We start from the raw sequence: 115343 nt of genomic DNA, 5'->3' as shown, positions 1-115343 counted from the left end.
TGAAGAGACGCAAAAAAAGCTAGAGAAGACGCAGGATAATTTAGCACGTCTGCACGATATGCAAAGCGAGCTGGTCAGCCAACAAAAACGCTTATCTAAGCAAGCCGCCAGTGCTGAGTGTTACGAAGAGTTAGCGTTAACACTTGCTGATATTAAACAACAACTTGCCATTCAGCAGTTATATCAAGCAAAGCATAATCAGCAGCAGCAAAAAATCGCCCATGAACGTAGCGCTAATGAGGTCGCCACACTACAAGCGAGCTATGAAACGTTAAAAGCCAAACAAGATAAGCTTGCGGCCCATATCAATCAAGAGCAGTGGCTCAAAGACGATGCCCAAAGTAGCCATTATCAGCAGCAGCTAAGCTATCAACAAGCTGAGCATGAGCTTAGCGATGCCAAATCACAATTAAACGTTATCGCACAGCAACTTACCAGCTTGGAGCAGCAGCGTCAGCAAGCAGTCGATGAAATTGAGCGCTTAAAAACCGAGCAGGCTGAGCAGCATAATTTGCTAGAAGGCTTGCGCCCACAGCTTAGCGAGTTAACCAATAAACGCGATTCGCATAAACGCAACGAGCAACCATTACAGCGCGCCTACCATGATGCGCAAAATAAGCTATCACGCCTGCAAGATAATGCACGTACGCTTGAGCAGCAGCAAGCCATTAATAACCAAGCACAAAAACGCCAGCAGCAAAACCATGATAAATGGCAGCGTCGCCAACAAAACTGGCAGGATTTATGGCAGCAATTACAACAATCTATATCTTTAAATAATAGCAATGATGGACAAGCGCCAACGGATGCAAAAAACTTGCAGCTGACGTTAGAGACACAAGTTGCTGAGCTAAATAAACAGGTACAGCAGATTGAACGCCAGCAAGATAGCGTGGATGAACGACTGTCAGAGTTACAACCGCAAGCGCATGATTTACAGCAACGTTTGCATACGCAGCAGCGCGAGTTAAGCGAGGATGAAAAACGTCATGCGGTCTTGGCAGGGGAATACGATACTCTACATAAGATATTGCATCCTAAACCACTACCAAAATCGCAACCGCTTGTTAATGCAAAGACTGCTAATGCTAAAAGTGATTTAGAGGGCAAAATAGCCAGCGATTATAACGGATTGGCCATTACCACCTTACGTGAGCAGATTGAGTTAAGCGCAAAAGGGCAGCAGCACTCCGAGTTACTCGATAGTGTATTGGGGTTATGGTTGGATAGTCATGTGCTGGTTTCTAACCAAACCATGCAGCCAAGCATTGATAACGCGAGCGATAATTCTGAGAAACCGCACAGCTTATGGCAAGCCCTTAAGCACGAGTTAACAGATTTATTTACTTATCAGACTGCGCAAAATGCGCATAGTAGTACGAAAGAGAAGTCACCAGTAGAAACTGGTCATAGCCTGTGGCTATCTGCTAAGCAAAGCGAGATTAAAGACCATTTATTTATTAGCGAATTACCAGATGCTTTAATTGATAAAATACTGCCTTTATCACAGCTGATTACTACCCCTCACTTAGCGCTTTGGCGGCAATGTTATTTATATATCGCGCAATCTGAAATTAATAATCAGCAGACTCTTGATACGCTTGCCGAGATTTTAAAAGCACTGCCATCATCAGCCATTTTACTAACCTCGGATGGTTGGCTTATCAGTCGTCAGGGTACGATCAATCTCAGTAAATTTGCTGGTGCGCAAAATGGTCAAAACAATAGCAATAGCCAATTCTTAAGCCAGCGTTTACAGCAGCGCAGCCGTTTGCAAGCTTTAGAAGGTTTGCTTGAAGAGTTGGAAAGTAAAGTAGAGAATCAGAAAAAGACCATCGCTAATAACCATCGCAATTATGATGCGTTAAATGTCAGCTTAGAGGAAACGCGCGCTCAGGCTGAACAATTAACCCGCGATAAGCATCAATACCAGCAGCAGCTTACCACTAAGCGCGCCAACGTTGAACGTCTACAAGCGGACAGCCAGCGTCTAAATGCTGATAAAGTAGCTCTTGAGCAAGAACAACAAGAATTAGAGCAAGAGCAGCAGGCTCTAAATCATGAGCAGCAGCAGATCCAAAGCGAGATAGCAGCGCTGACGCCGCAAATAGCCGACGCTCGTGCATTGAGTCAGCAATTGCAGTCTGAGCGTAGTGAGCTAAATCGTGCGCGTCAAACGGATGATGACGCTTGGCAAGCATTGCAGCTTCGTATTCAGCAGAGTGAGATGCGCTTAGAGCATAGCGCTAGTAGTCTTGAACGGGCAACTGCGCAGCATGAAAAATCGCTACAAAGCGAGCACAGTCTAAAGGCGCGTCATGAGCAGCAGCAAAATAAACTGCCCGCACTACAAGCAGCATTGCAAACAGCACAGAAAGCACGCGATGAGCAGCAAGTAGTATTAACGACACGCGAGGCAGTATTAACGGCGCTTAAAGGGGAATATAGTCAGCAGCAGAATGAATTAGATACACTGCAAAATACCTTGCAAACGCAGCAAAGTGAGCTTGCCCGCCTCGCCACTGAGCTGGCCTTAAGTGCGGCGCGTTTAGACGACGCCAGTGCTCATACGCAAGAAGCGCTAGATGCTTACCATAAAGCTAGCTATAAATATAAAGCGCAATCGGATATAGTGCAGCAGCCCCAGCATCAGCAACAAGTGATGAGCGTGTCAAACTTATTGGCGGATTTTATTGCCCATGATCGCCGCGTACGTCCAGATAAAATCGCAGAATTAAATTCTGAGCGCGCAAAGCTTGAGCAGCAGCTGGGTAAAATTGGCGCGGTCAATCTCGCTGCTGTAGCAGAATTGGCAGAAGTTAATGAGCGTTTAGAGCCACTCGCGCAGCAGACAGCGGACATTGCTGCTAGTATGGAGACGTTAACGGAGGCGATTGCCTCAATTGATGAAACCACCAAAACGCTATTTATGCAGACGCTTGAGGCGGTCAATAACGAGCTTGCCAATTTATTTGCCAAAGTCTTTGGTGGCGGGCAAGCAAGCTTAACGCTAAATACTGACGATATGCCTGCTAATGCGCCAAAATCAGAACAGTGGCGGGCAGGGCTGACTTTAATGGCGCAACCAAAGGGCAAACGTAATAGTCGCCTTGCTGTGCTTTCCGGTGGTGAAAAAACCTTGACCGCGCTAAGTTTAATTTTTGCGATATTTAAGCAGCATCCGGCACCGTTTTGTGTGCTTGATGAAGTCGATGCGCCGCTTGATGACGCCAACGTCGCTCGCTTTACCAGCTTGATTCATGAGTTAGCAGACGACTTGCAGTTTATTTTTATCAGTCATAATAAGCTGACGATGCAGATTGCCGATGAGCTAAAAGGTGTTACCATGCCAAGCGCGGGGATATCTACCTTGGTCAGCGTCTCGCTCGATGAAGCCGCGCGTTACCTTTCTGATTAAGAGCAGCCCAGTAATAAAATAATTGATAACTGGTAGCCATTGCTAGTGGTATAGTTAGGGCTAGAATATAAAGTCACGCAAATATTTCGGACTAATGATAAACGATGACTATATGGTGACGATATTAATCAGCCATGCTAGACTATTGCCATTTATTCACTCTTATATCTTCCCTTTTGTCATATATTAGGATGTATTTCTCATGACCGCTATCCAGTTTATATTAATCGCCATTGCCGCATTTATCGTGCTTGCAGGGCTATTTATGGTCATTCGCAGCTTTAAGCGTCGCAAAACTGCTGAGGCTGCCGCGGTCAATTATGATAAAAACGGTATCCCTATCATACCGCGCCATGAGCGCAATATCGTTGATCAGCCAGACTTAGACGATACGGTCGCGGGCGAGACCAGTATCGGTCCTGATCGCAGTTATTTGGATGCAGTCGTTGAAGAAGAAACTTTGACCCAGACGCATACCCATGTCGATGCACAGCTGACCGCTGGTCATGGCGAGATAAATGACACTAATAATGACGTGATAGATGACGCCGACTATGCGCGCTGGCAAAATGAGCAGCAGCATGCCGATGATAGCGAGTTTGCGTTTACTGCTGAGCAGATGAATATCGAGCAAGAGCCAGATGCGTTTTCAAGCTTGGTTTCTGCAACCGATAGCCTGATGCCAGTCATTGATACCGCAGACGAGCCAAGCTTTGATAATAATAGCCCGATACTCGATCAGCATCTCTCAGAGCCGGTTGATGAAGCGCAAAACGGTCCGTTAATCAATGCCAAAGACAACATCAATATCACCATTTTGCCGCACCAATACCGTGACCGCCCAGCCGCGATTATCCGTGGTCGCGACTTATTAGCGTTAATTGATAAATACGGTCTACGCTATGGCGCGATGAATATGTTCCATCGCTATGAGCAAAAAGACGGCACTGGCATGCTGTGGTTTAGTATGATGGGCATTACTGATAGTGGTATCGCGCCTTTTGACCCGCATAGCGTGGCGACCAATACTTATAACGGCGTGGTGGTATTTTTATCCTTGCCGCATCCACAAGCGCTGCGTAGCTTCGATAGTATGATGAGCATCGCCTATATGATGGCAAGTGATTTGGATGCCGTTATGCTTGATGAAGAGAACGAACCAATTACCCCTGAATACAAGCAGCAATTGCGTAACCAAGTTCGCGATTATGAAGGTTAAAGTCTAAACAGTTAAAATTACTTCTAAAGGCAAATAGCGCTTGACGTTATTTGCCTTTTTTGGTTTTCGGTTGATGAGCGTTTCATTCGCCTGATTTTCTATAAACTTGGTTTTCTACAGAATCGATTTTCTACAGAATTAGTTTTCTACAAAATCATATCCGATTATCCTGCAAACTTGTTATCATATCGGCATCTTGAATCGCAAAAAAAAGACGCCGACTATGACTGATCCTATCGCACCGCTTACCTCTAAAGACATGAATAACGAGATGAATAAAGACAGTAATACTGCACAATCTGCAAGCAATGATGCTGCTATCGTCACCCAAATGCGCACGCTTATTGATAATTTAAAGACGCATAATTATGCTTATTATGTGCTCGACAATCCGATTTTAGAAGACAGCGAATACGATCAGTTGCGTCGCTCTTTATTAGAGCTTGAAGAAGAGTATCCCGATTTAATACAGCCGGATAGCCCAATCAATCAAGTTGGCGATATGCCACTGTCAGCCTTTACCCAAGTTACCCATGATATTCCGATGTTATCGCTCGGCAACGTCTTTGATTATGACGAGTTGCATACCTTTATGCGCCGCGTTAATGATCGGCTTAATGATGCGCAGAAAAATCCTGAGTATGAGATGGAGCTAAAGCTTGATGGCTTGGCGGTGTCACTCAAATACGCTTATGGGCAATTTACCCAAGCAGTGACACGCGGTGATGGGCAAACTGGCGAGGATATTACCCAAAATGCCAAAACCATTCGCAATCTGCCGCTTTGGCTTACTGCGGCAAGCGAGATTCCGTTGTTGGAAGTGCGTGGTGAAGTGCTGATGCCAAAAGCAGGCTTTGAGCGCCTGAATCGCCTAGCGGAAGAAAAAGGCGATAAAACCTTTGCCAATCCACGTAATGCCGCCGCTGGTAGCTTACGTCAGCTTGACCCCGCTATTGCTGCTAGCCGTCCGCTGGCATTTTACTGCTATTCAGTCAATCAAGGTCTACCTGAGACTATCGATACCCAATCAGCGGCATTGGCTTGGCTTGGTGACATAGGTTTTAGCGTCAGCGCGGTGAGAGTGGTAAAAAACCCGCGTGAAGCACAAGCCTATTATGAGTCGATGATTGAAACGCGTAGTAAGCTGCCGTTTGAAATTGATGGCATGGTCATTAAGGTTAATAACTTGGCATTGCAGCAACAGCTTGGCTTTTTATCGCGTGAGCCGCGCTGGGCAACCGCTTATAAATTCCCTGCCGAAACCGTCATGACGCGTCTAAATGATATCGAATGGCAAGTGGGACGCACCGGACAAATCACCCCAGTTGGTAAGTTGGAGCCAGTCAAAGTCGGCGGCGTCACGGTTAGCAATGTCACCTTGCATAACTTTGGTGAAATTCAGCGCTTGGATGTGCGCGCAGGCGATATGGTCAGCGTCCACCGTGCAGGCGATGTCATCCCCAAAGTCACCCGCGTTTGGACAGATCAGCGTCCAGCAGATTCTGAACCCGTTAAATTGCCATCAACCTGCCCTGTATGCGACTCGCCTGTGGTATTGCCAGAAGGTGAGGCGTTAGCACGCTGTACCGGTGGTTTATTTTGTCCGGCGCAGCAGCAAGAAGCGCTTATTCATTTTGTCTCGCGTCGGGCGATGGATATCGATGGCTTAGGCGCAAGTTGGCTGATTAGCTTTTTTGAGCACGGTTTGGTAAAGACTGTTGCCGATATCTATCAGTTGCATAAACATCAAGACGAGCTGATTACGCTTGAAAAACTAGGGGAAAAATCGGTACAAAATATCCTCAGCGCCATTGAAACCAGCAAACAGACGACGCTCGCACGCTTTATCTATGCACTTGGTATTCGCGGCGTCGGTGAGACAACAGCACAGAATTTGGCGCAGCAATTTGGCGATCTTGATAGCCTGATGACAGCGGATATCGACAAGCTCCTACAAACGCCTGATGTTGGCGCAATCACCGCTGAGCTGACTTATAAGTTCTTCCGCGCACCGCACAATATCGAAGTCATCACCGCACTGCGTGAAGCTGGCGTGCACTGGGATAAGGTTGAGCAAGTGGCGTCAGAGGGATTGCCGCTCGATGGGCAAACGTGGGTCATTACGGGCGCGCTTGATAGCATGGCGCGTGATGAAGCCAAAGCCAAACTGCAAGCACTCGGTGCCAAAGTCTCAGGCAGTATCTCGGTAAAAACCACCGCGCTATTGGCAGGTGATAAAGCTGGTTCGAAGCTCACCAAAGCGGAAAAATTGGGCGTTAATATAGTGGGTGAAGAAGAGTTTTTGGCATTGGTTAGGGAGTAAAAAACAAAATTTAGTTTACTAATGTAGCTACATTAATTAAGATGCATTTAGTAAAATATTTCTTCACCTCGTATATCAAGAGTAAGGTAGATTTACTTAGGTTGATATTAAGGTAATTTTGATAGGGATTTAAAGTGAGTGATAGAAGTGCTATTCATACAATCAAAGGGTATTTTTACCAATTTGACTATACTATTCTTCAAATTCTTAATCAGCAAAATTTAGAAAATAGATTAACTCTTGAAGAAATAGAAGATCTCGATATCGAAGCAGCAGATGAAACAACTGCTGTACAATGCAAGTATTATGAAAAAACTGAATATAATCACTCAGTTATTGCTAAACCCATTCGATTAATGCTAAAAGATTTTATTGAGCGAAAGAGAAATAATAGTAAAAAAGTTAGTTACAAGGTTTATGGTTACTATAAATCTGGACAAGAAAAATTAATACTACCAATAAATTTAGATTTTCTTAAGTCTAAATTCCTTACTTATGAGAAAAATAAGATTGAGCATAGGTATCATGAAGTCCTTGTAGCTACGGATGATGAGCTTGTGCAGTTTATTTCAATTTTAGATGTTGATATTAATGCTTATGAGTATGATCATCAACTAGGATTGATACGTGAAAAATTGATAGAAATCTTTGGCTGTGATAGCTTTGAAGCTGAAAACTATTACTATAACAATGCTTTAAATGAAATAAAGAAACTATCTGTAGAATCCAATGTTAGTAACAGAAAGGTTTCAAAATCAGAGTTTTTAATAAAAATAGATAACAAACAGATTGTATTTAATAAATGGTTTCTTAAGTTGAAAGGAAGAACTGAGTATTTTAAAAAACTAAGAAGCCAGTTTTTTTCAAGCCTCAATACTGAAGCTTTTGATAGGTTTTTTCTGATTGAAGTTAACATCGAAAAATATAGTAGAGCAGATTTAATAGAACTGATACTAATCATTTCTAATAAATATAGTAAAGTTACTAGAAGGATGCCCGAAAAATTCTGCCCATTTATCTTTATATCCAAAATAGACGAAAGAGAAATACTCGAAGTAAAGAAAATAATGAAGAGTTCAGGTAAGCGCTGTATTGATGGTTATGAATTTCAAGGAGACAAGTTCTCCACAAATTTAATGTTAGAACCTATCAGCTCTGAAAATCCAATATATTTTAAATTCTTAAACAATAGTGAAGATTTAGAAACTATGCTAGAAGCTTGCAGTAACATAGTACATATCTATCAGTTTTATTTAAAAGAACCTTTTTTCCACTACAATAATAGTAGCATAAAGCACATTAAAATTGAACTAAAGGAAGCTAGTGATATTAAGGAAATAATTTAATGACTACGATAGCTCTGAATACTGTTAACAAATTAAATGCTGAAGTTATTGCTGTATATCCAGATAAAGTAAAAATATCTGTTGATGATTTAAAGGAATTTAGCCTAGCTAATGAATCTCTTAAAGTTGGATCATATCTAAGAATTTCGGATAACGAAAACGTTGTACTTATTGGTATTATTGAAAACTTCTCAATTGAAGTAAGTGATGAAGGAAAACGCAGGTATTTATTAGAAGCATACCCGTTGGGTATTATTAAAAATGATAAGTTTGTTCGCGGTGGAGATTCAATAGCCATTCCACCTAAAACTGTTGAACCTGCTACTATCGAAGATATTAAAAAGATTTATGAAAATTCTGTTGAAATAGAGAATAGTTTTTGTTTCTCTAAGCTATCCTCAAACAGAAATATCAGCGTTCCTGTAGATGGTAATAAGTTCTTTAATAAGCACATCGCTATTGTGGGATCAACGGGTTCAGGTAAATCTCATACAGTTTCAACTATACTTCAGAAAGCAGTTTCACAAAAAAGTGGAGACTTCGAGTTAAATAACTCTCAAATAATTATTTTTGATATACATTCTGAATATAAATCTGCATTTCCAAATGCAAATATCTTAGATATAAGTAGTTTAGTTCTACCTTACTGGATGCTCAATAGTGATGAATTAGAGGACTTATTTTTAGATACCGAGGTAAATGATCATAACCAGAGAAATGTTTTTAAACAAGCAATTGTGAGTAATAGAAAGTATTACCATCACGATGTATCTGAATCTTCTAAAATACATTATGACTTCCCATCTTTCTTTGATTTAAATGATTTGTTGATTTACGTTAATAATAGAAATAATGAGGGTAAAGATAAGAATAATAAAATTTCATGGAAAAAGCCTAACGGCGATGTTTTTGATTTTTCAGAAAACACTATATTTGAACTATTTAATGATGATATTGAGTGCATTACTCCTACAGCTACTGGAACATTAAATGGTAAATTAATAAATTTCTTGAATCGTCTTGAGAATAAAATTAATGATAAGCGATTAGATTTTTTATTAGGAAAAAAATCTAAAGAAATAAGCTTCGAAGATACATTAAAGCAATTAATGGGATGTTCTAAGGAAAATAATTCTAATGTAACCATTATTGATTTGAGTGGAGTTCCGTTTGAGGTTCTGAGTGTCACAGTTTCATTAATTTCAAGAATTATATTTGAATATGGTTATATATATAAACGCTTGAGATGTGAAGAGAATCCTGATGAAACTATCAATAATGATGTGCCAATTCTATTAGTGTATGAAGAGGCACACAAGTACGTTCCAAAAAGTGATTTGATAAAGTTTCGTTCATCTAAACAGTCGATTGAACGGATTGCTAAAGAGGGGAGGAAATATGGAATTTCCTTACTTTTGGCTAGTCAAAGACCATCAGAAATATCTGAAACTATTTTTTCTCAATGTAATAATTTCATTGCTATGAGATTGACGAACCCGAATGATCAGAATTATGTAAAAAAATTATTACCTGATACTTTAGGTAATCTAATAAACATGATGCCTTCGTTTAAAGCAGGTGAAGGTTTACTGTTAGGTGAATCTGTCGTGCTACCTTCAATTGTTCAAATTGACCAATCTGACAATCCGCCGTTATCAAATGATATTCCTTATTGGAAACTCTGGAAAGAGGAATGGAAAGACCTAGATTTTGAAGCTATAAAAAAAGAATGGTATAAATAAATTAAAATTTTGAAATATTCTTTACTATATGGTTTTTCATGTTTTATTGGTGCGCGAGGCGCACCTTATAAGCCAGAAGGAAGCGAAGTCTTTGTTACCAATCTCTACTCCACCACCTCACCATGCACCTTCACATCACTTTTCTTACTATCTGGCTGAATCACGATAGGTAATACCAATCCTTTCGCAAAGTCATCGGACAGTACATAGTCATAGCTACTGGCAGCGACATCAGGCGTGGTATGGATGATAAGTTTCATGTCTTTACTATCAATGATTTCATGTGAGGTATAGCTATCGCTAAGCTGATCGAGCAGCTTTGACAGCGCTTCATTGCTTGCCATACTTATCGTCAGATTGTGCTGCGCGGTGGCATTATCCACATCGAAATATTCCGCATAATCGCGCACATTTTGGCTATCGAGCGCAAACGGATATTTATAATTGGCAGGGTCAACAGCTTTTTCGCCGCTTGCGACCAATGACCAATCGATAGTATTAACTTTTGCCGCCTCAGATGTTGCTGCGGTTACAGAAGTTTTATCAGAACTATCAACGCTATCAGTGCCATTAGAATTGTCAGCGCTATTATCGCAGCCCGTCAGCGTCAACATGCCTGCACTAGCTATTATCATCATACTTAATAAGCGCTTTACCATTGAGTTGTCCTCTTTATTTATGGGTCATAAGCTATTCTTATAGATGGGCTATTTTGACAGCTTTCAGCGTGCTTCTCTAGCTAAATGCTGCAAAAGGCTATTTCTTATTATTATCAAATGAAAGATAGCTGGGATAAAAATAACATATTGGCAAGGATGTTTTTAAGCTTACAGCCATAAAAAAACAGCCACCGTTTGATGACTGTTTAATAATTATAATGCTTTAGTTTTAATATCTATATCAGCTGCTTAGATTTGGCAGTTTACTTGGTATTCTTTACCGTCAGCCCATTTCATCGCAAAGATACCTTTGTCGCCTTTCATGTGCCATGCATAGACGACTTCAGAGTTTGATTCGTTGACATAGCTTGCGGTATCACCTTGGACGCCACCATTTAGGATGATTGGCTGATTTGCCCAGTTCACTTTAGGCAACGTCGCGTCTAGCATGACTTGTTTTTTATTGATTGACTGTTTTGCCAAGATTTTGCTGCCATCAGTACAAGTATAAGGTGCTGGCGCCATACGGTCATAAGCGACATCGGTCACGCTTTCCGAAGCTGGGGTTTTATTTGGGGTAGTAGGTGCGGTAGTCGCACATGCGCTTAGTAGAGCAAGAGTAGGTAGGGCAACAGCAAATTTAGTTAGGGTGTTCATGGTTGTCTCCAAAATTATATAATTTATAATATATTTATTTTTAACTAGGGGTTTTACCTATACTTTTTTAACCTATGCTTTTTGAACTATGCTTTTTGAACAATGTATTTTTTCACTATGCGTTAAGCATATAGCGCATATGTTATCGAAAAGGCTTTCCGCATAATGTTAGAAATTGTTTGTTACGTGTTCACTAAGTTACTAAAACACTGACTAATGTAACGCTGCACTTAACAGCCTTTGTAAAATAGCTAAGCTTAAATTAGTGAAGCGGCAAATATATAGCTATGGAAATAGGCAAAGAAGTCAGCCGACTTTTATCAAAAATATAAAACATCAAGAATATAAAAAAGCGCCTATCGACTGCTGAGCCGATAGGCGCTTTGGTTTGAGCTTAACTAAAAATTTCTAACTTATTTAGCAGCAATCGCTAATAGCTATTTCACTGACAGCTATTTAATTTATTTGGTCTTACGCGGTGGCAGACCAGTATGCTGCGTTTGAAAGTTACCTTTGCTGACTTTCTTGGTATTCTTACCAGAAGTGTTTTTACCTGAGGTGTTTTTTGCAGCGCTAGGACTATTATTGCTGCGCTTCACTGAGTCATTACCCAAGCGGCTGTTCTTTTTACGCGCCGATTGATAGCTGTCTTGCGCCGCATCGCGACCTTCTAAACTGGCATTAAATGGCGGAATTAAGCAGCCACGGTTTTTACCAATCAAGTCACTACGTCCCATATCTTGCAGCGCTTTACGCAATAGTACCCAGTTTTTTGGATCGTGATAGCGTAAGAAAGCTTTATGTAATTTACGTTGCTTGCCAGATTTGACGATATCCATGTCACCTTCGTCACGGCTGATTTTATGCAGCGGGTCTTTATGGGTATGATACATGGTGGTCGCGGTCGCCATCGGGCTTGGATAAAACGCCTGCACTTGGTCAGCGCGGTAACCGTGGCTTTTTAGCCACAGCGCAAGGTTCATCATATCTTCATCTTTGGTGCCGGGATGGGCGGCGATAAAGTAAGGAATCAGATATTGCTCTTTGCCAGCCTCTTGGCTGTACTGCTCAAACATGGCTTTGAATTTATCATAATTGCCCATGCCGGGCTTCATCATTTTTGACAGAACCGCTTCTTCTGAATGCTCAGGGGCAATCTTTAGGTAACCACCGACGTGATGACTGACCAATTCTTTGACATATTCAGGGTCTTTAATCGCTAAGTCATAACGCAAACCTGAGGCGATAAGAATCTTTTTCACGCCTTTGATATCACGCGCTTTACGGTATAGCTGAGTCAAATTACTGTGATCGGTAATCAGGTTTTCGCAAACATCAGGATAAACGCATGATGGCTTGCGGCAGTTTTTCTCAATGGTTTCATCTTTACAGTTGAGACGATACATATTGGCCGTTGGACCACCAAGGTCGGATATAACACCGGTAAAGTTGGGCGCAGTATCACGAATCGCTTCGACTTCACGCAAGATGGATTCTTCTGAGCGGTTTTGAATAATACGACCTTCGTGCTCGGTAATCGAGCAGAACGTACAACCACCAAAACAGCCGCGCATGATATTGACTGAAAACTTAATCATGTCATAAGCAGGGATGCGCGCATCGCCATAGCTTGGATGCGGTAGGCGTGCATACGGCAAATCAAAGACGTAATCCATCTCTTCGGTTGAAAGCGGAATCGGTGGCGGATTAAGCCAAACGTCAATCGAGGTATGCGAATTACCAGCACCGCTACTATGACGCTGCACCAAAGCCCGCGCGTTACCGGGGTTGGTCTCAAGGTGTAAGATACGGCTGGCATGAGCGTACAAAACAGGGTCAGATTTGACGTGCTCATAATCAGGCAGACGAATAACGGTTTGCTCACGTGGCGGCATTTTAATTTTATGCTTACGCGCCGTCATCGGTTTATTAAAGCCGCGCATTTGTACCACTTGCGTCTCTTCGTCCACTTGCTCAGCATTCAATACTTTATTGGTCACAGGTTCTGCAACAAAGCCCTGATACTGCGCGGACATGCCCGTCATAGCTTGTCCGACCGGTGAATCAGATGGCTTTTCTTGTTCAATTTTGCAGCTATCAACGTCTTCGGTCATCACGTATGGATTGATAATTGGATCGACGCGACCGACGGTATCGACATCATTACTGGCAACTTCAGTCATGCCTGCTTGCCAATGGCGACGAGTCGGGGTCAATAAATACGCCGTACCGCGCAATTTGCTCATTTGCTCAAACGTGTAGCCTTTTGAGAGACCATGTACCACATCGACGATGGCACGCTCAGCGTTACCATACAATAAGACATCGGCACGGGCGTCGATCAAAATACTGCGGCGGACTTTATCTGACCAATAGTCATAATGGGCGATACGGCGTAAGCTGCCCTCGATACCGCCTAGGATAATTGGCACATCAGGATAAGCTTCACGGCAACGCTGGCTATAAACGATGGCCGCGCGGTCAGGGCGTTTGTCAGCCACGTTACCCGGCGAGTAAGCATCATCGCTACGGATTTTGCGGTCAGCGGTATAACGGTTAATCATGCTGTCCATGTTGCCAGCGGTCACGCCATACGCGTAAACCGGTTTACCAAGCTCCATAAAGGCATCTTTGCTCTTCCAATCTGGCTGGGCAATGATACCGACGCGAAAGCCTTGCGCTTCTAAGAGACGACCGATAATCGCCATGCCAAAGCTTGGATGGTCGACATAGGCATCGCCTGAGATGATGATGACATCACAGGCATCCCAGCCCAAATCGTCCATCTCTTTGCGGCTCATCGGCAAATAAGGCGCAGGCTCGTAGCAGCTCGCCCAATGTTTGTCGTAGTCGTAAAGTGGTTTGGTGCCTTGTTTAAAGGCGGTACGGGCGATGGTATCGGCAGACATGAGCGGACCTGTTAATTAGAAAATGGCACTAAAAAAAGCCGTTATTTATCAGAAATATTAACGGCTAATTTAAAAGCGCTCATTTTAACATGAATTACGCTCAGGATGTGATAAACGATGATAAAGGATTAGCGATAAGTTATTGATAGCGTAAGATAATATACCAATAAAAGGATTCCTAGAAACTTGGAAACCCTCTTAATTTAGGCCATTGTTAGCATGAAAGATTTACTACTGTAATAACTGGAATGGGAAAGTGACGACATCAAAAGCAAGTGCAAAGGGCAGTAAGACCAGCTTTTGCGCCGTATTGCCACTACGAGACACTTGTTTTTGCTGACTTTGAGTATAAAAACTGACCATATAAGGCTTGGTTAGAGCGCGATAATTGGCTTGAATCAAGCTTAAATTACTCACTTGCGGATAGATAGCGCCTTTGACAGGCACGTTAAAACAAAAGCGCTGAGCATTGATGCGTTGGTCGCTGGCTGAAGTGCAGTCGCGACCATTATTTTGCAAAAAGAATTGATAATCTGAGCGCTGGAATTCATCTTTTAATTTGGCGTAAGAAAGCTTCATTTCACCCTGAAAATAGCCATCGTTATTGGGTACAAAAAAGCTCATATCATTATCAACATGGATGTTTTTTGGCGTCAGATTGCTTAATAAGCCAATCATTTCTGTCCCGCCTTGGGTCAGCACATAGCTGTTCTTTTCACCGACGATGACCATGGTCGCGTTTGGCGTTTTTGGTAATGCTTGGGCAGGACGACCAAAGGCCACAATCTGGTCTTCAGATAAGATTTGCTTGGTACTTGTAGTGCTGACATGATTGTCACTTTCTAGTAAAGAGCTGGTTGCGCAACCTGAGCTTACGAGTAATGCCGCAAGTGATGCACCTGTTAGCAGTGTTTTTAGATATAGTGTTTTTCGGTTCAATGGCTTTAAGCTGAATAATTTTAGCGCTGCATCATTGTTTTTTTTATTGGTAGGAATGGTGTTGTTAGTCATGTGAGGCTTCCTTGTCTACGTTGACTATGATTGGATTTTGCTTTTAAGCGATATTTACATACTGATAATTTCTTAAACTTTAACTGCTATCGTACCTTGTTTAATCACCGCTTAGCTACAGCTAATTAAAAAGCGAAACTCCGTTTCTCATCAAATTAATCCAACAAAATCTTGGTACCACTTTTGGTAAAGTTCATCACAAATTGGCTTTTAAAGCTACGTACATTGTTCTCGTAAGTCAGCAAATTACGCGTAAATTCATGATAGTCATTCATATTTTTGGCATTGACCATCAACATAAAATCCGCATCGCCGGACACTTCATAACAGCTCATCACCCGTGGCTGATCATGCATTAAGCGCTCAAATCTATGCTGCATCGAGGTATTGGAGCGCGACATCTCTATCATTACCACTGCCGTAAGCCCATAACCTACCTTATTTGGGTCAACGATAGCGACTTGTTTGGTAATTATTCCGTTATCTATCAATGCCTGAATGCGGCGCTGAGCCGTAGCGATAGAGACATGCACGCGTTCTGCCACCGTTTTTAACGGTAAGCTCGCATCGTCCTGTAGCAAATTTAAAATGGCTTTATCGGTATCGTCTAAAATATGGCTCATAGCATTTAGCTCTAAAAAATCATAATTATTTAAAGTTTATTATAGATATTATCGTTATAAATTATGAATATAAGAAAACAGGCACAGTTTAATCATAAAATGGATAATTTTACTCATAACTTTGTCTATATAGAGATAATTTCTCTTTATACCACCGTAAAATACACCGTACTCATCCAAGCTGACAAGCAAAATAAAAAGCAATTGGTTTATCTAACGTTTATTTATACTTACGGTGTTTATTATGTCTCACTCAACGTTATCTCATGTCTTTATTAATACGTTAGACAATACGGTTTCGCGTCTGCCATTGCCTGCGGTGTGGACAGCTGGTAGCAAACAACAGCGCACGCTAATCATGGGCGTGGCATTGGCGATATTATCAAATCTGTTGTTTGGTGTGCTTTATGCCTATAGTAGTTTTTTGGCGCCCTTATCTGGCACCCAAGTTTTTATCTGGCGGATGTTGGCAATGTGGGCAGCACTAATCGGCTATCTTGTGATTAGCGGGCGCTTGGGTTTGCATATTAATAAGTTGAGAGCGCTCCGAACCGTTAAGCAGTGGGCTTGGTTGCTATTGCCATCGCCAATATTTTTAAGTCAGTTTTGGCTGTTTATGTGGGCACCAGTCAATGGCCAAGGCGTACAAACCGCAATGGGTTATTTTCTCTTTCCACTGATGATGGTGATATTTGGCTGCGTCTTATTTGGTGAGAGATTAAGCCGCTTGCAATGGTTGGCGGTTGCATTTGCCGCTGTCGGTGTGGGCAGTGAGATTGTGCGCACCCAAAGCATATCGTGGGCGACGTTATGGGTTTGCGGCACTTATCCTATTTATTATATTTTGCGCCGTTTGCAAGGTATTGGCGCGATTACTGGATTATTGGTAGATTTGACCATCTTTGCGCCTTTTGCCGTTGCTTATTTGTTTTTTATTGCACCGAGCAGTTTAGAAATAGTTGGCGGTTCGGGATTTTTTATCATGATGCTGGCAGGACTTGGCGTGCTTAGTGTGATTGCGATGAAAACCAATGTCGATGCCAGTCAAATGCTCCCCGTTAATGTCTACGGTATGATGAGCTATATAGAGCCCGCTTTATTATTTATCTTGGCCATTACGATATTGGGCAATCCTTTTGAATCAGCGATGATTTATAGCTATGGTCTGATTTGGCTGGGTATAGCTTGCTTAATTGAGCATGGTATCCGTCAATTACGCCGTGCTCATAAACAATCGAAAACGAGCAAAACGGTTCAAACAATTTAGAGGTTAATGAACTAAATTGATTGATTTAATTTATTTGCCAAATAAAAAAGGACGATTCAACAGTATGCTGAATCGTCCTTTTTACATTAGATTAAAATCAATCGCTGATAGCGTCTTTTAATCTAAATGCTGTTTAAAGCCGCGTTGTTTATCACGTTCCCAGTCGCGGTCTTTAAGGGTTTTACGTTTATCATGCTGTTTTTTACCAACGGCAAGCGCAATTTGGCATTTCACTAAAGAGTTTTTCCAGTAGCAAGATAACGGCACACAAGCATAGCCTTTTTGATTGACCGCACCCATGAGTTTTTCGATTTCACGGCGATTGAGCAGCAGCTTACGGGTACGAATGCTATCAGGGCTCACATGCGTTGAGCTTGAGAGCAGCGGCTGAATATGGGCACCAAACAAAAACGCCTCATTATTACGAAAGATAATATACGCTTCGGTAATGGTCATTTTACCGGCACGAATGGCCTTCACTTCCCAACCTTGTAACGATAGACCTGCCTCAAACGTCTCTTCAATAAAATACTCATGACGAGCTTTTTTATTGGCGCAAATTTGATTGTCAGGTTTTTTTGATTTTTTTGACATAATTTCTCCATAAGGACTTTAATATATTGTTTTTGGATATCTTGTTCTCGTATCGCATCAACATACAGTGTCCCAGTCTAACTATTCCTCATCCTAACCCTTTAATAGGGATTTTTTTTGTCATGCTGGTTTGTCATATCGAGCATGGCAAATCAAGCGGAGCAAAAGGGATGAGTCGAACCGACTATTGTAGCAAAGCAGACAGCGAAAAGGTAAAGCGGCTGTTAGGACAAATGTAGCAGATAAGTATTAAGTTTGAGTAAAATTTGCTAGCATATGGGGCATTACCATTAACCATATTAGTCCTGTTATGAGCCTTTCTGCTACTTCATCAAAACTGCATACTAAGATTTTATACCCTGGTACCTTTGATCCTATTACCAATGGTCATGTAGACTTGGTTAAACGGGCGACGAAACTGTTCGACGAGGTGGTCATCGCGGTTGCCTCAGGACATCATAAAAAGCCGTTGTTTGATTTTGAGGAGCGCGTTGCCTTGGTCGAAACGGTATTTGCTGATTTACCGCAAGTGTCGGTGATTGGCTTTGAAGGCTTGCTAGTCGATTTTATGCGCGAAAAGAACGCCACGGCGGTATTGCGCGGCTTGCGAGCCATGTCAGACTTTGAATACGAGTTTCAGCTTGCCAATATGAACCGTGAGCTTGATGAAAACTTTGAAGCGGTATTTTTAACGCCATCACAGAATTACTCGTTTATCTCATCGACGATGATTCGTGAGATTGCCAAGCTTGGCGGTGATGTGACCAAGTTTGTGCCACCATGCGTCTCAGAAGCCTTTATACAAAAACTCAGTAGTTAGTATTAAGCTGAATATTTACTAAGCTAAGTGCTTACTAAGTTAAGTGCTTACTAAGTTGAGCGTTTACTAAATGAACTTTCGCTAAGTGAGCATTCAATATTGGCTGAATGTTAAAGATTGAGTTTAGTAGTAAATAACGAATGTACTCATTTATTATCAGCTGCTAGCAAATAAGGAGCAGTTTATGGCGTTATTAATTACCGATGAATGCATCAATTGTGATGTATGCGAGCCTGCTTGCCCCAATGAAGCGATCTCAGAAGGCGATGATATTTATGTCATTGACCCTGATTTATGCACCGAATGCGTCGGCCACTTTGATGAGCCGCAATGCGTGGTCATCTGTCCGGTTGACTGCATTCCTCATGACCCAAACCATGTCGAAAATGAGAGTGATTTGCTCGCCAAATACAAACGCATTACCGGTCAGTAATGCGTTGCAGATTATACTATCGATATACGAAAGTGCTAATCACTAGGAATAATATGACGAATACGGATATTCAACTTGCCATACGCTTTTTTAAAAATAAATGCTTGTCGTTTGCGAGCGTACTATGACTGTCAGTACTGCTACCAGCCACTTCGACCAGCAACACCTTTGGCATCCTTATGCCAGTTTACCGCCCACCTATCCAAATATCGTTATTGACCATGCCGAAGGTATTTATATCGTCACTAAAGATGGCACACGCCTGATTGACGGTATGTCGTCATGGTGGGCGAGTGTACATGGCTATAATCACCCCAAGTTAAATGCAGCGATGATTGAACAGTTGGGTAAGATGGCGCATGTGATGTTTGGCGGGTTGACCCATCAACCCGCGATAGATTTAGGCAAAAAGCTGCTAGCTATTGTACCTGCTGGACTTGATGCGATATTTTATGCCGATAGCGGTAGCATTGCCGTCGAAGTGGCATTAAAAATGGCGTTGCAATATCAAATTGCTGCTAAGCAGCCGCAAAAGTGCCAGTTTGCCTCGACCCAGTCAGGCTATTATGGTGATACATGGCATGCGATGAGTGTTTGTGACCCGATTGCTGGCATGCATAGCCTGTATGGTAAGCAATTGCCTTTGCAGCATTTCGTGCCTGCACCGCCCTTAGGGTTTGAGCGTGAGCTAACGCAAAATGAGCGTGATGAATTAACGACATTTTTTGCTAAACATAGCCATCAGCTTGCTGGTTTTATTATTGAGCCTATTATTCAAGGCGCAGGCGGGATGCGTTTTTATAGTCCGGAATATCTGCAACTGTTGCGCCAGTTGTGTGATGAGCATAACGTGTTGCTCATTGCTGATGAAATCGCGACAGGCTTTGGGCGTAGTGGCAAGCTGTTTGCTTGCGAACATGCCAATATTAGCCCTGATGTTATGACCATTGGTAAGGCACTTACAGGCGGCTATATGACTTTTGCCGCGACTTTATGCACGCGTAAGGTCGCTGATACCATCCATGATAGTGCTTATCCAGCCCTCATGCATGGTCCGACTTTTATGGGTAATCCGCTGGCCTGTGCCGTTGCTTGTGCATCGATTGATTTAATTTTGTCCTACAATATCGAAGCGTGTACGGCAAATATGCAAGCCGTGATGGAACAACAGCTCGCCCCTGCAGAGACGTTAGATGGCGTTAAAGAAGTACGTTGTTTGGGCGCCGTTGCTGTGATTGAGTTAGAGACAGCCGTTGACATGCCAGTTTTCCAATCCTTATTGATTGACAATGGTATTTGGGTGCGACCGTTTGGTAAATTGGTCTATATCATGCCTCCCTTTGTCATTACTGATGATGAGCTGGCGACGTTATGCCAAGCGCTACTAACCGTCGTCACTTCGTACTTGAATCAAATTTCTACGACCAACAGAGTTTTGCTATGAGTGTGCTATTTATCTCCGGTATTGATACCGATATTGGTAAAACCTATGCCACAGGCATGATAGCAAAAGCGCTGATACAGCAAGGTATTAACGTCATCACTCAAAAGCTGGTACAAACAGGCGTTAGCGTCAATTGTGATACTGGTGAGATGAATATTGCCGATGATATTGTTACTCATCGTCAATTAATGGATATAGCGCTGCAGCCTTGTGATTTTGACTTTACCACGTGTCCATATCGTTATGAGAAGCCGGCGTCGCCGCATTTGGCAGTGAAACTTGCTAACACCGTTTTAGATCCTGATGTGATTACGAACGCCACAAAAAGTCTGCAAGCAGATTATGAGGTGGTGCTGTTAGAAGGCGCAGGTGGCTTGCTTGTGCCCATAACCGAGCAGCTATTAACTTTAGATTATATTGCTACTCAAGGTCATCCGGTGATTTTAGTCACATCAGGTCGACTTGGTAGTATCAATCACACCTTGCTGAGTTTAGAGGCGATTAACGCGCGTGGCTTAACGGTACATAGCGTCATTTATAACCATATTCATGACAGCGCTGCCCAGACGGATAAGCAAATAGCTGATAGCACGATTGATTATTTAAAAAACCACTTAGCGCAACATTATCCAAATGCCCATTGGTTACAGCTGTCACGCCAAGCTAAAAATAAATTTGAAGAAGAAATAAATGGTGATTTAATATTACCGCAGCATTTTATTGAAGCCATTATTTGAATTATTTGGTATAAAATCAAAATAAGCACAAAAGACATTCCCACGCAGCCTTTAGGTTTGCTATACTAGCGCGCTTGGTAGACTAGACGATCGCCGCTGCACACTGGCAACAGATGCGCAGGGGAGGAAAGTCCGGGCTACATAGGGCAGCGTGCCAGCTAACGGCTGGGCAGGGTAACTTGACGACCAGTGCAGCAGAGAGTAGACCGCCTTTAGTGTCGCAAGACATTATCGGTAAGGGTGAAAGGGTGCGGTAAGAGCGCACCGCGTGGCTGGCAACAGTTCACGGCATGGTAAACTCCACGCGTAGCAAGACCAAATAGGCATCGGCATGGCGCGGCCCGCGTTCGATGCGGGTAGGTTGCTTGAGCGTATCAGCGATGATACGCCTAGAGGAATGATCGTCCACGACAGAACCCGGCTTATCGGTCTACCAACTTTTTTATTGTTCGTTTTTATCGTTAGTATTATGCATATTTGCCATTAATTTGAATTAAATTTCTATTTTTTGCAAAAAAACGATAATTAGGGGTTGACGATAGTCATCTCTATCGGTATTATACCGAGCCTTAAATGGCGATGTAGCTCAGCTGGTTAGAGCGCATGACTCATAATCGTGAGGTCAAGAGTTCAAGTCTCTTCATCGCCACCATTTATAGTAAGACTAGCAGTATTAAAAATGCCAATCATTCTGTGATTGGTTTTTTTTTGCCTGATTTTTGCCAAATGGCGTCTAGCTCAGCGGCTTTATCTTACTTCTCAATGAGCAAGTATTTTTGTATTTTAATCATGCTTGATTGCCGTCATGTATCACGCAACATCTTGCTAATAAAATCGCCTTACTTTACAGTGGAAAACTGCTAGAATACCCTCACATGTCTGCGCGTATTAACCACTAACCAATTGAGTTAGTAAGTAGTAATAAGCGCCATGAGCTTTTACCTTAGCATCGATAATTTCTTTACTTATTACGACACTATCGGCGTATTGGCGTATTGGCTGATACGAAGTATGAGTAAGCATTGTATTGATTCTATCTGACAGCATTTATTTTCGTTATTCAATCCTCCATTATTTAGTAGGCGCTTTGTGACTGCATTAGCCAATATTCGTAACTTTTCTATTATTGCCCACATTGATCATGGCAAGTCGACCCTTGCCGATCGTTTTATTCAGATGTGCGGTGCCTTGCAAGACCGTGAAATGCAGGCGCAGGTCCTCGATTCTATGGACATTGAGCGTGAGCGCGGCATCACTATTAAAGCCCAGTCTGTGACTTTGTTTTATGACCATCCTAACGGTGAGCGTTATCAGCTAAACTTTATTGATACGCCTGGTCACGTTGATTTTTCATATGAAGTATCACGCTCATTAGCCGCTTGTGAAGGTGCGCTATTGGTCGTTGATGCTGCGCAAGGGGTAGAAGCGCAATCAGTGGCCAACTGCTATACCGCCGTTGACCAAGGCTTAGAGGTGATGGCGGTTCTTAATAAAATTGACTTGCCACAAGTTGAGCCTGAGCGTGTGATTCAAGAGATTGAAGACATCATTGGCATTGATGCCGTTGATGCGCCGCGCGTATCAGCGAAATCTGGTCTTGGCGTCGATAAGCTGCTAGAAGCCTTGGTCGAGTTTATTCCTGCGCCAACCGGCGATCGTGAGGCGCCGCTCCAAGCATTGATTATCGATTCATGGTTTGACAGTTATCTAGGCGTGGTCTCACTCGTACGTGTCCGTGAAGGAACGGTCAAAAAAGGCGATAAGATTTATATCTTATCGACCAAAGAAGCGCATTTGGTCAGCTCGATTGGTGTCTTTACGCCGAAGCCTTTAGATACGGGAATTTTAGAAGCCGGTGAAGTTGGCTTTATCATTGCCGGTATTAAAGACATTGCAGGCGCTCCCGTGGGTGATACGATTACCCATTCCAAGACCCCTGATGTTGAACGTATTCCTGGTTTTAAACAGATTACCCCGCAGGTTTATTCGGGTATGTTCCCAGTTGACTCTAGCGATTTTGAAAAATTCCGTGAAGCGCTGCAAAAACTACAGATTAACGATGCCTCATTGTTTTTTGAGCCTGATACTTCTGATGCGCTTGGCTTTGGTTTCCGCTGTGGCTTCTTAGGTATGCTGCACATGGAGATTATCCAAGAGCGTTTAGAGCGCGAATATGACTTGGATTTAATCACTACGGCGCCATCGGTTATTTATGAGATTGAAAAGAAGAACGGCGAAATAATCTATGTGGATAATCCATCAAGATTGCCTGAGCCGAATAATATCGAAGAGTTCCGTGAGCCGATTGCACGCTGTCAGATTTTAGTACCGCAAGATTACTTGGGTAACGTGATGACGCTTTGTATCGAGCGCCGCGGTGTACAGGTGGATATGCGTTTTATGGGCCGTCAAGTGCAGCTGATTTTTGATATTCCGATGGGCGAGGTGGTCATGGACTTCTTTGACCGTCTAAAGTCAGTCTCGCGCGGTTTTGCGTCGCTGGATTACAACTTCGAGCGTTATCAAGTGGATAAATTGGTCAAAGTTGACGTGCTGATTAATGGTGAGAAAGTCGATGCCTTAGCCATGATTGTGCACCAAGACCAAGCACGCTACCGTGGTAACGCATTGGTTGGTAAAATGAAAGAGCTGATTCCGCGTCAGATGTTTGATGTAGCGATTCAGGCCGCAATTGGCAGTCAAATTATCGGCCGTAGTACGGTAAAAGCCATGCGTAAAGACGTCTTAGCCAAGTGTTATGGTGGTGACGTTTCGCGTAAGAAAAAGCTGCTCTCAAAACAGAAAGCCGGTAAAAAACGTATGAAGCAAGTGGGTAATGTGGAAATTCCACAAGAAGCCTTCTTAGCCGTTTTGCAAGTTGAATAAATCACCGATAAATGATCAAACGTCATCTGTCTTAATATCTTTTTTAATATCTCATTTATTAATCATAAAGACTGGCAGATAAGTAGCTCGCTAATAGGCAAATAAGTATGGATTTTGATTTTAATTTGATTTTAGTGCCTTTAACCATTGGTTTAGGTATTATTTGGCTATTAGATAAGCTGACGCTCAAACAACGTAAAACACGAGGCCGCGGTCAAGAAAGCTTGCTGGTGCGCTGGGCGTATGACTTTTTCCCTGTGCTAGCGGTGGTGTTGATTGTGCGCTCATTCTTAATTGAGCCGTTTAATATTCCTTCATCATCTATGGTACCAACGCTATATACCGGCGATTTTATCGCGGTCAATAAATACGCTTACGGTGTGCGCCTGCCGCTCACTTATAATAAGGTGCTTGATACAGGCGCGCCTGAACATGGCGATGTGGCGGTCTTCCGCTATCCTGAAAATCCAAGTATTTATTATATCAAGCGCGTCATTGGTCTGCCGGGTGATACCGTCAGTTATAATCAAGGGACGCTAGCGATTAACGACACGCCAGTTCCTACCAAAGCGGTAGATTTTGATGCCGATGCCGAGCTGACCTCACAGTTATATCCAGCAGGACAAGTTGCACCAGGCCAAGTCTTGACGGAAGACAATGCTATACAAATGGGTCAACAAGAAGAAAATGCGGCGCAGTACTTTGAAGAGATTCAAGGGGATAACAAACACTTGGTTCGTTATTTACCTGATATGAATAGTGCACAATATGCGCCATTTTTACAGCAAGAATCGCCAGAAGTAGTGAGTTCTGAAGGGACAGAATGGCGTATCAAGGTACCAGAAGGTCATTACTTTGTGATGGGTGATAACCGCGATCGTAGTGCTGATGGGCGTTTTTGGGGCTTTGTTCCTGATGACAATTTAGCGGGTAAAGCGGTCTATATCTGGATGCATAAGCCACCCGGTCTTAACTTACCTACCTTTAAACGTAATGGTAGTATTGATTGATATCATCGATGCGCTAAAGATTGATTTACCGATAATAGTTTGTGCTAATATTATGCCTATCTAATAAACTGCTAACTGACTTAGACAGATCGATTTAAAAACTGTGTTATTAAGTAAGATTAAAATACAGTTTTTGAACTTTTAGCGGTTTATCTATAGCAACTTAAGTAATTTACCCTTTGAGAGGTATTATAGTGCATCAATTATCTGGTTTGTCTTCGCAGCGCGGTGCTAGTGTCACTAGTGTTGTTTTTATCATTATCGTTTTGGGTGTGGCTGCCAAATTGATTGTCGCTATCGTACCGGCGCAGATTGGTGATTATCAGCTGACTAAAACGTTAAGCGCGCAGCTTAAAGAATCCAATGCCAATAAAGAAACAGCCAAACAATTTGTTGAACGTGTCAATAAACAGCTGTCTATTAATGCCGATTATGATACCAAAGCAGAAGAGGTTTTTACCTTTACAGATAAAAAAACAGGGCAGTTGGCTATTCATAAGCAGTATGAAGTCACCAATAAACTTTTTGGTAATATCGATATCGTTAATCGCTTTGAAGGCGACATTGATGCAATCACAGCCGAATAATGACCATTCTACATCTTAGAAAAACAAAGGTTGTTAGCTGATATTTACTTTTTTAACAAATTTAATAGATTTTAATGCAGCACCAGTTCGTCATATTTCATATTCATTAATGCAACAAAAGGGATAATCACAAACCACGCATGAAACCAACTTCGCAGTATCCTCAGGCGGTTCCTAATCACCAAAAAAGTAGCATGTCTGATGACACGCTTATTATTAGCTCAGAATTTATTCAACGGTTAGCGATATTAACGCGCAAGTTGGGTTATGTGTTTAATGATTTGAGTTTGCCTAAGCTGGCGCTCACCCATCGCTCGTTTGATAGTAAGAAAAACTATGAGCGTTTAGAGTTTTTGGGCGATGCGCTACTAGGTATGATAGTCGGTGAAGCGTTATATCACCGTTATCCGACGCAAAACGAAGGTCGTTTGACCCGTATGCGCGCAACTTTAGTTCGGCAAGAATCGCTGGTTATTATTGCGCAAAACCTAGAGCTTTCTAATCAATTGATATTGGGAGTCGGTGAGCGTAAAGGTGGCGGGCGCAATCGTGCTTCTATTCTAGCGGATGCCGTCGAGTCATTGATTGGGGCGATTTATCTAGACAGCCAAGATATGGATATTACCCGTGACTGTGTGCTTTCTTGGTATGGCGACCTCATTGACAATGTTAATGATCAAAAAGCGCTCAAAGATGCCAAAAGTCGCTTACAAGAATGGTTGCAATCTAAGCAGTTTGATTTGCCGCATTATGAGCTGATGGAAACCCGTGGCAATGCCCCGCATCAAATTTTTGTGGTGCGCTGTCAGGTAAATATTAATAACTGTCCTGATATTACTGAATCGGGCGAAAGTCGCCGTATCGCTGAGCAAAAAGCGGCAGAGCTGATGATTAATCAATTGCATAAATTGCCAGGTCAGCCTAAAAAACGCTCATAGCTAATTTTTCAAACGTGTTTCAAACAAAATTTTTAAAGTCCATTTTCTCAATGTTCAGTTTTCTAAATGTTCAGTTTTCTAAATACTTAGTTTCCTAAATACTTAGTTTCCTAAATACTTAGTTTTCGCTTGTTTCAATAAATGATTATTCGAAATACCAAATATTCTCAACATGATCAGATTTATGCCGCTTTAATTCAAACCAGCAATTAAGTGGCGTGACTGATGACAACCTCCATAGGATTAACCCATGAGCAATCACAACGACTTGCCATTAAATAATGAAGATAATGCCAAAAATATGACCGAAAACACCAATACCAGTTCAACCCAAAACCATGCCGAATCAAATAACGCTAGATTAAATGATACTAAGCTAAATGTTGATAGCACAAAAGATGCTATGTTAGAAAACCATGCATTAGAAAGTAACGCAATAGAAGACAGCGCGCTAGAAAATGACACGGCTATTGAAGAGTTCTTTTCACCCAATAACCATGCAAATATGGTTGATGGTTTTAAAACTGGTTACGTGGCCATTGTTGGTCGCCCGAATGTGGGTAAATCAACCTTGATGAACCACTTGTTGGGTCAAAAACTGTCTATTACCTCGCGTAAACCACAAACGACCCGCCATCGTATTCACGGTATTTTGTCTAACGATGAGATGCAAGCGGTGTTTGTTGATACCCCAGGGATTCATCGCAATGAAGTGCGTGCTATCAATGAGCGCATGAATAAAGCCGCGGTATCTGCGTTGGTTGATGTTGATTTGGTCTTATTTGTTGTTGATTCAGATCAATGGCGCGACGATGACTTATTAACATTACAAAAACTTGGCGATACCAATCTGACCGTGGTATTGGTGATTAACAAAGCCGATACTTTAAAAGATAAAGGCAGCGTGTTGCCACTGATCGAAACCTTTAGTGACAGTTTCGATTTTGCTGATATTGTCCCTGTTTCTGCTTTAAAAAATCAAAACTTAGATCGTTTGCAAGAAGTGATCGCCTCACATTTGCCAATCGCTGATCCTATTTATGATACTGAACAGATTACCGATCGCTCAGAGCGCTTTTTAGCCAGTGAAATTATCCGCGAAAAAATCATGCGTAGTGCGGGCGATGAAGTACCATACGATTTAACCGTACAGATTGATGGCTTTAAAGACGAAGCGGCGCATATAGACCCAAAAACCGGTCGTCCACGTAAAGCTTGTACCTTTATCGATGCGACCATTTATGTCGAGCGCAGTGGGCAAAAAGCAATCGTCATTGGTGATAAAGGTCAGCGTATCAAGCAAGTGGGCATGGATGCGCGTAAAGATATGGAACAGCTGTTTGATAAGAAAATCATGTTAACACTGTGGGTAAAAGTGAAGCGTGGTTGGTCTGATGATGAGCGTGCTTTGACCAGTTTGGGATATTAATAGTGCTTTAACAGAAATGGCATGGTGTACATATATTTGTGTCGCCATGCATTTATATCATCATTGCTGAGGTAATAATCCATGCGTAACGAAGCGTTAATCGGTTATTTATTACATCAGCGTCCTTACCAAGAAAAACGCGCCTTATACTATTTATTTTCTCAGCAACATGGGGTTATCCATGGGATTGGCAAAAAAGGCGCGCCGCTCTTTATGCCACTGCAACTTTTTGCAACTGGTAAACGCGATTTAAAAACATTCAGTCAGATTAATATTGCGCCACTAAGCTCAATTCAAGGTTCTGTAACACAAGGTTCTGTAACACAAGATTTTTTAGCGCCAGAAGACAGTCAGGCAAACCTAGCAGAAGCGTTGCACCACGAGAGTATTAGTGGGCAACATCAGTACGCTGCCCTTTACTTGAATGAGATATTATGGCGGCTACTACCTACTGAAGATCCTATGCCAGTATTATGGCAACACTATCAAAACAGCCTATACCAGCTTAAGCAACCTTTAATTGCTAACGAGTTGCGTTTGTGTTTGCGCCAGTTTGAGACCTATTTGTTTAATGAATTGGGCTTTGCCTTAACGTTAAAACATGACAGTCTAGATCAGCCTATTGAATCCAGTGCCATGTATCGCTTCTTGCCTGATGTGGGCTTGGTAGCGATTGTCTATAACGATAATAACGAAAACGCAATAGCGCAAACAGTTTTTAAAGGTAGTGAGGTTTTATTGATGGTAGAGCATGGCATATCTGCTGTTACGCTCAATACTTGGTCACGTTTGCATCGACAACTGATTGATCATCTGCTTGATTACCAACCATTACAAAGTCGTTTGCTTTGGCAGCAGCAACAGCGCTATCAATCCTAGGGTTTATAAAGGTTTTATATCCCACTTTTTAGTAAATGATCTGGATATTATTGAAAGGATTTTTTATGATTAACACAAAGGTAGTACAGGCAGCTAACTCAACACAAACCTTAGAGAGCAGCTTAAAAAAACCTCTATTAGGGGTCAATATTGACCATGTAGCGACTTTACGCCAAGCAAGAGGTGTCAGCTATCCAAGTCCGTTGGCAGCCGCTTTGTTATGTGAGCAAGCAGGAGCAGATGGTATCACGATTCATTTACGTGAAGACCGTCGTCATATTCAAGATGCCGATGTGTACGAGATTGCCGAGCAGCTGACCACAAGAATGAATTTAGAGATTGCCGCAACGACTGAGATGCTTGAGATTGCTCGCAAGGTCAAGCCATTTTGGGTCTGCTTAGTGCCAGAGAAGCGTGCTGAGTTGACTACCGAAGGTGGTCTTGATGTTGCAGGGCAGATGCCTTGGTTGACGGATTATATTGCCAAGTTACAAGCAGTCGGTATTAAAGTCTCTTTGTTTATCGATCCAAAAGACAAGCAAATTGCTGCAGCGGTAACTTGCGGTGCCGATGCGATTGAGCTACATACAGGTGCTTATGCTGAGGCAGGTCTAGCCGGTAACATCGATAAGATGAATACTGAACTTACGCGGATTAAGCAAGCGGTGCGGACTGCCCAAGATGCTAATAGCAATATGCTGATTAATGCAGGTCATGGTCTCACGCGCGATAATGTCTATGCGATCGCCCAAATTAACGGTATATATGAGCTAAATATTGGACATGCCCTTATTGCCGATGCTGTTTTTGTTGGATTAGAGCAGGCGGTAATTATGATGAAAAATGCTATGCATGAAAGTGCTTAATTATTTTAACCTTGTCGTTTTTTACTTTCCGCAATCAGTAGGGTGGCTCGCATTAGGTTTATAAGTAACACGGCCACCTTGACTGAACGAGATTTGATACATGGTATGATTGTAGGTAGAGGTTGGACAGTATTTAAAATGTCCAAAGTGGCCGCGAGGCTTACCGCTATCGCCCCAGAATTTAGTGTAATGGCGCTTATCTCCCACACGTAAATATAATGTACTGTATTTAGGCTCTAAGGCTTGTTCTTCTAACAGGTCGTCGACCCCTAAATCAAAATTCTTATTATTGTTTTTATCTGAGAATAATAATAACTGCTTATAACTGTCTCTGTGGCATAAGCCACCACTGTTGGAAAGGCAAACCAGCAAGTCTTGTCTTCTGATATAACTTTCAGCTTTTGCTAATGTCAGCGTATTTCTGATTTGACTTTCAATACGTTTCGCTTCCATGCGTGCTAATTGCTCTAAGATGTAAGGTGTCGCAATCATTGTTAGGATAGCTAAGACTGCGATTGTGACGATCACCTCTACTAAAGTAAAACCCCGCTCATTCTTTGGCTGAAAGTAATTTGGTCTGTTGGGTAAGACTTTATATGATTTCATCATGATGAACTGCTACCTATATAAGAGGTATGGCAATATATGAAAGGTCATTGAGCAAAATTTTTAGCATTATTAATAATATTCAATATCTAAACCATTAATGATTTAATGGAAGTTAACAAGATTCTATTACTTACTATATAGTAGAATAATGTTTAGTATTTTGAATATAAACTAAATATATGTCTACTGTCAATAAATGTTTCAATTCGTGAATCAATGGTTTTAACAATAGAGAAAATAAATTATTTGTATTAAAATAAGTTGAAACAATAGGTATGATTCGTTTCATCATCTATTGCGACCTAACATACAAAAGATAAAAAGTGTAAAGTGTGTTAGTCCTCAGTAAGTTAAGCTGGCTAATGTGTTTTAGTTATGACATTATCGTGTAATAATGTGTAGCTGGTTAACGAAAAAAGTTGTAAACTGAATTGATAATCGCTAAGCTACTTCTTAATTGGTTTTGCTTTGTAATTTCAAATTCGTAAATGATGTCTATTTTCAGCCATCTTGAGAAGCAGTTTTGCTTAAGGCATTACTAAAATTATCCTTTGGAGGAAGTTCATGAAATTAAATAAAATTGCTTTGGCATTGTTTGCCATCACAGCGGCCCCACTAGCAGCAAACGCTGGTGTTACTATTAGCCCATTACTACTTGGTTATCATTACAGCGAAGGCGCTGATGATGAGCAACGTGAGCTATTAGAAAACTATAATGGAAGCGGCGAAAACTTTTATAAAGAAAATGGTTTATATACTGGTGCAGCACTCGGTATTGAACTAACGCCTTCTACTCAGTTCCAAGTTGAGTATGGTGTATCTAATACTGATGCTATCAGTAGCTTAGGTAGAACTTTAGATACAGAACAAGAAATGATTTCTGGTAACTTCTTGATCGGTTTTGAAGAGTTCAGTGGCTACACTGATAACGCATTTAAACCATATGCATTAGTTGGTGCTGGTCAATCTAAAATCGAAATCGAAGATGCCTCTGGTAACGAAGTTACAAGTACTAAAGATACTATCGGTAACCTAGGTCTAGGTGCTATGTATCGTATCAATGATGCGCTAAGCCTACGTGGTGAAGCTCGTGCGATTCATAACTTTGACCAAAACTGGTGGGAAGGCATGGCCTTGGCCGGTCTAGAAGTTGTACTAGGTGGGCATTTAGCACCTACAGTAGCTGTTCCACCAATGGAAGAGCCTAACGTAGTAACTCCACCAATCGTTGTTGTTGAGTCTGATCTTGACTCTGACGGTGATGGCGTACCTGATAGCATCGATGCATGCCCAGGCACTCCAATGAACGTAGTGGTTGATGAGCGCGGTTGCCCAGTACCAGTAGATATTACTGATGAACTGAAAATGGAACTACGTGTATTCTTTGATAACGACAAATCAGCTATCAAAAACCAATACAAACCAGAAATCGCTAAAGTAGCAGAGAAGATGCGTGAGTATCCTAACTCTACAGCACGCGTAGAAGGTCATGCTTCTAAAACTGGTCCTTCAGCACGTTACAACCAACGTCTATCTGAAGCTCGTGCTGTTGCAGTGAAATCTATGTTGACTAACGAATTTGGTATCGCACCAAACCGTCTATCAACAGTTGGTTACGGTTATGACCAACCAATCGCTGACAACAACACTGAAGAAGGTCGTGCTATGAACCGTCGTGTATATGCCATCATCACTGGTGACAAAACCATGACTGTTGAACAAACTAAAGATATGGTTGTTCAATAAGTAATAGCTTCTAATTATGTTATAATGTAATTAGTTACAAAAAAAGTCACCCTTTGGGTGGCTTTTTTTTATTTATGTGTTGAGAAAAGTAAGTTATTGCATAAAATCATGATGCAATAATGTTATACTAACGACCCAAACACTTTGTAAATTGACAAAGTGTACATTAGCATAGCTATCTGTACGATGGATTTACCAGCATAGGTCTTTGATTTTAATAATATTAATCGATTGTGCCTATTGCGCAATCATTTAATCATAAAATAATCATGTCTATTTGGTTGGTGGTAACAGTTTATCCAGCGGTGCTAACTGCTACTACATTTTTTTAAGACGAAACGAGCATTTTATATGGCGAACGATATCAAACACCTGCGTAACATTGCAATTATTGCCCACGTTGACCACGGTAAAACCACTTTGGTTGACAAGCTATTACATCAATCTGGTACTTTTGGCGATCGTGCAAACATTGCTGAACGTGCAATGGATTCAGGTGATATTGAGCAAGAGCGTGGTATTACCATCTTGGCAAAAAATACAGCTATCCGCTGGACAGATGATACTGATGGCACTGAATACCGTATTAACATTGTTGATACCCCAGGCCACGCCGATTTTGGTGGTGAAGTTGAACGTGTTATGTCAATGGTTGACTGCGTATTATTAGTCGTTGACGGCGTTGATGGCCCGATGCCACAGACACGTTTTGTGACTCAAAAAGCATTCGAGCAAGGTCTAAAACCGATTGTTGTTATTAACAAGATTGACCGTCCAGGTTCACGCCCTGATTGGGTAATGGATCAGATTTTTGATTTGTTTGATAACCTTGGTGCGACAGATGAGCAATTAGATTTTCCAGTTGTTTATGCCTCAGCATTGAATGGTATTGCTGGCTTAGAAGCAGACAACTTAGCGGACGATATGACGCCGCTGTTTAAAACCATCGTTGATGTGGTTCAGCCTCCTCAAGTTGATGCTGAAGCGCCATTCCGTATGCAAATCTCTAGCCTTGATTACAATAGCTTCGTTGGTGTTATCGGTATTGGTCGTATCCAGCGCGGTAAAGTAAAAACCAATACACCAGTAACTGTCATTGATAAAAATGGCGATACTCGTAATGGCCGTATTCTAAAAATTATGGGCTATCATGGTCTTGATCGTATTGATGTAGAAGATGCACAAGCGGGTGATATCGTTTGTATTACTGGTATCGATGCGCTTAATATTTCAGATACAATTTGTGATCCTAGCGCTGTTGAAGCGTTGCCAGCACTGACTGTCGATGAGCCAACCGTATCTATGAATTTCCAAGTAAACAATTCACCGTTTGCTGGTCGTGAAGGTAAGTTTGTGACCTCACGTAATATTCGTGAGCGTCTTGAGCGTGAATTGATTCATAACGTGGCACTACGTGTAGAAGATACTGAGTCTCCTGATAAATTTAAAGTATCAGGTCGTGGTGAGCTTCATCTGTCTGTATTGATTGAAAACATGCGCCGTGAAGGTTTTGAGATGGGTGTTTCAGGCCCAGAAGTTATCGTTAAAGAAGTTGACGGCAAGCTACAAGAGCCATATGAAAACGTTGTTTTTGATATCGAAGATGCGCATCAAGGTCCTATCATGGAGCAGGTTGGCTTGCGTAAAGGCGAGATGACCAATATGGAGCTTGATGGTAAAGGTCGTATGCGTATCGAAGCGACAATGCCAGCACGTGGTTTGATTGGTTTCCGTTCTGAGTTCCTAACCTTAACTTCAGGTACAGGTATCATGACGTCAAGCTTCTCACATTACGGCCCACAGAAAGTTGGTGATGTTGGTGCTCGCTCTAATGGTGTCTTGGTTTCTATGGCGAAGGGCGTTTGCCTAGGTTTTGCGCTATTTAACCTACAAAAACGTGGTAAATTGTTCGCTGAGCCACAGCTAGAAGTATACGAAGGTATGATCGTTGGTTTGAACTCGCGTAACGATGACATGGCAGTTAACCCAACGACTGCTAAGCAGTTGACCAACGTCCGTGCCAGTGGTACTGATGAAGCGCTAACCCTAACGCCAGCGGTTAAGTTTACCCTTGAGCAGGCACTTGAATTTATTCAAGATGACGAGCTAGTAGAAGTAACACCGAAGGCCATTCGTCTTCGTAAGCGCTACTTGACTGAGAGTGAGCGTAAGCGTCACGGTCGTAAGAAAGGTGCTTAATTATTGACAAAAAATGATATTAATCATACATTTTGTTAAGAATTGAGAGAAGTATTTGATATTGGTAAAGATCTCCTTTATTTATATTAAGTGAGAGTTATAATCAGCAGTATAGAGTGAGTCGAATATGGTTCACTTTATATTGATTTTTTTATGCCTGTTTTTTATATATAATAATACGGCTAATCAATTGGATTGGTTTGTTTAGAATTTCTTACGTCATTTTTAATACGCTGCCCTTAAAACGTGATTTTTAAGAGGTGATTTTTAAGAGATGGTTTTTAAGAGATGGTTTTTAAGAGACGGTCTCTAAATGAGATTAACTATTCGGCTGTTTATCTGACCATAGGTTTATCTGAACATAGATAAGACTTTTGAGGAGTGATATTATGAGTATGGTATCTGAGTTTAAAGAATTTGCTGTAAAAGGTAATGTGATGGACCTAGCGGTCGGTGTCATCATTGGTGGCGCTTTTGCGACCATCACGACCTCTTTAGTTGAAGACATTATTATGCCTATCGTCGCTTTTATTGCTGGCGGCGAAATCAACTTTAAAAATATGTTTTTCATGTTAGGCGATGCACCTGAAGGCGTTGGTATGACGTACGATGCACTTAAAGAGGCAGGTGTGCCAGTATTGGCCTATGGTAGTTTTATCACTGTATTGATTAACTTCCTAATTTTAGCGTTTATTATCTTTATGATGGTAAAAATGGTGAATAGATTACGCCGTGAAGACGAGGTAGAAGAAGCAATAGAAGAGCCGTCAGAAGAGGTGCAATTGCTTCGTGAGATTAGTGCTAAGCTTAGCAATACTCACATTACAAAATAATATCATGTATTTACGATAATAAAAAAGGCTAACGAGAAGTTAGCCTTTTTTATTGTCGATTGATAAGCTCGATGCTTATAACTTATGGCGTAACTACTACATAGTCATTGGTATTAATTAGAATCTCTGAAGGACGATCGACAACAATACGCACGACATTATTATCAACAACTTGTGATTTATAGTAATTGTCTTCAGCAACCGTACAGCCTAAGCAGCGTCCCATTGCATCCCATGGCTCAACGAATAACTTTTGCTGTGCTTGATCTGCATTGCCTCCAATCAGCGAGAAGGGTAAGCTCACGATATAGGCGGCAGTTCCCGCTACCGCAGCTACCAATTGTAGTGGTTTACCGACAATCGTGTCTACTGCCATGGTCTCGTAAGAAGGGCCAAAATCAGTTTCATCAATTTCTATCGCTGCTAAAGCGGGCTGCATGCTAGCAAAAATCAAGCTTATGCTTGCCATCATGGTCAGTAACTTATATTTAGCGGTGCGTTTCATGTTAGCTGGAGCACTCATAATAATATCCTAAAACTCATAAGTAGTATGATTAATAGCTGCTGCTATTTCCACACAGAGACAAATTCCCTATAGAAATAAGGCGACAACGATAGTTATTCTTAATATTACAGATAAATAAACGGTTTGCACTATTTATGTAAATATTAGCACTATTAAAGCAAGATGTAGGCTAATAAGCAACAAAAATGCGCAGGACATCTGTATTAGCAGAGCGTTTTTTTATTATGAGTCATGCTAAATGAGTATAGGCAGGACTATAAATAAGCGGTTTAAAGTAATTAACCAATGATATTGCTTTAAACCTGTATAGTCTTATTAAACAAGGATTATTTACTATTGATTGGCTGACAGGCAGGGCAAAAAACACTGGCACGTCCATTAAGCTTAATGTTTTCTAATAGTGTGTCACAGTGTGGACAAGTTTCACCTTGCCTGCCGTAGACATTTAAGGTTTGTTGAAAATAACCCGTTTGGCCGCTAGCAACGGTAAAATCCCGTAGGGTGGAACCGCCAAGGGTTATCGCCTTTTTTAAAATTGCTTTGATATGGTCAACCAAAATAACTATTTGCTCATAAGAAACTTGATGAGCGGGCGTTGCAGGATGAATGCCTGATAAGTAAAGACTTTCAGTCGCATAAATATTACCAACGCCGACGACGATTTGTTGTTCCATAATAACGGATTTAATGGCGCGTTTGATTGGTTGCTTGTTAGATGTTTTATTGGCCGTCGCTTTTTTAGGGTTGCTTTGATTATTGCTGCTATGATTAACGATACTGTCATTAGGGGTTGGATTTGGATTATTTGAACGTTGAATTAAATGATATAAATAATCAGCGGTAAATTCTGCTGATAATGGCTCGGGACCCAAATGATCTAATAGCTTGGGGCCATAATCATCAAACCATAACACCGAGCCAAAGCGCCTTGGATCATAATAATGTAGCTGTGTTTGGCTATCATCAGTGCTACTAAACGTCACTACCAAATGATCGTGCTTACGCTTATCAGTGCCATAGCTGTGTTGCTGTAAGCTACCTGACATACCTAAATGAATCAACAGTTGCCGCGGGGCTAATTGCTCAGGTTGGATAGAGGCGTTGGTGTTCGCAGAAATTGCGGGTATAAAATTCAGAATTAAATACTTTGCTCGGCGCTCGACGCTATCCAAAGTGTAATCAACCAGTTGAGTCAAATCATCAGGCATCGACCATCGTAGTTTTGGCTGGAAGACTTTGACATTGGTGACTTGCTGACCTAATAACGGCGTAAGGCTGGTTTTGGTGGTTTCTACTTCGGGTAACTCAGGCATAGTATTTCTTATGAAAACTCTATTATGGATTAAAGGTGTTCTTGGAAAATTGTGCTGACTTAATAATCAAGCAACCGCACGGCGCGCATGTAAGATACCATGCTGCTGTTCAAGTTTGGCCAGTAGTTTGGATAAATGTGCCAGCCCCGAGACTTCAATATGAAACTTTAAAAAGGCGATATTGTCATCATTGCTCAGCGTTTCAACTTGACGAATATTGACGTTTTCTTTATCAATAATTTGGGTCAAATCGCGCAGTAATCCGCGTCTGTCATAAGCTTCTACATGAATATCTACCGGTTGATAACGACCCGATTTAACCGTCCAAGCAGCATCAATTTCGCGTTCAGGGTCGCGCTCAATCAAGCGTAGATATTCAGGGCAGCCGCGATTATGGACGCTGACGCCGCGTGACAAAGTAATGTAGCCTGCAATAGGTTCACCGTGGACGGGATGACAGCAGCCTGCTAGGTTAATCTCGATATTATCCAAACCATCGATATGGATTTTATAGGCATCGAGTTTCCCTGCATCTCTAGTGTCAATGCTAGGGGTAAAGTCGTCTTCCGGTCTTTCAGGCTCTAGGTGGAGCTGGCGAGAGATGTGACTGGTCAGCTGGTTAAGACCAATATCACCGGTCACCAAGCCGACGACAATATCATCGGTATTATTGACATTAAAATGCTGCGTATAGTCGTTTAAATCGATACTGTTTGGATGGACCGATAAACGCTCAAGCTCTTTACTAAGCATTTGGCGACCTATCTCAATATTCTTATCGCGGTCTTGCTTATTAAACCACTGACGCAGCTTTGAGCGCGCGCGGTTGGTATGAATATAACCAAGCGAGGCGACCAGCCAATCGCGGTTCGGCTCACGTGATGCTTTGGTAATAATCTCTACTTGCTCGCCCGTCTTTAACTGATAAGTTAGCGGCACATAACGCTGATTGACGCGCGCTGCTTGGGCACGGTTACCAACTTGCGTGTGTACATAATAGGCAAAATCCAGTACCGTCGCGCCTTTTGGCAGCTCAGTGATATCGCCATCACGACTAAAGATATAAATACGCTCGAGCTCGTCAAAATCAACCAATTGCTCTTCTTCGTCAAACTCGATTTCTTCTAATTCTTCGCCGGTTAATAATGCTGAACGCGGCTGATTGCGCGTCTCATTATTGATAGAAAGCAGTTGCCGTAATGAGCTGATTCTTTGGTTAAGGTAATTATCCTTTTTATTCTTTAGACCTTCTTTATAGTTGACGTGCGCGCACATGCCAAGCTCAGCTTCAAAATGCATCTCATGCGTACGAATTTGTACTTCAAGCGATTTATTTTCGGCAATAACCGCCGTATGTAGCGAGCGATAACCGTTAGATTTTGGATTGGTAATATAGTCGTCGAACTGCTCAGGAATATAGCGCCATAGACCATGTACCAATCCCAAAACGTGATAGCAATCTGAAGGATTGGTGACCAAAACGCGCAGCGCGCGAATGTCATAAAGCTGATCAAAGGACAAACCTTTGAGCTTCATTTTTCGGTAAATAGAGTAGATATGCTTAACGCGCCCTGAAACCTCGGCTTCGATACCGGCTTCTGCTAAGGCTGCATTGAGCTTATCTTGTACGCGCTGAATGTAAGACTCACGTTCGCTACGTTTTTCTGATAATAGCCGAGCAATCTCTTTATAGCGCTCAGGAGCAAGATAGCGGAAGGCAAGATCCTCAAGCTCCCATTTTAGCTGAGCAATACCAAGCCTATGAGCCAATGGGGCATAAATAGTCATGACCTCACGCGCAACACGGTGTTGCCGCTCTTCACTAGAAAAGGTCAATTCGCGCATGGCAAAGGTCCGTTCTGCCAATTTAATCAGCACAACGCGTACATCATTGGTGACGGAGATAAGCATGCTATAAATATTGGATAGCTGATCACGCTGGTTATTAACAAAATGATCTTCTAAGCGCTTATTACTTTCGATAATCTCGGACAGCTTACCCATTGCCAAGGTGTCTTTGACCAAGGTTGAAATATCCGCACCGAATTTTTTTTCAATTTCAGCTAAGCTGATAATCGATTTACGGGCGCTGCGATAGAGCATCGCTGCGACGAGCGCATCTTCATCTTGATAAAGATAAGTTAGGATATCGGTCATCGCAATACCCGTGACGTAAGCACCTGAGCGCTCAGATTCACTGGTATTCATATGACTGCGGATAAACTCGCAAGCAGCGGCAAGATTGGGTACAGACTCTTGACCAATACGCTTGGCGACATTATCAAGCCAAGTGGGGACGTCGATATTTATTTGATCTAAATCAATCGCTTCAAGCTCTTTTTCTGAAAGCGTAGAGCTGTCATCAAAAAGCTGATTTTCCAAATACTCACCTTTGAGATTCGGGTCATGACTATGATAAGCATACTGAGCAGAGCGATCAAAAGTGGTGTGCAGCTTGTGAGTAGCAAGCTGATGTTTGATATCGAGTGGAATTTGGGCATAGCTATTAGCAGACTGGTGCGAGCGTTGGCTCGCGACCAGTTGAGCCGCCAATGTTGCGCTATCGGCTTGCGTGGTTTGTCCATCTACCAGCGGTAATCCTTCACGAATTTTTACCATAGCCCACTCCTCTTAGCTATTCAAAATTGATTAGCGCCTCATTTGCCACGCAGACTTAAATTTTGCGATAGGCAAATAACACCGATAAATCAATTCAGCCGCTAAAAATCCTTTTCTAGCAGCTATAAAATGATAGAGATAAATAACATATAGAGCCATGAGTACCAAGACTCATGATATCTCGATTAAGAAGGCCTCAATATATTGGTTATTATTATCTCATTTTGCAATGACAAATCAAGCAAGGCTCTGTAATGATCATGTCGGTGTTGATAACATACAGCATTATTAACCTTATCGCTTAATCCGTTTTTGCATAAAGCGATGCGGTTAAAAATGAGCGTTATGATTATTAAAATGTCACACTTAAAAAAGCCATGCTCGAAAAACCACGCTTAAAGAGCCATGCTCTAAAAGATTAGTCGCTTAAAGCAAGTGCTAAGCTGAAACTTTTTCAAAGCGCGCGATTGACTCAACGTGACCGGTATGACAGAACATATCCATCACGCCTGCATGCGTCAAACGATAGCCTTGCTCTAATAAGGCTTTGGTATCGCGGGCGAGGGTAGCAGGGTTACAAGAAACATAGACAATACGTTCGGCGTTAAATTTCGGCAGATACTGCATAATTTCCCAAGCGCCCGAACGCGGCGGGTCAATGAGTAACGCATCAAAGCCCTGATTGGCCCAAGGTTTATCGGTGCAATCTTGGGTTAAATCTTGGCTATAAAACTCAGTATTATTAATTCCGTTGCGACGTGCGTTATCGGCAGCACGGGCAGTCATCGCTTCACTGCCTTCAACGCCGACCACCGAGCCCGTTTCGCCGACTAAACGCGCTAGCGGTAAGCTAAAGTTGCCCAAGCCACTGAATAAATCTAGCACGCGTTCGCCCGCTTTTAAATCTAACAAATCACAAGCAAGCTTGGTCATCTGCCGGTTTACCGATAAATTGACTTGGGTAAAGTCCGTTGGGATAAACTCAAACGTCAAATCATACTCTGGTAATTGATAATATAAGCGCCCAAACTGCTCACTCATATCGTCACTCTCCGTCAAAACAATACGCTGAATGCTATCGGCGCCTTTTGACTGTAAATATAATTGCCAATTGCGCGCTGCAAAAAACGTTTTTAGCTTCTCAATATCAGCATCTGATAATGGCGCTAAATTACGCACGATAAGGGCAACCGGCTGATTGCCATCGGGCAGTTCTGGCATCGCTTCGCCCATAGCCAGTTCAAGCTGGGCAATTTTGTCACGGCTCTCTAAGGTGCTGATAAGGGCTTTTAAGTTTTCAATCTCAAAACCAATACGTGGGTCTAAGATATGACACTCATTTAATTCCGCTAAAAAGTTACTTGAGCGCTCACGGAAACCAACCAAGGCGGTTTCTTTTTTGGCGACATAACGGACGCCCAATCGTGCTTTGGTACGGTAACCTAAGCGATCGCCGACCACAGGCGCGAGCCAATGATCCGGTTCAACATTCGCTTGATGGATAAGCATCTCAGCAAGCACAGATTGCTTAAAGTTGATTTGACCCTCTGGCTGCCAATGTTGCAAATTACAGCCACCGCAGACGCCAAAATGCGGGCAGGGCGGCACGGCGCGCTCAGGGTTTGGATTGGCAGTAATGCTCACAGCATCACCTTCTTCAAAGCTGGTACGGCTATTGGTAATTTTGACTAACGCGCTTTCGCCCGGTAGCGCAAAGCTAACAAAAATCTTTTTGCCATGTTTGTCTTCGATATGACCATCAGCTTCGCTGAATCCATTACCATATACCGCAACGCCGCGACCATCATGTGACAAGCCATCGATATTAAAAGGTAGTGGCTCAGCATCTTTTAAACGGCGACGCGTTTTTGATGACGGCTTGGATTTTTTCTTACTTGGCGGAATAGTAATAGTCTGAGTCTCGTTAGGCTGTTGGCTGGTATCTAAGATGGTAGAGTTTTTTGAATCGGTGGGTTGCATAAACCTGCCTTAAATAATAAATAGTAAGTAATAAATGATAAATAACGATAAATGAGGGTGAGACGTTAGTTGTTAAAACGTCATCTTTATAAAGAAGCTTTTATAAATACGTCCGTTATATAAAAATGTCTGCTATGGTGCAGGCGCAGATGACCAATCAGCAATAAACTCATGATGACGTGGGCTGCCATCTGCTTGGGTATAATTTGCCAAATAATCACGGCTTTGCTGTTGCCAAGCATTAAAATCCGGTGAGGATAATTGACCGGTCAACCGTAACCAGCGCAGATATATCAGCCAGGTATTCATCACATCCGATTCGCAATATATTGACAACGTTTGCCAATCACCATTGCTGACCAGATCGCCAACCATGCTGCCATCGACATCGGTTTTACCGGGTAAGCCATAAAGACTGGCAACGACATCCATAGCTTCACGGCGGCTGGCACCGTATTGGCTAAATCTGTCCATCAAATCAAGATGGCGAGTATGGAAACGATTAACATAGTTATCAAAGCGCATGTTTTTGATGCGCTCGCCTTCTTCAAATAACCACGGCGCTGCCAAGTCATACTGCATCGCGCGATAAATAAGCACCGGAATATCAAAGCCTGAGCCGTTCCAACTAATCAGCTGCGGCAGCTTTTCAAGGTCACTGAATGCACGGAAAAATTTGCTCAGAATGTCTTTTTCGCTAAACTTATCTGCCGTCAAAGAAAATAAGGAAAATTGACCGTCTTTAATATAAAGGGCAGAAATACAGACAATACGCTGCAGCGGCAAACGCATAAAGTCATGTCCCGCTTCTTGGAGTCGCAGCGCCGTCAACGCGCTTAAGGCATCGGCATCGTTTAGCTCGGCCAATTGTGGGTAAATACGGCGGGCAGCCTCGGTATCGGCAACCGTCTCAATATCAAAGACCAAGATAGGTTTGGACGAAAGGGCGTTTGACATAAATAATCCTACCTAACTATTGGCTTTGGTTGATGATTGATAAAACTATCATTGCTGAGCTTATGATTTATGAGCTTATGCTGCTGCATTGTGCGTATTTTTTATTTTGCACGAACTAGGCTGTCTTCACGTTACTGTCGTCAGCATCGTTGTCGATAACATTATATAAGCCGGTTGATAAATAACGATCGCCGCGATCACAAACGATAAAGGCAATAACCGCGTCTGGATTTTCTTTTGCGACTTCGACGGCTGCCCAAGCGGCCGCGCCTGAAGAAACACCAGCAAAAATGCCCTCGGTTTTGGCCAATTTGCGCATATAGACTTCAGCGATATGCTGATCGACATCCATGATGTCGTCAATCAAGTCGGCTTCAAAAATACCCGGCATGTAAGCAGCAGGCCAGCGGCGAATTCCGGCGATAGACGCTTCTTCATCAGGCTGCAAACCGATGATTTTAACATCAGGGTTTTGCTCTTTAAGATATTGCGCCACCCCAGTGATGGTGCCAGTGGTGCCCATAGAGCTGATAAAGTGAGTGATTTTACCGTCAGTTTGCGCCCATAGCTCAGGACCGGTGGTGAGATAATGCGCTTGTTTATTATCAGGATTATTAAATTGGTCTAAGACGATACCTTTACCATCCGCTTGCATCTGCAGCGCCATATCTCGTGCTGCTTCCATACCTTCGTCGACTTCGATTAGCGTCGCGCCGTAAGCGGTCATGGCATCCTTACGCTCTTGGGTCGAGTTGGTTGGCATTAATAAGGTCATCGGATAACCGCGCATCGCTGCAACCATGGCTAAAGCTATACCGGTATTGCCGCTGGTGGCTTCAATCAACATATCGCCCGGCTTAATATCACCGCGCAGCTCAGCCTGATAAATCATATTAAACGCTGGACGGTCTTTTACCGAACCAGCAGGGTTATTACCTTCAAGCTTTGCAAGTACCACGGCCCCATTGGCAATCTGCTCTTGCTCAGGCAGACGATGCAATTTAACCAATGGCGTCTGACCTACGCAATCGGCAAGGTCAGTGATTTGCGTAATAAAATTGGCGTTTGACTGGGCCGTAGCGGACATAAGGTATCCTTATTAATTATTAAGTTTTTAATAGGCGCTGTTTAAATGATAGGTACTAAGACATTAACAGGCCAGTACTTCATGACTATCAGGTATTGAGGGTGATGCAATAAAAAGTTGCGTCATTATATCATTTTGTTTTCAGCTGCGCTTAATGCATAAATTTTTATTGAGGATAGCTTGTTTGTTTATAACCTTGTGTATTTACGTTAATGTATAAATGATTAAGCATAAATATGAGGCGCGGCTTGTTGAGCAATAACGCTTGCTTAATAAGCATTGGTTAATGAAGATGAGTCAATGAATGGCTAACCGCCTCTGATAGAATCCTGCTAAGATAATCTCAAGCTATAATTGCTGGCTTGCCGTTAGTGCTTAGCCAATTATTAACGCATAATCGCATCGTACAATATTTATCACCAATAATATCTGTCACCAATATCAGTGGAGAGTAAACCCAGCATGGCTTACAAAAAACGTTTTGATACCAGTAGCGCTTATGGTCAGCTGATTATATTGGTGTTTTTGCCGATTTGTTTATTGGCAGCGGTAGGTGGTATTTTGGTGTTTTATGAAACCATGCGCGCCAGTAATTCTGAACAGGAAGTATTGGCAGAGGCGGTGTTGATTCGCTATACGCCGGCGATTGCGGAGCTCGTCCCTGAACTATTAGAGCAAGAAAAGCAGCAAGCAGAAACGGGCGACGGTAAAAGCAAGACCGATACTAAGTCACAAGTAGCAATAGCGACGTTAGAAGGTATTCAAGATAGGCTCGGGCGCATGCAGTCGGAGCAGCATGTCCAACGTATTGCCATTATCAATCAAAACAATGAAGTATTGGCCAGTGTCGGCTATGGTATCGATGAGGCATGGCCACTGATAGATGCATCAGAGCGCTTTTTATCGCAAAAGCCCACGCCTATTGGCACAGCTTACGGCAGTACTTTGGGTGAGTTTGACGGGCAGCAAGTGTGGCTGATGGTCGATATGGATAACGAGCCGCTTTATATTGCCCGTTATCGTATTGCCATGGCGCTGGCGATTACCGGCTTATTTACCATTTTAATTTTGTTATTAAGCTTAAATATTTATTCAAAACGTTGGATTGCGCCGATTTACGAGCTACGTTTGCAATTACAACGTACCCATGTAGACAATCTTTATCAGCCTATTCCGGTTGAATCGAATGGTGAGTTGAATTTATTACAGCAAGATTTGGTCAAAACCTTACGCCGTCTACACGCCAGCTTCCAAGATTTAAAAGATCACGCCGAGCAAACTGAGGATGATTTGCGCTTGGCATTTGATGAGATGGAAATGCAAAACATCTCTATCCGTAATGCCCGTGATGCCGCAATATCAACCAGCCAAGCAAAATCGGCATTTTTGGCCAATATCAGTCATGAATTGCGTACACCCTTAAACAGTATCGATGGTTTTATTAATTTGCTGGCGCGGCACGGCGAGCTTAATCCTGAACAAGATTTGTATGTACAAACCATCCGTAAATCGTCGGCGCATTTATTGGCACTCGTGAATGATGTATTGGATTTTTCCAAGATTGAAGCGGGTAAATTGGTACTTGATCGTCACGAGTTTGACCTTTATGACACCATTTATGATGTGGTCGATATGCTATCACCGGTTTCTGCAGAAAAAGGGCTGCGCATGGCGGTGTTGTTTTATAACGACGTGCCGATGCGTATCAACGGCGATGCCTTGCGTCTTAAACAAGTCCTGACCAATATCGTTGGTAATGCCATTAAATTCACCGATAGCGGCGATGTGGTCGTTCGCGTTAGCTTAGACGATCATCGCGATAATTACTTAATGATTAGTGTGCAAGATAGCGGTAAAGGGATTTCATTATCTGACCAAAAAATGCTTTTTCAAAGCTTTAGCCAAGGCGATCCGTCGATTACGCGCCAATATGGTGGTACCGGTTTGGGTCTGGTCATCTCCAAGCAGTTAACGCGGCTGATGGGCGGCGATATTGGCTTTTATGACAATGTGCAAGAAAATATCTCTAACCAAGGAGCAACGTTTTGGTTTCGGATGCCAGCCCATGTCGATGTTTTAGAGGCGGCGACTGGGCAAACGATTGAACTGCCCGTGCTCGCGCCACTTGCCAGCGATACGGACGAATTTAATGTGCTGGTTTGGATCAATCATACGGCATCGATACAGGTGCTGAAAGCCAGCTTACAACATTTACCGATTACCCTGACCCAAGCCAACTCTTTACCGGGCGTACTTGAGTCGCTCAAAGAGCGCGGCAACTATTGGGATTGGGTCATCGTGGATGATGATACCCAAGACGATATGATGGCGCTACTCAAACAAATTCGCCTGCATTATCAGGGTAAGTTGGCAGTATTTGGCTATCAAGTTGCCGCCGACCAAGCACTGCTCAATCGTTATCATGCCAATATTTTGTATGAGCCATTGGATAAAAGGCAGCTCTATGCCATGCTTGATACGCAAAAGCGCAGCGCTCCGAGTGGCGTTCAAGAGCCGCGCTGGAAGGGCGTTACCGTCTTAGCCGTCGACGATCATCTACCAAACTTACTGGTGCTTGATGCGCTATTAAGTGAGCTTGGTATCCATGTGATTACCGCCAGTAGTGGTTTTGATGCGATAGAAATCATCAGTAAACAGCAAACCAAACATATCAAAACCGCTAAAACTGAAAAACAAAGTCTGTCGAAAAAGACCCAAATATCTAAGGCTGAAGCCCGCGATGATGTCAGTAAATCAGCGGTTAACTCATTACATCTTGACGATGCTACGACAGATGATAAAGGCAATGCAGCGTACAAAAACAGCATTGATTTGATATTTATGGACATTCAAATGCCGCGTATGTCAGGGCATGAAGCGGCGCGCCAAATCCGTAATATCGAAACCCCTGATCATCATATTCCCATTATTGCCTTGACCGCTCATGGCTTAGCTGATGAGCGCGAGAAGCTGATTGCTAGTGGTATGAATGATTATGTCGGTAAGCCTATTAGTCAGCCACAATTATTACAAGTGCTACAAAAATGGCTTGGCCGTACCACTTCAGTGCCGCCATTAACCGCCCTTACTAATGATGATTTACACGCTGAAAATTCGCCCAGCTCGGATTTACCAAGTTCTAATTTTAACAATACATTAACGCAAGATTCTTTAACGGCGTATACAGGTCTGACAGCGCCGACTTATCCGATGGTTAAAGGCGATGATAGTCATCGCGATGCTGATTCTCATAGAGATGCTGACGCGATCAGTCCACCAAAAATCACCCGACCTTTATCGCTCAAAAAAATTCGCGATGACTATTTGCGTGACAGTCAGCCGCGTGAAGATTATAGACGCGAAACACCGCGCGAAACCCAACCACGTTACGAGAAGCCACGCTATGAAAAGCCACGCTATGAGAATTTGCCCTATCAAGGGCAGGGGCAAGCACCATTGGTTTATCCGCCCTATCAAATGACAGAGAGTGTTAAAGATGAGCAAAATGTAGAGACAACGCAAGAGCAAAGTAATACGAACTTGGGGGCAAACGCCCTTGATACCTCGGAGATTTTAAATTGGCAAGATGCCTTAACGCGTTCAGCCAATAAACCCGATTTGGCTGCCAAGCTGATTATTATGATGCTCGATACCATTAATGATGAAAAGCAAGCATTGATGCAGGCATGGGAGAGTCGCAACCGCAATGCGCTGGCGCAAATTGCCCATCGTATCTTAGGCGGCAGTCGCTATACGGGCGTGCCGCAGTTACGTCAAGCCAGCCAAGATTTAGAGGATAAATGCTTATTAAATATCCAACATACCACGCCCGCTCAATTTGCGATGCTTGAGCCTTATTATGAAGCACTATTGACCGCGTTAAATAACTTACAAACACTGGATTTATCGGCGTATCCGCAGCTTAATTATCACCGCTTAAGTGAAAATGATATGACGTGGAAAATGATTTAAGGCAGCTGGTTTTATAGGGCTGAGGCAAAACTGAGCTAGAGTTGAGACAGAACTTCGATGGTCTTGATGATAAACGATACCCTAGCAGTCAGTTATTGATAAGGAAGGGTTGAAGCAAGGCTGTTAATATTAATCTGAGCACCAACCATTACAGTTGTTTTATTTATTATTAAGGATGATTATGCACGCTATTGCCACTTACCAGTATGAGACATTACAAGTCAGCGCCAATGACAATATATTAACGGTGACCATTAATCGACCGGAAAAAAAGAACGCCATGAGTTTTAAAGTGGTCGAAGAGTTGATAGCGGTCGCTGGTCGTATCAGTAAAGATAAAAGCATACGCGCAGTGATTCTTAATGGCGCTGAAGGCACGTTTTGTGCCGGTATCGATTTGGGCGATTTAAACCACCCCAAAAACCAAGCCTTTGCGCTATGGGAACTTGTTAAACCTTGGCAAAGCTTATTTCAACGCGTCTGCTTGGTTTGGCGTGATGTTCCTGTGCCAGTGATTGCAGTTTTAGAAGGCTATTGTATTGGCGCAGGCTTACAACTGGCGCTGGCTTGTGATGTGCGTATTAGCCATCCTGAATGCAAATTGTCTATTATGGAAGCCAAGTGGGGGCTCGTACCTGACATGGGTTTGACGCAATCCGGGTTTGGCGTCGTACGCGCTGATATCTTAAAGGAGCTGGCAATGACGGCTCGTACCGTGGATGCCGAGGAAGGCAAAGCGCTTGGTTTGGTCAGCCATTGTAGTGAGACGCCACTTGAGCAGGCACAAAAGCTTGCCGCTGAGTTTGCTGAGCGCTCACCTGATGCGGTGCTGGCAAGCAAACGCGTTATCAATGCGATGTTCCAGCAGCCAGCTACTACTTTATACAAAGAAAAAGTCTGGCAGTTAAAAATGATGTTTGGTCGCAACCGTAAACTGGCGCTTAGAAAAGCCAAGCAAGCCAGTACCGCTTTTGGCAAACGTCAATTCCGTTAGAAAAACTTAGCCATGTATTGATAGATTGTTTTAGTTACACAGGTTTGTTTTATTCACATCAAGCGTCTATTGAATTACAAGCAGATAGTGCAATATAGCATTATCTGTTTTTATAGACTGCTTGTCTCGCTGTCTGAAGCCTGCTTGCGTTGCTGCTTGTCAGTAGGCATGATTGTTTGTAGAAGTTATTTTTAACAAAGCTCGGTTTAAAATAAAAGCTTATTAAAATTACAAAACAAATCAGGCATCAATAATAAAATAATAATCACTCTATCATATGGTCTAATTATGTCTGCTCCAAAATCCTCCCTGCCTAATAAACCAAATGCTGCTGACCGAGTGCGCTCTGCCGATTTGCCTGTTGCATGGATTATGATGCTTGGGCTTATCGTTGCAGTCGGGCCATTATCGATTGATATGTATTTGCCTGCCTTACCATCGATGGCAGAGGATTTTGGTGTCTCGACCGCGTTTATGGCCAATTCCGTTCCAGCTTATTTTGTCGGATTGGTATTTGGTCAGCTGTTTTATGGCCCATTTAGTGATCGCGTTGGTCGCGTCAAACCTTTATATATCGGCATGACTTTATATGTGATTGCCTCGATTGTCTGTGCGACAACCGATAATGAATACGTATTGTTTTTCGGTCGTACCTTTCAGGCGCTCGGCGCGTGCGTGGGAGCAGTGGTGACGCGTGCGGCAATACGTGATCGCCTGACAGCCAAACAAACCGCCAAAGCTTTTTCTATTATGATATTGGTCATGGGCTTAGCACCAATCTTAGCGCCATCTCTTGGGGCTTTATTTTTAAAGTTCTTTAGTTGGCATTCTATTTTTTGGTTTTTGGCGGCTTTTGGGACGTTAAATTTATTACTGACCAAGTTTTTCTTCTTTGAAACCTTGACTGAAGAAAACCGTAATGTGCGTCCTGCCAAAGAAGTGCTGAGCCAATATTGGGATTTATTAAAAGACCCGACCTTTAACTATCCAGCGATAGGCGGTGGTTTATTAATGGGCGCGATGTTTGTCTATATCAGCTCAGCTTCTGAATTAATCATGGATACCTATGGCGTCTCAGCCACCCATTTTGGTTGGCTATTTGGGATGAATGCGGCAGGGTTCGTAGGTTTGACCCAGCTGAATCAATGGCTGACTAATCGTTTTCGCATTTTGAGTATTCTGCGTTTTGGGGCAATGATGCAGGTCATCTCAGCCGCCGCGCTATTTGTAACCGGTATTATTTTTGGTACGGATGCATGGTTGCCGCTGGTTTTAGCCTGTATTTTCTTCTGTATTGCCGGTTTAGGTTTGACGCAGCCAAACGCATCGGCGATTGCGCTCGCTTTCCAAAAACGCCGCGCTGGTATGGCAAGTGCTCTACAAGGCTCGTTGATGTTTTCAGTCGGTATTTTCGGCGGCTTATTATTAAACTTATTCCCCGTCAATCCGGTACTGAAAATCGGTATCGCGATGTTTGCGCTGATGAGTCTCGGCACTTATTTAATTTGGCAAATAGACCGTAATTTGAATTTGGATAATGCAGAGTAGTTGAGCAACAGCGCGATATAATAATAGTAGAAGTCACTCTCACTTATATGATAAAATACAGCCCAGCTATTTTTTAGCATTTAGTATTATTCTTTACGTTCAAATCATAGCTCATTTTTTAAACCAACCCATCAACCAATGACACACACATCATGGCAAAAAATTGCTGGGTGTTTGGCGACTTGATTAATTTGCCCAAAGTTACTATTGGCTTAATGCGCTATTGATGCGCATTAACAAGGGTAGATGCGTGTCGCTAGATAGGCAGTTTTTGTGATGTGGAGGCATAACCCAACCAACAGGACATTTAACATGGCTACAAAGAATCCAACCAAAATCGAAATGCGCGACTTACTACAAGCCGGCGCTCACTTTGGTCACCAAACACGTTTTTGGAATCCAAAAATGGGTCCATATATTTTTGGTGCCCGTAACAAGATTCACATCATCAACTTAGAGCACACGGTAAAAGCGTTTAACGAAGCATTGACTTACGTAAACGGCCTAGCTGCTAAGAAAAACAAAGTATTGTTCGTGGGTACTAAACGCGCAGCAAGCGGTATCATCGCTGAGCAAGCAGCTCGCGCTGGCATGCCATACGTTGACCATCGCTGGTTAGGTGGTATGTTGACTAACTGGAAAACACTACGCCAGTCAATCAACCGTCTAAAAGAGCTAGAAAAGCAAGCTGAAGACGGTACTTTCGCTAAGCTTACTAAGCGTGAAGCGTTAGAGCGTACCCGTGATATGGAAAAACTTGAGCGTTCACTAGGCGGTATTAAAGACATGGGCGGCCTACCTGACGCAATCTTCGTTGTAGACGTAGATCATGAAGCCATTGCTATCAAAGAAGCTAAAAACCTAGGTATCCCAGTTATCGGTATCGTTGATACTAACTCTAACCCAGATAACGTTGATTACATCATCCCAGCTAACGATGATGCTATCCGTGCCGTGACTTTGTATGTAACTTCTATGGCCGATGCGATTATCGCTGGTAAAGAATACGCACAAACTCAAGCTGGTGGTAAAGCTGACCAAGAAGCACCTGCTGCTACTGAAGAAGCGCCAGTTGAAGCTAAAGCTGAAGAAGCTGCTGCAACTCCAGCAGAATAAATCGCTGACCGCTAAGGTTTAACTTTGTAACGATGTCTTGATAGTTATCTTATCAGCATTCATATAAGGTTATTAACAGCATATAAGCTCATAAAAGGCATGATGTAGTTTTACTCGTCATGCCTTGCTCTTAATGGTTTATGGTCAAAATTAATAAGCGTGTCATGATTGGGCGAGTATTATCGTCTATACGAGCCACATTGCTTTTTTGATGATATGAATAATCATTAAATATGAGTGGTTTTATTAAGGCTTAAGTCTAATATTAAGAGTAATGTTTACTTAATATTAATCAAGTTATCGAATAGATTTTAAGCATACCCCTACATAACAATATTCATGTATATAATAAAAGGTAACTCTTATGTCAGAAGTAAAAGTATCTGCCAAAATGGTAAAAGAATTGCGCGACCGTACTGGTCTTGGCATGATGGAATGTAAAAAAGCGTTAGAAGAGTCAAATGGTGATGTTGAAGTTGCCATTGATAACCTACGTAAATCAGGTCAAGCGAAAGCGGCTAAAAAAGCGGGTAACATCGCAGCTGACGGCGCTATCATTATCGCTCAAGGCGACAACAAAGCATTCTTGTTAGAAGTTAACTGTCAAACTGACTTCGTTGCAAAAGATGAAAACTTTACTGCCTTTGCAGAAAAAGTCGCAAACATCGCGCTAGAAAACAATGAGACTGACGTTGCAGCTATCTCTGCATTGCCTTATGGCGGCGGTCAAACAGTTGAAGAAGCACGTGTATCTCTAGTACAAAAAATCGGTGAGAATATCCAAATCCGCCGTGTTGAAGTACTTGAAGGCGCAAACATTGCTGCATATCGCCATGGTCTACGTATCGGTGTGGTTGTATCTTATGAAGGCGGCAGTGCAGACACGGGCAAAAACCTTGCGATGCACATTGCAGCATTCAACCCTGTTGCAGTAGATGATGAAAGCGTAGATGCTGATGTACTAGCACGCGAAAAAGACATCATTGAAGCAAAAGCGAAAGAGTCTGGCAAGCCTGACAACATCGTTGAAAAAATGATCGAAGGTGGCTTACGTAAGTACCTAGACGAAGTAACGTTACTACGTCAACCATACGTGATGGACAATGAGAAAAAAGTTGGTGACGTATTAAAAGCTGAAGGCGTAAAAGTACTTGATTTCAAACGTCTAGAAGTTGGTGAAGGCATCGAGAAGAAGCAAGAAGACTTTGCTGCTGAAGTTGCTGCCGCTCAAGCTGCTAGCAAGTAAGCTTTAAGTCATATAAAACAAGTAGTATAAATCGTAAAAAAGCCCGTTATTAATATAACGGGCTTTTTTGTGTTTGTTTACTTCTGCAAGATTTAAAAGATAAGCTATTTATGCTGAGTGTAAATATTAATGATCAGTATTAACGTAGCGCTAAGTAAGCAGAGTTGGCATAACTGGCACTGTTGGTATTACTACTGGTACCATAACTGACATTTTGCATACCACTGCTATTAGTGGTACTAGTAGCATTATTGGCATTCATGGTTTTGCCTGATAACGCTGAATCATTTTTATATAGGCTATGATAACGGCTCATCACACTTTTGACATAATTACGCGTCTCTTTAAACGGTGGAATGCCATTATATTTATCGACATTACCTTCACCGGCATTATATCCAGCCACGGCAAACTCAACGTTATTGTTAAAGCGGCGCATCAGCCAAGCGATATATTTCGCTGAGCCTTCGATATTGTCGGCAGGATTCCATGGATTACTGACCTTAAAGCGACGGGCAGTCGCTGGCATCAGCTGCATCAAACCTTGGGCACCGACAGGTGAGCGAGCATTGGGATTAAACGCAGACTCCGTATGCATCATAGCTTTCATCAGCGCAGGATCTACGCCATGACGCTCGGCTGAAGCACGGATATAGCTGTCATAAGAGTTGCGGCCACTGCTACTACTTGCCGTGCTGCTACCGTAATCCGCACTAGTATTGCTACCAGCATTGTAAGCGTTAGAATCTTTATAATAGGTGGTTTTTACTTTTTTGTTAAATTTATCAAAATTACCACTAGGATTGACATTGGTAAGGAGTACTTGTCCGCCTTTGTCTTTGTAGATATACATATTGCCTGCTTGAGCGGCGATAGGGAGGCTAGAGAGGGCAATAGCCATCAGTAAAACGGGAGACAAGCAGCGCGTCATTAAAGGTGCAATATTTATCATAGGGTTATCACTTTTTATCGAGTAATAGCAAATTGCTTTGCCCATAAGCGCGTCAGGTCGCGCGTCAAAGCGGTTATCGCGTCTGTAGGATTTTATAGTAACCAAATATGGCGACTACCTACAAATTCACGTCTAACAAAACCACTTGCAATAGATACAAAAAATAATAGTTGTTTACTATAACACAAAATAAGTTTTTGCCACATCTGAATGCGTGCACGCGCAGTCAAAAGTTATTTTAATTTGTAAAAAAAATTTGAATGAAATCAAGATGGTAATAGAAGGGATGCTGCTCAGCAGCTTATAATGGCGAGGTTTTTGCCTTTGTATTTGCGGTAAAGGTAATTAAGACATGAAGCTAAAAAAGACTGTAAAATAAGCTTAGGTAAAAGTTAAAGCCCATCAAGGATGATGGGCTTTGTGTTTACATTTAACTTAAATCATTTTAAGACGATAGGGCACTAATAAAGATAGGTACCCAAATAGCGGTAACCAAACCATTAACAGCCAAGCCAAAGGCAGCATAACGTCCAGCAGTATGACTGATTTGCCAAGCTTCTACGGTGCCAAAGGCATGCGCTGCTAAGCCAAGTGCTAAGCCTTTGGCGCGGTCATCGTCAATACCGCGAAATAAGAAGCGCGCTAGGGTACCGCCAATAAGTCCTGAAACAATGATAATCAAGTTTGCCATCGCCAGTGGCGCTTTAATCAAATCCGCCACACTGAGACCAATCGGCGTGGTCACTGAACGGGTGGCAAATGCCAAGATGGTCTCGTTACTCAGTGAAAATAGATAGGCCAGCGACATGGGTAGCAAGGCGCCAACTACGCTTGCCAACGCCACAATCATAGTGAGCTTTTTAACCGGCAAGCCTTTAAAGTTCATCGCTGCCAATGGTACGGCCAGTAATACCGTCACATAGCCTAATAGGTGGTCAAATACCGGTTTTGCCACGCTGTAATAATGGTTGTAATCCCATTGCAAAATAAACAAAAACAGTAGCACTAATACCAATGCGGTGATGACCATTGGCAACCATGACAGCTTGCGCGCGAGGACGCGGGCAATGACGTGCGCTGCCAAGGTTAATAATATCGCAGCAAGGGTTGCTGTAAACACACTATCAAAACTCATAACGTTGCCTTGTTCCTACAGCTTAATGCTGTCCCTTCTGCTTGTTGGTCGTATTCAGATTGTCGTTAAGCGTATTGTCTGTATCGCTGCTGTTATTAAGAGAGCGATTGGCAAGGATAGCCAGTCCCCAAAGCGGGATAAGTGTACTGATAATCATCGTCAGCATCACACCCCAAAATTCATCGCCTAATGCGAATAGCAGCAAGCCTGCACCGGCAGAAACGGGCAAAAAAGCAAAGCCACTATCAACCAATAAGGTGTTACTTGCTTGGGTTAGCCAACTGGGCAGCCCTTTTATCAGTCGCCAAACCATCAAAATAACAAACATCGTCAGCAGACCAACGATATTGGCGGCTTTTTCGATACCGGCCCATTGGCAAACAATAACGGCGGATTCACGAACTACCACAACCAGTATCAGCGTCAATATTAACGCCATCCATAAGGGTATGTTCGAAGAAGAGGAAGGCTTCATAAGCAATTTTGGCCAAATAAAATATAACAAGAGAGGGTATAAACGGGAGTTAATAAAAGTACATAGCATTTAATGCTGCGATTATAAAAAATCCTACTGCATCAATAGCTAGCAGTATTAATAACTGTGCAACTTAGCAACTGAGTATTACTGGTATTATTTTTCGGATGCGTTTTAACATAGAGATTTTAACAGCTGCTTTTTAAATGTAACATTTTAACGCAAGCATAGTGCCTGATTATATAGAGAGTAGGCGCACTAATAAAGCCTAAGCGTAGATTGTAGGTATGATAAGGGTATGAAGCAGTTTTAAATCTCTCATACAACAGTAACTATGCACAGGGCATATAAAAAAGGACGCTATCAAACAATAGCGTCCTTTTTCAAATATCATTTAGAGTAAATAGTTTGATGCGAGGTTATTTAACTTTGCGAATCAGATTCTTGTGCCGCAGAATTTAACGCTTCAAACTCGGCAAAGGCATTTTCTTCTTCTGCCGTTAAAGACTCTTCTTCATCATGATTGTCTTCTTCATCAATCTGTTCAAACTCTTCAAGTATCGGCATTAGCAATGTTGCCTGTGCCAACGGCAAGACATCTAACGGTTTTAAATTGGCTTGACCTAATAGCTGCTTAAGCCTGTCGCTTGGCAGACGAATGGTTAAGCATTCATGACCATTATCATCATAGCTTTCTTCTAAAATCACGCCAAGCTCATACAAGGTGTTTTTAAATTGGCCCGCATTATAAGGTAGGGTCAAATCAAAGGTGGTCAAAGTGCCCATTAATAGCTGCTGCACAGCAAGGGATAGCTCTTCCATACCGAGATTTTGGCGAGAAGAGACATAAACCCGATTTGGCTGACCTTCCTTAGCATAGCCAATGTGCGCAGGCTCATCAGTGATATCAATTTTATTGTAAACGTTGAGCACAGGCACATCGTTGTCAATTTCAGCAAGTACGTTTTTGACGGCTTGAATCTGCTCGTGCATATCTTCACTAGACGAATCGATAACATGCAGTAGTAAGTCAGCTTCTAACGTCTCTTCTAAGGTTGCATGGAACGACTCGACCAGTTCATGCGGGAGATGACGGACGAAACCAACGGTATCGACCAAAACCACGCGGCCAACGCCCTGCCAGTCTAAACGGCGTAATGTCGGGTCAAGGGTGGCAAATAATTTGTCCGCTGCGTAAATGTTTTCATCAACCAAGCGATTAAACAGGGTAGATTTACCCGCGTTGGTATAACCAACGAGTGAGATAGTCGGCACGTCTGATTTTTGCCGACGCGCTCGTCCTTGAGCACGAGTTTGGCGTACTTTTTCAAGTTTGGTTTTTAGCTGGGTTACACGTACTTGTAATAAGCGGCGATCCGTTTCAAGCTGGGTTTCACCCGGTCCACGTAGACCAATACCACCCTTTTGGCGTTCCAAATGCGTCCAACCACGTACCAAACGCGTCGATAAGTGATTCAACTGTGCAAGCTCAACCTGCAGCTTACCTTCGTAAGTACGGGCGCGCTGGGCAAAAATATCTAAAATTAAGCCCGTACGGTCAAGGACGCGGCATTGTACCAAAGCTTCAATATTACGCTCTTGTGATGGCGATAAATTATGATTAAAAAGGACGATATCGGCTTCGTGTTCGCGTACCAATTCTGCTATTTCTTGTGCTTTACCGCTACCAACGAAGTATTTGGCATCAGGACGTGCACGTGAGCCTGTGACCAGTGCCAAGCGATCAGCACCTGCCGAATCTGCAAGCAGCTCAAATTCATTTAGATCATCAGGATCTTGAATTTGGCGGATGTCTAAATGTACTATAATGGCGCGCTCGCCACCTTCATGTCTTTCAAAATAATCCAAAGAGTATCACCTATGTCATTAAGTAAATAGATGGCTAATATCGGTTTGTTAAGCGTCGCTATAGCCTTCGTATGACCCTCTATATGTGGTCTTATCACTTGATATTAAAGCGTATTAAGGCAATTAGCCATACTTTTATGTTACAGCGTTTATTATTAAATGTTTTAATAATGAAAGTATGAGGGTTTTCGGAAAGAGGCTATTAACGACAAGGTTGGCTTTTCTAAATGTGCTAATCTGTCGAGCGCTGGTAAAGTAAAAATGAGCGGCGTAAAAATGAGCGGCGTAAAAATGAGAGGCGTAAAAATGAGCTGATAGCTCTAACTATTGCAAAATATTAACAAAAGCCACTCATAACTCAGTGCACAAGTCGTCACTGAATGAATAAATTTTGTTATACTCATGACGCTTGTTTACGAGATATAATCATACGTTTTTTAAGCAATGAGCTTTTTAGCCATTAAGTTTTTTAATAAATAGGCTTTTTAATAAATAAGTTTTAACCCATAAGTTTTTAACCACGAGGGACACAGATGAGCCAATCTAAGTCAGGCTTTTCACTCAAACAGCAATTAGGTCGCGGTAAACAAATCGCTGGCATGACCACCACTATCGCTGGCGGACTACGCGCCGCCCAACGTATCGGTGCCTTTAAACAGCCACCACGCGAAAAACTGCCGCGCTATATTCAAGCGTTTTGCCGAAAAATGGCAGGCTCTTTTGGCGTACAGGTCGTGGCAGTCGAGCGCGTAGAGCAACACCACGGTCTATGGGTTTCTAACCATGTGTCATGGATGGATATTCCGGTAGTGGGTACGCTAAGCCCTGCTTTTTTCTTATCAAAAGCTGAGATTGGCGATTGGCCGATATTTGGTAAGTTGGCGCATGCGGCAGGGACGGTATTTATCGAGCGTGGTTCCGGTGATGCTGGCACGGTCGCTGCCCAAATTGCTACCTTTTTAACCAAGGGCTTTTCGGTAATCTTTTTTCCAGAAGCCACTACCACTGATGGCAAAAAAATTAAGCGTATCCACGGCACCTTGCTACAAGCAGCGATAGATGCAGACGTGCCAGTGCGCCCGCTTGTGATTGCTTATGTGAATAAGGACGGCACTTTGAGTGAAGCGTTACCTTATTACGGTAAGCTGACGATGAAACAAAGTCTAAAAAAGGTGCTTGATAGTAAAGACGTGACGGCTTTTGTCTTACCGCTTGAACCGATAGATCCTAAAGGCTTGAGTAAAAGTGAGCTGACTAATTTATTACAAGCGCATATGCAGGAAGGCTTGGCTGAATTACATTCACGCGTATTAACGAAAGTAGCTAAAGTATAAGCAAGCATCAAACGGTCTAAAATAGAAAAGTTTTAATAGAAAAAGTAATAGCAGAAAAGTAGTCATAAAAAAGGCGCAAATCTTAGTAGTCAATACTAACGATTTGCGCCTTTCTTTGCTATACCAATACCTGAACGTCAGGTTATTGAAAGCTGAACAATATCAATCTATGACCACGCAAAATTATGGTGACGGATTAGGATGCTGGGTATGTACCGCCTCGATAGCAGCTAAGACGTCTGCGCTTAAAGTTAAGTTGATGCTATCGATATTAGATTGTAGCTGCTCAGTGGTGGTCGCCCCGATGATATTACTGGTGACAAACGAGCGCGAATTGACAAAGGCCAATGCCATTTGTGCCATATCCAAACCAGCATCTGCTGCGATTTTGGCATATTTGGCGGTGGCTGATAGTGCTTCTTCATTGGTATAACGGGCAAAGCGGTCATACATCGTCAGGCGCGCGCCAGTAGGACGTTTACCGTCAAGGTATTTACCAGACAATACCCCAAAGCCGAGCGGCGAGTAGGCAAGTAAACCGACATTTTCACGATGAGCAATCTCTGCCATGCCAACTTCATATACGCGGTTTAGCAAACTATAAGGATTTTGCACCGTGATAGGCGCGATTAAACCATTTTTTTCCGCTTCCCACAGATAGCGCATCAGACCCCAAGCGGTATCATTTGATAAGCCATAAGCTCGAATGCGACCTTTTTTAATTTCATCATTTAGGGCTTGGATAGTCTCTAAAAAAGGCGTCAAGTCATCTAGCGACTGCGCTGCCATCTCTTCAGTATAACCGAGCTGGCTAAAATAATTGGTTTGACGCTCAGGCCAGTGTAGCTGGTAAATATCAATATAATCGGTTTGCAGGCGCTCAAGATTGCTATCGATGGCGCTACTGATATGCGCGGCATTAAAGCGCGTCTGACCGTCACGTAAAAAACCCATCGGTGATATTTTACTGGCAAGAATGACCTTATTACGCTGTTTGGTTTTGTTAAACCATGTGCCCATAAAGCGTTCGGTATCGCCTTGTTTGTCTTTATCAGGCGGCGACGGATACATCTCAGCGGTATCCCAAAAGTTCACGCCTGCATTAAGCGCCATGTCCATCTGTGCATGCGCATCGCTTTCGCTATTTTGCTGTCCCCACGTCATCGTCCCTAAGCAAATTTTTGAAACTTTTTCATTGAGTTGCGGCAGTGTTTGGTATTGCATGTATCTGTCCTTTTTAATTTTAATACAGAGCTATTTTTATACTACATCAGCTTGATACCTGTGACACCTGGTGGGGTAACTTGGAATATTTTTACTTTAAAAAGTACCGATTGACCGGCAAGTGGATGGTTGAAATCGACTTCTACTTCGTCGTCATTTATGGCGCTAATGGTACCGGGCAGGGTGTTTTTACCTTTATCTTCAAACTCAACCAGCATACCTATTTCAGGATTGTCAGCGACCAAAGCAAATTGGGTGCGGCTAAAATGCTGGATGTTATCAGGATTCCACTCACCAAACGCTTGCTCAGGCTCAAGGTGGGCGCTACGTGTATCGCCAGCCCGTAGGTTCATCAGCACTTGCTCAAAGCCTGGCAATAAGCTCTCATCGCCAATCGTCAGCGTCACCGGCGCATCGCGGTTAAAGGTTGAATCAATCACCGTACCGTTTTCTAGTGATACTTCAAAATGCAGCTTCACAAGGCTGCCGTGGGTGATACGTATGTCTTCATTAGGCGTGATAAATTGAGAGTCGGTCATAGTAAAAGCTACCTATTGCTGGAGTCGAAAAATAATTAAAAATATGGTTAAGAATAATGTCGCAAATGATAAGTCATCTGGGATAAGTTGTAAGCCTAAATAGTGTAACGCAAATAGTGTAATATATTTGACGAATCTAAGAGAGAGCGAAGTATTTATGGCAAAACCGATGGCAAATAAACAACAAGGTCATATTAAAAAATGGCAGGACGATAAAGGTTTTGGTTTTATCGAAACCGCTGCGGGCGAGTCGGTATTTTTTCATGTTAGCGCGTTTAAAGCCCAGCGTCGTCCCGAAATTGGCGAGCAAGTGGTTTTTATAGTGGGGCCAGACAATCAGGGTCGCCTGCAAGCAAGGGATGTGCAAGAACTCAGTTTTGTGCAGCAAAAAATGGTGCAAAAGAACAGTCAAATCCGTCAGCGAAACCACAAACGCAGCGCCCAAGCAGAATTTGAAGCAGGGCAAAAGAAACGCTTGTTTCTTGGCCTTGGCTTTTATGGGGTTTTAATTTTATTGGTGGTCATGAATAAGCTAAGCTGGCTGGTACTTGCTTGGTACGCGGTATTAGGCGTCATAACCTACGGCATGTATGCCAAAGACAAAGCTGCTGCCCAAAGTGGCGCTTGGCGGACGCCTGAGTCAACATTGCATATTTTAAGTGCGCTTGGCGGTTGGGTTGGGGCGATGGTCGCGCAAACTTACTTACGTCATAAGTCGCAAAAGCCTGAATTTCGTATTACTTATTATTTAACCGTTATTATTAATTTGGGAGGATTGTTGTTTATATTGGCGGGTAAAGACTTTGCATTCTTGGCAAATTTGCCTTTTGTCTAGGTTTTGACAGATGCATTGATTAAATTATTGAATAATTGCCTAATTAAATATTATGCAAATGCTGACCTTAACCAAATGACTATCTATTGCTCACTGATAGATGACAATAGCGGCTTTTATTATTGTTATGATACTTGAGGATTAAATAGAACCATTTGAATACTTAACGTAGCAATAACTTTAAAGAGGAAAGTAATGAGTAATAACAATAATAATGCTAACGAAGTTGATTTAACACAAGATATTTTTGCAGCCTTAATCGACAATCATGAGGTACAGCGGGCGTTATGCGATAAGCTTGAAAGCACGAAAGATGAGGCGCAGCGTAAAGCCATTTATGAAGAGTTAAAGCTTGAATTACACTCGCATGCGGCGGCAGAAGAGCGTCATTTATATGTGCCAGTCATACAGCATGATGACGGGCTTGATTTGTCTCGGCATGCCATTACTGAGCATCATGAAATGGATGAGATGATGGAAACCTTGGATGATGGACGTATTGGTCAAGAGAAATGGGATAGCACCTGTGCAGATTTGATTCATAAGGTACGCCATCATTTAAAAGAAGAAGAAAACAAGTTTTTTAAAGAGGCGAAAAAGATTTTAGATAGCGACTTGCAGCAACGTCTTGGCTCATTGTATCAAGTTGAGTATGCTGAGTTTAAGCAAGCACATGCAGATGATGCATGATTACGTTGTTTTAAATGAATGAATGAATTGCAACGTTCAAAATAAAAAACCACTATTGCTAGTGGTTTTTTTATGTTTAATGATTTTATAAATATCGCTTTAAATCGACTCTAATACTTGTTTATAAACAGCGGCATCGCTGGCTGAAAAACAGCAAAAGATAACTTCGCGGATAGAGAAGTTAGTCGCCTGTTTTAGAGCATTTAACACATAATTTTGCACTGTATCAATTGCTATATTGGTTGCTTTATCCAGTGGGTAACCATAAACACCGGTACTAATAGCGGGGAAGGCAATGCTGGTCAGATTGTGCTCAACGGCTAAATCTAATGAGTTTCTATAACAATTGGCGAGTAGCTCTGGCTCATGTTGATTACCGCCATGCCAAACAGGTCCTACCGTGTGAATCACATATTGGCAAGGAAGCTTAAACGCTGGACTGATTTTAGCCTCGCCCGTCTGGCAACCATTCAATGTACGACAATATGCTAATAACTCACGTCCAGCTGCCCGATGAATCGCACCGTCTACACCGCCGCCGCCAAGCAAACTTGAATTTGCAGCATTGACAATGGCATCTATATTTAACGTAGTGATATCAGCTTGTATCACTGATAAAGTTACGCCATTACCACTATTGTTCTTATTATTAATGTCGTCAGATTCTGGTATTTGCTTCTGGGCAATAGGTTTTATTGGGTTATTAGACGTTTGACTATCAGACATGGCAACAACCTTTTCATATTAAACTGATTATACTTTAGCGTTTTTCGCGCCATTCGACTATAGGGCTTACGTTATCGATAAGATTCGATATGCTATCTCTCAACAAAAACGCAAAAAAAATAGGCTACCGATTTGGTAGCCTATTTACAAAGCCACCTTATTTATATCATTTAAGCATCACGCTTTTTTTCCAAAAACAGCATGTCAATAACAATCAGCGCCACACCAATACAAATACCAATATCGGCAATATTAAAAATGGGATAATGCCAAACGTCCGCATAATGCACATGGATAAAGTCAATCACGTGACCATGTAACAAGCGGTCAATCAAGTTACCAATAGCGCCGCCAAGCACCAAGGATAGACCCAATGATAACAGCTTGGCTTTACGCGGTGCTTTCACCAAATAGCCGATTAAAAATAGCGACATGATCAATGCAAGTCCAGCAAAAAACCACTTTTGCCAACCTGCTTGATCTGCTAAGAAACTAAACGCCGCGCCATAGTTATAAGCAAGCGTCCAATTTAAAAACGGCTCAATCACGGGTACGGGCTCGAGGAAGTTTAGCTTGGTTTCAGCCAACCATTTCGTCCACTGATCAATAATAATGACGACCAGTGATAGCAAGTACCACATAAAGGCGCGACTGCCATTAGCAACCATTTTTGGGGTCTTATTCAGGCGACTTTTGGGCGTGGTTGAGCTGCCCGTGGTCGCATGGGCAGGTTTAGGCGAATGATCAACCTCAACCTGCGGTTGCTTATGTTCCGATGAGTCTGTCGGATTAGGCGTAGAGTTAGGCGCTGATTTAGGCATAGTGGCGCACCTCGCCGTCGCCGCTGACGTTGGTCACGCAGCGTGCGCATAACTCTGGGTGCGTACTATCTGTACCGATATCATCGCGGATATGCCAGCAGCGTACGCATTTAGTACCAGTGGCGGCGCTGACTTCGACTATTAAATCGACTGATTCATCGGCATTGTTATCAGTTTGGGCAGCGCTCATTGGCTTCAAAGTTGCGCTACTGGTGATTAGCACAAAACGCAGCTCTTCGCCAAGCTTGGCCAAGCTCTCATGCATCGCACCGTCGGCATATAAATCAACGCCAGCAGATAAGTTGGCATTGATGATTTTTTCACCGCGTGCGGTTTCGATATGTTTATTGACCATATCTTTTGCCTGCATAATACGTTGCCAGTCATCGGTACTGATGGCACTTAGCTCAAACTCTGGGAAGGTATACCATTCTTCGGTAAACACGTATCCTGCGTCATTGCCGTTTTTACCTTCCAATACTTCCCACGCTTCTTGCGCGGTGAATGACAAGATTGGCGTAATCCAGCGAATCAACGCATGAGCGATATGGTAAATTGCCGTTTGCGCAGAGCGACGCGGCTGTCCATCAGTTTGGGTCGTGTACTGACGGTCTTTGATAATATCTAAATAGAAGCTGCCTAAATCCTGCGAGCAAAACGCAGTGATATGCTGGGTGACTTGGTGAAAGTCCATCGCATCATACGCGCTGATGATTTGCGCTTGTACCGTCTGCGCACGCTCAATGATGAACTTATCGAGGCTGACCAGCTCATTAATATCAACGCTATTGGTCGCTGGATCAAAGTCATCGGTATTGGCCAGCAAGAAGCGCAAGGTGTTACGGATACGGCGATACATATCGATGGCACCTTTAAATACCGTTTTACCTGCGCTCATCTCATAACGATAATCGCTCGACGCAATCCACAAACGCAGCATATCCGCGCCGGTTTTATTAATCTCGTCTTGCGGCGTGATGATATTGCCCAGTGATTTACTCATCTTGCGACCGTTTTCATCAACGACAAAACCATGGGTCAATACTTGCTTAAACGGGGGGCGCTCGTACATCGCCTCAGAAGTAAGCAGTGAAGTCTGGAACCAGCCGCGATGTTGATCAGAACCTTCTAAATACATATCAGCAGGATTGGTCAGCTCATCGCGCTGCTCAAGGACGGCAAAATGCGTCGTTCCTGAGTCAAACCAAACGTCTAACGTATCCGTTGCTTTATCATAATCCGCGGCTTCCGCGCCTAAGAAATCTTCACAGCTGGCATCAAACCAAGCTTCTACGCCGCCTGCATCGATTTTTTGTGCAGCAACTTCCATCAGCTCAAGCGTATTAGGGTGCAGCTCGCCGGTTTCTTTATGAGTGAAAAAGGCAATCGGCACGCCCCAAGTACGCTGGCGTGAGATACACCAATCTGGGCGACCGGTCATCATCGCTTCGATGCGGTTTTGTCCCCACTCTGGCGTCCAGTTGACCTTAGGGATATCGGCAAGCGCACGCTCACGCAAACCTTTGGTTTCCATATTGATAAACCACTGCGGCGTTGCACGGAAGATAATCGGCGACTTGTGACGCCAGCAATGCGGATAGCTGTGCTCAATTTTGGTATGGCTGATTAAATGACCGTTATCATTTAAGGTAGCGATAATTTGCGGATTGGCTTTATAGATATGCTCGCCTGCAAATACCGCCGCGCTGTCTAAATAGACGCCCGTACCACTTACTGGGTTTTCAACGGGCAAGTTATATTTCAAGCCAACGATATAGTCGTCAAGACCGTGACCAGGGGCCGTATGGACGAGGCCAGTACCGCTATCGGTGGTCACGTGATCGCCTAGGATTAATGGTACTTGGCGGTCTGCAATCAGTGGATGCTGGGCGCGCAGACCTTCAAGCTCGCGTCCTGATACCGTTGCCAATACGCCTTGATTGCTAAGTTTAAGCTCGCTTAGGGCGGTTTCGACAAGTTCAGCGGCTAGTAACAAGTTACCTTTTTCAGTTACGACCACACTATAGTCATGCTCAGGATGTACGGCGATTGCTTGGTTAGCAGGTAGCGTCCAAGGCGTCGTCGTCCAAATGACGGCTGCGATATTGCCGTCAATTGCACTTAATGCTGCAACCTTTTCGGTATCAAGCACATCAAAGCTCACATAAATAGCGTCTGAGACTTTGTCTTGGTATTCAACTTCCGCTTCAGCTAGGGCAGAGCTACAGTCTAAGCACCAGTTAACAGGCTTCATACCGCGGGTTACGTGACCGTTGTCATAAATTTTAGCAAGTGCGCGTACGATGTTAGCTTCTTGATGGAAGTTCATCGTTAGATAAGGGTTGTCCCAATCACCAAACACGCCTAGACGTTTAAAATCTGCCTTTTGCAGCTCAATTTGTGTACTTGCATACTCGCGGCATAGACCACGAAATTCGGTCGCAGAGACTTTTTGACCGACTTTACCAACTTTGGCTTCGACTTTTTGCTCGATGGGCAGACCATGACAATCCCAACCTGGCACATAAGGCGCGTCAAAGCCCGATAAGGTTTTTGACTTCACGATAATGTCTTTTAATACTTTATTGACCGCGTGACCTAAGTGAATCTGACCGTTGGCGTATGGAGGGCCATCATGCAAAATGTATTTGGTCGCACCTGTACGCGCCTGACGAATTTTGCCGTACACGTCATCCGCTTCCCACGCAGCCAGCCAATCTGGCTCACGTTTGGCAAGGTTTGCCCGCATCGCAAAAGGCGTATCGGCAAGGTTTAGGGTGTCTTTATAATCTTGGCTTGGTGTATCGTTACTTTTATCAGTCATAGAAGGTGTCTTATAAGATGATGGTTAGAGGTTGCGTTTGAAATTCAGGCTTAAGGTTAAATATAATATGGGGTCAAATATTTGATAATCGATGCTAGCCTTTTGCTTAGAAAACTTTACTTAGAAGATATTGCTTATAACGTGTTGCTTATGAATTGCTTATAACGTGTTGCTTATAGATAGTTACGTCCATCATAAATACTAATGAGACGATTGCAACAAAAAATATCTTTAACAGATAGCAGAATAATGAGAAAAGTGAATATGATAACGGCAGCTATTATATGACAAAACGAGGAGGGTAAAAAGAGCTGACCAGTATCGCCCTGTTTTTAGCCAAAACCAAGCACTTATGCCAGCATCAATACCTTGTCTATTAAATCATACGTCTGGCAAATTTGATTGTCTATTTATTAGATTATACCTAATGGGCTAAGCGCTAAAAAACTTCTGACAACCATAAGCGCAATTTCAGCGACCACAGTGGCTGCATACCAGTCAAGCCTTGCGTCATTTCACCATCTTTTAGAACGACATAAGACGGCGTAACTTGCCCTTGCCAATCGGCGAATATCTCACCTTCTTGGTCATTGACGGTGGTAAATTGATAATTGTGTTCAGTAAGATAGCTGTGTAGCTCTTGGTCAGAACTTGATTTAATCGCAATGGTCACCACAGGATAGTCATTTGCTGCGGCAAGCTTATCTATCGTCGGCGACGTCACCCGACAAACCGGACACCAAGTTCCCCAAAAATATACCAACGTTGGTTTATCCCGACTCATTGCTGCTAAGTCAACGCTCTGCCCTTGATAGTCGGTCAACTGCAATTGCGGATTGGCTGGCATGACCGGTTGTCGCCACCAGTTAATAGCGGTATAAATGACAGCAAATACCAAGCCATAGATAAGCAGATTTTTAGCAACAGACAATATCTTTTGCTTTGGCGTTTTTTTTGGCGTCTCAAGGCTTTTTTCGATATCAAGGTTTTTTTCAGTATCAGTCGTCATAGTGGCTGCTTTTTTTGATCTCAATGTGATTAATAGATAAAAATAAACGGCTGAATGGTCAGCCGTATTATTCGTAAAATCTATGGAACTGTTATGAGTGGTTACTTTTTAAAATAACCACTTTTTAAAATAATCGCTTAAGGTTTTTGCGCACGGTCTTGCAGTGGATCGCCAATAAGCACGCTGCCTGAATTTTCACGGCGCTCTTCATCGGTCAATTTGCTTGCTGGAATTTTAGCCTTTCTCTTCCATTTTAAGCTAAATAAATCATCACGGCGGTCAAGCAGGTTATGCACCGAGCCTTCATTACGAACATGAATAAGCTTGTCTAAGTTTAAATCAGAGAAGAATACCATTTCGGTATTGGCCGTGGTTTCCGCCATAATCGCATCATGCGGGAAAGCAAAATCTGACGGTGAGAAAATAGACGACTGTGCGTATTGGATATCCAAGCTTTCAACTTGCGGTAAGTTACCGACTGAACCACAAATCATCACATAGCATTCGTTTTCAATCGCCCGAGCTTGGGCACAGTGGCGTACGCGCAGATAGCCGTTTTGAGTATCTGTCCAAAATGGTACGAACAAGATATCCATGTCATCAAGTGCCATCAAACGCGCAAGCTCTGGGAACTCAACGTCATAGCAAACTAGGATACCGATACGACCAGCATCGGTGTCAAATACTTTGACTTCGTCGCCGCCTTCAATCACCCACGCGCTACGCTCATGCGGGGTAATGTGAATTTTGCGCTGCTCTTCGACTGTACCGTCACGGCGGCATAGATAGCTGACATTATACAAGGTATCGTCGTCGTCTAAGAACGGCATAGAACCGGTGATGACGTTGACGTTATAGCTGACCGCCAAATGCGAAATCTCATTTTTAAACCATTCGGTATAACCGGCCAAAAAGCGAATCGCTACGTTTTGGTCAGTTGATTCACACAGACCCATTAATGGTGCGTTAAAAAATTCTGGCAAACAAGCGAAGTCAGAGTTGTAATCAGCCATGATATCGACGAAGAATTCAACTTGTTGCAACAGCTCTTCAGGCGACTCAACTTCACGCATTTGCCACTGAATACCACCGATTCTGACCTCTGATTTACGCGTATTGGGCTTATAATCTTTCGGCTCATAATAAATATTTGCCCATTCAAGTAAGGTCGCAAAACCTTTAGATTGCGCATCATCTGGCAAGTAAGCGGTCAAAATACGTTTAACGATAAAGCCATTTGATAACTGAAACGACAACGCGGGGTCGTGAATTTCACGAGCTTCAACGGCTTCAATATATTCACCAGGGGTTAAGTCTTGGTGATTGTGATAATTGGGAATACGACCACCGGCTAAAATAGCGCGGAAGTTTAACTGGCGGCACAGCTCTTTACGCGCATCATAAAGCCTGCGACCTAAACGATAACCACGATATTCAGGGTCAATTAACGCATCTAAGCCATAAATAGCATCGCCATCCGGATTGTCTCTAATGATCTCTTTATGACCAATTAAGTCATCATAAGTATGCGGGTTAGAAAACTTGGTGTAATCAACGCGCATCGATAGCACAATACCAATCAGCTCATCATGGTCAAAGAGCGCAATTTGTCCTTCAGGGAAGGCGTCAATTAAGGTATGAATGGTGTTTTTTGACCACGCACCGCCTAAGTTGACATAAACGCGATCCATTAAAGCTTTCAGTTGTGGATAATCTTTTTTCTTAATCTCAGCAATGGTGAGGTGAAAGTCGTCTGGTTTTTCTATCTTACTCATAATGTTCCTGTCTGTCGTTGCTATAAATCAGTGGTAATAAATCGGTGTTAATAATAAAGCGATATTACTAGATGTTAATAAAGTGAGTCATAAAAAGGTGGCTATCAAAACTCGTCAGTAAAGCGCCTAATAAGCGGTTGGATATTGCTGCATTTACTAAATAAAAAAGCTAGCAACTCATTTTTGCTATAACTTTTCAGATAATAATGTCGAGAAAAATATACCAATAGGCGCATATAATCGTTACAATCAATTATCTTTGTATTTACAATAAGTTATAGCCAATAAGTTATAAACATTGCGTCTGTCATTATCAATTTTAATGAGGCGATTTAGCCCATTTACAAGTATTTATCTTGGCATTGCATTTTGCCCTTATTTTATAGGGTTTATGCTGCTGTGCTAATAAATTCATTTTAACTGCTATGACGCTTAATTATGACTGACACTGCGCGGCTTATGATAGCAATTCCCGTAACCAATGACAGTCAAGCGGCGTAAATATTTGCTAAGTTTTTGTGACTTACTATCTTTTATGAATGATGGTTTTATTTGCTTAAACGTCATCTTATTTGGCGCATTTTTTCAATTGCTTGTTACCGTGACCTTTTAGGATTTTTATTATGCCCCTCACTCATCCTAATGCCTTGAGCAAATTAGATGAAATAGCAGACACGGCCTTGGTACAGCTGGTGTATGTTAGCAGCTTGACGCTTGCCTCACGGTTGAATGCGACGATATTTGATGAAGTGGAAGGCCATGCGCGCGACTATAATGAACAGCATGGCATCACCGGTACTTTATGTTATGGCAATGGTCATTTTTTACAATGTATGGAAGGCGAAAAAGCCAAAGTCGCGGCGCTTACCCAGCGTATCTTTGCGGATACCCGCCATAAAAATGTGCAAGTATTACTATTACAAACCATTAAGCGTCGCAGCTTTACTGATTGGCGGATGCGTTTGCTGTTTTTGGAGCGTTGGTTGTGGTCGCCAACGACTAAGCAGCAAGCCGCTCAATTGTCAGCATATTTGCCATTTGCGCCGCAAGATTGGTCGCCCGAGCGTACCGAGCAGTTTTTGCAGATTATCCAAACCTTTGATACTCCGCCACATGTTAAAGCGGCAGGCATTACTTATAATGCGCTTGGCAATATGGTGCGTCATGTCGCCGCCCCGCATCAAGCCTTTCTAATGGTTCAAGGTTGTTTAAGTATCTTACTGATTATCGCCTTGGTACTGCTTTATTTATCATAAATATCTTATAGATTAACTACTTTTACGCTTTTCATCTTTTATACAAACGATGCATTGCCAGCTCAATAGTAAAAAAGACGCTAGACTTAACGTTTAGCGTCTTTTTTTATGTCATCAAACTTATTGCAATAATAATAAATTCAAGCAATTACATATCAAAAATCTTACCACGGTTCATAATATTATTTGGGTCAAAGACTTTCTTAACTGCGCGTAAATATTCAATCTCAGTCTCACTGCGGCTATAATTCAGATAGGGCTTTTTGGTCATACCAACACCATGCTCAGCAGATACTGAACCGCCATATTTTTGCACCGTTTCAAATACGTATTTATTGACGATTTGACACTCGGCAAAGAAATCATCCTTGCGCATGTTTTCAGGCTTTAAGATATTCAGATGCAAGTTACCATCACCGATATGCCCGAACCAACACACTTCAAAGTCAGGGTAGTTACTGCTGACGATATGATCAATCTCAGTGATAAACTCAGGCACATAGCTGATTAATACTGAAACGTCATTCTTATAAGGGGTAAATACTGAGATGGTTTCAGAGATATACTCGCGCAGCTTCCACAGCTCTTCTGCTTGCGCTAGACTCTGACTCATCACGCCATCGACGACCCAACCTTGCTCCATACAATGCTCAAAGATTGCCATGGCTTTATCCATGATAGGCTCATAAGGCGCTTCAAACTCTAGCAGCGTATAAAACTTGGTGCGTGATTCAAACGGCTCTTGTACTTGACCATGTGCCATGAGCTTATCAATCGCTACATCATCAAAGAACTCAAACGCGGTTAAATCGATTTGTGCTTGAAAGGCGGAGAGCACATTCATCACATCATTAAAGCTGTCCATGCCTAAGACCATGACGTTTAAATCTTGCGGCTGACGCTCAAGTTTGATTTGGGCATGGGTGACAAAGCCAAGCGTACCTTCGCTACCGATAAACAATTGGCGCAAATCATAACCCGTGGCGTTTTTAACCATACCGCGATTAAGCTGCAAGATATCACCTTTACCAGTGACAACTGTGAGCCCCATAATCCATTGACGGGTCATGCCGTAGCGTATGACTTTAATACCGCCGGCATTGGTGCCGATATTACCGCCAATTTGACTGGAACCTGCTGAAGCAAAATCGACAGGGTAGTATAGGTCTTTTGATTCGGCAAACTGTTGTAGCTGCTGCGTAACCACACCTGCTTCAATCTCAACCATACGATCAGCAGGATAAAACTGTCCAATACGGTTCATTTTATCCATACTGACGACAATCTCACCATTAGCGGCGACTGCACCAGCAGACAGACCGGTACGACCGCCACTTGGCGTTAATACTACGTTGTGCTCATTGGCAAGCAGTACAATCGCTTGTACTTGCTCGGTGGTCTTTGGAAAGACAATTGCGGCAGCAGCAGGAGCAAAGTGCTTGGTCCAGTCTTTGCCCCAATGCTCTAAGCTCTCGCTATCGGTTTTGATTTGGCTGGCGTCAAACTGATGCACATCAAGCAAGTTGCTTAAGATGCTTTGGACAGCAGTAGTAAGGGTCGTAGAGTCATTTTGGGCGGTAGTGTTGCTTTGGCTAGCTAAAGAAGTCATGGTCAAATCTCGGTAGAAACGTAAGCGCTATGCATAAAAGGGATTATTATATCGCTAAATGGATATAACTCAGCGGTTATAACTGTGTTTATATAAATAATTGAGTATAAATAATTGGGTTTATGGATTTATATAAGCAACTGGGTTCATATAATTGATATAAGTATAAGTGAGCGCGTGTTGCAATGATAGATAGATATGCGGTCATGCGCCTAACTAGTGTAAGTAATATTCATAATTAAAAAAAACAGTTTAATAAATTTTAGATACAGCGTTTGCATGCAAATTTTAAGTACAAGTTCTAAGTGCAAAGTTTAAGCGCAAACTCTAAGTACAAGGTTTAGATATCAGGTTTATATACCGTGATTCACTATAGCATAAAAAGTTTTCAGGCTTGATAAGCAATAATTCATCTAATCTGCTAACATCGCTGCCAAATTTTGTGTAAGATATCCAAACTGTTTTCGTTTCATCCATCATACTTATCCCACTGATGATTTTTATAAGACAATTATAGGACAGTTCTCACATGGCGTTATCACTACAAAAAGACAAGATCCGGTTTTTATTACTTGAAGGTCTACATGACAATGCGTTAAAAGTATTGGAAGGGGCTGGTTATCATAACATCGAGAATATCAGTCACGCTTTAGATCAAGATGAGCTTATCGAAAAGATTAAAGATGCTCACTTCATCGGTATCCGCTCGCGCACGCAGCTGACGCGTGAAGTCCTTGAGCACGCCCACAAGCTTATCGGTATTGGCTGCTTTTGTATCGGTACCAACCAAGTAGACTTGGACGCCGCTCGTGATTTGGGTATTCCTGTCTTTAACGCGCCATATTCGAACACCCGTTCGGTCGCTGAGCTGGTACTAGCCGAAGCCATTATGCTATATCGCGGTATCCCTGAAAAGAATGCGACCGTACACCGTGGCGGTTGGGGCAAGTCTGCGACCAACTCACATGAAGTACGTGGCAAGACGATCGGTATCGTCGGTTATGGCTCTATCGGCTCGCAATTGTCGGTATTGGCTGAAAGCTTCGGTATGAAAGTCATTTATCATGATGTCTTGACCAAATTGCCACTAGGTAATGCCGTGCAAGTAGGTAGCTTAGAAGAGCTATTATCAACGGCTGATATCGTCACCTTGCATGTGCCTGATTTACCAAGCACGCGCTATATGATGGGCGCGGCGCAGTTTGCCCATATGAAAGACGGCAGCTACTTTATCAATGCCGCTCGTGGTACTTGTGTTGAGATTGATGATTTGGCGGCAGTTCTTGAGTCAGGTAAAATTTTGGGCGCAGCGATTGACGTGTTCCCGAAAGAGCCAAAATCTGCTGATGAAGAGTTTGAGTCACCACTGCGTAAATTCGATAACGTTATCTTGACGCCGCATATCGGTGGTTCAACCCAAGAAGCGCAAGCAAATATCGGTCTTGAAGTTGCCGATAAGTTTGTTCGTTACTCTGATCAAGGTGATACTGCAACTGCGGTGAACTTCCCAGAAGTTTCTGTACCGTTTAAAGAAGGCACGCATCGTCTGCTGCATATCCATAGAAACGTTCCAGGCGTACTATCACAGATTAACCGTCTGTTCGCCGAAGCGCATATCAACATTTTAGCGCAGAGCTTAATGACCGAAGGTGATGTGGGTTATCTGGTGATGGATGTGGATTATAACGATTCAACAGCTGCATTAGACCAGCTAAAAGACGTTGAAGAAACCATTCGCGTACGTATCTTGTTTTAATAGATTATTCATAACGTTTCAGACTGACGGTATAAATATACGTTTAACGTCTTAAAGTAAGGTAAATGAAATAGCAGATGACCTTGGTGGTTGTCTGCTATTTTTTTATGTTGGGTATAGTTATAAGTAGTAGAGATTTAGTTTGCTTTGCTTGATTTTGCTGCGTTAGCGACCTTCGAGCACGATTGTCCTACAAAAGTCCTAATGAGTGGGCAGGTTGAGGCTGGTTAATATTGAATGAGTAAAACCATTGAACCATTTAAGACAAAACCATGCAAAATAGAATGTCGACAATAAATTTTAAAACAACGATGCGACAATTCAACAATGGCTTAAATTATGACTACCACATTTTATACGATTGGACATTCGACCCGTAGCCTTGATGAGCTGATTGAGATGCTTCAAGCAGCCGATATCGAACTGCTCATCGATGTACGCAGCTTTCCGCGTTCTCGTACCAACCCTGTTTTTAATATCGATACTTTTCCAGAAGCGCTCAGTCAAGTTGGCATCAGTTATCAGCACTGCGCCGACCTTGGCGGGCGACGTCCGAAGCAAAAGCAAGTCAATGAACACATTAATGATCTGTGGCGCGTGCAAGCTTTTCATAACTATGCGGATTATGCGTTAAGTGATACTTTTCAAGCCGCCCTCGATCAACTCATTCAACTCGGAGAAAAACAGCGTCTTACTCTTATGTGTTCTGAAGCAGTATGGTGGCGTTGCCATCGGCGTATTATTACCGATTATTTACTGCTTAGAGGCTATAGGGTAGAACATATTATGGGCGTTGGTCGCTTGGATGTTGCCAAGCCTACACCAGGGGCCGAGCTAAATGGTCAAGACCAAGTAATTTATCCAGCGGTATAAAAAAGAAACAAAGAAAGAGGCGCTAGTGACCTCTTTTTTTACAACCTTTATTTAATAAACCTTAATGCCGTTAAGCTTTGGCTTTATTCGCAGCTTCCGCTTGGCGACGTGCTTCAATTTTGGCTGCTTTACGCTTTTCTATGACGTCCATCACATCGCTACCGATATGCGCTTCGCCACGTTTTTTCGCTAGCTGCATTTGATGCTCGCGCTCACGAAAGCGGGCTTTTTGTTCTTCAGTCGCTTTATCGATACAATGCGGGCACGACTCGCCTTTGATATAGGCGGCGCTTTGCATTTCCTCATGAGTAATCGGCATACGGCAAGCAAAGCATTGCTCATAGTTGCCTTTTTCTAGGTTATGATTGACCGACACACGATTGTCAAAGACGAAGCAATCGCCTTGCCACATTGATTCGCTGGCTGGGATTTCTTCTAAATACTTTAAGATACCGCCTTCTAAATGATAAACCTCTTCAAAGCCTTGTTCGCGCATGTAAGCAGTAGATTTTTCACAGCGAATACCGCCAGTACAGAACATGGCGACTTTTTTATGTTTCGCTGGGTCAAGCTCTTTTGCCACGTATTCTGGAAACTCGCGGAAGGTTTCGGTGTTTGGATTAACCGCGTTTTGAAACGTACCGATTTGAACTTCATAATCGTTACGGGTATCAATCAAAATAACGTCAGGATCTGAGATAAGCGCATTCCACTCACTTGGTTTTACATAGCGCCCAACCGATTGTAACGGGTCGATATTCTCAACGCCCATGGTGACGATTTCTTTTTTAAGCTTCACCTTAGTGCGGTAAAAAGGCTGTGCATGGGTATAGGATTCTTTAAAAGTAAAGCTGCCAATCGCTTCGATACTGCGCAAATAATCTAAGACATTATCGATACCTTGGCGGCTGCCAGAAATTGTGCCGTTAATGCCTTCGCTGGCCAGTAATAAAGTGCCTTTGACATCATTATCAAGCATGGTATTTAAAATCGGCTCACGATATTGCTCAAAATTGCTAAAGCGCGTGAACTTATAAAGTGCGGCAACGACGATGTTATTGGTCACGCTATCGTAAGCAGGCGCTGCTTTGTTATCAGTTGCAGTGCTTTGTTGGATGCTGCTATTTTTGGTGCTGCTGTCTTGATTGGTACTCATGTTTTTCTCCTGCTGGCTAGGTCGCAAACCTAGTGCATTGGGTTTAAGGTGCTTTTTAAAATTAACGGTTAAAACGAATTGGTAAAGCTCATAACACTAGCGCAATTGTGGAATTCGCTAATGCGCGCGTAGTTTAGCAAATTTTGGGAAGATTTTGGAGGTTTTATCATTCTAAAATCTCATAGAAATATGAGAGATAATAAAAATGGCAAACAAAAAAGCCCAGTAAAATACTGAGCTTTTTTTATATTCACTGCGTAAAGCAAAATTAGAGTTTACTTACTTTGAAACCAAGTATCGGCTTTGCTACGGGCACTAGCAATGTCTGAGCTTGATAAGTTCAATGCTAGCTGACCGATTTTACCGCGAGCTTTGTTACGTACTTTTTCATCGAGCATACCATCACGGGCAGCCAAGTCGTACCATTTATAAGCATCGACTAGGTTCTTTTGCTTTTCATCTAGCAAAGCAAGCGTATAGCTGGCACGGTTATCGCCGCGCATTGCCGCTTTTTCTAACCAAAGGCGTGCTTGCTGTAGGTTTGGTTGGACACCTTCACCGCGCAAGTACATGATGGCAAGATTCAACTGAGCAGGGGCAACGCCTTGCTGAGCTGCTTTGGTATACCATTGGACAGCTTGTTGGGTATTTTGAGCAACGCCTTCACCTTTTTGCAAACGCTTGGCTAGGTAAAACTGGGCGTGATCGTTACCTTGGGCAGCGCTAGCAGACAGCTCACTGATAGGCATTAGCTCAAAACGTGAGGTATCAAGTGGCACGTTTGATATTAACTCAGCGTTGGCAAGGCCCGCACAAGAAAACAGGGCAGTAAACAACGCAGCTTTTAATAATTTCATAGCAGCTCCAAAATTAGGCAGTTAATAAGCAAAAGATAAGTTGCACCGCTAAAAATTGTCTCGCTAAAGACAGTTAGACGGCGATAACAATTAGGTGAAATCTTGCAATACCAACTTACCTAATCATTAGCAAAATAATTCGTGTTGGTAGTGTTTCATATCGGTAGTGTCCTAGTCGTCCCTGATTAACCCGACAAACGGTCGTAATTAGGGGGTGATTGACACTATTTCGCTAGCTTAACACCCAAACTTACGAAACTCAAATACTAATTACAGGATTTAATTCCTAACTGTACCTCATTGTCCTCAATAAAATCATAGAGTTACTGAAGGGTAAGGAGGAATTAACAATCGCTTAAGATTAAAATAGGTAGTAATGGCGTTAAATTCGCTTTAATAAACAATAAAAAATACGATTATTAACCCCGTTTTTGCTTGCTAACACGATAGATAGCGACGTCTGCTAAAAGGTTGGGGGCTTGGCGTATTAATGCGGTCATTAGCGGGTTATGACCTTTTTCCGAATCACTGACAGCAAAGCGGTTGATGATATGAATATCATGCTGCGCGCACAGCTGCTCAAAGTCCTTAAAGGTACACAAATGGATGTTAGGCGTGTTATACCACTCGTAAGGCAGCGCTTCTGAAACTGGCATCAGACCTTTTAAGCCCAAATGCAGGCGGTTTTGCCAATGGGCAAAGTTAGGGAAGGTAATGACGGCTTCGCGGGCGACGCGTAGCATATCGAGCAGGAGCACATCAGGCGCCTTCACCGCTTGCAGTGCGCGCGCCATAACGACGGTATCGAAGCTGTTATCTGCAAAACGACTTAAGCCATCATTGAGGTCTTGCTCGACGATAGATAGGCCTTTAGTAATGGCTTCATTGATTTTATCTTCATCAATCTCAAGTCCATAACCGGTCACGCCTAGATTTTGCTGTAAATGGGCGAGTAGCTCACCATTGCCGCAGCCTAAATCAAGCACATGCGAGTGCGGTGCAATCCAACGCTCAGCCAATTGATGGTCCATTCTCATGAGCGTGCTCCTTTGGCTGTCATGCTATTAGCAATAAATGGCGCGGTCAAAAATCCTTTAACAGCACCCATATAACGCGGAATATCAAATAAAAACGAATCATGACCGTGCGGGGCATCGACATTGATATAGCTGACCGGCTTACCAGTCGCCATTAATGCATCGACAATCTCTTGTGAGCGCTCGGGCGCAAAACGCCAGTCCGTGGTAAATGACACCACCAAATACTGACACTGGGTATGAGCGAAGGCGGCTTTAAGTGCGCTTAGCTCTTTTGCATTGGCTACATTAACGTTATCAGCATTGTCAGCAGTAGCAATATCCGCGCTACTGTTTAACGTTTCCTCAAGCTCGTTTTCGGTAGAATCAGCTTTTACTGATGCGGCGAGGGAGGTTTCTAGCTCTGCCGATGTTTGTATTGATGAGCCTGCTGCTGACGGATAATCACGCGTCGGGTCAAAATAATCTAACGCTTTGGTCATGAGCAAATAAGTATTGGCATCGAAGTTTTCGCTAAAACGTTCGCCTTGATAGCGCAAATAGCTCTCAACTTGAAACTCAACATCATAGCCATACATAAACTTACCAGATTTTAAATCACGACCAAACTTTGCCTTCATCGCGTCATCAGTCAAGTAGGTGATATGACCAACCATACGCGCAAGGATAAGCCCGCGACGAGGATAAGTACCCGCCTGCAAATAGCGTCCGTCTTTAAAATCAGGGTCGGATAGAATGGACTGGCGCGCAACTTCATTAAAGGCGATGTTTTGCGCAGAAAGCTTTGGTGTACTGGCAATAACCACGCAGCGTTTTAAGCGCTCTGGATAATCGACCGACCATTGCAAGGCTTGCATACCGCCCATTGAGCCGCCGACGATGGCATGCCACACCTCAATGCCTAAGCGGTCTGAGAGTATGGCTTGGGTTTTTACCCAGTCTTTAATGGTGACGAGGGGAAAGTCAGGGCCATAAACTTGTGGCTCGCTGTTCTCATTATTCTTGTTTGTGATGTCTTTATTTGAGCTACTTTGGTCTAAGCTGTCTTGGCTTGAATTGACGGTGTCAGGATTGATGGTCGTTGGACCAGTAGAGCCAAAGCAGCTGCCGATATTATTGACGCACACGACAAAAAATTGATTGGTATCAATGGCTTTATTAGGGCCAATCATATTGTCCCACCAACCCGCTTTTTTATCGTCGTCACTATGAAAGCCTGCCGCATGATGGCTACCTGATAAGGCGTGACAGATAAGGATGGCGTTTGATTTGTCGCTATTGAGCGTGCCATAAGTTTCAAAGATTAAATCGAATGAGGGCAGGGTGCGATTGCACTCCAAGGTCAACGGCTCAGCGAAATGAAAAGTCTGCGGCGTGACGATGCCAACTGAACCTACCGAGCCGACGGCATCGGTTGCATTAGCGGCATGATTAGGGGAATGCTCACTGGTACTATCAGAACGTGCGCTCAAAGCTACCTCACAAAACAACAGTTATGGATAAAACAATAGTCATGGATAAAAAAACGGTTATAAATGAAACAAACCTAGGATGGCGACAGTCATTGGTCTAACTAGTTTATTGTTATAAGCTTGTCTATTGTATGGCGATGTGCGTAGGAGTACAACCTTGATAGGCAGTCTTTATTTTAAGCGTCGATTAAGGACAGTATCAAGACAAGTATCAAGACAAGTATCAAGGCAGGTATCAAGGCAGGTATCAAGGCAGGTATCAAAGCACATATGAAAGTGTATAACGGTTGCCTTTACCATGCGTTCTGCTCTTATAAAATGCTACACTAAAGGCGAACAATAGCAGCTATTTTAAACCTTATAATATCTCGTTTATAAGCTTCTCTGCTTGCTCGTTATGTCTCTATCTCAAAAAGCGAAAGAAGACTCCTGTAGTGGCATAATAAAATTGGACAGCTATTAAGAGGTTATACTAACCCAAAGAAGGAAAATAGTATGACCACCAAACGCAATCAATATACCCGAGAATTCAAATTAGAAGCTATCAGCTTAGTTGTTGATCACAAACGTAAAATACCTGACGTGGCCGATTCATTAGGTATAGGTAAATCCACCTTGCAGAAATGGCTGAGTCAATACCGTCAAGAAATGAGTGGCGAAGCACCTAAAGTCGGCAACGCTTTAACGGATGAACAGCGCGAGCTTCAAGAGCTGCGTAAGCAGGTTAAGCGGCTGACTATGGAGCGCGACATACTAAAAAAGGCTTCTGCTCTGCTGGCCTTGGACAGCCTGAACGGCTATCGCTAATCAGCCAGCTTGCAGAGCAAGACAAACAGGTCAGTAAAAGCCTTCTGTGCAAGCTGTTTGGCGTGATGAAGAGCCGTTACTACTATGGCATGCAGCCCAAGCCCATCAACCTTGAAACTGTCAAAACCAAAGCATTAGTCCGCCAAATATTTAACGACTCAAAGCACTCAGCAGGCGCTCGCAGCATTGCCGCAATACTAATTAATGAACACGGCATCAAGCTGACCCGCTATATAGCAGGTAAATTCATGGCGCAGATGGGGCTTAAAAGCTGTCAATTGAAGACGCATAAATACAAGCACGCTGACGAGGTGCATAAAACGCATCACAATATCTTAAATAGAAACTTTAGCCCAGCAGCGCCTAATCAAGTCTGGACGGGCGATGTGACTTATATTCGTATCAAAGGCGGTTGGTGCTACCTAGCTGTTGTTTTAGATTTATATGCTCGGCGTATTGTTGGCTTTGCGGTGTCAGATTCGCCTGACAGTATGCTGACAACCAAAGCGCTGCAGATGGCATATCAGACGCGCTTACAGCCAATTGGAGTGCTGTTTCACTCCGATCAGGGAACCCATTACACCAGTAAGACATTCGCTGAATCCGTGGCCAGTTGTGAGGGCATGATTCAAAGTATGAGCCGAAAAGGTAACTGTTGGGACAACGCACCGACTGAACGCTTCTTTAGAAGCTTTAAAACAGAATGGATGCCCAAGGGCGGCTACGAGAATATTGCTGAGGCTAAAAGCGCCATTATTGATTATATCTGGGGCTACTATCAAATCGTGAGACCGCACAGTTTTAATGACTATTTAACACCGCTAGAAAAAGAGAAGCGCTACTTTAATAAAAACCTCTTATCAGGTGTCCTAAATTAGTTGACCACTACACTCCAAACGACATTAGGGTGGAGGTGAATTTCGCATAAGTTATTAACCTTGTTGGTTTTGAATGTACTGCTTAATAACCTCTAATGGCGCACCACCACATGACCCTGCAAAATATGATCGTGACCAAAGTACAGGCTTTAGATAAGCAGCTCTTAAATCAATGAAATCACCTCTCATGCGTCTGCTGGTGACTGACTTCAAGTTATTAACCAATTTGCTTATCTGCACTGTCGGTGGGTACTGAATCAGCATGTGCATATGGTCGGCCTCACCATTACACTCTTTTAACTCAGCATCAAAGCTCCTACAGACCTCGGCGGCATACTCACTAAATTGTTTATGATGCACCTCGCCTAACACCTTCTTTCGATACTTAGTGATAAAAATCAAATGAACATGAAGATTAAAGGCGGCATGGCGGTTTTTATATATCTCACTCATTGTAATTAATACCCTAAAGTGCTAATGTTGTATGTATTATATCAAATACACACTCATTGAGAAAGTAGTCAGAAATGAAAATCAACAAGGCGTATAAATTTAGGCTTGAGCCTAACGTAGAGCAACAGGTTATTTTAAATAACCTTGTCGGCTCTGCGCGTTTTGTTTGGAATCAAATGCTAGCAATGTCATTCGAGATGTTTGCCAACAATGAGTTTATTAATGCCACCAACTTGGTTAATAAAATCATGGATTTAAAGAATAATCCTGATTTTGAGTTCTTAAAAAGCCACTCAAATGCGGTGTCTTTACAACAAAAAGTTCGTGACTTGGCATCGGCTTGGTCACGCTTTTTTGATCCGAAAGTTCATGCCAGGTTAAAAGAAAATAAGAAGAAAATAAGAAAGCTTAAATTCTTTAAATTGGCTGATGGCACAGAGATTCAACTACGCCCACTAATGCCAAGATTTAAGCGTAAATCAGATGGCTGTGATTCAATCCGCTTGGTTCAATTTGATAAGTATTGCCGTATTGAAGGCAATCGAGTCAAACTACCGAATGGTATTGGTTTGGTGAAGTTTAGAAAGTCGCAAGATATCATCGGCACCATTAAAAACGTCACTATTAGCAAGAAATCAGGGCGCTGGTCCGTGTCTTTTGGGTGTGAGCGCGAGATTGAAAACCCAATTCACCCTTCTAAAACCGCCATCGGCATTGATTTAGGCATCACCAAACTCATCAGTACCTCAGACGGTCAGTACATTAAACCCAAAAATAGCTTTAAATCCAATCAAGTCAAACTGGCAAAGTTGCAACGGCAGTTGAGTCGTAAGGTTTTATTTAGCCAAAACTGGCAAAAACAAAACCGTAAGATTCAAAAAATTCATCATCATATCGCCAATATTCGCCATGATTACTTGCATAAAATCACCACCAATATCAGCAAAAACCACGCCATGATTGTTGTTGAGAATTTGAAAGTAGTCAATATGTCGCAGTCAGCTAGCGGCTCTGCCGTTCAGCATGGGCGCAATGTCAAAGCTAAGTCAGGATTGAACAAGTTGATCTTAGATCAAGGTTGGGGCATGATGGTTGATATGCTTGAGTATAAGCAGCACTGGCAAGGCGGATTACTTATAAAAATTAATCCACGATATACCAGCCAGACCTGCTCTCAATGCCAGCATATTGCCAAAGAAAATAGGCGCTCTCAGGCAAGATTTGAGTGCGTCAAATGCAGGTATGTTGCGAACGCTGATTTTAATGCGGCTCGCAATATATTAGCGGCAGGACATGCCGTTTTGTCTGCGGAGGGAGGATGCGGTAAAGGTCGCCCGATGAAACAGAAAACTTGTGGTCTTCGTGAGAAAGCCACCTAAGAGCTGTTGCTTTTAGAATCCCACACTTGAGCTTGGCGAAAGTGGCGGGAGTATGTCAACTAATATATTTCCTGATGATTTAATAAGTGAATAAATAATACTCTATGAAACCTAAATTGCCGCCACGTATTGCCGTCTTGTTAGTCAACCTAGGTACGCCAGATGAGGCAACCGCGCCAGCCGTACGTCGCTACCTCAAACAGTTTTTATCTGACCCGCGCGTGATTGAAATCCCTAAATTCTTATGGGCGATTATTCTAAACCTGTTTGTATTGCCAAGCCGCCCTAAGCGGGTCGCAAAGGCTTATGCCAGTATTTGGGAAGGCGACTCGCCCATTCGCAAAATACTAAAAAGTCAGGTTGAGCTGTTAGAGCCGCGCTTGGCTGATAGCATGGCGCCATTTCGCGTGTCTGTGCATCCGGCGATGAGCTATGGCAATCCTGGCCTGCCTGATGTGATGGATACCTTGCGTAGCGAAGGCGTTGATCATTTTATTATCTTGCCATTATTTCCGCAGTATTCGGCATCATCTGGCGGTGCGGTATATGATGCGTTAACCAAATGGACGCTAAAGCAACGTAACTTGCCAAACTATAGCATTGTCAAAGATTACTTTGCCCATCCGCTGTATATCAAAGCATTGGTCAACTCGATTCGCCGCTTTCAGGCCGAACATGGCAAGCCTGAAAAGCTGATGTTTAGCTTCCACGGTATTCCGCAGCCTTATGCTGATAAAGGTGATCCGTATCCAAAACGTTGCAAATGTACCGCCGCACAAGTCGCGCATGAACTTGGTCTGCAAGATGATGAATGGATTATCAGTTTCCAGTCGCGCTTTGGTAAGCAAGAATGGGTCAAGCCTTATACCGATATGGTGCTAGAAGATTGGGGCAAATCTGGGGTGCGTTCAGTACAGGTGATTAGTCCGGCGTTCTCCGCTGATTGCTTAGAAACACTGGAAGAATTGGCGATTGAAAATCGTGATAATTTTCTTAACGCGGGCGGGCAGGAGTATCATTATATTCCAGCGTTGAATCTTGATGAAGCGCATATTGATTTGCTAGAAGCATTAAGCTTGCCTTTGGTCAAAGGCTGGGCAGGAACCTTGGATGGCTGGGCTTAATTGTTTTCTTAAGCCATAAAAATACCGGACATAATGTTCGGTATTTTTTTCTGAATTATTTTCTATTTTACGAATAGGTGATTTCTAAAAATTGTCATCATTAGAAATTTTTGCCGCATCTCTGTCTGCAATATCAACAATATCAGGATAATCTTTATCGTCTAAATTGTCTTCGACTAACACTTCATCAATCCGAGCTTCATCAATATTTTGCCGATGCATCGGCGTCAGCCCTTGAGTTGCGTCTGTTCCAACTTCTGAGTTATTAAATCCTGCGCTATTATCAATCATATCGTCATTATCAAAGGTGTGCAGCATAGGGTTGTTTAAATCAATCTCTTGGCTACCGACTTCGTTGTCATTCATATTGTCGTCACCTTCAATATGATCCATCTCTTCTGGTAGTGGGGTTTTTGTATTGTCCATGGATATGTCCTCATTATAGTTATAAATGCCATTCACGGTATTATTGGTCATCGGTGAAATCTGCTTATCAGTGTGCCGCGTTATGATGGTAACTGATAGTAGTAAGGTGTCACAGGATGTTCAAAAAATGTAAGAAGGCAAGTCTATAAAGGCAAAAAAACGGCTGCCCATATTGAGCAGCCGTTATTCAGTTGTTATCGTGAATGGTGTTGCTAGCCGATGAGCTTTGTTAGCTGAAAGTCTCTGTTAGTTGGCTTTACACGGTGCATGATAATTTTTTTGAGGTAAAAAATGTCTCTCAAACTTATCAAGTTTAAATGTCCATAAATAAATCAAGGCAATCGTATAAACGCCGGTCTCTGCGATTTCTTCTATTATCTCGCCAATACTTTCTGGTATAAAAATGGCATTTTCACCGCTATATTCTAACAGTGCTAAGGCAACCACAGCGATATATAGCGACACAGGAACTTTTTTTAATACCATCCACAGATAACGCCAACTATAAGCTAATAAGCCCACAATCAGCAGATACACCGTTAACAGCACAGCATCTTCCCACCAATCGTACGAGTGATTTAAAAATGTAAAGTTACTGGGAATTAAAAGTTCGGGTACATAGTTCAACTCACGGCGAATCACAGCAAAAAATGTCAATACAGATGCCAACCAAAAATAGTGCCCCAGTTTCAGCTCACTCTGTATCACATATTGAACACAGCGCAATATGCACGCGATTAATATGATAATACCCGGTAATTCGATGATGCCATCTGCAATCAAAATAAAGCTTCCTAGTTTTCAAAAATGAAAAAAGTGAGCGCACAAGCTCACTTTAAACCGTTATTAATATGTTAAAAATTAATATATATAAAAGTAACGTGTGCTTATTATACTGCTAAGAGTCATTGCACAGCTATGGCAGAGTATAAACGCCAGTGTTCAATTACCATCTTTAACTGTATTAATAGAAGCATTAATAGCAGTATTAAAGGCTATTATAACTGCCTTTGTTTGCACGATTAATGCGCTTCATCCCAGTTCTGACCACTATCTGTTTCAACCAATAAAGGTACAGCAAAATCTACCTGCCAACCTTTTTCAACAGCGGTGGTCGTTAAGACGTCTTGCATGGCATCAGTAATAAGCTTGCTGATTTCATCGACCTTGTCGCTGTCGACTTCAAACACCAGCTCATCATGGACTTGTAGCAGCATTTTGGCCTGCTCTTTTGGCAACACCTTATCAACGGCAATCATGGCAAGTTTAATCAAGTCAGCTGCCGAACCTTGTAATGGCGCGTTAATCGCAGCACGTTCAGCGCCTTGTTTGACCATGCGATTGCTATGGCTGATATCAGGTGTATAAAGCTTGCGGCCCAATATGGTCTCGACATAGCCTTTATCATGGGCGCTGGCACGAGTATTAATCATATAGTCTTTGACACCCGGATAGCGCTTAAAGTACATATCGATATAGTCTTGCGCTTCACCGCGGCTCATTTGTAGCTGCTTGGCAAGCCCAAAAGCGCTCATGCCATAGAGTAGGCCAAAGTTAATGGCTTTGGCATTACGGCGCTCGGTCGGGGTGACATCAGTAACCTCTTTGCCTAGCACTTCAGCTGCGGTGGCCGCGTGAATATCTAATCCTTCGTTAAAGGCATGAGTTAGGTTTTTATCACCTGAGAAATGCGCCATTAAACGTAATTCAATTTGTGAATAATCCGCAGCCAAAATAACGCGACCTTCTGGTGCGATAAAGGCTTGACGAATCAAGCGGCCAGTGGCAGTACGAATCGGAATGTTTTGTAAGTTAGGATCAGTTGATGACAGACGACCGGTACTGGTCAGTGCTTGGTGATAGCTGGTATGTACGCGGTCAGTCTGCGCATCTGCAACATTATCAAGCGCATCGGTATAAGTGCTTTTAAGCTTAGACAGACCGCGATATTCAAGGGTGATATCGACCAATGGGTGATCAATTTTTGATAATACGGCTTCACTAGTAGAGTATTGCCCTGACTTGGTTTTTTTACCACCAGGCACGCCAAGCTTATCAAACAGCATCTCACCAAGCTGCTTTGGCGAGCCGAGATTAAACTCTTCGCCTGCCACTTCATAAGCACGCTTTTCAAGGGCAATGATTTCTTCATCAAAACGTTTTGATAGCTCATTTAAAAATGGGCGCTTGATTAAGATACCGTGGGCTTCCATTTGGCAGAGTATTTCGGCGGTGGGAATTTCTAATTCGTGTAGCAACTTAGCGTTATTTTCGTCATCAGACAGTTTCTTATTAAAGACATCAAAAAGCTGATAGGTAATATCGGCATCTTCGCAAGCATAGTCGCTGGCAATATCGATGGCGACTTGGTCAAAGCTAACTTGCTTAGCGCCTTTACCAGCGACATCCTCGAAGCTGATAGTCTGTGTTTGTAGATAATGGCGCGCCAAGTCATCCATACCATGACGAGTGATGGCGGCATTGATGACGTAGCTGGCAAGCATAGTATCTATCGCCCAGTTATTAGGGCTGGCATGAATGCTGCCTACTAAGTCGATATCATAATGACTGAGAATATGGGCATCATATTTGAGATGCTGACCGATTTTACCGATGTTTGGATTTTCTAAGATAGGTTTAAGTTTTGCTAATACCGTATCGCGATCAAGTTGCTTTGCAGTCAGCTTATCGCCTTCTAGATTATGCGTGAGCGGTACATAATAGGCTTCGTGCGCTTTTACCGCAAAAGACAAACCAACCAATTCAGCCTGACGCCAATAAACGCTGGTGGTTTCGGTATCGATAACGAAATGCGGTGCGTCTGCTAATAGTTTAACCAAGCTGTCAAAAGCGGGCTCATCTAAAATCGTATGCCATGCTCTATCATGACTTTTACTGTCGGTGATATTGTCGATGGTGCTTGATTGTAAGGATTTAGCGATTTGTGCTTGTGATTCAGCATCCGCCTGACTATTGGCGACACTTTGCGAACCATTGGCTGGGTGATTGGGGTGATCCAGTGAGGCCAACTCGTTTCTAAACTCAAGCTCAGTATATAGAGCGCGTAGCTCATCGATATGCGCGCAAGGGTCGGTATTGATTTTTAAATCTTGCCAATCTTGGCCAATTTCTAAATCGGTAACGATAGTTGCCAGCTGCGCATTCATCGGAATATCATCGGCATATTCGACCAGATTTTTGCCCGCACGCCCTTTGATATCAGCGACGTTTTTGAGCATATTGTCGATAGAGCCATACTCATTGAGCAAATCTTTGGCAGTCTTTTTGCCGATACCCGGCACGCCTTTGATGCCGTCAGAGGAATCACCCATCAGAGTCAAAAAGTCAATCATTTGCTCAGGATTGATACCAAATTTTTCGACCACGCCTGTGCTATCGGTAATTTTACCAGTAAAGCTATCTTCTAATATCACGCAGTCATTAATCAGCTGCATCATATCTTTATCACCAGTCGAGATGACTACATGATGGCCTTCAGCGACAGCACGATAGGCGAGCGTACCGATGATATCATCGGCTTCTGCACCTTCGATACGGAGTAAGGGAATCCCTAGGGCGGCAACTAAGCTATGGATATACGGAATCTGCTCGGCAAGCTCCACATCCATTTTTGGACGATTGGCTTTATATTCCTCTGACATCGCATGGCGAAAAGTCGGTGATTTGGTATCAAAGCAGACCGCCATATGGGTTGGGTGATAGCGGCGCATTAATTTCAATAGCGCATTCAACGTCCCACGTATGGCATTGGTTATCAGACCTTGAGAGTTTTGCATGGTCTTTGGTAAGGCATGATAAGTGCGAAACAGATAGTAAGAGCCATCGACCAAAATAAAGGGCGGCTGGTTTTTGTCCACATGACTGGTATCCATCGTCGCCACATTTGGCATGGAGGCAAAGTTTGGTAGCGTATTGGGATTAATGGGCGAGTGCGAGTTGTGGTCGTTGGCAGTCATAAAAAGTCACTTATCAAATATGGGGCAGCAAGTATTGAGTAAAAAATTGGATAAAAAGATACCTTCATTATAACGATAAAAAATCTTCTTGCCGAATTGATGGCAAACTAATCAATGAATCGTGGAAATAATAAACAATTACGATGTTGACGAGCTAAATTCGTCGCCAATAAAAAAAGAACCCAGACCAGCTGAGTTCTTCTTATATATTTAATAGCTGTATATATTTAATGGCTTTTTACATTTCATGGCTTTTTATATTTCACGACATTGTCATTATTAAGCGCTTATTTTACTTCTGAAGTCACTTCGCTATCGACATTACCATGGGTAGCTTTAGAATACGGGCAGACTTTATTGGCTTTCTCAACCAACTGTTGGAATTCATCCGCTGATAGTTCTGTATTTTCACCAATCACATGGATTTTAACGGCCAATTGAAAATCTAGACCTTCACCTTTCATCAAATCTACCGATACTTCAGTGGTAGAATCAAACTTTGCTTTTTCTACCCCTTTGACGGCAGCAAGTGCACCATCAAAGCAAGCAGCATAGCCCATGGCGAATAGTTGCTCTGGATTGTTGCCTTCTTTACCAGAACCCGGTGCAACCATATTAATCGTCAAGTCGCTGTCTTGAAGGCTGGCACTACCTGTACGACCGCCAGTAACCGTGCCTTTAGTAGAATATAGAGTTTTCATAACACATCCTTTGTTGTCAGTTTTTATAATTGAAGTAAACTTTGGCTATCAATCTCGATAAGACTTTCTCGATAAGCCTTTTCTTAATAGGACTTATAGCATAGCAAGCTGCTCGATTAGCGCAATGGGACAGTAGTAAACATATGCTACAAGTTTGTAAGTGGGTAAATGCATCATGTCTGTCAGGTTAGCGATAATCGAAGCATTTTGATATATAAATCATGAATGTGTTAATGTAAACTCATTGTATAAATGGTCATAGTAACCCCATCAGCATAGATGGCAAAAAACTGAGCTATAAGGACGTTATTTGATGAACGGGTCAATGAGGAAATTAATTGTAATACCAAGTATTTTATCTTTAATGATGATTGCTCTTGTCGGTTGCGAAGAAGATAACGGTATTTATGGCTCGGGTGGCAGTAATAACATTACATTGACCAGCTTTGCTAATAGCTATGACAGTCAAGTAAACGCTACGGCGATTGCACGTATTGATGAGAGCTACCGCACAGGCGCGCGCGAGATTAAAATAAAAAATCTTGTCAATAATTATAGTAATCAGAGTTTAAATACCTTAGATAAAACGATATTGGCAAATAACTTTGAAGGGCGACTGGAAAATAAAAATATTGAGGTGAATGGTCGCACGGTTAAACGTCCTATTTATGAGAAAAACACCAATAACAAGTCTAGCTATGAAGTCACTTATAAAACCTTGGATTTATCAGGTGTAAAAGCGGACAGTTATCTTGCAGGGAATACGGTAAGCGACAGTCGCGGCATCATTACGAGCTTAAACCATTATCCTAAAATTCCAGCGACGTTGGCATTTCCAGCCGGCTCCGTTTGTTATATTCCAGTCGTTACAAGCGAGCGCGCGTTTTTAGCATTTAATGAAAAAGACAAAACCGGTTATTCAGCACTGGATAAATGGATTGACGCTGCTGAAGCAAGATTTGATGACAACAGAGGCTATAGCACTTCTAAGTTTGGGGTTGGAGCGGACAATAAACAACACGCGGCACAGGTGACGTTTTTTGCCTATAAAAACCAACCTGCTTACCAGTACAACGGCGTTGAATATGATACGGGCATCTACGAAGCCGATTATGTTGCCAAAGGCAGCAGCAATCCGAACACCAATAGCTTTCGTAGTGTGGTTGATTGCACCATCGTCAATGAGGTTGCCGCCGACTTTTTGGAAAGAGAAATCAAGCGCTATTATTAAATATAAAACCATCTAAACACTCGCTATTTGATTATCAGGGAGTGTTTTTTTATGCGCTAATTCTGCACCCAGACGCTAAATCCGTTACAATATGCCCATTATTGACACTATTTATTTAGATTGATTTCTAAATTAGCCAACGTTGAAGCCAAAAATTATGAGCGTAGATCCAAAAAAATTAAGCAAAGAAGTTGCCAAACGCCGCACCTTTGCCATTATCTCGCATCCCGATGCGGGTAAGACCACCATGACAGAAAAGCTATTGCTTTGGGGTCAAGCGATTCAGGTGGTTGGTGAAGTTAAAGGCCGCAAAACCGACCGCCATGCGACATCTGATTGGATGAGCATGGAGCAAGAACGTGGCATCTCTATTACCACCTCGGTCATGCAGTTCCCTTATAAAGACCATATGGTCAACCTGCTAGATACCCCGGGTCACGCCGACTTTAGTGAAGATACGTATCGTACTCTGACCGCGGTAGACAGTGCGCTGATGATGGTCGATGGTGCAAAAGGTGTCGAAGAACGTACCATCAAATTGATGGAAGTTTGCCGGATGCGTGATACGCCCATCATCTCATTTGTCAATAAACTTGATCGCCAGATTCGTGAGCCACTTGAGCTATTGAGTGAAATCGAAGCGGTATTAAAGATTAAATGTATTCCGGTTACTTGGCCTATCGGTATGGGGCAAGATTTCGTTGGCGTCTATCATTTAACCGAAAACAAAACCTATCTATATGAAAAAGGTCACGGCGGTGATATGACGGTCGCTGAAACGCGCGAAGGCTATGATTATCCTGATATTCGTGAGCGTTTGGGTAAGCTGATGTTTGACGCTTTTGAAGAGTCACTTGAGCTGGTACAAATGGCGCTAGAAGAGTTTAGTGTTGAGGCGTTCTTGGCGGGCGAGATGACACCGGTATTGTTCGGTACGGCGCTGGGTAACTTTGGCGTCAATATGGTGCTGGATACTTTAATCAAATATGCGCCGCCGCCAAAATCGCACCCGACCAATGAGCGCGAAGTGGCAGCGACCGAAACCGAATTTAGCGGCTTTGTGTTTAAGATTCAGGCCAATATGGATCCGCGTCACCGTGACCGCATTGCATTCTTACGGGTCTGCTCAGGCAAGTACGAAAAAGGCATGAAGATGAAGCATGTGCGCTTGGGTAAAGACGTACGTATTGCTGATGCTTTGACTTTCCTTGCTGGTGACCGTGAAGCGCTAGAAGAAGCCTATCCGGGTGATATCATCGGTTTACATAACCATGGAACGATTTCTATCGGTGATAGCTTTACCGAAGGCGAGGAGCTGAACTTTACCGGTATTCCGCATTTTGCTCCTGAATTGTTCCGCCGTGTGGTATTAAAAGACCCGCTTAAATCAAAAGCGCTGCAAAAAGGTCTGCAGCAGTTAAGTGAAGAGGGCGCAACGCAGGTCTTTATGCCGCAGATTAATAACGATTTAATCTTGGGCGCGGTCGGTGTCCTACAGTTTGAAGTGGTCGCGCATCGTCTAAAAGAAGAGTACAAGGTACAATGTATCTTTGAACCGGTATCTATTGCAACCGTACGCTGGATTCATTGCGATGACGAAGTAGCGTTAGCGAAATTTAAACGTAAAGCGCATGACCAGTTATCGATAGATGGCGGCGGCTATTTGACCTATTTAGCCCCATCACGCGTGAACTTGCAGCTGATGCAAGACCGCTATCCAGAAGTGACGTTTAGCAATACACGCGAGCATTAAAATCAGCTTATCCATCTTCCTGCTTACTTTTAAAAGACACGATATCGTGTCTTTTTTATTACGGATAATTTTTACAACGAATAAACGGATAAAGGCTTATTTGCCAAAAGCACTGGTCATCAGAAATACCAATTGTCAGAAATACTAAGTATCCAAAAACACAAACAGTGTACCTACAATACTACAGAATGGTTACGGTAGAATATCAAGACACCTTATCTGCATATTAAAGAGGCTATATGAAAGCAGCACTCCAACCACATACTAATAAGTCAAAATGGTCTCAAAACTCTGCCTCACAGACGGCTTGGCTGCGACTAATAACCTCATTAGGTGGTGGGCTGCTGCTTGGCGCATTAAGCTTATCAGCGCATGCTGGGAGCCTGATTAGCCACACTGAGTATTTAGAGTATGAGCTACCGAAAAAAATAGAAGAAAAATGCGCGGCGCGTGATAACTGCCCAGAGATTGAGGTTAAATATCTCAAGACCAATCATCCTTGGATAAATAAGCTGACCAATGAGCGTATCAATCATTTGGTCGTTAATAGTAAACCGACTGAATCTGCGCCTATTACTAAAAAAAGTAGCCCAGCAGATGTCAAAGCTGCTATCGATGGGTTTGTTAACTCACAGTTTGCTGATTTGCCCGAAGACAGCGTTTTCGTCTATAACTTAATGGTCACGCCTGAATACTTGGGTCATGTGAATGATTTCGAGCTGTTCGAGATTAGCTCGTACGTTTATACGGGCGGCGCTCATGGTATGCCATATAGCGAATATCTGGTGTTTGACCAACAGAGCAAAAAACAAATCCAATTAGCAGATATGCTCCAGCCTAACAAGAAACCCCGCTTTAAAGCCTTAGCTTATGATGCCTATAAAAACTGGGTCAAAACGGTCGATGAAGACGTTGTAAGCTATGAGAAAAGCTGGCCGTTTACCTTAAGTGATAACGTAACATTGACCGATAAAGGGGTCGATATTCGTTATCAGCATTACTCTATTAGTCCCTATGCCTATGGTATGCCCGTGCTTAGTATCCCCTACGAGAAACTTGGCGGTATTATAAAACCCCGCTTTATTCCTAAATAATACAGACGATAAATCTCAGCGGATATTAAGCTCATCATTTGAAGACAGTTATTGAATAAGGAACGCTATTTAATAAAGAGAAGTATTTAAAAAGATAGCCATTGAACATTTAATAAAAATAAGGAGTGATAGCATGACGAACCATATAGAAAATGCCAATACACCAGTCGCCACAGATGGCGCAACATGGCAGCTTAACGCCCTAACCGAAGCCTTGGGTGATCTGACGTTGACAGTCAGTGACAGCCTGTCTGTGGGACGCGGTAGCGACAATGATGTGGTGCTCGGCAGCAAGCAAGTGTCACGCAATCATGCGGTGCTGAGCGTATTAAACGGTGAGTTGTACGTGAAGGACTTAGAATCGTCAAACGGTACTTTTATCAACGAGCAGCGCATTGAGGCCAATAAATCTACAAACCTTGCTGCCAATGATACGCTAGGTTTTGCAAGCTTTAGCTTTCAGGTAAGCGCGCCAGTTGCTGCGACATTGGCTAATGAGAAAGCCGCTCCACTTGTGACAGATACAGATGAGCCAGCACTAAGCGCTAGCGCTGACACGGTTGGCGAAATAGCACCTGCTGCCGCTATACCTGTGGTTAAAGAGGCTGTTATTAAAGAACCTGTGGTCAAAGAAACGAAAATTGAAGAGTTCTTACCTGTTGCAGACACTCCAGCCGAACCTGTTGAAATTGTAGAGGCTGAACCAGTGATTGAAGAATCTGTTGTTGAAGAAGCAACTATTGAACAAGCAGTGGTGACAGAGCCAGTGGTAAAAGAAACAGGAATCGATGAAGTCTTGTCAGCGACAGATAATAGTAGTGAAGCAATACCAGTCGAAGCCGCACCGATTGAAACAGCAGCAGTGGTCACTGAGCCTAATAAACAGGCCGAAACCAAGCCTACAGAGACTATAGAGGCAGCAACAGAGGCAGTAACGAGCGCGCCTGTTGTAGAAGAACCAATACAGAAGGCAGCTCGTCAAGTACCAGAAGAAGCAGACGCTGCCAAGCATGACAAAACCACCAAAACTGCTCTGCAAGAAGAAGCAGATCCTGATGTATTACGTGCCAAGCAAGCTGCTACTTCGCAGTTCGCAGGCACTGCCAACTTAGGTCAACCTCGCGACCTTGGTACAGCTGGTAATAATGCCATGGATCAAGCCATTAATAACCCTGCTAATGCGGGACAGGTTGAGAAAAAGCCCAGCGGCGGTTGGTTTATATGGGTCTTTGTGGCAGTTTTAATTATTGGCCTAGCATTATGGTTGTTTAATATGGGCATCGTATAAGGCGATTTATCATTAAAAATCGCTTATAACATTCCTTAAAAAACGCATCTGCCAGCTGATATCATTTATTTAACCTGCAAAATTGTAAAGGTTATCTAATTATCACTGGCAGTTTGCCGAATTACTGCATAAATTGTCCGTTTATAGATTAACTTTATGAATCATTTGTTAAAAGTCATAAAATATAAAGTTAATTAAAAGGTTTTATTATTGATTTAGGTGGTAAAAATAATCGGTACTAGAGGACGTAGTGGCAAGCTATTTACGTTTCCGCGCGGCTGATAATATCAATCGCGATAAAAAGCGCGATTTAACGCTAGAAAAAACAGTAACGTAATCAAGTGTTTGACGGTTTTTATGAAAATAATGCTAAAAAAACCAAAAAAGAGCTTGCGTCTATCAAAATATTTGATAGAATAGCCACCACTTTGAGAGAACAAGCCGACTTAGCTCAGTTGGTAGAGCAACTGACTTGTAATCAGTAGGTCGCCAGTTCGATCCCGGCAGTCGGCACCATCTCTTTCAAAGTCGCTTTTTATGAATTTGCTTCACATTAAAGTGATTTTATATCAAGCAATCTAGGTGGGATTGGGGAGCGGTCAAACCCAACAGACTGTAAATCTGTCGCGAAAGCTTCGAAGGTTCGAATCCTTCTCCCACCACCATATTCTTTCAAAGTTTGTCCTAGCGCCAAGCATACTCTATATCCTGAACGACTCGCTATCAGAGTCAAACAGCATAAGAGTAAATGCGGGTGTGGTATAATGGTAACACCTTAGCCTTCCAAGCTAATGACGCGGGTTCGATTCCCGCCACCCGCTCCATATATGCACCATCGCAGCAACTATCAATCATCACGACAGTCAGTTATTATTGCTGTATCGTGATATTTTTTTTAGTGCAACCCAGTGGTTGGCTACTGTAGTTTTTAAAAGCACGCTCATATAGCTCAGCGGTAGAGCACTCCCTTGGTAAGGGAGAGGTCTTGAGTTCAATTCTCAATATGAGCTCCATTTATTATTCAAGTGTTTTATATTGGCTTTGCTCTTTTGACAAAGCGGGGCACTTTAATAAAGTATTGTATTTTACAAAATATACATATCGATATCGAAATTATAGAATATTGAAAATTATAAACAGAGTGTGGCAGATAATGATTTAAGGGTGACACTGAGGTGTTGCCTTTTAGTGCTGTCAGTTTATTAATAAATCCGTTTATTAATAAGTCTGTTTATTAAAAAAACACAGGAAGACAATGTCGCATTGTAGCATTGCCAATGTGCGTTATAATACGCGGCAATGTGCAAGTGATTGAAAAGCACGTATAATGTCTCTATATAAAGATATAGACAGTTGTAGCGCTATAAATTCTTGTTAACAAATAAGCTTTAGTAGTAAAACCATAGCGTCAACGGTTTGATGGTTTTTATGCATCATGAGCCGTCAAACAGCTATTTACCGATCTTTGATTGTTAAAGATTCATCAAAAAAGAGGAAATACCCATGGCAAAGGCCAAGTTTGAACGCAGCAAGCCACACGTCAACGTCGGTACCATCGGACACGTTGACCACGGTAAAACAACCCTAACCGCCGCTATCGCAACCGTAGCAGCAATCACCTCTGGTGGCGAAGCCAAAGACTACGCGTCTATTGACTCAGCACCAGAAGAAAAAGCACGTGGCATCACCATCAACACCTCACACGTAGAATATGACACCCCATCACGTCACTACGCACACGTCGATTGCCCAGGTCACGCCGATTATGTTAAAAACATGATCACCGGTGCCGCTCAAATGGACGGCGCAATCCTAGTTGTATCAGCAACTGACGGCCCAATGCCACAAACCCGTGAGCACATCCTGCTTTCACGTCAGGTTGGCGTACCGTACATCATCGTCTTCATGAACAAATGTGACCTTGTTGATGACGAAGAATTGCTTGAGCTAGTAGAAATGGAAGTTCGTGAACTTCTTAACGACTACGACTTCCCAGGTGATGACACCCCAATCGTAAAAGGTTCAGCCACCCAAGCCCTTAAAGGCGACGAAGGCAAATATGGCCAACCAGCCGTAGTAGAACTACTAGGTATCCTAGATACTTATATCCCAGAGCCAGAGCGTGACATCGACAAAGCATTCCTAATGCCAATCGAAGACGTATTCTCAATCTCAGGTCGTGGTACTGTTGTTACTGGTCGTGTTGAATCTGGTATCGTACGTGTTGGTGACGAGATCGAAATCGTTGGTATCCGTGACACGCAAAAAACCACCTGTACTGGTGTAGAGATGTTCCGTAAACTGCTTGACGAAGGTCGTGCAGGCGAAAACTGTGGCGTACTACTACGTGGTACTAAACGTGAAGACGTACAACGTGGCCAAGTACTTGCTAAGCCAGGTTCTATCACTCCTCACACCAAGTTTGACGCTGAAGTATACGTGTTGAGCAAAGAAGAGGGTGGTCGTCACACACCATTCCTAAACGGCTATCGTCCACAGTTTTACTTCCGTACTACTGACGTAACTGGCGCAATCCAATTACAAGACGGTACTGAAATGGTTATGCCTGGTGATAACGTTGAGATGGGCGTAGAGCTTATCCACCCAATCGCTATGGACAAAGGTCTACGTTTCGCTATTCGTGAAGGCGGCCGTACTGTAGGCGCTGGTGTTGTTGCTAACGTACTTAGCTAAGCATTAAAGCACTAACGCTATTAGAGTAATCTGATCACGTTAAGCAGTTAGAAAAAAGCCATCCTTGTAAGAGGGTGGCTTTTTTTGTGGGCGCTTTATCTTGAAAGTAGGTGATTAAAAATTAATGATAAATATTTAAGATAAAATAGATGTAACTGAGTTTAAGTAAACTTGAATAAAATAATAAAAGGAACAACTGTGTTTATTATCGAGAAGCTAGCAACCCATACATCAAAGCGGCAACAAACCATTGAAGCCGTGGCAAATATCGAATTACTAGTACAGCCGCACGACGCATGGACGTATCAGACGCTAGTTGAAATGCTTGCGCAAGACAGTATGCATATGCTGATGGTTTATAAACAAGAAGATAAAGCCGATAATAATAAAGTAATTGGCTACTGCCTCTATCAAGTTATTTTTGAGCAAGCAGAGATATTGCGTATTGGCACCCATCCTGACTATCAGCGTCAGGGTATCGCCTCGCAAATTTTTGCACAATTAAATGAAGAGTTAATGAGCAATCAGGTAGAGAGCTTATTATTAGAGGTGCGGGCAGATAATTTTGCCGCAATTGATTTATATGAGCAGCAAGCGTTTGCTGTGATTCATACGCGTAAAAACTATTATCAAGTGCCACATCAGCCAGCAGTTGATGCGTTAATTATGCAGCGCGTTTATGTTTAATAGTTATAATTAACGCTGATGATTCTGCTTGAAGATAAAGTTAAGATGTTTGCCGGTAACTTGACTAGGGTTGTGAGGGTATTTTCTTTTTACAGATTTCAACATTGAGCTTATAGTCACTGTCTGCTTTCATGCGCTCAAGAACCTCAATACGTTCAGCCAACATCTCTATCATTAAGCCAATGGTCGCTTGCTGCTTTTTTACTTGGGCAAGTTTCTGCTGGGTAAGACTTAGCTGCAAACCAATATCGAGCTGGCCATCATAATAATCATTAAGGCTATCTTTGATTTCAGTCAGCGTAAAACCGATGGCTTGGGCGCTTTTAATCAGCTCAATACGCTCAACGCACTCTGGATGAAACTCGGTATAAAGCCGTGACCCTGCTTGGCGTTTGCGAGATTTTAGTAGTCCCAATTGGTCGTAATGACGAATGGTATCTTTGGTGGTATTGGCCTCGGTCGCCAGTGTACCAATCAATAAAAATGCGGTATCAGGTGCCATGCTAACCTCGTAAGTAAAATATTTAACTTACTTATTGTATAAATGATGATTGGAAGCGTTGTTTAAAGCTATGTTTGTTTAAAGAGAGTTTGCTTAAAGTTATATTGGAAAGCAATAAATACGCTCATTTTTAAACCAAGCTATTTGCCTTGTGAATTTGCGTTATATTTTTAATTGCCACGGCTGTGGTTTATCAAGTAATGATACGGCTAGAGGTTGATGAGAGTACTTTTGCCATTTGACTGAACGGCTGCCAATAAGGGTATCTAACTGTGCTAAAAATTCAGCACGTGGCAAGGTTACAGCGCCCAAGCTCAGCAGATGCCCATTTGGTAACTGACAGTCTACCAATTCGACTTTGCTTTGGGCACATAAACGCATCAAGCCCCAAAAGGCGAGCTTTGACGCGTTCGATGCGACATGAAACATCGATTCACCAAAATAAATACCGCCTATCTTTAAGCCATATAAACCACCAATCAACTGCTGCTGATCATCCCAAACTTCAATGCTATGCGCAAAGCCTTGAGCATGCAGCTCGGTATAGGCATCAATCATCTCGCTATGAATCCAAGTATGTTCGCCCTCGGGCAGCGTGTCATTGTTACCGTCGCTACGCGGTAGACTACAAGCATGGATAACGTCATCGAACGCTTGATTCAGGGTTAATTGCCAACGCTCGCGACCCGCTTGCTTGCGCAGCGATTTACTGGGCTTATAGTCAGTGGGCAGCATAATACAGCGCGGCTCTGGACACCACCAAGCGATAGGTTCATCTTCATTAAACCACGGAAATAATCCCTGCGCGTAAGCAGAAATCAGCGTTGTAGGCGCTAAATCTCCGCCAACGGCAACGATACCAATGCCATCAGGATCAACCATCGTAGGGTCAGGGAAGTTGTAACGCCCAAGACTTCTGATGTGTTTACGGAAGGTCTCAGGCGTTATATCAGTCGCATTGACATCGATATCAATACGGCCGTCGTCTTTAGCAAAGTTGCTCATTTATGCTTCTTTATCAGCAGTCAATGTCGATGCATACGTATGATCGGTTGCAACCGTCTCACCGATAGCATCCAAGTATTTCTCGGCATCAAGCGCTGCCATACAGCCAGTGCCCGCAGACGTAATGGCCTGACGATACACGTGGTCGGCCACGTCACCTGCGGCAAATACGCCTTCGATACTGGTTTGAGTAGCATTGCCATTTAGGCCACTCTTAACAATAAGATAGCCGTCTTTCATGTCCAACTGACCTTTGAACAACTCTGTGTTTGGCTTATGGCCAATGGCGACAAACATACCCATGGTATCTAATTGCTTGGTGCTGCCATCAATCATAGATTCAATGATCAGACCATTGACGCCCATATCATCGCCGACTACTTCTTTGACTTTATGGTTCCATTCGATTTTGACGTTACCGTTTCTGGCTTTTTCAAACAACTTATCTTGTAGGATTTTCTCAGAGCGTAAGCTGTCGCGGCGATGGACTAAAGTAACTTCAGAAGCGATGTTTGATAAATATAAAGCTTCTTCAACGGCGGTATTACCACCGCCAATGACGGCGACTTTTTGGTCTTTATAAAAGAAGCCATCACAGGTGGCACAAGCCGATACGCCGAGGCCTCGGAATTTGGTTTCTGACTCTAAGCCTAAATACTGCGCAGAGGCACCCGTTGAGATAATTAGGGCGTCACAAGTATAGCTACCATTGTTACCAATCAAGGAAAAAGGACGCTCATTAAGATTAACCTCATTGATATGGTCATAAACCAATTCAGTACCAAAGCGCTCGGCATGGGCTTTCATGCGATCCATAAGCGCAGGACCGGTTAAATCATGAGCATCGCCCGGCCAGTTATCGACCTCAGTGGTGGTGGTCAGCTGCCCGCCAACTTCCATACCAGTCACCATCACAGGTTTTAGGTTGGCGCGTGCCGCATAAACGGCAGCGGCGTAACCGGCAGGGCCTGAGCCCAAAATAATGAGTTTTTCGTGGCGAGGAGCCGTGCTATCAGTTGCCATAAAATTTCCTTGCTTGCTATCTAAATGAGAAATATAAAAATTAAAATACGTGGTACAAATGATAAATGTTATAAAAATAGTCGCTAAAAGTCGCGATGAATATGGTTTTTCTTATTGCTGTGTGATAATAACATAAGGGCTGAGGGCAAAAAGTGCAAGTTTGCTAAAATGAATATGGATATCATTAGAATCAAAGTACGGAGAGTTTAAAAACTGCTTTTAAAATGAAAGCAGAATTTTTTATTGCCCGCTGCTTTATTACTGAAAAGTGTGGCGAATGTTCGGTTAATGAGCGCATTTTTTGCTAAACCACTGATAGATTTATTTTCTTACCCTCTTTCTTGATAACACTGTCGCCACTACGCCTATGTATTTGTTATTATAAGAAGTTATGCAAGGGTAGTAGTAGCTAGAGTAAGTGATTTACTTATATTGGTATATTGTCACTTATCAGCACAAAACCATTTCAGCATAGTAAGCATAACTAGCTTTATTCATAAACTGGCGACCATTTAATATTAATAACGAGTATTAACAACAAGGCAGATCTTACGTGATATCAGCACCACTTATTGAGTATTTAAAAAAGGGCATATTTACCCTGCTTGGGTTAATACTGGCGGTTTATTTATTCGTCATTTTGATGACTTATACCGGTAATGATCCGAGCTGGTCGCACATCAGTAGTGATATGACTGCCGTAAATAATATGGGCGGCGAGATGGGCGCGTGGCTGTCCGATTTGCTCTATAGCTTCTTTGGTTTTGGAGCTTGGTGGTTGCTGGCGTTTTTGGTTTATGAGTCGGTGCTGATTTGGTGGGATAACAAACCAACGTTTTGGTTATTACGCTTAGTTGCCTATGTGTTTTTGCTATTAAGTGCCAGTGCCTTGTTTGCGCAATTGGTAGCGCTAGTACAGCAAGTGGCCGATCCAATGGTGTCCGGCCTTAAAGGCATTGCTGGTGGTATTATTGGCCTTGAGTTGCAAGCACGTTTGGCACAGCTATTATCGCAGTGGGGCAGTGTGACCTTTTTAACGGTATTTGTGATAATTACCGCCACTTTTGCCTTTAATATTCATTGGCTGGCGATTTATCAAAAAATCAAAACATGGTCATGGCGTGATGCTGCAGTTCAAGACAATGATAGTAAACGTGATAATAGACAAGCCGCGCAGACAGCGTCTGAACAACAGCAAAATGATGCAAGTGTGAGCGATGAAAAAGCGGCGCAAGGCTTTGAGCAGTTACCATTAGATTTGTCAGCTACTGACCATGCAAATCATGCTCAAACAGCCGATAAAAGTGGTCGTTTTAATAACGTGTTGAAAGATTTTTTAGCGACGTCGGGTCTAGGTGCTAGCGTCAAAGCGTCCATGTCAGCCGCTGCAGCAGTGGCACAAACTGCAACCAGCAGCACAGCGCAGGATGAGCAATTACAAACGGCTTCAGCTAATGCAAGCAGTTTTAGTCATGTTAACCAACAGCAACCGTCAGCGCCTACCGCAAATCCTGTGATGGTGCCTGCACGCAAAGTTGAACCAAGTTTTGCTTGGAATGATGCCGATACGGTCGATGATTTGTTGGCAAGTGAGGCCATTGCTGGGCAGGATACGTTTGTTTATGATGCAGCTGCTGCTTCAAACACGAACATCCAAGGTTTCGATAAATCTGCTGCGCCTAATACTTCTGATAATATTGTTAATGCTGCTGCTGATGAACTTGAGACGACAGAAAGCGTTGATAGCTCAGCAATTGATAGCTTAGTTGATGCTTGGCTAGCAGAACATGCGGCAGTTGCAGTCGCGCCTGAGTTAGAAGAAGATAAAACCTTGATTGAAGCGCCGGTATTAGACACCTCGTTTGATACCGCAGCACAGGAACAGAAAGCTGATCATTCATTAAATGTTAATTCATTAAATAATGTGGTTGATGACTCAATAGATGACTTGTCTGAAAGTTGGTCTATCGAACAACCCGATTCTTCTTATGATACTGAGCCTTTAGCTAAGCCTGAAACAGTCAGTACATCGGCAGCAGAGTTTGCTACGCCAGTGGATACGATTAGTAACGTTGCTAAAGTTACTGATATGACACCGACCAATACGCCGCCTGCCAATCCTAAACTCGAGCCGACAGCAGCAACTGGTATTACAGAAACAAATGCTTCGCCGGTCACCGCCACTAAACCTACGGTAAGCTTTGCGGTGCCAGAAGGCGATAGCAGCAATCATATTGCTGACATGATGCCAGAAGATGACAGTCGAGCTGACGACACTGACCTGCCTGTGATGCCGCATATTAGCGATGATGCCGCCTTCAGTCAAAAATCACGCTCGATGCAAACGGCTGCTTATCGCAGTAGCCTTACACCTATCCCTGAAATTTCTATTTTAGATAAGCCAGATCCTGACCGTAAGCCGAGCTATACATTGGCTGAGCTTGAACAGTTGTCCGAGCTATTAGAAATCAAATTGCAAGAGTTTAATGTAAAAGCGTCGGTGGTTAATGCGATTCCAGGGCCGGTAGTAACGCGCTTTGAAGTAGAGCTTGCTGCTGGGGTAAAAGCCAGTAAAGTGACGGGTATTTCACGCGATTTGGCGCGTTCGTTATCGATGGCGTCCTTGCGTGTGGTCGAGGTTATTCCGGGTAAGCCGTATATTGGTATTGAGGTGCCAAACAAGCAGCGCGAAATGGTGCGTTTGATTGAGCTGTTAAATACGGAGAAATTTAACGACCCTAAAGCCCAAATCAGTATGGCAATGGGTAAAGACATCGGCGGTAATCCGATTATTACTGACCTTGCTCGCGCGCCGCATATGTTGGTTGCCGGCACCACAGGATCTGGTAAATCGGTCTTGGTCAACTCGATGCTACTGTCGATGCTGCTAAAATATACGCCGAATGAGCTGCGCCTTATTTTGATTGATCCAAAGCAGCTTGAGCTTGCCAACTATAATGATATTCCGCATCTGCTAACGCCAGTGGTCACTGATATGACGGAAGCGGCTAGTGCCTTGTCATGGTGTGTGGCAGAGATGGAGCGCCGTTATCAGTTGATGAGCTTATTAAAGGTGCGTAAACTTAACGAGTTTAATAAAAAAGTTATCGCTGCTGAAAAATCGGGCAATCCGATGCTGGATCCTTTATGGCGTCCCAATGATAGCGTTAGTATTAGCCAAGCGACAAAGCTAAAAACATTGCCGATGATTGTCATTGTCGCCGATGAGTTTGCCGATATGATTATGCAAGTCGGTAAGCAAGCCGAAGAGCTTATCACTCGTCTTGCACAAAAATCGCGAGCAGCAGGGATTCATTTAATGCTTGCCACCCAGCGTCCGTCGGTCGACGTCATTACTGGTCTGATTAAAGCCAATATTCCTGTGCGTGCAGCGTTACGGGTGAACTCAAAAGTGGATTCGCGGACTATTCTAGACAGCGGCGGTGCCGAAGATATGCTTGGTAATGGTGATATGCTGTTTTTAGGACCAGGGCAAATTGAGCCTGACCGTGTGCATGGCGCGTATGTCAGTGATGAAGAGGTCAATCGTGTCTGTGACGCGTGGCGTGAACGCGGTGCGCCCGATTATATTGATAATATGGCGGGCAATTTTGAATTAATGAGTCCTGGCGGTGGTGCTAGTGCGGCCAATGCTTCTGGCGAAGACGATGACCTTTATAATGATGCCGTGGCATTTATCATGGAAACGCGTAAAGTATCAGCCTCTAGTATTCAGCGTAAATTTAGTATCGGCTACAACCGCGCCGCGCGTATCGTTGACTCAATGGAAGAGGCTGGCTTGGTCAGCTCTATGGGTAAAAGTGGTAAGCGTGAGCTGTTAATGTAGCGCTTAGATATCATTAGATAGCAAAAAGGACGAGTGACGAAAGTGACTCGTCTTTTTTATTGGGAAAAGATGATATAGGCGATCCGCTATAAAATGAACGCAGAGCTACTGGTATTAATTTTGCGCAGCCTCTGTCTGCGTAGGCACAGCAAGCAAGGGAAATGAATACCAGTAGCGCGTTATAATACTTGTACTTATTTCATTGAGCCATTTTTAGCCCATTTAGATGTCCATCGATTGAATTGAGGACACGCCCTAATACCCGAATGACTAATGAGTTTGTTTATCGATTATAAACAGCGGCTTTTTATACTAAACTGGGGGTGGTTTAGCAGATAGATAGGCATAAATTCTAAGAATACACCTTAACGCAATTACTCTCCAAGGAAGGTCAGTTATGTTTAAAGAATATACCCAATATGATGCGATAGCGTTGGCAGCATTGGTTAACGCAGGGGAAGTCAGCGCCAAAGAATTGCTCGATGCAGCAGTTGAGCAAGCCAATCAGCTTAATCCTAAATTAAACGCTATTATCCATCGTTTTGATGAGCGTGCTTATGCCGCGGCGCAAAAAGGCTTACCAGCAGGCGTATTTAATGGCGTGCCTTATTTACTCAAAGACCTGTCCTTCTATTTTGCGGATGAGCCAATTACCATGGGCAGTCGTAGCGTCAACATCGTGCCTGATGATGACAGTGAAATCGTTAAACGCATGAAAGCCAGCGGCGTAAATACTTTTGGTAAAACCAATACGCCTGAGTTTGGTTTGATTATTACCACTGAACCAAAAGCGCATGGCGCCACCCATAATCCATTTAAAAAAGGCTATAGCTCTGGTGGTTCATCGGGCGGTAGTGCGGCGGCTGTGGCAAGTGGTATCGTACCGATGGCAGGCGCGGGTGATGGCGGCGGTTCAATACGTTTTCCTGCTGCATGGTGCGGCGCGTTTGGACTCAAACCTAGCCGTGGTCGTAATCCGATGGGTCCAGCCATTGGTGAAGGCTGGGAAGGGGCGGTCGCTGACCATGTAATTACGCGCTCTGTACGTGATAGCGCAGCGATGCTAGATGCGACTAGCGGTGCGGAAATCGGTGCGCCTTTTATCATTGCCCCGCCGGATGGGACATTCTTGCAAGCAGCGATGCGCGCACCACGGCAATTAACCATTGCCCTGCATCAACAGCCATTGGTGGCCAATACCGTGGTTGATAAAGAGGTACTCGCTGTATTAGAGCAGACCGCTAAGCAGCTAGAAGCCATGGGACATCGCGTGATACCGGCTGAGCCTAATATCAATATTGAGCAGTTTTGGCATGATTTTTTAGTGGTAGTCTGCGCCCATACCGCCTTTACCATCGATTATGTCGAGCGTTGTTATGGCGCCCAGCATATCCAAAACCTTGAGCCACAAACCTATAATATGGCGATGCTCGGACGCTCGTTATCCGCCGTTGATTTGGCACATGCTAAGCATGGCTGGCATCATAGCCAATATCAAACCGGTCTATTGCTTGAAACTTACGATATGATTTTGTGCCCAACTGTACCGACCCCTGCCGTTAAACATGGCGTACTGCCGCCAAGCCGTATGGATGAGATGCTCATGCGTAGTGCCGGATTGCTAAATAAAGGCATTGATATGGGTAAATATGCCTTTAGCTCAGGCGTGATTGAAAAACTCAGCTCACCCGTACTCGGTAAAATGGGTTTTACTTTATTAGGTAATGTTACGGGGCTACCGGCGATGTCATTGCCTGTTGGGATGAGCAAAAAAGGCTTGCCAATTGGTATGCAGCTGATTGGGCGTATGAATGATGAAACGACACTATTTAGTATTGCTGGCGAGATGGAGCGCGCGGGGTTATTTACCAAACCTGCCTTTGAGAAATAGTCTTATATACTCGCAATGATTTCTAATAAATGTATTTTATAAAAAGCGTTTTGATTAAGACAGCTTAATCAAAACGATAAATATCCATACCCAAGCTATGGTGCGCCATGCTTTGGTGTACCACAGAGACGCGTTGACCCGCACCTAAAGCAAAAAATAGCGGCAATAGGTGCTCATCACTTGGATGTACATTCTGATAATTAGGATACTGCTGCCAGTCTAAGGCGCTCGGAATGTCTGTTTTAAGCTGTTGTAATAGCCAAACTTTAAAGTCTCTAGCGGTTTTATCGATACTCTCTGCTTGCCAGCGTAGTGCTTGCAAATTATGGGTGATACTTCCTGAACCAATCAAAAGGATTTGCTCATCCCGCAATTGCGCCAGTTGCGCGCCCAATTGATAACAAGCGACACTGTCATAATGCCGTGGTAGCGATATTTGCACGATAGGGATATCAGCTTCTGGATACAGATGCAAAAGCGGCGCCCAGACCCCGTGATCGCTAACGCGCAAAGGGTTTACGCGGCAGGTAATACCGCGCGCCGTCAATTGCTGTGCCAAGGTTTCAGCAAGCGCTGGTTGTCCGGCGGCAGGGTATTGCAAATCATATAGCTCTGGCGCAAAGCCTGAAAAATCATGCCAAGTTTTTGGTTGCGGATTGCTACTGATTTCAAGCTTAGCCGACTGCCAATGCGCCGACATAATGATAATGGCGCGCGGCTTAGGTAAATTTTGCCCAATGCGTGCCAGTGCGCTAGTAGTAGCTGACTGCTCGATTGCAAGCGTCGGCGCCCCATGCGAGATAAATAGCGCGGGCAATTTTGGTCGTTTCGATACTGTCGCTGCCCTCGATATCTCAGGTCCATCTGCCCAAGCAGCCGCTGCCGTGATAGGCGTCGGCTTTGAGTTCGTTAGATGTTGGCGCTTGTCATCAGCTTGCGTATGAGCGCTTAAGGCTTTAGGTAGTGCAGGTTTAGGATGTTTCATGTAGCATGTATTAGGGCGCGCGCCTATATTTCAATCTGTTTTGTAGGCGTTTTAATTACTACTTTTAATTACCGCGGTGATAAGGGTGGTTGTGATTGATACTCATCGCCCGATAAAGCTGCTCCATCAGTACCACGCGCACCAGCGGATGCGGTAGGGTCAGCGCGGATAACGACCATTTTACATCGGCTTTTGCCAATACTTCTGGCGATACACCGTCAGCACCGCCGATGACTAGGGCAATATCATCGCCTTGCTGCATGCCATCGGCCAATTTATCGGCCAACTGCTCGGTAGAGAGCATTTTACCTTTTACATCCAGCACCCATAGTTGCTCACGCCCTCCTGCCGCATGGGCGGCTAATATCGCCTGACCCTCTTGCTCACGGTACTGCGCCAAATTGGCATCTGACGGATTCTTGGCGCGTTTTGCCGCCGCAATTTCTACGATTTCGGTGCTAAGCATCGGTTGAATACGTTTGAAATATTCATCAAAACCGGTTTGTACCCACTTGGGCATTTTATTACCGACGGTCAATATTCTTACTTTCATAATACATACCACTTTGATCATTGAGTAAATGTAACAAAAGAATTCTGCGCTTAAGTTATTGTAACAAACAGACCTTTTACAACGCATAATTTTGTGCTTTACGGGCATTCGACAAACAGTTGTTCTTTATTTTGCTGGTTTTCGCTTATTATTAAACTCTGCGCTATAAAAATAGTGGCAGAACGTTAAAAGCAATAAAGCAAATGAACGAGTAATGACCCAAGCTATAAAACCAGTCATAAAATAACGAGCAACACTGTGAGGTCTTTATGATAAACCAAAAGATAGGTTGAAACATTTTTTTAAACGAAAGGAGTCGTTCATGAAACGCACTATATCAAGTCTAATTGCCCTTAGCGCAGGCGCGCTGCTCTCTACTTCTGTGTTTGCTGTTTCGCTAAATGGCACGCAATGGCAAACCATCGATGATAAAACCGGTGAAAAAAAGGCCGTCATTCAGTTAACAGAAAGCGGCGGTAAAGTGTCAGGAAAAATCATTAAAGTACTGAATAAAGAAAAGGCGGATGCGCTTTGTACCAAATGTCCTGGTAGCCTAAAAAACAAACCGGTTGAAGGCTTACAGATACTCTCAGGTTTAAAAGCGGATGGTAATAACCAATGGAGTGATGGCAAGCTGGTCGACCCTGAATCCGGCAAAACCTATTCTGGCAAATTAACCCTAAGTGATAATGGTCAAAGTTTAAAACTCCGTGGCTTTGTTGGTACCCCAGTCTTTGGTCGTTCGCAAACGTGGCAGCGTATTAAGTAGTTTCCGCACTAGGATTGTTATGGATAAATAACGATTATAGCGGTTAGTAATAATTGAAGATAAAAGTAAAGGATAGTCGGTTTATATCGGCTATCCTTTTTTATACTTTAACTTTCAGCAGTCTTTAACTTTTGCCAATTGTTTTACATAAGTGGGGCGATGGTTTCTGACACCGTGTTTTCTTCGCTTTGATGATTGTCATTGTTATCAGAAAAGGCAGGTTTTGGAATAATGGTCAGCTGAGCATCCGATTCAAAAACGATGGCCTCGACATCATCGAAGCTATTCACCCCTTCAGAACGCATGGCACATTCAAGCTCTTGACGGGTCAAGCGTTCAGCACGCATCGCATCGGGTAAAAACTGCCCCTGATAAAAGACAATGCGCGGCTCGGATAAAATAAAGCTGCTAAATTGCGGTGAAATAGAGGCGTATTTGGTGACCAAAAACTGCATGACATACAGCACCAAGATAGAAGAGATGCCTTCGATAAGTGGAATGTCTTTAAGTAAAATAGTGCTGGCACCGAGTGAGCCAATCATCACGGTGACAATCCAATCAAAGTTATTAAGCTGCGAAGTGGAGCGTTTTCCAGAGACTTTAGTGATGATAACAATCAAAACGTAAACCGTTACCGCCGTCAGCACGATACGTCCGAGCTTGTCTATATTATCGAAAAAAAGCATGTCCATTGCTTGAGCTCCTATTGATTATTTATGTCACTTAAATACTACTTAACATGAAACCTTATAGAAACAGCGTACCGTAATTTACTCATGCATAGGACAAAAACTTTGTATGCGCTTGGATAGTGATAAATAGGTAAGGTTACTGGCTATTTAAAAGCGCTAAGTATTTCAATAATAATTAAATGGTTTTGCGCTTGGGGTCAAGTAAGCGATTGACGGCCCAAATGCTAATGCGTGCACTGACTAAGCTCAGCACCAATATCATGACTAATGCTGAAAGCAGTGGTAGTGGCTGCTGCATGCTCATCTCCATCAACACTTCACGGCTCACCGCATCAAATAAGAAAAACCAGATTCCCAAGAAATAAATAATCGTCAGTAGCCAAACCACTGCAACGCCGCCGAACATTAAGCGGTTAATCTCGCCTCTATCCAGTGCGCGCTGCTGATGCTTGATAAATTTATGCACGGCAATATAAGCGCCGATGACGATAGAGATGACTGTGATCAATTGCGAGTTTAAGGCAAGTTTGGTTTGAATCATCATAAATATGGCGCTAGCTAAAATATAACCAACGGCAAAGAAACCAACATATTGCGCCATCTTAGGTTGAGTGGCTTTTGGGTTTGATAGCGGTGTCTTGCTTCCCGACTGACTAGCTCCTGATTGACTATCTCCTGACCTACTGGGAGACTTGCTAAGCTGCGTTGGTTTACGTGACATAAAATGACCTTTATAAAGGGGTGAGCATAGGTTTTTTTAAACAAATAGCGCTAAAAAAATAGCAGCTAATACACCATTATCAATGCTGCGCCGTCCAATCAAGCATCGCATCTAATACGGGTCTAGCAGTATAAGCGTTGAGTGCTTGGTCGCTATTAATCAATCCGACCGCTACATAATCCTGTCCAGATAAGCCTTTAACATAGCCTGCCATCGAGGTGACGTTATTTAACGTGCCGGTTTTTATCCAAGCACGACCGATGGCTTGCGACTCAGGCAAGCGCTCACTATGAGCACTAATCGTACCACTGACGCCAGCGATACCTAATGAGCTTACATAAGCATCAAAGCTTGGTTGCTCATAAGCGTAGGTTAATAGCTCGCTTAAATTTTCGGCACTGATGGTACAGTCGCGGCAGAGCCCTGAGCCATTGGTTAAATGCGGCGGCGGCGTAGTGAGCTTGGTTTGCCACCAATGATTAATCGCTTGTAGCGCTTGCGAATAATCAGTCGCTGGTGGCCGACCAAATCGATATAAGCTCGTTGCTTGCTGATGAATGACTTTATCTTTATCAGTGCTTTCTTGATTAACGTCTACTTTATTAACGCCCGCTTTATTAGCGTTTACTTTATCGCTGCCAGCTTTATTAATGCTAGTGCTATTAATACCATTTCTATTAATACCGGCGTTGTCATAAGCGCCAATAGAGAGCGCCACTTGCTCAGTCATTACATTATTAGAGAAGTGATTGATATCATAAATCTGCTGAGTAAGGTTTAAAGAGGGATAACTGACAATAGGTAACGGCGATATCGCGATAGCGGCCAGACCGCGTGGCGACTTACCTTCTTTAATATTTTTATTAGAAAGGTAAGGTTTTTCTTGGCTGATGACTTTACCCGTTAAGGTATTGCCAAGCGTTTGCCATTTAGAAGTAATGACGCGGGCGGCGAAATCTTTGGCATCAGGATAGGCGACATAAAAAGCATGCTCACCGCAGCTATCGGGCAGATTGGCATTGAGCGTCAGCTGGGTCGGTTGCCACTGCGGCGCTAGACTATAGCGCGCTTGACCGCAGGCAGCTGAGCGTATATTTATCATGCTAGGCAATTGATAGTTTGCCAATTGCGGCGTATAGGTCAGCTGTGCGCGCGTATTATCTAGCGGATAGCTTTGGATACCGATACTGCTAAAGTTAACCAAAAAACCATCAGGGCTGGCGTTATAAGGTCGTAGCGGCGAGTTGTCAAAGGCAGCAGGGTCTTTGCTTACATTTTTAAAGATTGCGCTATCGACGATAATATCGCCGTTAATATGGCGAATACCCGCGGTTTGTATTTTATAAAGCAATTGCTGTAAGCGCTCGTGGGTCATTTTTGGATCGCCACTACCTTGAATAATCAAGTCGCCATAGAGCTTATCGCCGATGATAATGCCCGTATGATAAACGCGGGTATGCCAGACAAAGTCAGCGCCCAAAGTATCTAAAGCAATAAAACTTGGAACCAGTTTCATGGTGCTGGCAGGCGTGCGCGCGATGTCGGCTTGATGGCTTAATAACGGTGAGAAAGAGATTTTAATATTGTTAGTCGTAACGTTACTGCCATTATTTTCACTATTCTGATTAGGCGCTGAAGGTACTGATTGGCCATCATCTGGCAGCAGCGATGGGCTACTCTCTAAACTTTGATAAGTATAAGGGTCGTCGGTATAAGCATGGAGCTGTTTTTCGTGTTGCTTAATCGTCTGCTTCTCGATAGTAATCAACGGGCTTTGATACACCGTTACTTCTTTAGGCTGATTATTTTGAGTTGCTTGTCTTTTGATGCTATCAGGGTCAGCAGAAACATTATCAACACTTAATGATTTTGGCTGGCTATCGATGTGAGAGTTGCTAATACCTTGCTTAGGGCTATTAATCACCTGAATTGGCGCAGGCAAGCGACTGGCATTTTTATCGCCAACTGGGGTAATGACGATACTGATATCGGTAGCGCTTAAGTTTGCTCGGGTGAGCGCCGCTTGAATCGCTTCTGGCAGGGCAGCTTGCGCATATAGTGGCGTCAACATAGCGCTGGCAAATAGTGCTAGCGTGGATAACGTGGCTAGGTACTTAGCAGGCTGATTCAGCGAGCATAACGGCTTAATAAAAGGCGTCAATTTGGCAGTAGTAGTAGGGCGATTATTAGTTTTAGAAGTGGGTAGCATGAGCAGTCTATCATCAGGTGGCAAAAACACCCTATGGTAACATGAGTTGCTATTTTCGCGTAGGTACAGCCTTTGCATAAATGCAGCGTCCGGCTAAAACTTGTAAACAGGCTTAAAGGTAATGGTTTAATAAAATCTGAGTGGTGTTTTATTCAATTGAGAAATGATAGTGCTGAATATTTTTTTCTAAGGGCTTATTAATTGTCAGCCATCAATATTAACGCATATGCAAAAACGCCATCGCAGTCATAATGGCATCATTATAAGCATCATGAATGCCAAGCTCAGGAATCTCATAATGCGCTAAAATTTTGGTTAAATGCTGCGATTGGTTGGGGTCGCCCTGAGCAAGATTGCCCATGCGCCGACTGTATAACAATCGCACATCAATGATATTGTTAGGCAATGTCGTGCCCATATAGCGCTTAACCAAAGGATTCAAAAATCCCGTATCTATCTGCGGGCAAAACCCAACTATGGGTCGATTATCGATAAAGGGCAGCAGTAAAGCGAGCATCTCATCATAGCTCATGCCGTGCTCGACATCAGCAGTACGCAAGCCATGAATCACAATAGTGTCACGGTCAGGCATGACAGGCGGCCGGCAAACCAGATGCAGACCATTGCCCGTATCGATGCTATTGCCATTAATATGAATCGCGGCGACAGACAACAGGTGATGCTTTTTTGGATTAAGTCCCGTCATCTCGCAGTCAATCGCGACCCATTCATTAGCCAAAGGTTTATCAAACATTGATGCCAGCTCAGGGCGCTGCAAATGTGTCTTTTGCCAATGAGAAGATAATTGTTTTAGCCAACTCATTCTATTTTTGCTCCCTTTTTTGTTTACTGGTTGACTGAATGGTTTTGATTGTAATGGTGCTAATTGAATGGTCCTGATTAATCATGGCATACTACTAACCAAATTCCAGCTGGTAATGACGACTGAGCTGACCTTTAAAACTCTTGACCACTGCCAAACACTCTTTTAATAAATCTCGCTCAAGGGCAGATAAAGTTGTCGGATCGACGTGCCGCGCATACTTATCATCTGTCAATAGGGCAACGGACAAACGCTGCGCCATAAAAAACTCTAACGCCTCAAGCAGAGTATCAGCACGCTGTTGGGTCAAGGCGCGCGCTTGTACCAAGGCTTTTAGCCGTCCTTTACTACTGGGCGCATCAAAAATATCGTTTTCTAATGCCAAAGTACGAATACCATGCACCAACGGAAAAATACCGGCTTTTTTAAGGTCAATATCATAAGAGCTAGGTTTACCGCTAAGTAGCGGAACAAACTTTTGCCACCATTGACCGACATCGCCAAATTGTAGAGCAGCTCGGGCGAACTGACGTACAAACATCTGGTCTGATTGGCGGTGAGCGATTTTTAAATGTTCGCGGACATGGGACAGCAGCGACTCATCGCCGCAGACATACTCGCCATCTAATATCGCCGATAAATAAATACTGTGTATTGGGTCGGTATTTCTAAACCATAAGCCAATCTGCGCTTCAAACTGCTTAAGCGGCTGCCGCCACATTGGATTGGTCATCATGATATTACCATCACAAAGCGGATATCCCAATGCGGCTAAATGATTGTTAAAGGTTTCAGCGAAATTGGCTAAATCAGGATGATTATACCCATCACGGATAATCAGCGCATTATCTTGGTCGGTACGCATGATTTGCTCGCCGCGCCCCTCGGAACCCATGACGATAACGCAAGTATTTTTCACTACTTCATCAGGTACGATAAGCTGCCACAGCTTGGTAAAAACTTGCGCGTTAAGCGTTTGTACCATGCGGCTGACGTTACCGATTTTTACCCCATTTTGATGCTGCGCACGAATATAGCGCCCAATAAGCTCAACTGCCGTATCTAAGCTTGGTAAGTCTTTTGCTTTTTCAATCTGAATACTAATCAGCTGTGAATGATGCCCAATATGGGCGAGCATATCGCTTTGCCCCAGTACACCTGCGACTTCACCATTAGCGTCAATCACAGGCAGCCTATGAATACGGTAGCGCGTCATGGTCAATAGCGCATCGCCAATCTCATCATGAGCATCGATAGTACGCAAATTGAAGCTCGCATAACGCTGGCAAGGGGTTGTCGCCGGATTTTGCTGATCGCTCACTGCGCGGCAGATATCGGTATCGGTCAAAATGCCTAACGTACGACCAGAGTAAGCTCTAGGAGTTTGCAAACGGCCATTATCACTGTCTAAGTTACTATTTAAATCGCTATCTAAATCATTATCTAATGTTTGCGCGTGTGCTTGTGTTTTACTTTGGCTTAATTGGTCGAGCGGTCGCACCAACACATGCTTAAGCCCCTCCTTAGTCATAATATGGGCAGCGTCATATAGGCTACTAGTGGCGTCAATGATATGTACCGGCAATAAGCGGACATCAATCACCGGCTGCATCATGATTTGCTGCACTTCTTGTTGCTCATTATAGCCATGGTAGCTAGCGGTACTTAAGCTCTGGCTGCTACGCCGCTGCTGCAATGCTTTTAGGCGTTCGGGTAAATCTTCTGATAATAATTGACGCACCAGATGGTTTTGCGCACTGATTTTATCAATGGTTGCGCCATTGACTTGTAACAGCAGCGTGTCTTCGATAGCTCGAAAATCGTAGGGTGATATCGGGTTTTTACTTGGAGGTTCAGCACGGCTAAGGAGGGCGTTAGTTGGCTCGCTGCTTTTTGGTAAATCACCTTCTATAAGTGATTTTGGTAGTCGCCGACTGTCAAACCAATCGTTGCTATTCAGATGGTCGGTATGATTGCTGCCTAAATAGGACGCGACAAACTCACCATCAAGCAGCTGCTCGATTTGTCCTTTGAGTACCACATAAAAGTATTGCAAATCGTCGGCAGGCAAGTACTCATCTTTAGCAAGATAACGAATTTGGGTATTTTTTTTGATACTTTGGCGTTCAGCCGCGCTCAATACATCAAAGGGCGGCTGGGTAAAATCAAGATGGGGCATGGCATCATCCTTGATGGCATATTTAACAAAAAATTTAATAAGAAAGGTTTTACAGTTTTACTGATACTAAATAAATAAAGAAACTGAGTAGTGTTATTTTTACTATAGCATTGTTTGGTAAACAGCATAGCAAGAAACCGCCAATAACCATGAGAATATTGTGGTTATTGGCGGTTTCTTGGTAGTATGGTAATAATTATCAGTGGTTCTAGCGTTTAAATCGTCTTTCGACAAGCTTTTAAGCCTGTTCTTAATATGAGCTTTTAAGCGCCAAGCAATTGACGAATGCGACTGATGGCTTCGCGGCTTTCTTCAACGCTGGCAACCAAGGCAATGCGCACATAACCTTGTCCTGGATTTTCCCCATTGACCTCACGTGACAAGTAACGCCCAGCCAGCGCGTGAATATTTGCTTGCTCATACAAGGCTTTGACAAAGATTTCGTCATCGCCATCAAACTGCTCAGGTACTTTTATCCAGAAGTAAAAACCTGCTTCTGGCATGCGTAAATCAAGTAATTCGCCGAGCTCCGACATCCATAAGGCAAATTTTTCTTGATAGAGTGCTCGATTATGCGCCACGTGCTTTTCATCTTCCCAAGCGGCTATAGAGGCGAGCTGATGCGGTATCGGCATCGCGCAGCCTTGATAAGTGCGATATTGCAGATAAGGCTGCAAAATATTGGCATCACCCGCTACAAAGCCTGAGCGTAGACCGGGCAAGTTTGAACGCTTAGATAAAGAGTGAAATACCACGCAGTTTTTAAAGTCATGACGACCGAGTGCCGCGCAAGCTTGCAATAGGCCAATCGGCGCGCTATCAAAATACAGCTCGCTATAACACTCGTCACTGGCAATGATAAAACCGTATTGGTCCGATAAACGCA

At 43.1% G+C, this 115343-nt stretch carries 89 protein-coding genes, 5 tRNA genes and 1 other RNA gene (2 of these 95 cut by a window edge); 50 read left to right on the top strand and 45 right to left on the bottom strand.

Features of this window, described 5'->3' with window-relative positions; translation table 11 throughout:
* From QJS82_RS10310 to herA, 5 genes are all read left to right on the top strand, one after another.
* Positions 1 to 3418, top strand: the 3' portion of a protein-coding gene (locus tag QJS82_RS10310; protein ID WP_281490408.1) for an AAA family ATPase. The gene continues 539 nt to the left of window position 1, outside the view; the window shows 3418 of its 3957 coding nt (coding positions 540-3957); the start codon falls outside the window, past its left edge; its stop codon occupies positions 3416 to 3418.
* Positions 3419 to 3620: 202 nt separating this feature from the next.
* Complete coding sequence (locus tag QJS82_RS10305) at positions 3621 to 4637, top strand: cell division protein ZipA (protein ID WP_201629730.1); 1017 nt, start codon at positions 3621 to 3623, stop codon at positions 4635 to 4637.
* Positions 4638 to 4860: 223 nt separating this feature from the next.
* Complete coding sequence (ligA, locus tag QJS82_RS10300; protein ID WP_281490407.1) at positions 4861 to 6960, top strand: NAD-dependent DNA ligase LigA; 2100 nt, start codon at positions 4861 to 4863, stop codon at positions 6958 to 6960.
* Positions 6961 to 7094: 134 nt separating this feature from the next.
* A complete protein-coding gene (locus QJS82_RS10295; RefSeq protein ID WP_281490406.1) occupies positions 7095 to 8306 on the top strand; it encodes a DUF4297 family anti-phage-associated protein in 1212 nt (403 codons plus the stop codon).
* A complete protein-coding gene (gene herA / locus QJS82_RS10290; RefSeq protein WP_281490405.1) occupies positions 8306 to 10048 on the top strand; it encodes an anti-phage-associated helicase HerA in 1743 nt (580 codons plus the stop codon). The genes QJS82_RS10295 and herA overlap by 1 nt, the downstream gene beginning before the upstream one ends.
* A gap of 104 nt (positions 10049 to 10152) precedes the next feature.
* Here the strand turns inward: herA and QJS82_RS10285 are convergent, their stop codons facing one another.
* The 5 genes from QJS82_RS10285 to QJS82_RS10265 all read right to left on the bottom strand — a co-directional run bounded on the left by QJS82_RS10285 (position 10153) and on the right by QJS82_RS10265 (position 15907).
* Positions 10153 to 10686 (bottom strand): hypothetical protein, encoded by a 534-nt coding sequence (locus QJS82_RS10285; protein WP_281490404.1) that lies wholly within the window; start codon positions 10684 to 10686, stop codon positions 10153 to 10155.
* A gap of 270 nt (positions 10687 to 10956) precedes the next feature.
* The gene (locus QJS82_RS10280) at positions 10957 to 11364 is read right to left on the bottom strand and encodes a hypothetical protein (protein WP_201562257.1); all 408 of its coding nucleotides are present in this window, start codon (positions 11362 to 11364) and stop codon (positions 10957 to 10959) included.
* Between the two features lie 461 nt (positions 11365 to 11825).
* A complete protein-coding gene (locus QJS82_RS10275; protein ID WP_281490403.1) occupies positions 11826 to 14273 on the bottom strand; it encodes a YgiQ family radical SAM protein in 2448 nt (815 codons plus the stop codon).
* A gap of 231 nt (positions 14274 to 14504) precedes the next feature.
* Positions 14505 to 15284 carry a YidX family protein gene (locus tag QJS82_RS10270; protein WP_281490402.1) on the bottom strand — a complete coding sequence of 260 codons (780 nt, stop codon included), beginning with the start codon at positions 15282 to 15284 and terminating at the stop codon, positions 14505 to 14507.
* 155 nt (positions 15285 to 15439) lie between these two features.
* The gene (locus QJS82_RS10265) at positions 15440 to 15907 is read right to left on the bottom strand and encodes an Lrp/AsnC family transcriptional regulator (RefSeq protein WP_201619853.1); all 468 of its coding nucleotides are present in this window, start codon (positions 15905 to 15907) and stop codon (positions 15440 to 15442) included.
* Between the two features lie 244 nt (positions 15908 to 16151).
* On the opposite strand from QJS82_RS10265, the gene rarD reads away from it, so the two are divergent.
* Positions 16152 to 17174: an EamA family transporter RarD gene (gene rarD, locus QJS82_RS10260; protein ID WP_281490401.1), complete on the top strand. Its 1023-nt coding sequence runs from the start codon at positions 16152 to 16154 to the stop codon at positions 17172 to 17174.
* Between the two features lie 117 nt (positions 17175 to 17291).
* Here the strand turns inward: rarD and smpB are convergent, their stop codons facing one another.
* The gene (smpB, locus tag QJS82_RS10255; RefSeq protein ID WP_068405891.1) at positions 17292 to 17768 is read right to left on the bottom strand and encodes an SsrA-binding protein SmpB; all 477 of its coding nucleotides are present in this window, start codon (positions 17766 to 17768) and stop codon (positions 17292 to 17294) included.
* A gap of 310 nt (positions 17769 to 18078) precedes the next feature.
* On the opposite strand from smpB, the gene coaD reads away from it, so the two are divergent.
* From coaD to QJS82_RS10190, 13 genes are all read left to right on the top strand, one after another.
* The gene (coaD, locus tag QJS82_RS10250) at positions 18079 to 18588 is read left to right on the top strand and encodes a pantetheine-phosphate adenylyltransferase (protein ID WP_201629661.1); all 510 of its coding nucleotides are present in this window, start codon (positions 18079 to 18081) and stop codon (positions 18586 to 18588) included.
* A 184-nt stretch (positions 18589 to 18772) separates the two neighbouring features.
* On the top strand, positions 18773 to 19021 hold the full coding sequence (locus QJS82_RS10245) for a YfhL family 4Fe-4S dicluster ferredoxin (RefSeq protein ID WP_201562243.1): 249 nt from the start codon (positions 18773 to 18775) through the stop codon (positions 19019 to 19021).
* 124 nt (positions 19022 to 19145) lie between these two features.
* Complete coding sequence (bioA, locus tag QJS82_RS10240) at positions 19146 to 20465, top strand: adenosylmethionine--8-amino-7-oxononanoate transaminase (RefSeq protein ID WP_281490400.1); 1320 nt, start codon at positions 19146 to 19148, stop codon at positions 20463 to 20465.
* Entirely contained in the window at positions 20462 to 21202 is a 741-nt protein-coding gene (gene bioD / locus QJS82_RS10235; RefSeq protein WP_281490399.1) for a dethiobiotin synthase, read from the top strand. The genes bioA and bioD overlap by 4 nt, the downstream gene beginning before the upstream one ends.
* A gap of 74 nt (positions 21203 to 21276) precedes the next feature.
* Positions 21277 to 21643, top strand: an RNA gene (gene rnpB / locus QJS82_RS10230) — RNase P RNA component class A.
* Positions 21644 to 21777: 134 nt separating this feature from the next.
* A tRNA-Met gene (locus QJS82_RS10225) sits at positions 21778 to 21854 on the top strand.
* A 437-nt stretch (positions 21855 to 22291) separates the two neighbouring features.
* Positions 22292 to 24088 (top strand): translation elongation factor 4, encoded by a 1797-nt coding sequence (gene lepA, locus QJS82_RS10220; protein WP_201562237.1) that lies wholly within the window; start codon positions 22292 to 22294, stop codon positions 24086 to 24088.
* Positions 24089 to 24195: 107 nt separating this feature from the next.
* A complete protein-coding gene (gene lepB / locus QJS82_RS10215) occupies positions 24196 to 25098 on the top strand; it encodes a signal peptidase I (protein ID WP_201562235.1) in 903 nt (300 codons plus the stop codon).
* A gap of 194 nt (positions 25099 to 25292) precedes the next feature.
* Positions 25293 to 25685: a DUF4845 domain-containing protein gene (locus QJS82_RS10210; RefSeq protein ID WP_227670489.1), complete on the top strand. Its 393-nt coding sequence runs from the start codon at positions 25293 to 25295 to the stop codon at positions 25683 to 25685.
* Between the two features lie 140 nt (positions 25686 to 25825).
* Positions 25826 to 26623: a ribonuclease III gene (gene rnc, locus QJS82_RS10205; RefSeq protein WP_183619926.1), complete on the top strand. Its 798-nt coding sequence runs from the start codon at positions 25826 to 25828 to the stop codon at positions 26621 to 26623.
* Positions 26624 to 26873: 250 nt separating this feature from the next.
* Complete coding sequence (gene era / locus QJS82_RS10200) at positions 26874 to 28052, top strand: GTPase Era (protein WP_281490398.1); 1179 nt, start codon at positions 26874 to 26876, stop codon at positions 28050 to 28052.
* Positions 28053 to 28133: 81 nt separating this feature from the next.
* Complete coding sequence (gene recO / locus QJS82_RS10195; RefSeq protein WP_281490397.1) at positions 28134 to 28931, top strand: DNA repair protein RecO; 798 nt, start codon at positions 28134 to 28136, stop codon at positions 28929 to 28931.
* Between the two features lie 65 nt (positions 28932 to 28996).
* Entirely contained in the window at positions 28997 to 29797 is an 801-nt protein-coding gene (locus QJS82_RS10190; protein ID WP_281490396.1) for a pyridoxine 5'-phosphate synthase, read from the top strand.
* 21 nt (positions 29798 to 29818) lie between these two features.
* Here QJS82_RS10190 and QJS82_RS10185 read toward each other — a convergent pair whose 3' ends face one another.
* Positions 29819 to 30406, bottom strand: a complete 588-nt coding sequence (locus QJS82_RS10185; RefSeq protein WP_281490395.1) for a pilus assembly FimT family protein — start codon at positions 30404 to 30406, stop codon at positions 29819 to 29821.
* Between the two features lie 564 nt (positions 30407 to 30970).
* Between QJS82_RS10185 and QJS82_RS10180 the strand changes: the two genes are divergently transcribed.
* The 3 genes from QJS82_RS10180 (at position 30971) to mscL (ending at position 35184) form a co-directional block, all read left to right on the top strand.
* Positions 30971 to 32152, top strand: coding sequence for an OmpA family protein (locus QJS82_RS10180; RefSeq protein ID WP_201625074.1), 1182 nt, complete (start codon positions 30971 to 30973; stop codon positions 32150 to 32152).
* A gap of 351 nt (positions 32153 to 32503) precedes the next feature.
* Positions 32504 to 34351: a translational GTPase TypA gene (gene typA / locus QJS82_RS10175; RefSeq protein ID WP_201562223.1), complete on the top strand. Its 1848-nt coding sequence runs from the start codon at positions 32504 to 32506 to the stop codon at positions 34349 to 34351.
* Positions 34352 to 34740: 389 nt separating this feature from the next.
* Complete coding sequence (gene mscL / locus QJS82_RS10170; protein WP_281490394.1) at positions 34741 to 35184, top strand: large conductance mechanosensitive channel protein MscL; 444 nt, start codon at positions 34741 to 34743, stop codon at positions 35182 to 35184.
* 82 nt (positions 35185 to 35266) lie between these two features.
* Here mscL and QJS82_RS10165 read toward each other — a convergent pair whose 3' ends face one another.
* From QJS82_RS10165 to cysM, 6 genes are all read right to left on the bottom strand, one after another.
* Entirely contained in the window at positions 35267 to 35707 is a 441-nt protein-coding gene (locus QJS82_RS10165; RefSeq protein ID WP_281490393.1) for a hypothetical protein, read from the bottom strand.
* Positions 35708 to 36036: 329 nt separating this feature from the next.
* Positions 36037 to 37023: a bifunctional DNA-formamidopyrimidine glycosylase/DNA-(apurinic or apyrimidinic site) lyase gene (gene mutM / locus QJS82_RS10160; RefSeq protein ID WP_281490392.1), complete on the bottom strand. Its 987-nt coding sequence runs from the start codon at positions 37021 to 37023 to the stop codon at positions 36037 to 36039.
* A 66-nt stretch (positions 37024 to 37089) separates the two neighbouring features.
* A complete protein-coding gene (locus QJS82_RS10155; RefSeq protein ID WP_281490391.1) occupies positions 37090 to 39642 on the bottom strand; it encodes a RelA/SpoT family protein in 2553 nt (850 codons plus the stop codon).
* A gap of 438 nt (positions 39643 to 40080) precedes the next feature.
* A complete protein-coding gene (gene rlmD, locus QJS82_RS10150) occupies positions 40081 to 41622 on the bottom strand; it encodes a 23S rRNA (uracil(1939)-C(5))-methyltransferase RlmD (RefSeq protein WP_281490390.1) in 1542 nt (513 codons plus the stop codon).
* Between the two features lie 132 nt (positions 41623 to 41754).
* The gene (locus tag QJS82_RS10145) at positions 41755 to 42579 is read right to left on the bottom strand and encodes a 3'-5' exonuclease (RefSeq protein WP_281490389.1); all 825 of its coding nucleotides are present in this window, start codon (positions 42577 to 42579) and stop codon (positions 41755 to 41757) included.
* 115 nt (positions 42580 to 42694) lie between these two features.
* Complete coding sequence (cysM, locus tag QJS82_RS10140; protein WP_281490388.1) at positions 42695 to 43666, bottom strand: cysteine synthase CysM; 972 nt, start codon at positions 43664 to 43666, stop codon at positions 42695 to 42697.
* Positions 43667 to 44128: 462 nt separating this feature from the next.
* On the opposite strand from cysM, the gene QJS82_RS10135 reads away from it, so the two are divergent.
* The 5 genes from QJS82_RS10135 (at position 44129) to tsf (ending at position 52542) form a co-directional block, all read left to right on the top strand.
* Positions 44129 to 47638 carry an ATP-binding protein gene (locus tag QJS82_RS10135; protein ID WP_281490387.1) on the top strand — a complete coding sequence of 1170 codons (3510 nt, stop codon included), beginning with the start codon at positions 44129 to 44131 and terminating at the stop codon, positions 47636 to 47638.
* Positions 47639 to 47819: 181 nt separating this feature from the next.
* Positions 47820 to 48632: a crotonase/enoyl-CoA hydratase family protein gene (locus QJS82_RS10130; protein WP_201619870.1), complete on the top strand. Its 813-nt coding sequence runs from the start codon at positions 47820 to 47822 to the stop codon at positions 48630 to 48632.
* A 288-nt stretch (positions 48633 to 48920) separates the two neighbouring features.
* A complete protein-coding gene (locus QJS82_RS10125; RefSeq protein ID WP_281490386.1) occupies positions 48921 to 50180 on the top strand; it encodes a multidrug effflux MFS transporter in 1260 nt (419 codons plus the stop codon).
* Positions 50181 to 50492: 312 nt separating this feature from the next.
* The gene (gene rpsB, locus QJS82_RS10120) at positions 50493 to 51296 is read left to right on the top strand and encodes a 30S ribosomal protein S2 (RefSeq protein ID WP_281490385.1); all 804 of its coding nucleotides are present in this window, start codon (positions 50493 to 50495) and stop codon (positions 51294 to 51296) included.
* 364 nt (positions 51297 to 51660) lie between these two features.
* On the top strand, positions 51661 to 52542 hold the full coding sequence (tsf, locus tag QJS82_RS10115) for a translation elongation factor Ts (protein ID WP_201625063.1): 882 nt from the start codon (positions 51661 to 51663) through the stop codon (positions 52540 to 52542).
* 139 nt (positions 52543 to 52681) lie between these two features.
* Here tsf and QJS82_RS10110 read toward each other — a convergent pair whose 3' ends face one another.
* The 4 genes from QJS82_RS10110 to hflX all read right to left on the bottom strand — a co-directional run bounded on the left by QJS82_RS10110 (position 52682) and on the right by hflX (position 56973).
* Positions 52682 to 53494: a lytic transglycosylase domain-containing protein gene (locus QJS82_RS10110; RefSeq protein ID WP_281490384.1), complete on the bottom strand. Its 813-nt coding sequence runs from the start codon at positions 53492 to 53494 to the stop codon at positions 52682 to 52684.
* Between the two features lie 445 nt (positions 53495 to 53939).
* Entirely contained in the window at positions 53940 to 54629 is a 690-nt protein-coding gene (locus tag QJS82_RS10105) for an LrgB family protein (RefSeq protein WP_201620210.1), read from the bottom strand.
* A 22-nt stretch (positions 54630 to 54651) separates the two neighbouring features.
* The gene (locus QJS82_RS10100; RefSeq protein WP_281490383.1) at positions 54652 to 55104 is read right to left on the bottom strand and encodes a CidA/LrgA family protein; all 453 of its coding nucleotides are present in this window, start codon (positions 55102 to 55104) and stop codon (positions 54652 to 54654) included.
* Between the two features lie 423 nt (positions 55105 to 55527).
* Positions 55528 to 56973, bottom strand: a complete 1446-nt coding sequence (gene hflX / locus QJS82_RS10095) for a ribosome rescue GTPase HflX (RefSeq protein ID WP_281490382.1) — start codon at positions 56971 to 56973, stop codon at positions 55528 to 55530.
* Between the two features lie 533 nt (positions 56974 to 57506).
* Between hflX and QJS82_RS10090 the strand changes: the two genes are divergently transcribed.
* Positions 57507 to 58307, top strand: a complete 801-nt coding sequence (locus QJS82_RS10090) for a lysophospholipid acyltransferase family protein (protein WP_281490381.1) — start codon at positions 57507 to 57509, stop codon at positions 58305 to 58307.
* Between the two features lie 183 nt (positions 58308 to 58490).
* Here the strand turns inward: QJS82_RS10090 and QJS82_RS10085 are convergent, their stop codons facing one another.
* A complete protein-coding gene (locus QJS82_RS10085; protein ID WP_201620213.1) occupies positions 58491 to 59531 on the bottom strand; it encodes an aldo/keto reductase in 1041 nt (346 codons plus the stop codon).
* A gap of 41 nt (positions 59532 to 59572) precedes the next feature.
* Positions 59573 to 60070 carry an FKBP-type peptidyl-prolyl cis-trans isomerase gene (gene fkpB / locus QJS82_RS10080; RefSeq protein ID WP_201620214.1) on the bottom strand — a complete coding sequence of 166 codons (498 nt, stop codon included), beginning with the start codon at positions 60068 to 60070 and terminating at the stop codon, positions 59573 to 59575.
* Positions 60071 to 60239: 169 nt separating this feature from the next.
* Between fkpB and QJS82_RS10075 the strand changes: the two genes are divergently transcribed.
* The gene (locus QJS82_RS10075; protein WP_281490380.1) at positions 60240 to 60905 is read left to right on the top strand and encodes a DUF1294 domain-containing protein; all 666 of its coding nucleotides are present in this window, start codon (positions 60240 to 60242) and stop codon (positions 60903 to 60905) included.
* A 195-nt stretch (positions 60906 to 61100) separates the two neighbouring features.
* Positions 61101 to 61595 (top strand): hemerythrin domain-containing protein, encoded by a 495-nt coding sequence (locus QJS82_RS10070; protein ID WP_281490379.1) that lies wholly within the window; start codon positions 61101 to 61103, stop codon positions 61593 to 61595.
* Between the two features lie 99 nt (positions 61596 to 61694).
* On the opposite strand, the gene QJS82_RS10065 is transcribed toward QJS82_RS10070, so the two are convergent.
* The 5 genes from QJS82_RS10065 to QJS82_RS10045 all read right to left on the bottom strand — a co-directional run bounded on the left by QJS82_RS10065 (position 61695) and on the right by QJS82_RS10045 (position 68750).
* A complete protein-coding gene (locus tag QJS82_RS10065; protein WP_281490378.1) occupies positions 61695 to 62321 on the bottom strand; it encodes an O-acetyl-ADP-ribose deacetylase in 627 nt (208 codons plus the stop codon).
* Between the two features lie 170 nt (positions 62322 to 62491).
* Positions 62492 to 63142 (bottom strand): signal peptidase II, encoded by a 651-nt coding sequence (gene lspA, locus QJS82_RS10060; RefSeq protein WP_281490377.1) that lies wholly within the window; start codon positions 63140 to 63142, stop codon positions 62492 to 62494.
* Positions 63135 to 65966: an isoleucine--tRNA ligase gene (gene ileS, locus QJS82_RS10055; RefSeq protein ID WP_281490376.1), complete on the bottom strand. Its 2832-nt coding sequence runs from the start codon at positions 65964 to 65966 to the stop codon at positions 63135 to 63137. The genes lspA and ileS overlap by 8 nt, the downstream gene beginning before the upstream one ends.
* Before the next feature lie 439 nt (positions 65967 to 66405).
* A complete protein-coding gene (locus tag QJS82_RS10050) occupies positions 66406 to 66975 on the bottom strand; it encodes a protein disulfide oxidoreductase (RefSeq protein WP_281490375.1) in 570 nt (189 codons plus the stop codon).
* A gap of 137 nt (positions 66976 to 67112) precedes the next feature.
* A complete protein-coding gene (locus QJS82_RS10045; protein ID WP_201620223.1) occupies positions 67113 to 68750 on the bottom strand; it encodes a carbon-nitrogen hydrolase family protein in 1638 nt (545 codons plus the stop codon).
* A 623-nt stretch (positions 68751 to 69373) separates the two neighbouring features.
* Between QJS82_RS10045 and QJS82_RS10040 the strand changes: the two genes are divergently transcribed.
* On the top strand, positions 69374 to 70006 hold the full coding sequence (locus QJS82_RS10040) for a BLUF domain-containing protein (RefSeq protein ID WP_281490374.1): 633 nt from the start codon (positions 69374 to 69376) through the stop codon (positions 70004 to 70006).
* A gap of 148 nt (positions 70007 to 70154) precedes the next feature.
* Here the strand turns inward: QJS82_RS10040 and QJS82_RS10035 are convergent, their stop codons facing one another.
* Positions 70155 to 71615, bottom strand: coding sequence for an FAD-binding oxidoreductase (locus tag QJS82_RS10035; RefSeq protein WP_281490373.1), 1461 nt, complete (start codon positions 71613 to 71615; stop codon positions 70155 to 70157).
* A 529-nt stretch (positions 71616 to 72144) separates the two neighbouring features.
* On the opposite strand from QJS82_RS10035, the gene serA reads away from it, so the two are divergent.
* Together serA and QJS82_RS10025 are read left to right on the top strand one after the other, a co-directional pair.
* Positions 72145 to 73371, top strand: coding sequence for a phosphoglycerate dehydrogenase (serA, locus tag QJS82_RS10030; RefSeq protein ID WP_281490372.1), 1227 nt, complete (start codon positions 72145 to 72147; stop codon positions 73369 to 73371).
* Between the two features lie 339 nt (positions 73372 to 73710).
* Positions 73711 to 74244 carry a DUF488 domain-containing protein gene (locus tag QJS82_RS10025; RefSeq protein ID WP_281490371.1) on the top strand — a complete coding sequence of 178 codons (534 nt, stop codon included), beginning with the start codon at positions 73711 to 73713 and terminating at the stop codon, positions 74242 to 74244.
* Between the two features lie 70 nt (positions 74245 to 74314).
* Here QJS82_RS10025 and trhO read toward each other — a convergent pair whose 3' ends face one another.
* The 4 genes from trhO to metX form a co-directional block, all read right to left on the bottom strand.
* On the bottom strand, positions 74315 to 75400 hold the full coding sequence (gene trhO / locus QJS82_RS10020; protein WP_281490370.1) for an oxygen-dependent tRNA uridine(34) hydroxylase TrhO: 1086 nt from the start codon (positions 75398 to 75400) through the stop codon (positions 74315 to 74317).
* Between the two features lie 275 nt (positions 75401 to 75675).
* Complete coding sequence (locus QJS82_RS10015) at positions 75676 to 76257, bottom strand: tetratricopeptide repeat protein (protein ID WP_201620227.1); 582 nt, start codon at positions 76255 to 76257, stop codon at positions 75676 to 75678.
* A 419-nt stretch (positions 76258 to 76676) separates the two neighbouring features.
* Entirely contained in the window at positions 76677 to 77294 is a 618-nt protein-coding gene (gene metW, locus QJS82_RS10010) for a methionine biosynthesis protein MetW (protein ID WP_201620228.1), read from the bottom strand.
* On the bottom strand, positions 77291 to 78676 hold the full coding sequence (gene metX / locus QJS82_RS10005) for a homoserine O-acetyltransferase MetX (protein ID WP_281491711.1): 1386 nt from the start codon (positions 78674 to 78676) through the stop codon (positions 77291 to 77293). The genes metW and metX overlap by 4 nt, the downstream gene beginning before the upstream one ends.
* 585 nt (positions 78677 to 79261) lie before the next feature.
* Here metX and QJS82_RS10000 point away from each other — a divergent pair.
* Both QJS82_RS10000 and QJS82_RS09995 read left to right on the top strand, forming a co-directional pair.
* Positions 79262 to 79573: a transposase gene (locus QJS82_RS10000; RefSeq protein ID WP_281490369.1), complete on the top strand. Its 312-nt coding sequence runs from the start codon at positions 79262 to 79264 to the stop codon at positions 79571 to 79573.
* Positions 79573 to 80451, top strand: a complete 879-nt coding sequence (locus tag QJS82_RS09995; RefSeq protein ID WP_348651568.1) for an IS3 family transposase — start codon at positions 79573 to 79575, stop codon at positions 80449 to 80451. The genes QJS82_RS10000 and QJS82_RS09995 overlap by 1 nt, the downstream gene beginning before the upstream one ends.
* A gap of 54 nt (positions 80452 to 80505) precedes the next feature.
* Here the strand turns inward: QJS82_RS09995 and tnpA are convergent, their stop codons facing one another.
* Positions 80506 to 80904 carry an IS200/IS605 family transposase gene (gene tnpA, locus QJS82_RS09990; RefSeq protein ID WP_438656014.1) on the bottom strand — a complete coding sequence of 133 codons (399 nt, stop codon included), beginning with the start codon at positions 80902 to 80904 and terminating at the stop codon, positions 80506 to 80508.
* A gap of 74 nt (positions 80905 to 80978) precedes the next feature.
* Between tnpA and QJS82_RS09985 the strand changes: the two genes are divergently transcribed.
* Both QJS82_RS09985 and hemH read left to right on the top strand, forming a co-directional pair.
* Positions 80979 to 82283: an RNA-guided endonuclease InsQ/TnpB family protein gene (locus tag QJS82_RS09985; RefSeq protein ID WP_281490368.1), complete on the top strand. Its 1305-nt coding sequence runs from the start codon at positions 80979 to 80981 to the stop codon at positions 82281 to 82283.
* Positions 82284 to 82387: 104 nt separating this feature from the next.
* Positions 82388 to 83407 (top strand): ferrochelatase, encoded by a 1020-nt coding sequence (gene hemH / locus QJS82_RS09980; protein ID WP_281490367.1) that lies wholly within the window; start codon positions 82388 to 82390, stop codon positions 83405 to 83407.
* 84 nt (positions 83408 to 83491) lie between these two features.
* On the opposite strand, the gene QJS82_RS09975 is transcribed toward hemH, so the two are convergent.
* From QJS82_RS09975 to QJS82_RS09960, 4 genes are all read right to left on the bottom strand, one after another.
* Positions 83492 to 83833, bottom strand: a complete 342-nt coding sequence (locus QJS82_RS09975) for a hypothetical protein (RefSeq protein ID WP_201562155.1) — start codon at positions 83831 to 83833, stop codon at positions 83492 to 83494.
* A gap of 246 nt (positions 83834 to 84079) precedes the next feature.
* Positions 84080 to 84616 (bottom strand): hypothetical protein, encoded by a 537-nt coding sequence (locus QJS82_RS09970; protein ID WP_281490366.1) that lies wholly within the window; start codon positions 84614 to 84616, stop codon positions 84080 to 84082.
* A 239-nt stretch (positions 84617 to 84855) separates the two neighbouring features.
* Positions 84856 to 87810: a DNA polymerase I gene (gene polA / locus QJS82_RS09965; protein ID WP_281490365.1), complete on the bottom strand. Its 2955-nt coding sequence runs from the start codon at positions 87808 to 87810 to the stop codon at positions 84856 to 84858.
* Between the two features lie 287 nt (positions 87811 to 88097).
* Positions 88098 to 88511, bottom strand: a complete 414-nt coding sequence (locus QJS82_RS09960; protein WP_068034453.1) for an Ohr family peroxiredoxin — start codon at positions 88509 to 88511, stop codon at positions 88098 to 88100.
* A 364-nt stretch (positions 88512 to 88875) separates the two neighbouring features.
* On the opposite strand from QJS82_RS09960, the gene QJS82_RS09955 reads away from it, so the two are divergent.
* The 10 genes from QJS82_RS09955 (at position 88876) to rimI (ending at position 97258) form a co-directional block, all read left to right on the top strand.
* Positions 88876 to 89742 (top strand): hypothetical protein, encoded by an 867-nt coding sequence (locus QJS82_RS09955; protein ID WP_281490364.1) that lies wholly within the window; start codon positions 88876 to 88878, stop codon positions 89740 to 89742.
* Between the two features lie 157 nt (positions 89743 to 89899).
* Complete coding sequence (locus tag QJS82_RS09950; protein ID WP_183620030.1) at positions 89900 to 91495, top strand: peptide chain release factor 3; 1596 nt, start codon at positions 89900 to 89902, stop codon at positions 91493 to 91495.
* Positions 91496 to 91734: 239 nt separating this feature from the next.
* On the top strand, positions 91735 to 92589 hold the full coding sequence (locus QJS82_RS09945; protein ID WP_281490363.1) for an RsiV family protein: 855 nt from the start codon (positions 91735 to 91737) through the stop codon (positions 92587 to 92589).
* Between the two features lie 133 nt (positions 92590 to 92722).
* Entirely contained in the window at positions 92723 to 93877 is a 1155-nt protein-coding gene (locus QJS82_RS09940; protein ID WP_281490362.1) for an FHA domain-containing protein, read from the top strand.
* A 440-nt stretch (positions 93878 to 94317) separates the two neighbouring features.
* Positions 94318 to 94393: transfer RNA gene (locus QJS82_RS09935), tRNA-Thr, on the top strand.
* A gap of 65 nt (positions 94394 to 94458) precedes the next feature.
* A tRNA-Tyr gene (locus QJS82_RS09930) sits at positions 94459 to 94542 on the top strand.
* An 85-nt stretch (positions 94543 to 94627) separates the two neighbouring features.
* Positions 94628 to 94701 (top strand) — tRNA-Gly (locus QJS82_RS09925).
* A gap of 114 nt (positions 94702 to 94815) precedes the next feature.
* Positions 94816 to 94890, top strand: a tRNA-Thr gene (locus QJS82_RS09920).
* Between the two features lie 490 nt (positions 94891 to 95380).
* Complete coding sequence (gene tuf / locus QJS82_RS09915) at positions 95381 to 96571, top strand: elongation factor Tu (protein WP_068405116.1); 1191 nt, start codon at positions 95381 to 95383, stop codon at positions 96569 to 96571.
* A gap of 198 nt (positions 96572 to 96769) precedes the next feature.
* The gene (gene rimI, locus QJS82_RS09910; RefSeq protein ID WP_281490361.1) at positions 96770 to 97258 is read left to right on the top strand and encodes a ribosomal protein S18-alanine N-acetyltransferase; all 489 of its coding nucleotides are present in this window, start codon (positions 96770 to 96772) and stop codon (positions 97256 to 97258) included.
* A gap of 64 nt (positions 97259 to 97322) precedes the next feature.
* On the opposite strand, the gene QJS82_RS09905 is transcribed toward rimI, so the two are convergent.
* The 3 genes from QJS82_RS09905 to trxB form a co-directional block, all read right to left on the bottom strand.
* The gene (locus QJS82_RS09905) at positions 97323 to 97760 is read right to left on the bottom strand and encodes a MerR family transcriptional regulator (RefSeq protein WP_281490360.1); all 438 of its coding nucleotides are present in this window, start codon (positions 97758 to 97760) and stop codon (positions 97323 to 97325) included.
* Positions 97761 to 97922: 162 nt separating this feature from the next.
* Complete coding sequence (gene aat / locus QJS82_RS09900) at positions 97923 to 98765, bottom strand: leucyl/phenylalanyl-tRNA--protein transferase (RefSeq protein WP_281490359.1); 843 nt, start codon at positions 98763 to 98765, stop codon at positions 97923 to 97925.
* Entirely contained in the window at positions 98766 to 99788 is a 1023-nt protein-coding gene (gene trxB / locus QJS82_RS09895; RefSeq protein WP_281490358.1) for a thioredoxin-disulfide reductase, read from the bottom strand. It lies immediately after the preceding gene.
* Between the two features lie 553 nt (positions 99789 to 100341).
* Here trxB and QJS82_RS09890 point away from each other — a divergent pair.
* On the top strand, positions 100342 to 103635 hold the full coding sequence (locus QJS82_RS09890) for a DNA translocase FtsK (protein WP_281490357.1): 3294 nt from the start codon (positions 100342 to 100344) through the stop codon (positions 103633 to 103635).
* Positions 103636 to 104032: 397 nt separating this feature from the next.
* Positions 104033 to 105526 (top strand): amidase, encoded by a 1494-nt coding sequence (locus QJS82_RS09885; protein ID WP_281490356.1) that lies wholly within the window; start codon positions 104033 to 104035, stop codon positions 105524 to 105526.
* A gap of 64 nt (positions 105527 to 105590) precedes the next feature.
* Here QJS82_RS09885 and QJS82_RS09880 read toward each other — a convergent pair whose 3' ends face one another.
* Complete coding sequence (locus QJS82_RS09880; protein ID WP_201620330.1) at positions 105591 to 106511, bottom strand: DODA-type extradiol aromatic ring-opening family dioxygenase; 921 nt, start codon at positions 106509 to 106511, stop codon at positions 105591 to 105593.
* Positions 106512 to 106575: 64 nt separating this feature from the next.
* On the bottom strand, positions 106576 to 107064 hold the full coding sequence (gene rlmH, locus QJS82_RS09875) for a 23S rRNA (pseudouridine(1915)-N(3))-methyltransferase RlmH (protein ID WP_201624147.1): 489 nt from the start codon (positions 107062 to 107064) through the stop codon (positions 106576 to 106578).
* Between the two features lie 322 nt (positions 107065 to 107386).
* On the opposite strand from rlmH, the gene QJS82_RS09870 reads away from it, so the two are divergent.
* Entirely contained in the window at positions 107387 to 107833 is a 447-nt protein-coding gene (locus tag QJS82_RS09870; RefSeq protein ID WP_201624145.1) for a DUF2147 domain-containing protein, read from the top strand.
* A 143-nt stretch (positions 107834 to 107976) separates the two neighbouring features.
* Here QJS82_RS09870 and QJS82_RS09865 read toward each other — a convergent pair whose 3' ends face one another.
* The 6 genes from QJS82_RS09865 to dapC all read right to left on the bottom strand — a co-directional run.
* On the bottom strand, positions 107977 to 108525 hold the full coding sequence (locus tag QJS82_RS09865) for a DUF421 domain-containing protein (RefSeq protein ID WP_201620333.1): 549 nt from the start codon (positions 108523 to 108525) through the stop codon (positions 107977 to 107979).
* Positions 108526 to 108700: 175 nt separating this feature from the next.
* Positions 108701 to 109246 carry an ABZJ_00895 family protein gene (locus QJS82_RS09860; RefSeq protein WP_281490355.1) on the bottom strand — a complete coding sequence of 182 codons (546 nt, stop codon included), beginning with the start codon at positions 109244 to 109246 and terminating at the stop codon, positions 108701 to 108703.
* A gap of 79 nt (positions 109247 to 109325) precedes the next feature.
* The gene (locus tag QJS82_RS09855; RefSeq protein ID WP_281490354.1) at positions 109326 to 111455 is read right to left on the bottom strand and encodes a D-alanyl-D-alanine carboxypeptidase/D-alanyl-D-alanine-endopeptidase; all 2130 of its coding nucleotides are present in this window, start codon (positions 111453 to 111455) and stop codon (positions 109326 to 109328) included.
* Between the two features lie 217 nt (positions 111456 to 111672).
* Positions 111673 to 112278 (bottom strand): 3'-5' exonuclease, encoded by a 606-nt coding sequence (locus QJS82_RS09850; RefSeq protein WP_281490353.1) that lies wholly within the window; start codon positions 112276 to 112278, stop codon positions 111673 to 111675.
* 94 nt (positions 112279 to 112372) lie between these two features.
* Complete coding sequence (locus tag QJS82_RS09845; protein ID WP_281490352.1) at positions 112373 to 114457, bottom strand: DUF294 nucleotidyltransferase-like domain-containing protein; 2085 nt, start codon at positions 114455 to 114457, stop codon at positions 112373 to 112375.
* Positions 114458 to 114720: 263 nt separating this feature from the next.
* Positions 114721 to 115343: the 3' end of a succinyldiaminopimelate transaminase gene (gene dapC, locus QJS82_RS09840; RefSeq protein ID WP_281490351.1), read on the bottom strand. It continues 634 nt past the right edge of the window; the window shows 623 of its 1257 coding nt (coding positions 635-1257); its start codon lies off the right edge, out of view — the gene reads right to left on this strand; the stop codon is at positions 114721 to 114723.

The organism is Psychrobacter maritimus (assembly GCF_029953575.1).
GTDB classification, from domain to species: domain Bacteria; phylum Pseudomonadota; class Gammaproteobacteria; order Pseudomonadales; family Moraxellaceae; genus Psychrobacter; species Psychrobacter maritimus.
Note: the sequence above shows the minus strand (reverse complement) of the source record. Positions and strands in the feature narration are given on the sequence as shown.

Excerpts from the sequence above, each read along its gene's own strand:
- tsf (WP_201625063.1), top strand. The coding sequence starts at position 51,661 with ATGTCAGAAGTAAAAGTATCTGCCAAAATGGTAAAAGAATTGCGCGAC.
- QJS82_RS09940 (WP_281490362.1), top strand. The coding sequence starts at position 92,723 with ATGACGAACCATATAGAAAATGCCAATACACCAGTCGCCACAGATGGC.
- rpsB (WP_281490385.1), top strand. The coding sequence starts at position 50,493 with ATGGCTACAAAGAATCCAACCAAAATCGAAATGCGCGACTTACTACAA.
- QJS82_RS09955 (WP_281490364.1), top strand. The coding sequence starts at position 88,876 with ATGATGATTGCTCTTGTCGGTTGCGAAGAAGATAACGGTATTTATGGC.
- coaD (WP_201629661.1), top strand. The coding sequence starts at position 18,079 with ATGAGCCTTTCTGCTACTTCATCAAAACTGCATACTAAGATTTTATAC.
- serA (WP_281490372.1), top strand. The coding sequence starts at position 72,145 with ATGGCGTTATCACTACAAAAAGACAAGATCCGGTTTTTATTACTTGAA.
- QJS82_RS09950 (WP_183620030.1), top strand. The coding sequence starts at position 89,900 with ATGAGCGTAGATCCAAAAAAATTAAGCAAAGAAGTTGCCAAACGCCGC.
- QJS82_RS09975 (WP_201562155.1), bottom strand. The coding sequence starts at position 83,833 with ATGGACAATACAAAAACCCCACTACCAGAAGAGATGGATCATATTGAA.
- QJS82_RS10275 (WP_281490403.1), bottom strand. The coding sequence starts at position 14,273 with ATGTCTGCCGATACCATCGCCCGTACCGCCTTTAAACAAGGCACCAAA.
- tnpA (WP_438656014.1), bottom strand. The coding sequence starts at position 80,904 with ATGAGTGAGATATATAAAAACCGCCATGCCGCCTTTAATCTTCATGTT.
- hemH (WP_281490367.1), top strand. The coding sequence starts at position 82,388 with ATGAAACCTAAATTGCCGCCACGTATTGCCGTCTTGTTAGTCAACCTA.
- QJS82_RS09865 (WP_201620333.1), bottom strand. The coding sequence starts at position 108,525 with ATGGACATGCTTTTTTTCGATAATATAGACAAGCTCGGACGTATCGTG.
- recO (WP_281490397.1), top strand. The coding sequence starts at position 28,134 with ATGCGTAACGAAGCGTTAATCGGTTATTTATTACATCAGCGTCCTTAC.
- lepB (WP_201562235.1), top strand. The coding sequence starts at position 24,196 with ATGGATTTTGATTTTAATTTGATTTTAGTGCCTTTAACCATTGGTTTA.
- QJS82_RS10145 (WP_281490389.1), bottom strand. The coding sequence starts at position 42,579 with ATGTCAAACGCCCTTTCGTCCAAACCTATCTTGGTCTTTGATATTGAG.
- QJS82_RS10070 (WP_281490379.1), top strand. The coding sequence starts at position 61,101 with ATGAGTAATAACAATAATAATGCTAACGAAGTTGATTTAACACAAGAT.
- QJS82_RS10040 (WP_281490374.1), top strand. The coding sequence starts at position 69,374 with ATGCCCCTCACTCATCCTAATGCCTTGAGCAAATTAGATGAAATAGCA.
- era (WP_281490398.1), top strand. The coding sequence starts at position 26,874 with ATGAGCAATCACAACGACTTGCCATTAAATAATGAAGATAATGCCAAA.
- fkpB (WP_201620214.1), bottom strand. The coding sequence starts at position 60,070 with ATGACCGACTCTCAATTTATCACGCCTAATGAAGACATACGTATCACC.
- metW (WP_201620228.1), bottom strand. The coding sequence starts at position 77,294 with ATGAGAATGGACCATCAATTGGCTGAGCGTTGGATTGCACCGCACTCG.
- smpB (WP_068405891.1), bottom strand. The coding sequence starts at position 17,768 with ATGTCAAAAAAATCAAAAAAACCTGACAATCAAATTTGCGCCAATAAA.
- QJS82_RS10165 (WP_281490393.1), bottom strand. The coding sequence starts at position 35,707 with ATGAGTGCTCCAGCTAACATGAAACGCACCGCTAAATATAAGTTACTG.
- QJS82_RS10185 (WP_281490395.1), bottom strand. The coding sequence starts at position 30,406 with ATGATGAAATCATATAAAGTCTTACCCAACAGACCAAATTACTTTCAG.
- QJS82_RS10105 (WP_201620210.1), bottom strand. The coding sequence starts at position 54,629 with ATGAGTTTTGATAGTGTGTTTACAGCAACCCTTGCTGCGATATTATTA.
- QJS82_RS10035 (WP_281490373.1), bottom strand. The coding sequence starts at position 71,615 with ATGACTTCTTTAGCTAGCCAAAGCAACACTACCGCCCAAAATGACTCT.
- QJS82_RS10000 (WP_281490369.1), top strand. The coding sequence starts at position 79,262 with ATGACCACCAAACGCAATCAATATACCCGAGAATTCAAATTAGAAGCT.
- bioA (WP_281490400.1), top strand. The coding sequence starts at position 19,146 with ATGACTGTCAGTACTGCTACCAGCCACTTCGACCAGCAACACCTTTGG.
- QJS82_RS09880 (WP_201620330.1), bottom strand. The coding sequence starts at position 106,511 with ATGAAACATCCTAAACCTGCACTACCTAAAGCCTTAAGCGCTCATACG.
- QJS82_RS10245 (WP_201562243.1), top strand. The coding sequence starts at position 18,773 with ATGGCGTTATTAATTACCGATGAATGCATCAATTGTGATGTATGCGAG.
- QJS82_RS09860 (WP_281490355.1), bottom strand. The coding sequence starts at position 109,246 with ATGTCACGTAAACCAACGCAGCTTAGCAAGTCTCCCAGTAGGTCAGGA.
- aat (WP_281490359.1), bottom strand. The coding sequence starts at position 98,765 with ATGAGCAACTTTGCTAAAGACGACGGCCGTATTGATATCGATGTCAAT.
- cysM (WP_281490388.1), bottom strand. The coding sequence starts at position 43,666 with ATGTCCGCTACGGCCCAGTCAAACGCCAATTTTATTACGCAAATCACT.
- polA (WP_281490365.1), bottom strand. The coding sequence starts at position 87,810 with ATGACTGCCAACGACCACAACTCGCACTCGCCCATTAATCCCAATACG.
- ileS (WP_281490376.1), bottom strand. The coding sequence starts at position 65,966 with ATGACTGATAAAAGTAACGATACACCAAGCCAAGATTATAAAGACACC.
- QJS82_RS10090 (WP_281490381.1), top strand. The coding sequence starts at position 57,507 with ATGAGCCAATCTAAGTCAGGCTTTTCACTCAAACAGCAATTAGGTCGC.
- QJS82_RS10045 (WP_201620223.1), bottom strand. The coding sequence starts at position 68,750 with ATGAGTAAGATAGAAAAACCAGACGACTTTCACCTCACCATTGCTGAG.
- QJS82_RS09850 (WP_281490353.1), bottom strand. The coding sequence starts at position 112,278 with ATGAGTTGGCTAAAACAATTATCTTCTCATTGGCAAAAGACACATTTG.
- QJS82_RS10100 (WP_281490383.1), bottom strand. The coding sequence starts at position 55,104 with ATGAAGCCTTCCTCTTCTTCGAACATACCCTTATGGATGGCGTTAATA.
- QJS82_RS10110 (WP_281490384.1), bottom strand. The coding sequence starts at position 53,494 with ATGATAAATATTGCACCTTTAATGACGCGCTGCTTGTCTCCCGTTTTA.
- herA (WP_281490405.1), top strand. The coding sequence starts at position 8,306 with ATGACTACGATAGCTCTGAATACTGTTAACAAATTAAATGCTGAAGTT.
- QJS82_RS10085 (WP_201620213.1), bottom strand. The coding sequence starts at position 59,531 with ATGCAATACCAAACACTGCCGCAACTCAATGAAAAAGTTTCAAAAATT.
- QJS82_RS10025 (WP_281490371.1), top strand. The coding sequence starts at position 73,711 with ATGACTACCACATTTTATACGATTGGACATTCGACCCGTAGCCTTGAT.
- QJS82_RS10155 (WP_281490391.1), bottom strand. The coding sequence starts at position 39,642 with ATGGTAAAAATTCGTGAAGGATTACCGCTGGTAGATGGACAAACCACG.
- QJS82_RS09855 (WP_281490354.1), bottom strand. The coding sequence starts at position 111,455 with ATGCTACCCACTTCTAAAACTAATAATCGCCCTACTACTACTGCCAAA.
- bioD (WP_281490399.1), top strand. The coding sequence starts at position 20,462 with ATGAGTGTGCTATTTATCTCCGGTATTGATACCGATATTGGTAAAACC.
- trhO (WP_281490370.1), bottom strand. The coding sequence starts at position 75,400 with ATGAGTACCAATCAAGACAGCAGCACCAAAAATAGCAGCATCCAACAA.
- QJS82_RS09905 (WP_281490360.1), bottom strand. The coding sequence starts at position 97,760 with ATGGCACCTGATACCGCATTTTTATTGATTGGTACACTGGCGACCGAG.
- QJS82_RS10305 (WP_201629730.1), top strand. The coding sequence starts at position 3,621 with ATGACCGCTATCCAGTTTATATTAATCGCCATTGCCGCATTTATCGTG.
- QJS82_RS10075 (WP_281490380.1), top strand. The coding sequence starts at position 60,240 with ATGGCAAATAAACAACAAGGTCATATTAAAAAATGGCAGGACGATAAA.
- mutM (WP_281490392.1), bottom strand. The coding sequence starts at position 37,023 with ATGCCTGAGTTACCCGAAGTAGAAACCACCAAAACCAGCCTTACGCCG.
- QJS82_RS09960 (WP_068034453.1), bottom strand. The coding sequence starts at position 88,511 with ATGAAAACTCTATATTCTACTAAAGGCACGGTTACTGGCGGTCGTACA.
- QJS82_RS10190 (WP_281490396.1), top strand. The coding sequence starts at position 28,997 with ATGATTAACACAAAGGTAGTACAGGCAGCTAACTCAACACAAACCTTA.
- QJS82_RS09885 (WP_281490356.1), top strand. The coding sequence starts at position 104,033 with ATGTTTAAAGAATATACCCAATATGATGCGATAGCGTTGGCAGCATTG.
- QJS82_RS10285 (WP_281490404.1), bottom strand. The coding sequence starts at position 10,686 with ATGATGATAATAGCTAGTGCAGGCATGTTGACGCTGACGGGCTGCGAT.
- mscL (WP_281490394.1), top strand. The coding sequence starts at position 34,741 with ATGAGTATGGTATCTGAGTTTAAAGAATTTGCTGTAAAAGGTAATGTG.
- QJS82_RS09845 (WP_281490352.1), bottom strand. The coding sequence starts at position 114,457 with ATGCCCCATCTTGATTTTACCCAGCCGCCCTTTGATGTATTGAGCGCG.
- ligA (WP_281490407.1), top strand. The coding sequence starts at position 4,861 with ATGACTGATCCTATCGCACCGCTTACCTCTAAAGACATGAATAACGAG.
- lspA (WP_281490377.1), bottom strand. The coding sequence starts at position 63,142 with ATGCCTAAATCAGCGCCTAACTCTACGCCTAATCCGACAGACTCATCG.
- QJS82_RS10130 (WP_201619870.1), top strand. The coding sequence starts at position 47,820 with ATGCACGCTATTGCCACTTACCAGTATGAGACATTACAAGTCAGCGCC.
- QJS82_RS10015 (WP_201620227.1), bottom strand. The coding sequence starts at position 76,257 with ATGAAATTATTAAAAGCTGCGTTGTTTACTGCCCTGTTTTCTTGTGCG.
- QJS82_RS10065 (WP_281490378.1), bottom strand. The coding sequence starts at position 62,321 with ATGTCTGATAGTCAAACGTCTAATAACCCAATAAAACCTATTGCCCAG.
- typA (WP_201562223.1), top strand. The coding sequence starts at position 32,504 with ATGGCGAACGATATCAAACACCTGCGTAACATTGCAATTATTGCCCAC.
- QJS82_RS09870 (WP_201624145.1), top strand. The coding sequence starts at position 107,387 with ATGAAACGCACTATATCAAGTCTAATTGCCCTTAGCGCAGGCGCGCTG.
- QJS82_RS10180 (WP_201625074.1), top strand. The coding sequence starts at position 30,971 with ATGAAATTAAATAAAATTGCTTTGGCATTGTTTGCCATCACAGCGGCC.
- QJS82_RS10135 (WP_281490387.1), top strand. The coding sequence starts at position 44,129 with ATGGCTTACAAAAAACGTTTTGATACCAGTAGCGCTTATGGTCAGCTG.
- QJS82_RS09985 (WP_281490368.1), top strand. The coding sequence starts at position 80,979 with ATGAAAATCAACAAGGCGTATAAATTTAGGCTTGAGCCTAACGTAGAG.
- QJS82_RS10125 (WP_281490386.1), top strand. The coding sequence starts at position 48,921 with ATGTCTGCTCCAAAATCCTCCCTGCCTAATAAACCAAATGCTGCTGAC.
- QJS82_RS10270 (WP_281490402.1), bottom strand. The coding sequence starts at position 15,284 with ATGACTAACAACACCATTCCTACCAATAAAAAAAACAATGATGCAGCG.
- rlmH (WP_201624147.1), bottom strand. The coding sequence starts at position 107,064 with ATGAAAGTAAGAATATTGACCGTCGGTAATAAAATGCCCAAGTGGGTA.
- QJS82_RS10265 (WP_201619853.1), bottom strand. The coding sequence starts at position 15,907 with ATGAGCCATATTTTAGACGATACCGATAAAGCCATTTTAAATTTGCTA.
- QJS82_RS09945 (WP_281490363.1), top strand. The coding sequence starts at position 91,735 with ATGAAAGCAGCACTCCAACCACATACTAATAAGTCAAAATGGTCTCAA.
- tuf (WP_068405116.1), top strand. The coding sequence starts at position 95,381 with ATGGCAAAGGCCAAGTTTGAACGCAGCAAGCCACACGTCAACGTCGGT.
- rlmD (WP_281490390.1), bottom strand. The coding sequence starts at position 41,622 with ATGCAACCCACCGATTCAAAAAACTCTACCATCTTAGATACCAGCCAA.
- rnc (WP_183619926.1), top strand. The coding sequence starts at position 25,826 with ATGAAACCAACTTCGCAGTATCCTCAGGCGGTTCCTAATCACCAAAAA.
- rarD (WP_281490401.1), top strand. The coding sequence starts at position 16,152 with ATGTCTCACTCAACGTTATCTCATGTCTTTATTAATACGTTAGACAAT.
- QJS82_RS10280 (WP_201562257.1), bottom strand. The coding sequence starts at position 11,364 with ATGAACACCCTAACTAAATTTGCTGTTGCCCTACCTACTCTTGCTCTA.
- trxB (WP_281490358.1), bottom strand. The coding sequence starts at position 99,788 with ATGGCAACTGATAGCACGGCTCCTCGCCACGAAAAACTCATTATTTTG.
- QJS82_RS10050 (WP_281490375.1), bottom strand. The coding sequence starts at position 66,975 with ATGACGACTGATACTGAAAAAAACCTTGATATCGAAAAAAGCCTTGAG.